We start from the raw sequence: 105859 nt of genomic DNA, 5'->3' as shown, positions 1-105859 counted from the left end.
TCGCGATGGAGTCCGGGGTGAGCGTGGATCGCCCCTTCCCCCCCCCCCCCCCCTCCGCCCCCCCCCCCCCCCCCCCCCCCCCCCCCCCCCCCCCCCCCGTCCGGTCGCACCATCGAAGTCATGCTGTGGTCTGACCCGGAGGACACCCCTCCCAAGGACATGCGGGACCTCCAGGCGAGGATGCGCCGCGCCGGACTGCTCCTCGCCCTCGCCATGGTGATCGCGATGTTCGTCCTCGGCATCCACTGAAACACCGCTTCCGCGGAGCCCCGCACTGGACGGGCGCCGCGCTCGCTACGCTGGCCGCATGAGTGATCAGCCCCGCCGTCTCGTCCTCGCCTCCCAGTCGCCCGCCCGGCTCGGCCTGCTCCGGCAGGCGGGCCTCGCCCCCGAGGTGATCGTCAGCGGCGTCGACGAGGACAAGGTGTCCGCGCCCACCCCCGCCGAACTCGCGCTCGCCCTGGCCGAGGCCAAGGCGTCCGTGGTCGCCGCGCGCCCCGACGCCAAGGGCGCGCTGGTCGTCGGCTGCGACTCGGTCCTCGAACTGGACGGCCGCGCGCTCGGCAAGCCCGCCGACGCCGAGGAGGCCACCGCCCGCTGGAAGGACATGCGCGGTCGCGCGGGCGTCCTGCAGACGGGCCACTGCGTCTACGACACCGTCTCCGGGCGGTACGTGTCCGCGACGGCGTCGACCGTGGTCCGCTTCGGCGAGCCCTCCGACGAGGAGATCGCCGCGTACGTCGCGAGCGGCGAACCGCTGCACGTGGCGGGCGCGTTCACGCTGGACGGCCGCTCGGCGCCGTTCGTCGAGGGCATCGAGGGCGACCACGGCAACGTCATCGGCCTCTCGCTGCCGCTGCTGCGCCGCCTCCTCGCCGAACTGGGCGTGGGCATCACGCAGTTGTGGCAGCGGCAGACCGAGAAGTAGAGCTGGCCCGAAGGAAACGGGCCTCAGGCGGGCTGCGGGGCGCCGTCCTCCGGCGCTCCGCCGCCCCCGGCGGCGCCCGCCCCCTCCAGCTGCGCCTTCTTCTCGTACGCCACGAGCGTGAGGACGAGCAGGCCGAGCACGACCATCATGAAGACGAAGGCGGCCCAGCCGACCAGGCCGACGGAGAAGGCGCCGAGGAGCGCGTGCACGACGGCGCAGCTGATCAGGAGCAGCCGCCCGAAGGTGCCGGGCGCGCGGTCGCGCACGGCGGCGCGGATCAGGACGACGGCGCAGAGCGCGAGGTAGCCGCCGAAGAGGATGCCGGCGATCCAGGTCGAGACGGTCATCGCGCGCGGGTCCAGGCCCGCGAGCGACATGTCCTGCTTGTCGACGACAAGGCCCAGGAACCAGTTGAGGAGTGCGATCCCGACCGCCTCCGCGAGAAGAACGATCGCGCCCACCCAGGCCACCGGTCTGCGCGCCACGGCGCCCCACCCTCTTCCGATTCCGCTGCTGTTACCCCTAGTACGTTCACGCCAGGCGAACGCTACTAACGGGTAAACCCAGGGACAAGAGCTGTACCGCAGGCAAAGAATCATTGGGCCATTCGTAGGGACTCCACAAAGAATGCCGCCCTGCCGCAGTACGGCCGCACAGAGACCTTGACCACACCGGCGGGCTACGCTGCGGTAGTGAGACCCTGCGTACCGCGGTACGACAAGGGATTTCGCGGACCTAGCCGGCCTCGAGTCACACTCCGTGTGGGCAAGCTCACCATTGGGGACGGGTCGTAAGCCCGTGTCGGCAGTCCCTAAACTCGGCTTGTTTCAAGGAGGGAGCCATCGTGCGCAAGGTGCTCATCGCCAACCGTGGCGAAATCGCTGTCCGCGTTGCCCGGGCATGCCGGGACGCAGGGATCGCGAGCGTAGCCGTCTACGCAGACCCGGACCGGGACGCTCTGCATGTACGGGCAGCCGATGAGGCGTTCGCGCTGGGCGGTGACACTCCGGCCACCAGCTACCTGGACATCTCCAAGGTGCTGGCCGCGGCCAAGGACGCGGGGGCGGACGCCATCCACCCCGGCTACGGCTTCCTTTCGGAGAACGCCGACTTCGCGCAGGCCGTCATCGACGCGGGCCTGAACTGGATCGGCCCGCCGCCGCAGGCCATCCGCGACCTGGGCGACAAGGTCGCGGCGCGGCACATCGCGCAGCGCGCCGGCGCCCCGCTGGTCGCCGGCACCCCCGACCCCGTGTCGGGCTCCGACGAGGTGGTGGCCTTCGCCGAGGAGCACGGCCTGCCGATCGCCATCAAGGCGGCGTTCGGCGGTGGCGGCCGCGGTCTGAAGGTGGCCCGCACCCTCGAAGAGGTCCCCGAGCTGTACGACTCCGCGGTGCGCGAGGCCGTGGCGGCCTTCGGCCGCGGCGAGTGCTTCGTCGAGCGCTACCTCGACAAGCCGCGGCACGTGGAGACCCAGTGCCTGGCGGACAAGCACGGCAACGTGGTCGTCGTCTCGACCCGTGACTGCTCGCTGCAGCGCCGCCACCAGAAGCTCGTCGAGGAGGCGCCCGCGCCGTTCCTGAGCGCCGAGCAGAACGCCGAGCTGTACGCCGCCTCCAAGGCGATCCTCAAGGAGGCCGGCTACGTCGGCGCGGGCACCGTCGAGTTCCTGGTCGGCGTGGACGGCACGATCTCCTTCCTGGAGGTCAACACCCGTCTGCAGGTGGAGCACCCGGTCACCGAAGAGGTCACCGGCATCGACCTGGTCCGCGAGATGTTCCGCATCGCCGACGGCGAGGAACTGGGCTACGACGACCCCGAGATGCGCGGTCATTCCTTCGAGTTCCGCATCAACGGCGAGGACCCGGGCCGCAACTTCCTGCCCGCGCCCGGCACCGTCACCACCTTCGCCCCGCCGTCCGGCCCCGGTGTCCGCCTGGACGCGGGCGTCGAGTCCGGCTCGGTCATCGGCCCGGCCTGGGACTCGCTCCTGGCCAAGCTGATCGTCACCGGTGCCACCCGCGAGCAGGCGCTGCAGCGCGCCGCCCGCGCCCTGGCGGAGTTCACCGTGGAGGGCATGGCCACCGCCATCCCCTTCCACCGTGCCGTCGTCGTGGACCCGGCGTTCGGGCCCGAACTGACCGGCTCCAGCGACCCGTTCACGATCCACACCCGCTGGATCGAGACCGAGTTCGTCAACGAGATCCCGCCGTTCGCGGCCGCCGCGGACACCGAGACGGACGAGGAGCCGGGCCGCGAGACGGTCGTCGTCGAGGTCGGCGGCAAGCGCCTCGAGGTCTCGCTGCCGTCCTCGCTGGGCATGACGATCGCGCGCACCGCCGCGGCGGGCGGCGCCCGTCCCAAGCGCCGCGCGGCCAAGAAGTCCGGCCCGGCCGCCTCCGGCGACACCCTCGCCTCGCCCATGCAGGGCACGATCGTCAAGATCGCGGTCGAGGAGGGCCAGGAGGTCAAGGAGGGCGACCTGGTCGTCGTCCTGGAGGCCATGAAGATGGAACAGCCCCTGAACGCGCACCGCTCGGGCACGGTCAAGGGCCTCACCGCGGAGGTCGGCGCGAGCCTCACCTCCGGTGCGGTGATCTGCGAGATCAAGGACTGACGGCGAGCCGCGCGGACCGGTGACCCACCGGTCCGCGGAGCTCGTACCCGAACGCCGGACCGGCCGATTCTCCTCGGCCGGTCCGGCGTTCGGCGTTCCTGCCGCAACCGGGCCGCCCCTCTCCCACGTCCCCCTCCCGAAGAGCTGATGCACCACGGGGGGACTTCAGTGACACGCACGGGGGATGTACTCGGCCTGCTCGCCGCGGCAGGCGCCATCACGGCAAGCGGCTGGCTCGCGGCGACCGCGGAGGCCGGACAGCGCTACGAGGCCGGGCTGGTGCTCGGCCTCTCCGCGGCGCTTTCCGTGGCGCTGCTCCGCCGCTTCACCCACCTGCCGCTGGGGCGGCGCCGCCCCTACACCTTCGCCCTGCCGCTGCCGGCGCCCGACTGGCGGGCGCCGGTGCCGGACCCGGGAGGCGATCCCGAGGCGCTGCGCCCGCACGCCGAGCGCTGCGCGGAGCTGCTCAGCGACGCCTCCGCCCTCGGCGACACCCTGCGCCACACCTGCTCGCTCGCGCCGGGACTGCGCACGGAGCTGGCCTCGTTCGCCGTCACGGCGTCGATCCAGGCCGGCAACTCGGTGATCCCACCCGTCTGCGATGGCCCGCAGAGCCCCGACCCGGCGTACGACGCCGCGCACGCCCTGGGCGAGCTGGTCGCGGCGGTCGAGTTCAGCCGCGTCGGGATGCGCGCGCTGGAGGCCCTGGTGACGGAACGGCCGCTGCGGCCCGACCCGCCCTGCTACTTCAACCCGCTGCACGAACGCGGGCACGCGCGTGTGGCGCCCCCGAACTCCCCGCACGGCGCCGAGGAGGTCGCCGCCTGCCACCGCTGCGCACGGGAGCCCTCGCCGCTCCTGGTGCCGTCGGCCGGCGGCCCGTTGCCGTACTACGACAGCGACGCCGTGGATGCCCGCTGGCGGCAGCTCGGTTACGGGGCGGTGCTCCCGGACAACGGCGCCAGGATGATCGCCGCGGCCCTCGACGGCTTCCGCCCCGGCCCGGGGAGCAGCACCAAGCAATCTCGTACGAAAGTGAGTTGATGATCATGAGCGACCTGGTCACCGGTCTGCTGAGCGGCCTGTTCCTCGGCACCTGCGTCACGTATCCGCTGGTCCTGTGGCTGAGCGGGAACCTGCGCGGCGGCGCCCTGCCGCCGCACCGGCGCGAGCGCAGGGCCAGAGCGGAGCTGGACGCCTTCTTCGCGCGCCGGACGTCCTGAGGGGGCGCCCACGGGCCTGCTCCCGCCCGCTCCCGCCCGACCTCGGCCGATCGCGCCGCACGGGCAGTGGCATCCTTGGAGGACGCGTACGTTCACGAAGGGTGCGGGGATGACGACCGGCACGGGCCAGCAGGCGAGAGCGCCGCAGCAGGCGGCACAGTCGGCGCGCACCATGCGGGCCGACGCCCGCCGCAACTACGACCGGCTGCTCGCCGAGGCGCGCTCCGCCTTCGCCGAGCACGGCACGGGCGCGTCCCTGGAGGACGTGGCACGCCGCGCGGGCGTCGGCATCGGCACGCTCTACCGGCACTTCCCCAACCGGCACGCGCTGATGAGCGCGGTCTGGGAGGACGCGGTGAGCGACCTGCTCGCGCGCTCGCGCGCCCTGCTCGACGACCCGCAGCCCTGTTCGGCCCTGGTGGCGTGGCTGCGTGCCATCGTCACTCATGCGGGTGAGTACCGCGGCCTGTCGAGCGCCCTCATGTCGGCGTCGCACGACGCCACTTCGGCGCTCGCGCGGTGCAGCATGCCCATGCGTGAGGCGGGCGCGGCCCTGCTCGCCCGTGCCCAGGAGGCGGGAGCCGTACGGCCCGACGTCTCCATCTCCGACCTGCTCCAGCTGACCAACGCGATCTCGCTGGCGGCCGAGGAGACCCCGGACGACCCGGAGTTGGCCGACCGCCTGCTCACGCTGACCCTGCGGGGACTCAAGGCCGACGGGCAGGCGCCCGCGTAGCACCCGCCCGGCACTCCCGCGGCCGGCCGGGGTTCAGCGGCGGCGCAGGTCCGCGACGCGCGCGGACCGCTCCCCGGGCGGCTGCTCCCCGAGGATCGCGCTGCGCAGTTGCTGGCCCGGACCCGCCCCGTGGTTGGTACGACGCTGGCCCGGCAGGGGCATGTCCCGGCGCGGCTGGCGCCCCGCCTGGACGGAATCGGCGCCGGACCCGGGGTTAGGGGCGGCGGAACCGCCCGCCACCGCGATCTGCACGCCCTGGTCGGCCAGGGCCTGCAGTTCCGTGGCCGCCCGGTCGTCGTGACCCGGTGGCTCGTCCGTGACCAGGCGGGTGATGACGTCCGTCGGCACCGTCTGGAACATCGTGTCGGTGCCGAGCTTGGTGTGGTCCGCGAGGACCACGACCTCGGCCGCCGCCTGGACCAGTGCGCGGTCCACGCTCGCGGAGAGCATGTTGGACGTGGAGAGGCCGCGCTCTGCGGTCAGCCCACTGCCCGACAGGAAGGCCCGCGACACCCGCAGCCCCTGGAGGGACTGCTCGGCGCCGCTGCCCACGAGCGCGTAGTTCGAGCCGCGCAGGGTGCCGCCGGTCATGACGACTTCCACCCTGTTGGCGTGGGCCAACGCCTGTGCCACCAGAAGGGAGTTGGTGACGACGGTCAGACCGGGTACCCGCGCGAGCCGTCGGGCCAGCTCCTGCGTGGTCGTACCCGCCCCGACGACGATGGCTTCGCCCTCTTCGACGAGACCCGCCGCGAGATCGGCGATGGCCGTCTTCTCGGCGGTCGCGAGATGTGATTTCTGCGGAAAGCCGGACTCCCGCGTGAATCCGCCCGGCAATACCGCACCGCCATGCCGGCGGTCGAGGAGTCCTTCTGCCTCCAGCGCGCGCACGTCCCGCCGTACGGTCACTTCGGAGGTCTGGACGACGCGGGCGAGCTCACGGAGCGATACTGCCCCGTTGGCCCGCACCATTTCGAGGATCAATTGGCGACGTTCTGCAGCGAACACGAAACTGACAGTAACCCCAACGACCGTCTGCTTTCAGCAGTTTGCGCCGAATTACAGAAGTTGTTCGCACAGCAGGGTGGGAAGTGGTATAGGTGCTTACTCTCCCCGCCTATGCCGCGCGAATGGGCGACAACAGTGCGTGACCTGCAAAGAGTTGAATCAGGCCGCCCGGTCGATCAGCCTTCGCCCGCCGTCTTGCGGGTGTGGAGCTGACGCGCCACCTCGGCGATCGACCCCGAAAGCGACGGGTACACGGTGAACGCATTCGCGATCTGCTCGACCGTCAGATTGTTGTCGACCGCGATCGAGATGGGATGGATCAGCTCCGAGGCGCGCGGTGCGACGACCACACCGCCGACCACGATGCCCGTGCCCGGACGGCAGAAGATCTTGACGAACCCGTCGCGGATGCCCTGCATCTTCGCGCGCGGATTGCGCAGCAGCGGCAGCTTGACGACGCGGGCGTCGATCCGGCCCGAGTCGACGTCGGCCTGGCTGTAGCCGACGGTCGCGATCTCCGGGTCGGTGAAGACGTTCGCGGAGACGGTCTTCAGGTTCAGCGGCGTCACGGCGTCGCCCAGGAAGTGGTACATCGCGATGCGCCCCTGCATGGCGGCGACGGAGGCGAGCGCGAAGACACCGGTGACGTCTCCGGCGGCGTACACGCCGGGGGCGGACGTCCGCGAGACCTTGTCGGTCCAGATGTGCCCGGAATCCTTCAGCCGGACCCCGGCCTCCTCCAGGCCCATGCCGCTGCTGTTCGGGATGGCGCCGACGGCCATCAGGCAGTGGGTGCCGGAGATGACGCGCCCGTCGTCGAGCGTGACCTCGACCCGGTCCCCGACCCGCTTGGCGGAGGCGGCGCGGGAGCGGGACATGACGTTCATGCCGCGGCGGCGGAAGACGTCCTCAAGGACGGCGGCGGCGTCCGGGTCCTCGCCGGGGAGCACCCGGTCACGGCTGGACACGAGCGTCACGTTCGAACCGAGCGCCTGGTAGGCACCGGCGAACTCGGCACCGGTCACACCCGAGCCGACCACGATGAGCTCCTCCGGGAGCTCGTCCAGGTCGTACACCTGCGTCCAGTTCAGGATCCGCTCGCCGTCGGGCTGCGCGTCGGGCACCTCGCGCGGGTGACCGCCGGTGGCGATCAGCACGGCGTCGGCGACGAGGGTCTCCTCGCTCCCGTCGGCGGCCCGCACCACGACCTTGCGCGAGCCGTCGGTGTCCTGCTGGCCCTCCAGACGACCCCGGCCGCGCAGCACGCGTGCGCCCGCACGCGTGACGGAGGCGGTGATGTCGTGGGACTGCGCGAGCGCGAGGCGCTTCACACGGCGGTTGACCTTGCCCAGGTCCACACCCACCACGCGCGCGGGGGTGTCGATGTGCGGGGTGTCGTCGGCGACGATGATCCCCAGCTCTTCGTACGACGAGTCGAAGGTGGTCATCACCTCGGCCGTCGCGATCAGGGTCTTGGACGGTACGCAGTCGGTGAGCACCGATGCCCCGCCCAGACCGTCGCAGTCGACGACGGTCACCTCCGCGCCGAGCTGGGCGGCCACAAGAGCCGCCTCGTATCCGCCGGGTCCGCCGCCAATGATCACGATCCGAGTCACGTACTCCATTGTCCCGCACGCTTCAAGGTGCTCACCCCCCGGGGGCCTCCGTCCGTGCGACGGCCCTCGTCCGGGCACTCCTCCCGCCGCAGGAGGGGCTCACTTGATTGCTGCCGTACCCTCGACCTCATGTCGCTCTACGCCGCGTACGCCGGCAATCTGGATCCGCGGCTCATGTCACGCCGCGCCCCGCACTCACCGCTGCGCGCGACCGGCTGGCTGAACGGCTGGCGGCTCACCTTCGGCGGTGAGCACATGGGATGGGAGGGCGCCCTCGCCACGATCGTCGAGGCGCCCCGCTCGCAGGTCTTCGTCACCCTCTACGACGTCGCCCCCATGGACGAGGACTCCATGGACCGCTGGGAAGGTGTCGGCCTCGACATCTACCGGCGCATGCGGGTCCGCGTGCACACCCTGGAGGGCGAGGAACCGGCCTGGGTGTACGTCCTCAACGGGTACGAGGGCGGCCTGCCCTCGGCGCGTTACCTGGGCGAACTGGCGGACGCGGCGGAGTCGGCCGGGGCACCCCACGACTACGTGATGGAGCTCCGCAAGCGCCCCTGTTAGCGCTTCGCACCACCGGGCGGCCCGCGTCGGCCGCCGCTCTCTCGTCGGAAACGACAAGACAACGATCGCAATCCCGTAAGCATCGTCATCTACGCGCGTAGGCCATGAGCGGCTACTCTCGTCCGCGTGAACGCTTCAGTTATTCCGGACGACATCCAGGGCGACCCCTACGCCGCCGCCGACGCCGCCGCCGCGCGCCTGCGCGAGCTCACGGGCGCCGAGACCCACGACGTCGCCCTCGTGATGGGCTCCGGCTGGGCGCCGGCCGTCGACGCGCTCGGCGACCCCGAGGCCGAGTTCCCCGTCACCGAGCTGCCCGGCTTCCCGCCGCCGGCCGTCCAGGGCCACGGCGGACGCATCCGCTCCTTCAAGGTCGGCGACAAGCGCGCGCTGGTCTTCCTGGGCCGCACCCACTACTACGAGGGCCGCGGAGTGGCCGCCGTCGCGCACGGCGTCCGCACGGCCGTCGCCGCGGGCTGCAAGACCATCGTGCTGACCAACGGCTGCGGCGGCCTGCGCGAGGGCATGCGTCCCGGCCAGCCGGTCCTGATCAGCGACCACCTGAACCTCACGGCGACCTCCCCGATCGTCGGCGCGAACTTCGTCGACCTGACGGACCTCTACTCCCCTCGCCTGCGGACCCTCTGCAAGGAGATCGACCCGACCCTCGAAGAGGGCGTCTACGCGCAGTTCCCCGGCCCGCACTACGAGACTCCCGCGGAGATCCGCATGGCCCGCACGATCGGTGCGGACCTGGTCGGCATGTCCACGGTCCTCGAGGCGATCGCCGCGCGCGAGGCCGGTGCGGAGGTCCTCGGCATCTCCCTGGTCACGAACCTCGCCGCGGGCATGACGGGCGAGCCCCTCAACCACGAAGAGGTCCTCCAGGCAGGCCGCGACAGCGCGACGCGCATGGGTGAGCTGCTCGGCCAGGTCCTGGGCCGCATCTGATCCCTCCGCAGGCAGAGGCTCCGCCGGCCTCTGCCTGCGACCCCGCCGTGACCGTCCGCCCGGCCCCTGGGCCTCGAACGGCTCTGGGTGGGTGGGTTTCCCCCTGCGGGTGCGCCGCGGCTGACGCGCAGTTCCCCGCGCCCCTAAAAGCAACAGCCACCGCGCCCCCCGAGGCTCCCCGGGAGGCACCACCCCTGCGGGGCCCGCCCGACAAACCCCCACCGGGCCGCAGCCGCACGCGCGCCGGAGGGGGCGCGGGGGTATGTGCGCACGGAGCACCGAGGAAACAATGGCGTCTTTGTTCGTGCAGCGCGGCGCAGGGATAGCGAGTACGTACATACCCCCGCGCCCCCGCCCCACAGCCGAACCCAAGGCGAGACCCCGGCCCACCACCCGGGTAAGCACTACCCGTACACAGCCATCCCCCACCCCCCTCCACCGCCCCCACCCCCGGACCAGCGAGAGGCTGAAGAAACCGTGCAGGACACCTCTGAACTCATCGCGCGGGCCCAGACCTGGCTTGCCGAGGACCCGGACCCCGAGACCCGCGAGGAGCTCGGCAAGCTCCTCGAAGGCCAGGACCTCGACGAGCTGACCGCACGCTTCGCCGGCACCCTCCAGTTCGGCACCGCCGGCCTGCGCGGCGAACTCGGCGCGGGCCCCATGCGCATGAACCGCACCGTGGTCATCCGCGCCGCCGCAGGCCTCGCCGCGTACCTCAAGTCCAAGGGACAGACCGGCGGCCTCGTCGTGATCGGCTACGACGCCCGCCACAAGTCCGAGGACTTCGCCCGCGACACCGCGGCCGTGATGACCGGCGCGGGCCTGCGCGCGGCCGTCCTCCCCCGCCCCCTCCCCACCCCCGTGCTCGCCTTCGCCATACGGCACCTCGGCGCCGTCGCGGGCGTGGAGGTCACGGCCAGCCACAACCCCCCGCGCGACAACGGCTACAAGGTCTACCTCGGCGACGGCTCCCAGATCGTCCCGCCCGCCGACGCGGAGATCGCCGCGGAGATCGACGCGATCGCGAGCCTGCACGACGTCCCGCGCCCGGACTCCGGCTGGGAGACGCTCACGGACGACGTCCTGGAGGCCTACCTGGCGCGTACGGACGCCGTCCTGGCCCCCGGCAGCCCCCGGACCGCGCGGGCCGTCTACACGGCCATGCACGGCGTCGGCAAGGACACCCTGCTCGCGGCGTTCGCCCGTGCCGGCTTCCCCGAGCCGGTCCTCGTGGCCGAGCAGGCCGAGCCGGACCCGGACTTCCCGACGGTCGCGTTCCCGAACCCGGAGGAGCCGGGCGCGATGGACCTGGCCTTCGCGACGGCGGCCCGCACCACCCCCGCCCCCGACCTGATCATCGCCAACGACCCGGACGCGGACCGCTGCGCCGCCGCGGTCAGGGACGGCGGGGCCGAGGAGGGCGCGAGCGCCGGTGCCGCGGACTGGCGGATGCTCCGGGGCGACGAGGTGGGCGCCCTGCTCGCCGCGCACCTCGTCCGCCGCGGCGCCCGCGGCACGTTCGCGGAGTCGATCGTCTCGTCCTCCCTGCTCGGCCGGATCGCCGAGAAGGCGGGCCTCCCGTACGAGGAGACCCTGACGGGCTTCAAGTGGATCGCCCGCGTCGAGGGCCTGCGCTACGGCTACGAGGAGGCGCTCGGCTACTGCGTCGACCCCGAGGGCGTACGCGACAAGGACGGCATCACGGCCGCGCTCCTGCTCACCGAGCTGGCGTCCGAGCTGAAGGAGGAGGGCCGCACCTTCCTCGACCTCCTCGACGACCTGGCGGTCGAGCACGGCCTGCACGCCACGGACCAGCTGTCGGTGCGCGTGGAGGACCTGTCGCTGATCGCGGACGCGATGCACCGCCTGCGCGAGCAGCCGCCCGCGGAGCTCGCGGGCCTGCCCGTGACGAAGGCGGAGGACCTGACCCGCGGCACGGACACGCTGCCGCCCACGGACGGCCTGCGCTACACGCTCGACGGCGCCCGGGTGATCGTGCGCCCGAGCGGCACCGAGCCGAAGCTCAAGTGCTACCTGGAGGTGGTGGTCGAGGTGGCGTCGAAGGACGAGCTGCCCGCGGCCCGCGCCAGGGCGACGCGGACACTCGCGACGATCAAGCGCGACCTGTCGGCGGCAGCGGGCATCTGAGAACGCCCCGCCCGCACCACACACCGCACCGCACCGCACACCGGAACCACAGAGCCCACCGGACGCACTGCCCCCCCGGCCCCACAAGGCCCACCACCCGTCCGAGTGGTTCCGCTAGAGCAGCTGCCGCAGAGATCCGCCGCGCTGCCGGTCGCCCCAGGAAGGGTCGACCGGTAGCGCACGATCACGTTCCGGGAGCTGCCGCAGTGCCGTACGGAATCTCCGAGCCCTCCACCGCCGCCCCGTCCCTGGTCCCCGCGTCCAGGAGCCCCGGCAGCGCCCCGCACCCTCCCCCCACCCGGGCCGGGCGCGCGGCCCGCGCCCTGCGCCATGCCTCCCCCGCCCTCCTCGCGTACGCGGCCGTCCGCACCCTGGGCCTGCTGGTGTTCGCCTCATGGGCGCACCGGGAGCACCGCGGGGTGCGGCACCTGTTGATGGCGTCGTGGGACTGCGACTGGTATCTGAGGATCGCCGAGCACGGGTACACGCACACGCTCGGCACCCGGATCGACGGCAACAACCTGGCGTTCTTCCCGCTGTACCCGACGCTGGTCAGGGCGGGCGACACGCTGCTCCCCTGGCTGCCGCGCGGCGCTGCGGGGCTGGGCATCGCGCTGACCTGCTCGTTCCTCGCGGCGTGGGGGATCTTCGCGGTCGGCGACCAGCTGTACGGCCGTCGCGCGGGCATCGTTCTCGCGGTCCTGTGGGGCAGCCTGCCGGTCGCACTGGTGCAGTGGATGGGCTACACGGAGTCGCTCTTCACGGCACTCACCGCGTGGTCCCTGTACGCGGTGCTCACCGGCCGCTGGCTGTGGGCGGGAAGCCTCGCCGCACTGGCGGGACTCACCCGTCCCACGGGCGTGGCCCTCGCCGCGGCGGTCTCCGTCACGGCCCTGCTGTCCCTCCGCGGGCACCTGCCCGCCCACCGCCTCCGCCACCACCTGCGCCTTGACCCGCGCCACGACCGCCACCGCCCGCCCGGCCCCGCCGCCGCTCCGCCCCGCCCGGTCCGTGTCCCGCGCCGCCCCCTCCTGGGCGCGCTGCTGGCGCCGCTCGGCTGGCTCGGGTACGTCGGGTGGGTGGGGGTGCGCCTGGGCCGCTGGGACGGCTACTTCGCCGTACAGAAGCTGTGGCGGAACACCTGGGACGGCGGCGTGGAGACGCTCCACCGCATGCACGCCCTGTTCCTGCTGGACCGGCCGCAGCTGTTCCTGGTGATGGTGACGGCGACGCTGCTGGGGGCGGTGGTCCTCTTCGCGCTCTCCGTGGGCGACCGCCAGCCCTTGCCGCTGCTGCTGTTCACGGGGCTGCTGCTGCTGATCGTCCTGGGGAGCAGCGGGGTCTACTTCCCGCGGGCCCGATTCCTGCTGCCCGGCTTCCCGCTGCTGCTGCCGCTCGCCGTGGCGCTCGCGCGCGCGAGGACGCGGGTGACGGTGACGCTCCTGACGGCTGCGGCACTCGGCTCCGCGGTGTTCGGCGGCCACATGCTCCTGGCGTGGACGGGCCCTCCGTAGAAGCCGCCCGCCCCGGGCCCACGAACCGACTGCGGCCGCGGCTGCGGCTGCGGCTGCGGCTGCGGCTGCGGCTGCGGCGAACCCCGAACCGCCCGTGGTCAGGTGACCGCGAGCAGCACCGCGAGAAGGACCACTCCCGCGACGCTCGGCGCGAGGATCTCGTACGCCCAGCGCACGACGGGCCCGCCCTGCGTGGACTCGGAGTCGTTCTGCTGCTCGGCCAGTTCGCGGAGCTCGTCCATGGACTGGTCGCCCGAGGAACGGGTGGACGGCGCGTGCGGGTCGAGGAAGGGGCGGCCGCCCGTCGTGGGGTCGCCGGACGCCGCGGCCTGCGCCTGCCTGCGCGCCGCCTTCTTGCGGCCGCGCAGCGAGACGGGGATCGCCCAGATCTGGAACTTGGCGCCTTCGTCGGTCAGGATCTCGTTCGAGTAGCCGGACCGGAGCGTGGCGACGCAGGCCCAGGGCAGCGTGACGGTCCTGAAGGGGTTGCGGATGCGGATCCGGTCGTTGTTGACGTACACGGCGGGCCGCACGGTGTACGCGACGACCAGCGGCACGGCGACAAGCAGCCCGGCCAGCGCGAGCCACGGCGTGCGGCCCTCGCCCCGGATGACGGCGTCGATGCCGAGCCAGGCGCCCAGGGCGAGCAGCAGGACGCCGCCGGCGATGCCGGCGGGGGACCGGAAGGTGCGGTCCTTGTACGCGGGCTCCGCCACGGGGTTCTGGGGGTCGCTCATACCCTGATTCTGCCTGAAGCCCGCGCGGGGGCCCCGCGCCGGTCCCCACCACCGCCTGCCGAGGGCCCCGCCGCCGCCTCCCGCCCCACCCCTGTACAGCAGCTACGCGCGTAGATATGCTCCCCTCGTGACCATGCCCACTGCATTCGCTGACGTGACCGCGTCCGAGAGCACGCTCCGCCGCTTCCTGCACGGACTGCCCGGCGTCGACGCGGTCGGCCTGGAGGCGCGTGCCGCCTCGCTCGGTACCCGTTCGATCAAGACCACGGCGAAGGCGTACGCCATCGACCTGGCCATTTCGATGATCGACCTGACGACGCTCGAGGGCGCCGACACCCCGGGCAAGGTCCGGGCGCTCGGCGCGAAGGCCGCCCATCCCGACCCGACCGACCGGACCACCCCGCGCACCGCGGCCGTCTGCGTCTATCCGGACATGGTGGCCACCGCCAAGGAGGCCGTCGCGGGCAGCGGCGTGCAGGTCGCGTCCGTCGCGACCGCCTTCCCCGCGGGCCGCGCCGCCATCGACGTGAAGCTCTGCGACGTGCGCGAGGCGGTCGCGGCGGGCGCCGACGAGATCGACATGGTCATCGACCGGGGCGCCTTCCTCTCCGGTGCCTACATGACGGTGTTCGAGCAGATCCGCGCCGTGAAGGAGGCCTGCGGAACGGCCCGCCTGAAGGTCATCTTCGAGACCGGTGAGCTCTCGACGTACGACAACATCAAGCGCGCCAGCTGGATCGGCATGATCGCGGGCGCCGACTTCATCAAGACCTCGACCGGCAAGGTCGGCGTCAACGCCACCCCGGCCAACACGCTCCTGATGCTGGAGGCCGTCCGCGACTTCCGCGCGCAGACCGGGGTGCAGATCGGGGTGAAGCCAGCGGGCGGCATCCGCTCCACCAAGGACGCGGTGAAGTTCCTCGTCCTGGTGAACGAGACGGCGGGCGCCGACTGGCTGGACAACCACTGGTTCCGCTTCGGCGCCTCGTCCCTCCTGAACGACCTGCTGATGCAGCGTCAGAAGCTGGCCACCGGACGCTACTCCGGCCCCGACTACGTGACGGTGGACTGAGACCTCATGGACATGAAGATGCCGCCCTCCCCCTTCGAGTACGCCCCGGCCCCCGAGTCCCGCTCGGTCGTGGACATCGCCCCCTCGTACGGCCTGTTCATCGACGGCGAGTTCACCGACGCGGCCGACGGCAAGGTCTTCAAGACGGTCTCCCCGTCGACCGAAGAGGTGCTCTCCGAAGTCGCGCGGGCCTCCTCCGAGGACGTCGACCGCGCCGTGAAGGCCGCCCGCAAGGCCTTCGACAAGTGGTCGGCGCTGCCGGGCGCCGAGCGCGCCAAGTATCTGTTCCGCATCGCCCGGATCATCCAGGAGCGCAGCCGCGAGCTGGCCGTCCTGGAGACCCTGGACAACGGCAAGCCCATCAAGGAGACCCGCGACGCGGACCTCCCCCTGGTCGCCGCGCACTTCTTCTACTACGCGGGCTGGGCCGACAAGCTCGACCACGCCGGGTTCGGCCCGAACCCGGCACCGCTGGGCGTCGCCGGCCAGGTCATCCCGTGGAACTTCCCGCTCCTGATGCTGGCCTGGAAGATCGCCCCGGCGCTCGCCACGGGCAACACGGTCGTCCTGAAGCCCGCCGAGACCACTCCCCTGAGCGCCCTGTTCTTCGCGGACATCTGCCGTCAGGCGGGGCTCCCCAAGGGCGTCGTCAACATCCTTCCCGGGTACGGCGACGCGGGCGCGGCGCTGACCGCCCACCCCGACGTGAACAAGGTCGCCTTCACCGGCTCGACCGCCGTCGGCAAGGCCATCGCCCGTCAGGTCGCGGGCACCGACAAGAAGGTCACGCTCGAACTGGGCGGCAAGGGCGCGAACATCGTCTTCGACGACGCTCCCCTCGAACAGGCCGTCGAGGGCATCGTCACGGGCATCTTCTTCAACCAGGGCCAGGTCTGCTGCGCCGGTTCACGCCTGCTCGTCCAGGAGTCGGTCCAGGAGGAGCTGCTCGACTCGCTCAAGCGCCGCCTGTCCACCCTGCGCCTGGGCGACCCGCTCGACAAGAACACCGACATCGGCGCCATCAACTCCGCCGAGCAGCTCGCCCGCATCACCGCGCTCGCCGAGACCGGCGAGGCGGAGGGCGCCGAGCGCTGGTCGGCCCCGTGCGAACTCCCCTCGTCCGGCTACTGGTTCGCGCCGACCCTGTTCACCAACGTCACGCAGGCGCACACCGTCGCGCGCGACGAGATCTTCGGCCCGGTGCTGTCGGTGCTGACCTTCCGTACGCCCGACGAGGCGGTCGCCAAGGCCAACAACACCCAGTACGGGCTCTCCGCCGGCATCTGGACGGAGAAGGGCTCGCGCATCCTCGCGGTCGCGAACAAGCTCCGGGCGGGCGTCGTCTGGGCCAACACTTTCAACAAGTTCGACCCGACCTCGCCGTTCGGCGGCTACAAGGAGTCGGGCCACGGCCGCGAGGGCGGCCGGCACGGGCTGGAGGCGTACCTCGATGTCTGACCGACTCACGGTTCTCAAGACCTACAAGCTGTACGTCGGGGGCAAGTTCCCCCGCTCCGAGAGCGGCCGGGTGTACGAGGTGAACGACTCCAAGGGCAGGTGGCTGGCGAACGCGCCGCTGGCGTCCCGCAAGGACGCGCGCGACGCCGTCGTGGCCGCCCGCAAGGCGCAGGGCGGCTGGGCCGGCGCGACCGCGTACAACCGCGGCCAGGTCCTCTACCGCATCGGCGAGATGCTGGAGGGCCGTCGCGACCAGTTCGTCCGTGAGGTCGCCGAGGCGGAGGGCATCTCCAAGTCCAAGGCCGCCGCGGTCGTGGACGCGGCGATCGACCGCTGGGTCTGGTACGCGGGCTGGACCGACAAGATCGCCCAGGTCGTGGGCGGGGCGAATCCGGTCGCGGGCCCGTTCTTCAACCTCTCGACGCCGGAGCCGACGGGCGTCGTCGCCGTCGTCGCGCCCCAGGACTCGTCGTTCCTCGGCCTGGTCTCGGTGATCGCCCCGGTGATCGCGACGGGCAACACGGCCGTGGTGATCGCCTCCGAGAAGTTCCCGCTGCCCGCGCTCTCGCTGGGCGAGGTCCTCGCGACGTCCGACGTGCCGGGCGGCGTGGTCAACATCCTCACCGGCAAGACCGCCGAGATCGCGGCGCCGCTCGCCGCACACCAGGACGTCAACGCGATCGACCTGACGGGCACGGACGCGGAGCTCGCGCGCGAGCTGGAGGTCGCCGCCGCCGACAACCTCAAGCGCGTACTGCGTCCACAGCCTGTGGACTGGTCCGCCGACCCCGGCACGCACCGCCTGACGGCCTTCCTGGAGACCAAGACGGTCTGGCACCCGACGGGTTCACTGGGCGCGTCCGGCTCGGCCTACTAGGACCTGCGCCGGGACGGTCACCAGCCACTCCCGCACACCGGAGCCCCGGCCTCCTCCGTCCAGGAGGCCGGGGCTCCGTCATGCCCGCCCCGGCGGTCAGAGACCGAACCGCGCGGCGATCCCGTCGAGGACGCATTCGAGGCCGGTCTCGAACTCCCAGGCGGGGTCGTCCTTGCGCGCCGCCTCGTGGATGTAGCGCCGGTAGGTCGGGTAACGGCCGGTCCCGATCAGGTATCTCATCTGCGGGGCGAGACCGATCCGCATCTCGGCCGGACTCTCCCAGTCCTGCTCCCGCAGGTATGCGCCGATCGCGACCTCCGCGCGGACCATGCCTCCCACGTACGCGGTGACGGTGCGGAAGACGGCCATCATCGTGTCGACGTCCAGGCCGTGCCCGTCGAGCGCGGCGAGCTGCCGCTCCGCGGTCGCGAACCGGTTCGGCGTCAACGCGTGCATCGGGGTGGGCAGTTCGGCCATCCACCGGTGCCTCAGCGTCATCGCGCGGGTCGCGCGCCCCGACTCCCGCAGCACGTCACGCCACCCCGTCACCCCGGCGGGCGTCTCCAGCTCGACGGAGACCAGGTCGACCATCAGCGCCAGCAGGTCCTCCTTGCCCGAGACGTGCCGGTAGGCGGCCATGGGGGCGACGCCGAGCTCGGTGGCCAGGCGGCGCATGGTGACGGCCGCGATGCCCTCCGCGTCGGCCACCCGGACCGCGACGGCGGCGATGCGCTGCGGCGTCAGCGCCGTGCGGGGCGCGGACGCGGGGCGCTCCAGGCGCTCCCAGAGCGAGACCTCGGGCTGCGCCTTCTTCTCGGCCTTCTCCTGCGCCTTCTTCTGCGTGGACATGCGTACAGCGTATCCCTTGTGGACGCCGTACACACTGCCGTGTACGTTGTACGCGGATCGATACGGCGTACACATCCGCGCATCGCCGCGCACACCCAGGGGGTCCCCATGAACAGCCAGCCCGAGCAGCTCCGCGTCGCGGTCGTCGTCGGCAGCACCCGCGAAGGCCGCTTCGCACCCGTCGTCACCGGGTGGCTCAAGGGCCACCTCGACCAGCGCGACGACATGAGCGTCGACGTCGTCGACCTGGCCGAGACCCCGCTGCCCACGGTCCTGCCGGCCTTCGGCCAGCCGCTCGCGCCCGACACGGAGGAGGCTCTCGCCCTGGTCACGCCGCGCCTCGCGGCCGCCGACGCCTTCGTCTTCATCACGCCGGAGTACAACCACAGCTACCCGGCGTCCCTGAAGAACGCGATCGACTGGCACAACGAGCAGTGGCACGCCAAGCCGATCGGCTTCGTCTCCTACGGCGCCATCTCCGGGGGCCTGCGCGCGGTCGAGCATCTGCGGGTCGTGATGGCCGAGTTGAACGCGACGACCATCCGCAACACGGTCAGCCTGCACCAGGTCTGGGGCCTGTTCGACGACGAGCAGCAGATGACGGAGCCCGCGAGCGACGCCGCCGTCAAGACCATGCTCGACCAGCTCGCCTGGTGGGCGCTGGCGCTGCGCGACGCCAAGGCGGTCCGCCCGTACGCCGCCTGAGCGGCCCGCGCCCGCCGCCCGCCGCCACGTCACGTCACCCACCCACGGGGGAGCCATGAACCGGCCCACGAGAGAAGCCGCGCCTGAAGCGGCCACACCCGCGATCACGGAACCGACCGTGGAGAAGGACCCGCAGGAGAACGCGCAGGAGGACGCACCACCCTCGCGCCTGGTCATCCTCGGGCTGCTGCTCGGCATCATCCTGGCGACGCTCGACGGCACCATCGTCGGCACCGCACTGCCCACGATCGTCGGCGACCTCGGCGGACTCGGCCACTTCTCCTGGGTGGTGACGGCCTATCTGCTGACGGCCGCCGTCTCCACGCCGCTCTGGGGCAAGCTGGGCGACCTGTACGGCCGCAAGGGCGGCTACCTGACCTCGATCACGGTCTTCCTCACCGGCTCCGTGCTCTGCGGACTCGCCCAGAACATGGCGCAGTTGATCGCGTTCCGCGCCCTGCAAGGGCTCGGCGCGGGCGGTCTCTTCGTGGGCGCGATGGCTCTCCTGGGAACGCTGCTGCCACCCGCGCAGGCGGGGCGCTCGCAGTCGATGATCGGCGTGATGCTGCCCGTCGCGATGATCGGCGGACCGCTGCTCGGCGGCTTCCTCACCGACCAGTTGGACTGGCGCTGGGTCTTCTACGTCAACGTGCCCGTCGGCGCCGCCGCGCTGCTGATCGTCGGCCTGCTCGTCCGGCTGCGCGGCGAGCGGAGCACGGCCCGCATCGACTGGGCGGGCGCCGCCCTCCTCACGGCGGGCATCCTGGCGCTCACGCTGCTCGGCACCTGGGGCGGCACGACGTACGACTGGATCTCCCCGCAGACCACCGGCCTGGCCCTGGTCGCGGCCGGTGCGCTCGCCGCCTTCGTGCGCGTGGAGCGGCGCGCCCCCGAACCGGTCATCCCGCCCCGGCTGTTCCGCGACCGCAACTTCACGCTCGCCCAGGCACTGACGTTCCTCGCCGGCGCGGCGATGCTGGGGGCGGCCAGCTACCTGCCGCAGTACATGCAGTTCGTCCGCGGCATGTCCTCGACGCAGAGCGGGCTGCTGCTGCTCCCGTTGATGCTGGGGATGATGGGCGCACAGCTGTACATCGGCCGGGCGGTCGGCAACGGCGGTGCGTACCGCGCGTATCCGCCCGTGGGCGGAGCCGTCGCCACGGCGGGCGCGCTGGCCCTCCTGACGGTCGGCGTGGACACCGCGACCGCCGTGGCCTCCGCGCTGACGTTCGTGTTCGGCGCGGGACTCGGCTGCCTGATGCAGCCGTCGCTGCTGATCACCATGAACAGCGCGGAGCTCCGCGACATGGGCGCCGCGAGCGGCACCAACGCGCTCCTGCGCACCATCGGCGGTTCGCTCGGTGTCGCGGTGCTCGGCTCCGTCCACACCGGCCGCATGACGGACGCCCTCGCGGACCGGCTCGGCCCGGACGGCGAACGCCTCGCGGGCGGCCACGAGCTGACCCCCGCACTCCTGCGCGGCCTGCCCGAGCCGTCCAGGGACGCCTTTCGCGCGGGGGTCACCGGCGGGCTGCACGGCGTCATGATCGGCGCGGCGGCCCTGTGCGCGCTCGCCTGCGCGCTCGCCTGGCTGGTCCGCGAGGTGCCGCTGCGCTCGAACCGGGACGCGGCGGCGGACCCGGGCCCCGAGTCCTAACCCGGCAGCAGCCCCGTGGCCTGTCCCACCAGCGGTACGTCGGACAGGGAGCCGCCCTGCGCGAGCGGGCCGGTGGCGACCGCCGTGGTGACGGGCTTGAAGTCGGCGACCTGGGTGCCGACCGCGTTGTCGAGCGGGTCGACGCTGGTGTTGGCCAGCGGGTCCAGCTGGAGGTTCTTGGCCGGGGCGAGCCCGCCGGCCGTCGAGTGCTTCACCGCCTCCGTGAGCGCGCCGACCGGCGTCGCCGCGTCGACCTCGCCGAGCGGCGTCGCCACGGGGGGCAGCCCCGCCGCGGGGCCCGGCTCCACCGCACCGGCGGGCGCGCCCGCGATGCCGAGGGCGGCCCCCGCGGCGGTGACGGTGAGCCCCGCGCGCAGCAGCGCGCGGGCGCCCGGCCGGGAGGACTTCGTTGCTGTCTGTCGTGCCATGGGTACCGCCCATATCCGTGCGTGGTGGGTAATCGAGCGAGCACGTAGCGTAGTTGAGGGGTGGCGCGGTCGCCAAAGGGCGACTCGCGGGGGTCGCCGCCCCCGATCCGGCGGGCCGAGTCGGCGCAGCGGGCTGGGCGCCCTCGGCCGGGGGGTTGATAATGGCTCCCGACCACGCTGAAGCGCCGTGTCGGGAGATGCGGTCCACCCTGGTGAAGAGGTTCACAGAATTGGGTTCCCATCCCCCGATACCGACCCGTGTCGTGCTGCTCACGGGCCCTTCCGGCTCGGGCAAGTCGTCCTTCGCCACCCGTTCCGGGCTGCCCGTGCTCTGCCTGGACGACTTCTACAAGGAGGCCGGCGACCCCACGCTGCCGCAGGTCCCCGGCAGCGCGGACATCGACTGGGACTCCCCCGACTCCTGGGACGCGGACGTGGCGGTCGCCGCCATCGAGGAGCTCTGCCGCACGGGGCGCACGAAGGTGCCGGTCTACGACATCTCGATCAGCGCGCGCGTCGGCCAGGAGTCCCTGGACATCGAGCGCACACCGCTGTTCATCGCGGAGGGCATCTTCGCGGCGGACATCGTGCGGCGGTGCCGCGAGCTCGGGGTGCTCGCCGACGCGATCTGTCTGCGCGGCCGGCCCTCCACCACCTTCCGGCGGCGGCTGCTGCGGGATCTGCGGGAGGGCCGCAAGTCCGTGCCGTTCCTGCTGCGGCGGGGCTGGCGGCTGATGCGGGCCGAGCGGGCCATCGTGGCGCGGCAGTCCGCGCTCGGCGCGCACCCCTGCGGCAAGGACGAGGCCCTGGGCCGGGTCGCGGCCGCCGCGGCCGGCCGGTGCGCGAAGGCGCGGGCCGAGGCCTCGTGACGTAACGCGGACGGGACGGGATGCGCGGGAGGGCAGGCAGGCGAGAAGGCGGGCGGGAAAAGCAGAAGGACCGGAAAGACCCCCCGGCCTTCCGGTCCCGCTACTTGTTTCCCCCGTGCTTTCCCCCATGCTCCCGCCGCATCCCCCCGGAGCGGCGGCCCCCGTACCCCCATGGGCCCTCTCGCGGCTGACGCCGCGGGCCCCGATCCCTCAGGCGACCAACTCGCCGAAGGATTCCTCCTGGTCACGGCCGAAGCTGAGGACCTCGTCCTCACGCAGCCGGCGGAGCGACCGCCAGATGCTGGACTTCACCGTGCCCACGCTGATGTCGAGGATGTCCGCGATCTCCGGGTCGGTGCGGCCCTCGTAGTAACGGAGGACCAGCATCGTGCGCTGGAGTTCGGGCAGCCGGGCAAGGGCCTGCCACAGCACGGCGCGCAGCTCGGTGCCGCGCATCGCGTCCGTGTCGCCCACCGTCTCCGGCAGTTCCTCGGTCGGGTACTCGTTCAGCTTGCGGCGGCGCCACGCGCTGATGTGCAGATTGGTCATGGTGCGGCGGAGGTAGCCCCCGACCGCGGCCTTGTCGCTGATCCTGTCCCAGGCGCGGTACGTCGAGAAGAGGGCGCTCTGCAGCAGGTCCTCGGCCTCGAAGCGGTCACCGGTCAGGTGGTAGGCGGTCGCGTACAGGGAGGCGCGGCGCTCCTGGACGTAGGCGGTGAACTCCGCCTCCGACAGGGACTTGCGCTCCCCCGAGTCCTCCCCGTACGCGGCGCCCCTCTGAGCGCCCCCGTCCGTTCCCCCGTGAGCCGCGTTTCCCCCGTGGCTCCCCTGGAACGTGTCAACCACCGTCATGAACCCGGTGTGCTGACGCCCGGTGCCGCGAGCGCACCCCCGCCCGCTCACGGCACCGGACTTCTCAGATCCCCGCCCGATGTCGTGAAGTCGCGTGACAACTGCGCTTGAGCTGGTGCTGTGCAGCGTATTCATCTCGCGCCCCCCGTCGGTGGAGTCCGGCTTTCTTCGTGTGACCAGAACTCTGCCCGAGTGACTTCATGACGGTGTCCGCCGACTGTCACAGGCCTGTCACAGGGGTCGGGGAGGTCTTCCACCTGTGAAGGTCACGTGTGGGTGCGGGCATCTACCTGCTCATTACGAGCCCGGACAGGGGCCAGCAGTCGAACTGGGGCCGTGGCATGGGACAGAATGACGTCCGTGCCTTCCCTGTTGCTGATCGAGGACGACGACGCCATCCGGACGGCCCTGGAGCTTTCGCTCACGCGCCAGGGGCACCGGGTGGCCACTGCTGCCACCGGCGAGGACGGCCTGAAGCTGCTCGGTGAGCAGCGGCCGGACCTGATCGTGCTGGATGTGATGCTGCCGGGCATCGACGGCTTCGAGGTGTGCCGCCGCATCCGGCGCACCGACCAGTTGCCGATCATCCTGCTGACCGCGCGCAACGACGACATCGACGTGGTCGTGGGCCTCGAGTCCGGCGCCGACGACTACGTGGTCAAACCCGTGCAGGGGCGGGTCCTGGACGCCCGGATCCGCGCGGTGCTTCGGCGCGGCGAGCGCGAGGCCAATGACGCGGCCACGTTCGGTTCGCTCGTCATCGACCGGGCGGCGATGACCGTGACGAAGAACGGCGAGGACCTGCAGCTGACGCCGACCGAACTGCGGCTGCTCCTGGAACTGAGCCGCAGGCCCGGCCAGGCCCTGTCGCGGCAGCAGTTGCTGCGTCTGGTGTGGGAGCACGACTACCTCGGTGACTCCCGGCTCGTCGACGCGTGCGTGCAGCGGCTGCGCGCCAAGGTCGAGGACGTGCCGTCGTCACCGACCCTCATCCGTACGGTGCGTGGCGTCGGCTACCGGCTGGACACCCCTCAGTGAGCAAACCGCACGACAAGCTCCGCGGCTGGGCCGCGGCGCGCAAGGCCATACTGGCGGGGCTGCGCTTCACCAGCCTGCGGCTCCGTCTCGTGGTGGTGTTCGGCCTGGTGGCGCTCACCGCGGCCGTCTCCGCTTCCGGCATCGCGTACTGGCTCAACCGCGAGGCGGTGCTGACACGCGCGCAGGACGCGGCGCTCAAGGACTTCCGCCAGCAGATGCAGACCCGCGCGGGCGCGCTGCCCGCCGACCCCTCCCAGGAGGAACTGCAGTCGGCGGCCGAGCAGATGGCCAACAGCAGCCAGCGCTACAGCGTGCTCCTGGTCGCCGAGAAGAAGGGCGGCGGCCAGATCGTCGGCTACAGCGACCTGGACTCCTTCACGCTCGCCAAGGTGCCCGGTCCGCTGCAGAAGGCGGTCAACGAGAAGCAGACGCTGACCTCCGGCAACAAGAGCCCGTACCACCTGTACTGGCAGCGGACCGTCGACGACAGCACTCCCTATCTGGTGGGCGGCGCCACGGTGATCGGCGGCGGCCCGACCGGCTACATGCTCAAGTCCCTGGAGCCGGAGGCGAAGGACCTCAGCTCGCTCGGCTGGTCCCTGGCCATCGCCACCGGGCTCGCGCTGATCGGCTCGGCCCTGCTCGCGCAGGCCGCGGCGACGACCGTGCTCAAACCCGTGCACCGGCTGGGAGTCGCGGCGCGGCGGCTCGGCGAGGGCAAGCTGGACACCCGCCTCAGGGAGTCCGGCACCGATGAACTCGCCGATCTCTCCCGTACGTTCAACAGGACCGCGGAGAACCTGGAGAAGAAGGTCGCCGACATGAGCGCCCGCGACGAGGCGTCCCGGCGCTTCGTCGCCGACATGTCGCACGAGCTGCGCACCCCGCTGACCGCGATCACCGCCGTGACGGAGGTCCTGGAGGAGGAGCTCGACGCGGAGACCGGTTCCGTGGACCCGATGATCGAGCCCGCGGTACGGCTCGTGGTGAGCGAGACCCGCCGCCTGAACGACCTCGTGGAGAACCTCATGGAGGTCACCCGCTTCGACGCGGGCACCGCGCGCCTGGTCCTTGACGACGTCGACATCGCCGACCAGATCACCGCGTGCATCGACGCGCGGGCCTGGCTGGACGCGGTGGAGCTGAACGCCGAGCGCGGCATCATGGTCCGCCTCGACCCGCGCCGGCTCGACGTGATCCTGGCGAACCTCATCGGCAACGCCCTCAAGCACGGCGGCTCCCCGGTGGCGGTCTCGGTCCGCCTGGAGGACGACCGGCTCGTCATCGCCGTACGCGATCACGGCCCCGGCATCCCGGAGGACGTCCTGCCGCACGTCTTCGACCGCTTCTACAAGGCGAGCGCCTCCCGGCCGCGCTCCGAGGGCAGCGGCCTCGGCCTCTCCATCGCCCTGGAGAACGCGCACATCCACGGCGGCGAGATCACCGCCGCCAACTCCGCACAGGGCGGCGCGGTCTTCACGCTGTGGCTGCCGCGGGACGGCGAGTGCGGCGACGAACCCGATGAAGAGGGCGCCGAGCGTGCCGAGGGCGCCGAAGGGGACGAGGCATGAACAGGCGACGGATCCGTGCCGCGGCCGCCGCCGCGGCGCTCACCGCCGTGCTCGCCGGGTGCGGGATCAGGTCGACGGAGGTGCCGACCGACTACGGCGCGGCGCCCTCGCGGGTGCCGTGCGTGCTGTCGGGCTCCAGCATCGCCTCGCACGCGGGCAGCGGTGTGCCGGTGGAGGTCTTCCTGGTCTGCGCGGCCCAGCTGGTGAACGTCGAGCGGGACGTGCGGATCCGTACCGACAAGGCGAGCACCGACCGGGTGCGCATCGCCCAGGCGCTCCTGGACGAGCTGGCGAGGCAGCCGGCGGAGCCCGAGAAGCAGGCGGGCTTCGCCACGGACGTGCGCGCCGGCACCACCGTCTCCGGGCCGCGCGGGGACGACCCCGAGGACGCGCTGCGGCTGAGCACCCGGCCGGAGGAGCTGTCCGCGTTCGCGCTCGCGCAGATCGTGTGCACGCTGGCCGACAACAACGCGGCCGAGGACGACCGCGAGGTGGTCATGGGCGGCCCGTCCGGCAGCCCCCTGCGGCGGTACGAGTGCACTCCGGAGGTCCGTTCCCGGCCCGGGACCGTGGCGCCTCCCGCGCATACGGTCGAGTAGCCGGCAGCAGCCGTCACGGAGTACGCGGAACCGATCCTGCCGCCTGTGTCGTCTTGGGGGACGTGCGTCAAGGCTCGGGCGGCCACGGTTCCGCCATTCGCTTCCGTGCGACGGGGGGACTCCTCCTCGTCGCACATCTTCTGCTCGTCGGGTGGATCACACTGCGTCCGCTGGACGTCCCCTGGGTGAGCGCCGCGAATCTGCAGCCGCTCGCCGGGATCAAGGCGGATCTGGCGATGGGCGGCCTCCAGGCGGCCCGCCGGATCGGCGAGAGCGTGCTGCTGCTCGCCCCGCTCGGTGTGCTGCTGCCGCTGGCCGGCGGCCGGACCGAGGTCTCGCCGTGGGGTTCGCTGGTCCGCACGGTCGCCGCCGGAGCACTGCTCTCGCTCGGCATCGAGCTGCTGCAGACCGGGGTCCCCGGGCAGGTCGTCGACATCGACTCGCTGCTCCTGAACACCCTCGGGGTGGCCGTCGCGCATCTCGCCGTCGTCCCCGCGGCCAGGGCCCGTCTCCGCCGTGACAAGGACGGCACGCGCCGTGCGCCCCTCCCCCGGGAGGACACGTCTCAGGGGTCGACCCCGACGATTCCCAGGGTCGGCATCGCACCGTAGAGCGATGCTTCGACCCGTTTCGTGCACGTACCGTCGAGGTATCGAGGCACACAGAGAGGCCTCGCACCCACGGTTCGCGAAGGAGCCCCACATGACCGCCCTTGCCCGCCCCACCCACGGCCGGATGCTCGGCGGAGTGTGCGCAGCCCTGGCCCGGCGCTTCGGCACCTCCACCACGACCATGCGCGTGATCTTCGTGGTGTCGTGCCTGCTGCCCGGCCCGCAGTTCCTGCTCTACATCGCGCTGTGGCTCCTGCTGCCCTCGGAGGGCAAGGCCCGCCAGGCCTGGTGACCCCGGGCAGGACAGAGCGACGGGACACAGCGATGGGGCGCCCCTTTGTGGAGGGGCGCCCCATCGGCGTTCGCGCGTCGGGTCAGCCGAGCGGCAGACCGTTGACGCCGGTGCCGCCGACGGGCAGGCCGCCGAGCAGGCCCGCGGCGGGGCCCTTCGCGCCACCCAGGCCGCCACCGAGGGCACCCTCACCGGCGGTGAGGGACTCGTTGGCGCCGGTGGGCAGCGACTTCACTGCGTCGCCGACAGGCAGCAGCGAGGAGACCGGGCCCAGGGCGGCGGAGGGGTCGGGGACGGCGGGGGCGGCGTTCGCGGCACCGGCACCGGCGGCGGCGAAGGCGGCGCCGAGAGCGGCGACACCGAGGGTCTTGGCGGCAGACTGCTTCATCTTCAATGCGTCCTTGCGTCTTTAGCGACTGTGCTTACGGAAGGGGGTTTGAACAGTCCAACGACCGAAAGCGGCCCCGATCACGGTCCGGAGGCGAACGAAAGCAGCCGGGGAGGAAAAACCCGGCCGCGTACGCGTCGCGCAAAGGCGCGGGAAATTCCGTCAGCCGGCGACAGAACCGCTGGTCGAGACGGTCTGACGGAACAGCCATTCGGACTTCAGCTCGGCATATCCGGGCTTCACCACGTCATTGATCATGGCGAGGCGCTCATCGAAAGGAATGAATGCTGATTTCATCGCATTGACCGTGAACCACTGCATGTCGTCGAGCGTGTAGCCGAACGTGCCGACCAGGTGCTCGAATTCGCGGCTCATGCTGGTGCCCGACATCAGGCGGTTGTCGGTGTTCACCGTCGCGCGAAAGTGCAGCTTGCGCAGCAGGCCGATGGGGTGCTCGGCGTAGGAAGTGGCGGCGCCCGTCTGCAGGTTGGAGGTCGGGCAGAGCTCCAGCGGGATCCGCTTGTCGCGCACGTACGACGCGAGGCGGCCGAGCTGCACGGTGCCGTCCTCGGCGACCTGGATGTCGTCGATGATCCGCACGCCGTGGCCCAGGCGGTCGGCGCCGCACCACTGCAGGGCCTGCCAGATCGACGGCAGGCCGAAGGCCTCGCCCGCGTGGATCGTGAAGTGGTTGTTCTCGCGCTTGAGGAACTCGAAGGCGTCGAGGTGGCGGGTGGGAGGGAAGCCGGCCTCCGCGCCCGCGATGTCGAACCCGACGACTCCCAGATCGCGGTAGCGGTTGGCGAGTTCGGCGATCTCCAGGGCGCGGGCCGCGTGCCGCATGGCGGTGAGGAGCGCGCCCACGCGGATGCGGTGGCCGTTCTCCTTCGCGCGGCGCTCGCCCTCGCGGAAGCCCTCGTTGACGGCCTCGACGACCTCTTCGAGGGTCAGGCCGCTCTCCAGGTGCTGCTCGGGGGCGTAGCGGATCTCGGCGTAGACGACGCCGTCCTCGGCGAGGTCCTCGGCGCACTCGGCGGCGACGCGCCGGAGGGCACCCTTCGTCTGCAGCACCGCGCAGGTGTGGGCGAAGGTCTCCAGGTAGCGCTCCAGGGAGCCGGAGTCGGCGGCCTCGCGGAACCAGATCCCGAGCTTGTCGGGGTCGGTCTCGGGCAGTCCCTCGTACCCGTTCTCACGGGCGAGGTCGACGATCGTGCCGGGGCGCAGGCCGCCGTCCAGGTGGTCGTGCAGGAGCACCTTCGGGGCGCGGCGGATCTGTTCGGCGCTGGGCTTCTCACGGTCCGTGTGACCGGTCGTGTGTGTCTGGCTCGTCATTTCGGCACTCTAGCGCCTACGCGCGTAGAACTCACTGGTCGATACGTAACAGTGACCCTGCGGACGGGTGGCGTACACGATGGCTTCTGACACTGTTCTGTCATGGCACAGCAAGGGACCGCGGGGCCGGCGGGCGCGGCCAGGCTCGGGCGGGTGATCGGGACGGCGCCGTCGGCGGTGAGCGGCGTGGTGCTCCTGCTGCCCGCGGGCACCGAGACCTCCAGCCGAAAACCCTCTCCACTGGCGGGGGTCGGCGTGCGGGCGCTCGGCCGCAGACTGGCCCACGACGGCCGCGGGGCGGGCCTCGCCACGCACGTCGTGCACTACCGGTGCCGGGGCTGGAACGGGGCGCAGGCGCAGCTCGCCCGCGACACGACGTGGGCGGCCGACGAAATCGTACGCATCTACGGCGACGTCCCCGTGTGCCTGGCCGGAGTGGACATGGGCGGCCGGGCCGCGCTTCGCGCGGGCGGGCACGCGGCGGTCAACTCCGTCCTCGCGATGGCCCCTTGGCTGCCCGAGGACGACGTGGCCGCGCCGGCCGAACCGGTGAAGCAGCTCGCGGGGCGCCAAGTGCTGATCGTGCACGGCACCAACGACGAACGGACCGATCCCGAGCTGTCGTTCCGGCTGGCGGAGCGGGCGAAGAAGGCGAACCGCGACGTGTGCCGGTTCGAGGTGCACTCCGACGGGCACCGGCTGCACCAGCACCAGTCCGAAGTCCTCTCGCTGGCCTCGGACTTCGTGATGGGCACGTTGTTCGGGGCGGACTTCGCCCGGCCCCTGGAGGACGCGTTGGCGGCTCCGCCGCCGCTGGGGTTGCGGATGCCTCTTGCCTCCGGCTTCGGGCAGTCTCTGCGGAAGTGACCCGGCGACGGCGCTCGGCCATCACCGGTTTCGCCGTACTCGCCGTACTCGCCGGGGTCGCCGGGGTCGCCGGGGTCGCCGGGGTCGCCGTACTCGCCGGGGTCGCCGGGGTCGCCGGGGTCGCCGGGGTCGCCCTCAGTCGCCGGACGGGCTCATGTCCACCGGCCCCGCTCCCATCTGCGGGAGCAGTTTTCCCTTTCTGCTCAGCAGGAACGCCTTGAACGCCGCCACCGGTGGCGTGTCCGGGTGGCCGCCCAGCCAGGCCACGCCGATCTCGCGGACCGCGCGCTGGCCCGTCACCGTCAGCTCCACGACCCCCGGACGCGGCACGGCGGGCGGCGGCAGCAGGGCGACGCCGAGGCCCGCCGCGACCAGGCCGCGCAGCGTCTCCGCCTCCTCCCCCTCGAAGGCGATGCGGGGCCTGAAGCCCGCGTCGCGGCAGAGGTCGTCCGTGATGCGGCGCAGGCCGTACCCGGGCTCCAGGGTCACGAAGGCCTCGTCGGCGGCCTCGGTGAGGCGGACCCGCTTGCGGGACGCGAGGCGGTGGTCGTCGGGCACCACCAGACGCAGCCGCTGCTCGTCGAGGCGGCGGGCGACCAGGTCGGGGGCGTCGGGCACGGGCGAGGTGAGGCAGAGGTCGAGCTCGCCCGCGCGCAGCCGCTCGATCATCGCCTCGCCGTAGTTCTGGACGAGGCTGAACCGCACGCGCGGGTGGTCGGCGCGGAAGGCGCGGATCAGGCCGGGTACCGTCTCCGATCCCATGGTGTGCAGGAAGCCGAAGGCGACCTTGCCGGACTCCGGGTCGGCGTCCGCCCGCACCGACTCGGCGGCGCGCTCCACCTCGCCGAGCGCCCGCTCGACCGAGGTGAGGAAGGTGCGGCCCGCCGGGGTCAGCGAGACGGTGCGGCCGCGGCGTGCGAACAGGTCGGCGCCGAGGTCCCGTTCGAGCCGGACGAGCGCGCGGGAGAGCGTCGACTGGGGGATCTGCATCTGCTGCGCGGCGCGCGTGACGTGCTCGGTGCGGGCGACGCCCGCGAAGTACGCGAGGCGGGGCGCGAGCAGCGTCACGATGTCCTCCGGGTCACTGTTGCGTGACACGCGCGGCTGTGACCTCTGCTGATGCTGCATGGGATCGATTATGGCGTTTCCATGCATTGGACGCATCAAAAGGACGGCCGTACGTTCTTGGCATGCCTGCTGCCAGTAGCGGGGCGTCCGCCACCCATGCGGTCGCCCCGGCCCCGTCGTCCCCCGCCTCCGCCACCTCTTCGGCCCCCGACTCGCGGATGACCCCCGGCGGTCCCGGCTACCGCCGGATGAGCTTCGCGCTCTTCCTCGCGGGCGTCGCCACCTTCGCCCTCCTCTACTCCACGCAGGCCCTCCTGCCGCTGGTCTCCGCCGACTTCGGCGTGAGCGCGAGCACGGCCAGCTGGACGGTGTCGGGCGCCACGGGCGCACTGGCTCTCTTCGTCCTGCCGCTCAGCGCGCTCAGCGAGCGCTTCGGGCGGCGCGCGGTGATGACGGCGTCCCTGACCGTCGCCGTCGCCGTGGGGCTCCTCGTTCCCTTCGTCCCCTCCGTGGAGGTGCTGATCGCGCTGCGTGCCGTGCAGGGCGCGGCCCTGGCGGGGCTCCCCGCGTCCGCGATGGCGTTCCTCGCCGAGGAGGTGCGGCCCAAGGCGCTGGTCGCCGCGATCGGCATGTTCGTGGCGGGCAACTCCATCGGCGGGATGAGCGGGCGCATCGTCACCGGCTGGGTCGCGCAGGCCTGGGGCTGGCGTGCGGCGGTCGGCGTGGTCGGCGTCGTCGCGGTGCTGTGCGCGGTCGCCTTCCGCGTGCTGCTGCCCGCGCCGCGCCACTTCACACCGGGGCCGCTCAGCCCCAAGTCGCTGGCGCGCACGGTGCGTACGCACCTCTCCGATCCGCTCCTGTGCAGGCTGTACGCGATCGGTGCGCTGTTCATGACCGTCTTCGGCGCGGTCTACACGGTGATCGGCTACCGCCTCACCGAGGCGCCGTTCTCGCTCCCGCAGGGCGTCATCGGCTCGATCTTCCTGGTCTACCTCGTCGGCACGGTCTCCTCGGCCGGCGCGGGCAAGCTGGTGGCCCGGCTCGGGCGGCGCGGTGCGCTGTACCTGGCGGTGAGCACGACGGCCGGCGGACTGCTGCTCTCCCTCTCCCCCTCGCTGGTCCTGGTCCTGCTGGGGCTCGTGCTGATCACCGCGGGCTTCTTCGCGGGGCACGCGGTCGCCTCCTCCTCGGTGAGCCGCACGGCGACGACCGGGCGGGCGCAGGCGTCCGCGCTCTACCAGTCCGCGTACTACCTGGGCTCCAGCGCGGGCGGCACGCTCGGCGCGGTCGCCTTCCACGCGGGCGGCTGGGCCGGGACGGTGGGGCTCGGCATCCTCGCGGTGCTCGGCGTCGTGTCGGTCACGGTGTGGGGCTCGCACGCGGCCCGGACGCAGGAGCGGCGCCGGCTGGTCGCGGCCACCCGCTGAGCCGCCGACCCCACCCCTTTTCACCTGTGGATTTTCCCACTCCGGGGGCCGTTGTCAGTGGCCTGCGGTAGCTTCCGATGTGTTGGGCCTCACAGCGGGCCTTTCCCGGAAGCCAGGGGTGGGTAGGGATGAGCGACATCGCAGGGACGACGACCGAGCCGGACGTCACGCTGGAGAAGTACCGGGTCGAGCTGACCGGGTACTGCTACCGGATGCTGGGCTCCGCCTTCGAGGCCGAGGACGCCGTGCAGGACACGATGGTCCGGGCCTGGCGCAGCTTCGAGAAGTTCGAGGGCCGCTCCAGCGTCCGCTCCTGGCTGTACCGCATCGCGACGAACGTCTGCCTGGACATGTTGAACGCGGGCAACCGCCGCGCCCGCCCCATGGACCTGACCGCCGCGGCCCCGCTCGCGCAGGCCGCGCTCAACCCCCGCCCGGACAACACCTGGCTGGAGCCGGTGCCCGACGCCCGCGTCCTGCCGACGCCCAGCGACCCGGCGGAGGCCGCGGTCGCCAAGGAGTCGGTGCGCCTGGCCTTCGTCGCCGCCCTGCAGAGCCTGCCGCCCAAGCAGCGTGCGGTGCTGATCCTGCGCGAGGTCCTCGCCTGGAAGGCCAGCGAGGTCGCCGAGCTGATCGACACCTCCGTCGCCTCGGTGAACAGCGCGCTGCAGCGGGCCCGCGCCACCCTCGCCGAGCGGCCGGAGGACGACACGGCCGTCTCCAACCCGCTGGACGAGGAGCAGCAGAAGCTCCTGGACCGCTATGTCGCCGCCTTCGAGGGGTACGACATGACGGCGCTGACGGCGCTGCTCGCCGAGGACGCCGTCATGACGATGCCGCCGTTCGACCTGTGGCTGCGCGGCACCGCGGACATCACGGGCTTCATGACCACGGTGGGCGCGTCGTGCGCCAACAGCCGTCTCATCCCGGTGAACGTGAACGGCACCCCGGGCTTCGCGCACTACAAGCCCGACCCCGACAACGGCGGCTTCTCGCCCTGGGCGATCCAGGTCATCGAGATCTCAGAGGGCCGTATCACCGGCTTCCACTGCTTCCTGGACACGCCGCGGTGGTTCCCGCTGTTCGGCATGCCCCTCCATCTCGACGACTAGACCGAGGAGTTCGACCAGGCCGACGAGACCGAGCAGCGCCAGCAGGGCGGGGGCGGGGTTCCTGAGCCGGATCCGGCCCCCGGCCCTGCGGGCGGCGAGCTGCAGCCGCGCGATGGCGTCGACGGTGGTGAGGTCGGCGGTGGTGACGTCACCGACGTCGCAGATGACGTCGGCGCCGTCGGGCCCGTGGCGCGCGGCGGCGACCCGCTCGCACAGGTGCGGGACGTCACCCTCGCGCAGCGGCCCCTCTATACGGATGAGGTTCTCTGCACGGATGGGGTTCTCTTCGGAATCAGCCATGCAGGGTTGACCGGCCCGGTGGACGGAACTCATCGGTACGGGCGTCCGCGGGTGCGCTCCGGCCGGTCCGCCGCGCCCGTCAGGACGCCGTTTCCCGCTGCGGCGGCCGCTTGCGGACCCGCAGGGTGAGGGGGTTCACGAAGTCGCCTCGGCCGTTGTCGTACTGCTGCTCGTGGAAGCTCTGGCCGGCCCCCGACCCGTACATGCGGAAGAACCACTTGCTGTTCCACTCGGCCTTGGCCTCCGAGAGCCGCTTGAACTCCTCCCCGGCCTTCTGGGCGCTGCCGGAGAGTTCCCGCAGCAGCTTGTTCAGCTGGTCCATCGCGAAGGCGGAGGTGGGCGGGGTCTTGCCGCCCGGCCTGAGCAGCGGGATGGCGGTCTTCTTCTTGAACTCCTCGACGAGTTTGGGGAGCAGCTCGTTCAGCGCGTCGCCGGAGTTCGCGGTCCTGGTGTAGTTCTCCAGGGTGACGCGGTCCTGGCCGTCGGCGCTCATCGCCGCCACCCCCGCGAAGTGGAAGCCCCAGATGTCCTGGGGCCGCTCGGTGGGGGTCGCGGAGTCGGCGTAGTCGAGTTTGTCGCTCTGTCCCAGCGAGACCGTCGTGTATCCCTCGCCGACCTCGGGGGCCGCGGCCTGGTTCACGCCGAGGCGGCCGGCCGCGCCGTCCATCTCCTCGGGGTGTTCGCGCAGGGCGCCGCCGTACCGCTTCGGGGTGGCGCCCCCGGGCGCGTCCACGCCGTCGGCGAGCTCGTTCGCGACGGAGTCGACCGTGCTGTCCTGCCAGGGCATGCTGTCGCGGTCCGCGAGGACGACGTCGGTGTCCTTCCCGCCGCCCATCAGCTCCCTGGCCACGTCGATGCACTCGGACTTCATCAGGTTCGCGAACCCCGACTCGGCGTTCTGCGGAGCCTCCGCCTTGACCGGCTGGACCCGTACGAGGCGAAGGGAGCCGCCGTCCGGGTTCGCCGGGTTCTGCACGGTGATCTTCGAGCCGCGCGACTCCAGCCGGTAGGAGCTCTTGACGCCGTCGAGGGCGGTGTTGCTCGCGGCGAGGACGTCCTGGGTCGCGTAGAACTCCTTCGGCTCCCGCTCGGTGTCGTGCACCGCGAGGGTGCCGTCGCCCGCCACTCTGACCGGCAGCCCGAGGGGCGGGTCGAGCTGTACGCCCTCCTCCTCGGACACGTCCTGCCGGAACGGGTCGTGGGTGCGGGACCCGACGTGGTCCACGGAGTGCTTGGAGAGCCGCTCCGGGTCCTGGACGAGGACGCCCTGCGGCGACTGCGATTCGAAGAACGGCCGGTCGTCCTGCTCACTGGCCAGGCTCTTGACGGTGCCGGACGCGTAGCGCTGGATGCCGGTGCCGGGGGCCGGGGACGTGTCGTGCGCGGCCTCGGCCGCCGCCTCGGCCCGGGGCGCGGGGTCCCGCGCCAGGACGCGGTGGGCGTTGGCCTCCGCCTCGCGCTCGAACCGGTCGGAGGGGTCGGAGACCTTGAGGCCCGTGCCGTTGTCGGTGCCCGCGACCGGGCCCTGCCGCTGCTGGATGACGTGCGTCAACTCGTGGGCCAGCGTGTGCCGGTCGGCGCCGCCGTCGCCGATCACCACGTGGCTGCCCGAGGTGTAGGCGCGGGCGCCCACCTCCGCCGCCGAGGCCTTCGCGGCCGCGTCGTCGTGCACGCGTACGTCGGAGAAGTCGGCGCCGAGCCTGCTCTCCATGTCGCCGCGGGTCGCCGCGTCCAGGGGACTGCCCGCCGAGCGCAGGACGTCGTGCACGGCCGAGCGCTGCACCTGCGGGTGCGTGTCCGGCGTCCACGGGTGGCCGCTCCGCCTCAGCATCTGGACGACGGCCGCGTTGCCCGCGCCGCGCTGCAGGGCGTGCAGCCCGGCGGGCGCGGCCGAGTCCCGGTGCGGGGTCCGCCGGTCCGGGGTCCTGGCGGGTCCGGCTCCGGCGGCTCCGGTCTGATCGTGCTCGTGCAAGGCGGCCCTCCCGCGCGGAATCCGAACCCTTCCTGCATACGCTGCGCGGGGCGGCGGGGTCCAGGTACGCGAGGGCACGGATGCCGGCTGAACGGGCACGGCTGCCGCGTCCGACGTGCGGCGCCGCCCCGGACCCCGCTCCGCCAAGGCCGGAGGAGCTGCATGTGCCGGACTCCGCCGGCTCTTGAGGGGCGCGGGGAACTGCGCGAGCAGTCACGACGCACTCGCAGCCGACCGTCGTGCCACCCCGCGGGGCGCCGCCCCGCACCCGTCCTTGAACGCCGGAGGGGCTGACATCCCGTGCGCTCAGCCGATCCGGCCCCGCACGATCGGCGTCGGCGTGAAGTCCGTGCCCGCCGGGGCGATGTCGTACGAGCCCTCCACGGACTGGAGCGCGTAAGCGAAGCGGTCCGGGGTGTCCGTGTGGAGGGTCAGCAGGGGCGCGCCCGCCTCGACGGAGTCGCCCGGCTTGGCGTGGAGTTCGACGCCCGCGCCCGCCTGCACCACGTCCTCCTTGCGTGCCCGCCCCGCACCGAGGCGCCACGCCGCGACGCCGATGTCGTACGCGTCGAGGCGGGTCAGGACGCCGGACGAGGGGGCCGTGACCACGTGGGTCTCGCGGGCCACCGGCAGCGCCGCGTCCGGGTCGCCGCCCTGGGCCGCGATCATCCGGCGCCAGACGTCCATCGCGGAGCCGTCCGCGAGTGCCTTCGCCGGGTCGGCGTCCTTCAGGCCCGCCGCGTCGAGCATCTCGCGCGCGAGGGCGAGGGTGAGTTCGACGACGTCGGCCGGGCCGCCGCCCGCCAGGACCTCGACCGACTCGCGGACTTCGAGCGCGTTGCCCGCCGTCAGGCCGAGCGGGGTCGACATGTCCGTGAGGAGGGCGACCGTGCGGACGCCGCTGTCCGTGCCCAGCTCGACCATGGTGGACGCCAGTTCGCGGGCGTCGTCGAGGTTCTTCATGAAGGCGCCGGTGCCGACCTTCACGTCGAGGACGAGGGATCCCGTGCCCTCGGCGATCTTCTTGGACATGATGGAGGAGGCGATCAGGGGGATGGCCTCGACCGTTCCCGTCACGTCGCGCAGGGCGTAGAGCTTCTTGTCGGCCGGGGCCAGGCCGTCGCCCGCCGCGCAGATGACGGAGCCGACGCCGTCGAGGACGTTCAGCATCTCCTCGTTGGAGAGCAGCGCGCGCCAGCCGGGGATGGCCTCCAGCTTGTCGAGGGTGCCGCCGGTGTGGCCGAGGCCGCGGCCGGAGAGCTGCGGGACGGCCGCACCGCACGCGGCGACCAGCGGGGCGAGCGGCAGCGTGATCTTGTCGCCGACGCCGCCCGTGGAGTGCTTGTCGGCGGTGGGGCGGGAGAGGGAGGAGAAGTCCATGCGCTCGCCGGACGCGATCATCGCGGCGGTCCAGCGGGCGATCTCCTTGCGGTTCATGCCGTTGAGCAGGATGGCCATCGCGAGGGACGACATCTGCTCGTCGGCGACCGCGCCGCGCGTGTACGCGTCGATGACCCAGTCGATCTGCTCGTCACTGAGCTCGCCCCGGTCGCGCTTGGTGCGGATGACGGAGATGACGTCCATGGCATGTCCTTCCGGCGGTACGGCGGCGTACGTACACAGGTACTGACGCACAGGTATCGAAGCGACTCTACGCGCATAGAGCAGGGAGCTGAAGGCGGCCCCGCACCCAAGATCCCCAAGGGTGCGGGGCCTGCGGTCAGTTGAGGCGGCCGGGCCCCTCGTCCAGGTGCTGCGGCCCGAACGCGTCGGGCAGCATGTCGCCCAGCGTCCGCACGCCCGACGACGTCTCCAGGAGGAGTCCGGCGCCGCCGAACTCGTACAGGAGCTGGCGGCAGCGGCCGCACGGCATCAGGATCTCGCCCTTGCCGTCCACGCACGTGAAGTGCGTGAGCCGGCCGCCGCCGGTCAGCTGGAGCTGCGAGACGAGGCCGCACTCGGCGCACAGGCCGAGGCCGTACGAGGCGTTCTCGACGTTGCAGCCGGAGACCGTGCGGCCGTCGTCGACCAGGGCCGCCGCGCCGACCGGGAAGCCCGAGTAGGGGGCGTACGCGCGGGACATGGCCTCGCGCGCGGCCTCCCGCAGGGCGTCCCAGTCGGCGTCGACAGCGGTGGTCGTCACTTGCCTTGTCCCCTTCGGTAGGGCATTCCGTCCGCCTTCGGCATCCGGAGCCGCTGCGCGGAGAGCGAGAGGACCAGCAGGGTCACCACGTACGGAGTCGCGGTGACGACCTGGTTGGGCACCTCGTCGGTCAAGCCGTACCACAGGAACATCAGCGCGGAGATGGCCGCGGTGATCACCGCGGGCACGTACCGCTTGCGCCAGGCGAGGTAGACCGCGCCGATGACCAGCAGGATCGCGATGAGCAGGAGCAGCGCGTGGACGTTCGTGCCGCCACCCCGGAGCTTCAGGCTGTCGGTGTAACCGAACAGGCCCGCGCCGAGCGCGAGTCCGCCGGGCATCCAGTTGCCGAAGATCATCGCGGCGAGGCCGATGTAGCCTCGGCCGCCGGTCTGGCCCTCCAGGTAGATGTTGGAGGCGACCAGCGAGAGGAACGCGCCGCCGAGGCCCGCGAGGCCGCCGGAGATGACCACGGCCAGGTACTTGTACTTGTAGACGTTGACGCCGAGGGACTCGGCGGCGATCGGGTTCTCGCCGCAGGAGCGCAGCCGCAGGCCGAACGAGGTGCGCCACAGCACCCACCAGCTCAGCGGCACCATCGCGACGGCGACGACGGTCAGCGGCGACAGGTTGGTGAACAGGCCGCCGAGCAGGCCCGCGAGGTCGGAGACCAGGAACCAGTGTTTGCCGTTGAGATCCATGAGCCAGTCGGACAGGCCCGGCACCGAGAAGTCCCCGAGCGAGTCGACGGGCGGCGACTGCTTCGACGTACCGCCCTCCTCGCCCTCGAAGGCGAAGGTCGCGAGGTAGCGCGTGACGCCCAGGGCGAGGATGTTCAGGGCCACGCCGGAGACGATGTGGTTGACGTTGAAGGTGACCGTCACGATGGCGTGCAGCAGGCCGCCGAGCGCGCCGCCGATGATGCCGAAGAGGACACCCGCCCACGGGCCCCACTGGAAGCCCGCCCAGGCACCGAACCAGGTGCCGAGGATGAGCATGCCCTCAAGGCCGATGTTGACGACGCCCGCGCGCTCGGCCCACAGGCCGCCGAGGCCCGCGAGGCCGATCGGCACGGCGAGCTTGAGGGCCGTCGACATCTGTCCGGTGGACGTGATGCCGTCGGCGCCGGTGATGATGCGGACCACCGAGGTCAGCACCAGGACGCCCGCGATGACCAGCAGGAGGACGGGGAGCGAGATGCGGCGGCGGTCCGGCGCGGGCTGCTTGGCCGGGGGCTTGGCCACGGATGCCGTACTCATCGGGCAGCCACCTCCTTCACGGAGTCGTTGTTGCCGTTGTGGCCGTTGTGGCCGTTCGCCCGTGCGGCGGCGGCCAGTTCCTCGCCGACGCGGCGCTGCTGGCGGCGCAGGCCCCAGCGGCGCACGGACTCGGAGGAGACGACGACCGCGATCACGATGAGGCCCTGCATGATCACCGCGATCTCCTTGTCGTACGCGACCGGAGTGGCGTAGTCCAGGGCGGGCGATGCCTTGTCGAGGAACGCCCAGAGCAGCGCGGCAAGGGCGATGCCGACCGGGTTGTTGCGGCCCAGCAGCGCGATGCCGATGGCGGTGAAGCCGAGGCCCGCGGGGAAGCTGAGGCTGTAGGTGTGGGTGTCGCCGAGCAGGATCGGCAGGCCCGCGAGGCCCGCCATCGCGCCGGAGATCAGCATGGCGGTGAGGACCATGCGCTTGGCGTTGACGCCGGAGGCGGCGGCGGCCGACTCGGAGGCGCCGGTGGCGCGCAGGTCGAAGCCGAACCGGGTGCGGTTGAGCACCAGCCAGTACAGGACGCCCGCGGCGACGGCGACGAACACGAAGCCGTAGACCTCGCCGCCCGCCAGCTTGATGCCGGGGAACCAGCCGGACTTCTCCATCACGCCGGTGGTCTGGTTGTTGCCGACCGGGACACCGAAGTTCTCGGTGAGGGTGAGGTAGCCGATCACGCTCGTCGCGATGGAGTTGAGCATGATCGTGGCGACCACCTCGCTGACTCCGCGGGTGGTCTTCAACAGGCCCGCGATGCCGGCCCAGAAGGCGCCGGTGAGCATGGCGACGACCATGAGCAGCGGGATCTGCAGCGCGGCGGGGAGCGCGACGTGCGCGCCGACGACCGCGGTCATCATCGCGGCGAGGCGGTACTGGCCGTCCACGCCGATGTTGAACAGGTTCATGCGGAAGCCGATGGCCACCGCGAGCGCCGCCAGGTAGTACATCCCGGCCTGGTTGATCGTCAGGACCTGGACGTCGGAGTAGGAGATCTGCTCCAGCATCAGGGTGTACGGCTCGATCGGGTTCTTGCCCGAGGCGAGCAGCACGACCGAGGTCAGTGCCACGGCCACGATCAGCGCGATGACCGGTCCGGCCACCGCCAGGAGCACGCGCTCCTTGTCGAACTTCTTCATCGGGTCCCGTCCTCCTCGGAGCCGTCACCGGACTCGGCGTGTTCCAGGTGACCGGATGCGGCACCCGTCATGGCCGACCCCAGCTCCTCCGGCGTGATGGTCGACGGGTCGGCGTCCGCGACGAGCCGTCCGCGGTAGATGACACGGAGGGTGTCGGAGAGACCGATCAGCTCGTCCAGGTCCGCGGAGATCAGCAGCACGGCGAGGCCCTCACGGCGGGCCTCGCGGATCTGGTCCCAGATCTGCGCCTGCGCGCCGACGTCCACACCCCGGGTGGGGTGGGCGGCGATCAGGAAGCGCGGCTTGTGGCTCATCTCGCGGCCGACGATCAGCTTCTGCTGGTTGCCGCCGGAGAGCGAGGCGGCCGTCACGTCGATGCCGGGCGTACGGACGTCGTACTCCTCGACGATGCGCCGCGTGTCGGCCTGGGCACCCCTGGGGTCGAGCCAGAACTTCAGCCTGCCGCGGGTGTTGGGCCGCTCGGTGACGTGGCCGAGGATGCGGTTCTCCCACAGCGGGGACTCCAGGAGGAGTCCGTGGCGGTGGCGGTCCTCGGGGATGTACCCGATGCCGTCCTCGCGGCGCTTGCGGGTGGGGACGGCGGTGATGTCCTCGCCGGCCATCCGGATCACACCGGAGTCCGCGTGCTTGAGGCCGATCAGCGCGTCGATCAGCTCGGTCTGGCCGTTGCCCTCGACTCCCGCGATGCCGAGGACCTCGCCCTCGTGGATCGTGAACGAGATGTCGTCGAGCACCGCGCGGCCCGACTCGCCCTCGGCGAGCAGCTTGAGGCCCTCGACCTGGATCATCGAGCGGTCGGTGACCGTCGACTCCGCCGTCTCGGGGGTGGGCAGCTCGCTGCCCACCATCAGCTCGGCGAGCTGGCGCGGCGTCGTCTCGGACGGGATCGCCGTGCCCACCGTCGTACCGCGCCGGATGACGGTGATGTCGTCGGCGACGGAGAGGACCTCGCCCAGCTTGTGCGAGATGAAGATGACGGACAGGCCCTCGGACTTGAGCTCGCGCAGGTTGTCGAAGAGCGCGTCGACCTCCTGCGGCACGAGCACGGCCGTGGGCTCGTCGAGGATCAGCGTGGTGGCGCCGCGGTAGAGGACCTTGAGGATCTCCACGCGCTGCCGGTCGGCGACGCCGAGGTCCTCCACGTACGCGTCGGGGCGCACCCCGAGGCCGTACCGCTCGGAGATCTCGGCGATCGCGCGGCGGGCCGCGGCGCCGATGCCGTGCAGCTTCTCGCTGCCGAGGACGATGTTCTCCAGGACGGTCAGCTGGTCGGCGAGCATGAAGTGCTGGTGCACCATGCCGATGCCGCGCGCGATGGCGTCGGCGGGACTGGCGAAGGCGACCTGCTCGCCGTCGACGGTGATGGTGCCCTCGTCCGGCTTCTGCATGCCGTAGAGGATCTTCATCAGGGTCGACTTGCCCGCGCCGTTCTCGCCGACGAGGGCGTGCACGGTGCCTTTGCGGACGGTGAGGTGGATGTCGTGGTTGGCCACGACGCCCGGGAAGCGCTTGGTGATGCCGCTGAGCTCAACGGCGGTGCCACCGGCGGCGGCTGGCGCCTTGTCGGTGGGCGGAGGGCTGGTGGACGCGTCGATGGCGCACTCTCCTCGGGGGCCGGAAGGCCTGAAGGGCCTGAGGGAAAGGGGCCGCCTACGCGCGCAGTGCCCCTGCTCGTGGGGAAGTCCCCTGGTCTGGAGTTCCCCGGTGTTCAACTTCCGCGGTGCCGCGGGAGTTTGATGATCGGTCCGCGCGAACGGGGCGCGGGTGAACCATCGTCCCCCACACCCCGTTGCACGAGAATCACGCTGCTGTTACGGCAGTCGGATCGGTCGCCGGTCGGCCGGCGTCACCGTTACGGCGTGGTCTTGACCTTGATCTTGCCGCCCTTGATGCCCTCTTCGGCCTTCTTCAGCGCGGCCTGGACGTCCTTCATCTTCTGGAACTCGGGGTTCGAGCCGGCCAGCGCGACACCGCCGGAGGCGAGGTCGGCGCGGACGACGCCGCCCTTCGCGCTGCCGTCCTCGACGGCCTTCGCGAGGTTGTAGACCGAGCCGGCGACGTCCTTGGTCGCCGAGGTCAGGATGTACTTCTTGTACTTGGCGAGCGCGTCCTGCTGGTACTGGTCGGAGTCGACGCCGATCGCCCAGACCTTCTTGGCGGCCGCGGCCTCGATGACGCCCTGACCGGAGAGGCCGGCGGCGTGGTAGACCACGTCGGCGCCCTTCTCGATCTGGCCCTGGGCGGCGGTCTTGCCCTTGTCGGGGCTGGAGAACCCGCCGTCCTCGGCCTTCTCGGTCAGGTACTGCTTGACGACCTTGACCTTGGGGTCGGTGTCCTTGACGCCCTGCGCGAAGCCCGCCTCGAACTTGTGGATCAGCGGGACGTCCACGCCGCCGACGAAGCCGACGGTCTTGGACTTGGAGGACTTGGCGGCCACGACGCCCGCGAGGTAGGACGCCTCCTGCTCGCTGAAGACCAGGTCGGAGACGTTCTTCGCCTTGACCGTCTCGTCGTCGACGATGCCGAAGGTGGTCTTCGGGAACTTCGCCGCGACCTCCTTGATGGCGGGCGCGTACGCGTAGCCGACACCGATGACCGGGTTGTAGCCCTGCTTGGCGAGCTGCGTCAGGCGCTGCGTCTTGTCGGCGTCGGACTCGCCGTCGACCGGCTCGACGGCCTTCTCGCCCGTCTTGAACTCCTTGGCCGCCTTCTTCATGCCCACGGTCGCGGCGTCGTTGAAGGACTGGTCGCCGGCGCCGCCGACGTCGTAGGCGATGGCGACGCCCTTGTTCTTGTCGTCCTTGCTCGCGGCGGCGTCGCTGGACGTGCCACCACAGGCGGAGACGGTTACGGCAAGAGCGGCGGTCGCGGCGCCCGCGACAGCTATTCGAGACACCCGGCGCATAGAGACGAACTCCTTGAGTCAAGCAAGCACAAGCACGTACGAGCGCCTCACCCGGCGCTGATTTCGCCGCAGCGTAACGCGCGTAGACCTGACATAAGAACCCTTCTGTCCGGTCCGTTATCGACCTGTGGCCACCGGGTGTCGGGCGCCCGAACGGCGGGTGGGCGCCCCTTCGCGGGGGGCGCCCAGTCGCCGCAGGAGGTACTACGTAAAACGTCCGTGGACCGCGCACTACGGCACGGTCTTCACCTTGACCTTCCCGCTGATGATGTCCTTCTTGGCCTGGTCGACCGCCGCGACGACGTCCTTCATCGCCGTGTACTTCGGGTTCGAGTCGGAGAAGCCGACGCGCCCCGACGTGAGGTCGTAGCGCTGTTCGCCCTTGAGCGGCTTGCCGTCGACGACCGACTTCGTGAGGTCGTACACGGCGCCGCCGACGTCCTTGAAGGCCGAGCCGAGGATGTACTGCTTGTACTTGGCGAGCGCCTTCTGCTTGTACTGGTCGGAGTCGACGCCGATCGCCCACTTCTTCTGCGAGCCGACTTCCTGGATGACGCCCTGTCCCGAGAGTCCGGCGGCGTGGTAGATCACGTCCGCGCCGGCCTCGATCTGTCCGGATGCGGCGTTCTGCCCTCGGTCCGGGCTGGAGAATCCGCCCTCCTCGGGCTTTTCGGTCAGATACCGCTTCTCGATTTCGATCTTCGGGTCGACGGACTTCACGCCCTGCACGAATCCGGCCTCGAATTTGTGGATCAGCGGAATGTCCACGCCGCCCACGAATCCGACGTGTTTGGCCTTGCTCGCCCTGGCCGCGGCGACACCCGCCAGATAGGAGCCCTGTTCCTCGTGGAAGACCAGGTCGGCGACGTTGTCCGCCTTCACGGTGTTGTCGTCGATGATCCCGAAGGTGGTCTTGGGGAACTTCTTGGCGGCCGCCTGCACCGCGGGCGCGTAGACGAATCCGACGCCGACGACCGGGTCGTAGCCCTGCCGGGCGAGCTGTTCGAGGCGCTGGACCTTGTCGGCGCTGGACTCGCCGTCGCCCGGCTCCATGTCCACCCCGCCGATCTTGAATTCCTCGCGGGCCTTCGTGTAGCCCGCGAAGGCGGCGTCGTTGAAGGACTGGTCGCCCTGCCCGCCGATGTCGTACGCGAGTCCGATGCCCTTGCCCTTGTACGACGAACCCGAGGAGCCCTTGTCCTTTCCGTCGTCGTCCTGCGAGGCCTCGCTGCTTGTCTTGCCGCATCCCGCCGCGGCGAGGACGAGCACGGCGAGTGTCGCGGTGATGTGAGTGGCGCGAGATTTCCGGGAAGAGAGACGACGCACAGGAAGCACCCCTTGATCGTCAACGCGCCGCGTACGACGCTGATTTCGGCGCACATTAACGCGCGTAGAAAGGGAGGGGAACGGGTTTTCGCGGTGCCGTTACCTCTTCGTGCTTTTCGCGCCGAGGGCCGGTTACGTCCGCGTGAACGCGGGGTACGCAACCGGCCCTTTCGTCCGTCGGGACACAGCCCGCTCTAGCGCATCGCGTCCAACAGCGCGGCGGCGGTGAAGAGTTCGACGCCCGCGGTGATCGCCGCCTCGTCCACGTCGAAGTCGCCCTGGTGGAGGTCGCGGACGGTGCGCTCGCCCGGCTTGCGCACGCCGAGACGGGCCATGGAGCCGGGCACCCGCTCCAGGTACCAGGAGAAGTCCTCGCCGCCCAGGCTCTGTTCGGTGTCCTCGACGGAGTGCGGGCCGCGGCGCTCGGTCATGGCGTCGCGCAGCAGGTCGGTGACCGTCGGGTCGTTCACCACGGGCGGCACGCCGCGGATGTAGTTGATCTCGGACTTGGCGCGGTAGAGGTCGGCGACCTCCTGGACGGCGCCGTGCACGAGGTCGGGCGCCTCCCGCCAGGCCCTGAGGTCGAGGCAGCGCACGGTCCCGGAGAGCTCGGCGTGCTGCGGGATGACGTTGCACGCGTGACCGGACTCGATGCGGCCCCACGTCACCGAGAGGCCCGAGCGGGCGTCGGCGCGGCGGGAGACCAGGGCGGGGACCTCGGTGGCGACCTTGGCGGCCGCGGTGACGAGGTCGGTGGTCAGGTGCGGGCGCGCGGTGTGCCCGCCGGGTCCGTCGAGGGCGACCTCCAGGCGGTCGCAGGCGGAGGTGATCGGCCCGTGCCGCAGCCCGATGGTGCCGGCGTCGACCCGCGGGTCGCAGTGCACCCCGATGATCTTGCCGACGCCTTCGAGGGCGCCGGACTCGATGGCGTCGGTCGCGCCGCCGGGCAGCACCTCCTCGGCGGGCTGGAAGATCAACCGGACCGGAAAGGGCAGTTGGCCCTTCTTCGCCAGCTCGGCGAGGACGAGCCCGGCACCCAGGACGACGGTCGTGTGCACGTCGTGCCCGCAGGCGTGGGCGCGGTCGGGCACGGTGGAGCGGTAGGGCACGCCGAGCTTGGTGTCCGGGATGGGCAGCGCGTCGATGTCGGCGCGCAGGGCGAGCATGGGCCGTACGGCGCGCTCGCGTCGCACGGTGCCGTCCTCGGCCGCGTCGGGAGCCTCGTCCGGGTGTGCGCCGATGTCACAGATGAGCCCCGTGCCGATGGCGAGCACACGGGGCGTGAGGCCCGCCTCCTCCAGCCGGGCCTTGAGGGCCGCGGTGGTACGGAACTCCTGGTTGCCGAGCTCGGGGTGCATGTGCAAGTCGCGGCGGAAGGCGATCAGTTCGGCACGCAGCGCTTCGGGCAGCGTGCCGGGCAGCGCTTCCGCGGGAGCGGCCTCCGCTCCCGGCTCGGCTTCGGACTCACGGGACATCAATTGGTTCACCCTGTGAAGGGTAGGCCGACACAGGGGTCAACTGACCCACGATCAACAAAAGTTCAGCCCGATAGGGGAAGAATTCGTGGCCGCGTGGCGCATGACCGTCGGTCGGGATGGGTAGGATTTTAGGCCGTCACGAAGGATGCGGAGCCCGTCCGGCGCCTGTAATAGGCCAGGGCGACGGCCACCGGAAGGGGCGGCCGGGCGAGCGGCGGCGCACAGCACCCGGCCAGGACGGCGGTCTGTGCGGCGGAATCGGCGACGCCGCCGTCGCCCAGGCCGGCGAACTGCGCGGGGAACGCCCGCCCCATGATGCCGAACAGCGCGGCGGCGCCGAGCAGGGCGGGCACGGCGGCGGCGAACGGCCGTACGGGGCGCCCCCGATGACGGGCATCCGTCCGGGCACGGCCTCGCCCCGTCCGCGCACGCGTCCGAGGGTCATGAGTGCGAGTCCCTCGGAGACGGCGCCGAGCAGCAGGACGTACACGGCCTCGCCGAGCCCCCGCTGCGGCTCGGCGGCCACGGGGACTCCGGCGACCAGGGCCACCCGCCGCAGCCCCGAGGGCAGCGTGGCGGGCGGCACGGCGTGCGCGGCGACGGCGGCCCAGCGGGGCACGTCGGGCAGCGCGTCGGTCTTCAGGCCGGCGCGCGGTGGGAACATGCGTTCAGGCTCGCGCGGCGGGGGTGTCCCGCACGTCACCGCGCGGGAGGGACCGGCTCCGCCGTACGGCGGAGGACGCGCCCTGCGTGGGGGCGACCCCTGCGCGGGGGCGACCTCTACGTGAGGGCGATCAGGCCCGCCGGGGTGCTCCGGAAGCCGCAGGCGTCGAAGTAGAAGCCGCGCAGTTCGTCGTCGAAGTCGACGTGCAGCCACTCGCACCGCTGTTCGCGCGCCCCTTCGACGGCACGGGCCACGAGCCCCGCGCCGATGCCCTGCCCCCGGTGCGTCCCGGTCACGACGGTGTCCAGGACGAAGGCGTGCACACCGCCGTCCCAGGCGACGTTGACGAAGCCGACCAGCTCGCCGGGGCCGCCTCCACCCCCGCCCCCGTTCCGCGCGCAGACCCAGCCGAGGCTATGCCGCAGCAGTTGCTCCCGCCATCCGATGTCCAGCACGCGATGACCGAATCCCTCGGCGTGCAGGGCGTTGACCTCGGGGTCCTCGAAGTCGCCCCGCCATGTGTAAGTGATCGCCACGCGACGAGGGTAGTCCCGGGGACCCGGTCGGGGCGGGCGTCGCACGGGTCGGGCCTCCGTCGCCGCCGTCACCTCCCGTACCGTCCGGTCCAACGCCGTCACCGCACCCGTGGCGTGGCCCCGGCGCCGGACCAGGCCGTAGCCCGTCGGCTCCGCGTCGGCGAGGGGGACATGGCGATGGCGGGGCGGGCAGCACGGCGGCGAGGGGAGGGCTGACGGCGCCCACGCGGAACTCGTCCGACGACCGATGACGCGCCCCTGCCCGGCACCCGGGAGCGAGTGTCCGGCGGCGGATCTCGCGAGGACATCCCCGCGGCCGTGACGACGTTCCACAATGGGTCGCTCACGTCCCTCATGACCAAGGAGCGCCGGACTGCCATGACCGAGGACCACAGCGCGACGCCGGCGACCTGGCAGGCCGGGGACGCCGGAGTTCTACGGCTGCCCTCCGGGCGGCTGGTGCGGGGACGGGGGCTTCGGCGACCGTTGCCACAGGGGGCCACGCCCGACTTCGGCGTGTACCTCCTCGGCAAGCAGCCGCCCGGCGTCCCGTGGGAGTCGCGGTGGCTGCGCTGGCCGGACTTCCGTACGCCCGCCGACCGGGAGCAGGCGCGGGGGCTGCTGCACGAGGTCTGGACGCGCGCCGCCGACGAGCGCGTCGAGGTCGCCTGTGCGGGCGGGCGCGGCCGCACCGGGACCGCGCTGGCCTGCGTCGCCGTGCTCGACGGTGTGCCCGCGCAGGAGGCGGTCGGCTATGTGCGCGAACACTACGACCGGCACGCGGTGGAGACCCCGTGGCAGCGACGGTACGTGGAGCGCTTCGCCGGCCGCTAGGGCACGGGAGCTCAGCCCGGAGCCGGGGTTCCCAGCGTGCGCGGGGACGCCGCCGTCGCCTGGCTCGGGATGACCGAGCTCAGGCGGTGCACGTCCCGTGCCGTTCCCGTCACTCCGGACAGGAAGCCCTGGGCGCGCGGCGACGCCGTCTCCGTGAGCCAGGCCGGGTCGATGTCGCAGACCGCCACCTTCACCTCCGTGCCCACCAGGGCGAGCGGCAGGGTGTGGACGACGGTGGAGGGGAAGCTGAGGATCGTGCGGCCGATGGGGCCGCGGCGGGCGATGAGTTCGAGGGGGAGGTCCGGGCGTACCACCTGCAGGCCCGTCTCGACGGCGAGCCGGTGGAGCTTGTCGGAGCTCTCGCGGCGGTGGGCGAAGTAGCGGGTGGCGCCGTGCGTGCGGGCGAGCGCACGGACCGCCTCGACGTAGCGGTCCGGGTCGACGACGCCCGTCTCGACCAGCGACGTGCCGACCAGGTCGGAGCCCTTGGTGATGCGGGGCGGCCCGAACCGTTCCCGGGTCCAGGCGAAGGTGTTGGCCGAGATCCGCACGCCGTCCGGCGCGCTGTCGATCGGCATGGAGGAGAAGACCTCCACGGTGCGCGTGCCGCCGGGCGTGAGACGGCGCCTCGCCGAGGCCGAGACGGGCGCGAAGACCAGGTCGCGGGGGCCGGGCCGGCCACCCTTGCGGTGCCAGCGCTGGAGGCGTTCGCCGCGGGCCAGCTGGGAGATGAACTCCATGGTGGCCGTGCCGTCGTCGACCACCACGAGGGAGCGGGCCCGGGTGATGGTCAGCAGCAGCTGTACGTAGCGGGAGAACGGGTCGCCGATGACGATCCGGTCCGCCCTGCGCAGGACGCCCGCGAGGCCGCCGATGGTGTGGAAGGGTGCCGACGCGCCGCCGCGCGCCTCCTCCCAGCGGACCTCGACGCCCTCGTCGCGGGCGAGTTGCGCCATGCGGCGCAGCTGACCCCGGGTCATGGGGTCGTTCGGGGAGAGGACGACGACGGTGAGGCCCCCGGCCGGACCGGTCGCGGACGCGGCGTGCGCCCACTCCAGGACGTTCAGCAGCTGAACAGGGCTCTCCACGAAGGCGAGCGTGGAGGGCGCGGTGGCGCCGGTGACGTCGGCGGCGCGGCCGACTCGGGGGCTCATCGTCGTGTGTCCGTCTCCCGTTGGTCCGTCTCCCGTTAAAGCGGGTCGCGCGCTCAGACCGCGACCGGCTCGGCGTCCGCGCCGGACTCGGCGACGACGCCCGCGACCCGGCGCAGCTTCTTCATCGGGCCGAGCTCCGACTCGTAGACCTTCTTGACGCCGTCACCGAGGGAGGCCTCGATGGTGCGGATGTCGCGGACCAGGCGGGTCAGGCCCTGCGGCTCGACGGAGGCGGCCTGGTCGGAGCCCCACATGGCGCGGTCGAGGGTGATGTGGCGCTCGACGAAGGTGGCGCCGAGGGCGACCGCGGCGAGGGTGGTCTGCAGGCCGGTCTCGTGGCCGGAGTAGCCGATCGGGACGTTGGGGTACTCGGCCTGCAGGGTGTTGATGACGCGGAGGTTGAGCTCCTCGGCCTGCGCCGGGTACGTCGACGTGGCGTGGCACATCAGGATGTTGTCGCTGCCGAGGACCTCGACCGCGTGGCGGATCTGCTTCGGCGTCGACATGCCCGTGGAGAGGATGACCGTGCGGCCGGTGGCGCGCAGGGCGCGGAGCAGCTCGTCGTCGGTGAGCGAGGCGGAGGCGACCTTGTGGGCGGGCAGGTCGAACTTCTCCAGGAAGGCGACGGCCTCGGTGTCCCACGGGGAGGCGAACCAGTCGATGCCGCGCTTGGCGCAGTGCTCGCTGATGGCCTGGTACTCGGACTCGCCGAACTCGACGCGGTGGCGGTAGTCGATGTACGTCATGCGGCCCCAGGGGGTGTCGCGCTCGATGTCCCACTGGTCGCGCGGGGTGCAGATCTCCGGGGTGCGCTTCTGGAACTTGACCGCGTCGCAGCCGGCGTCGGCCGCCACGTCGATGAGCGCGAACGCGTTCTCCAGGTCGCCGTTGTGGTTGATGCCGATCTCGCCGGTGATGTACACGGGCCGGCCGGGACCGGCCGTCTTCGAACCGAACTGACGGAGGCGGGAGGTGGCGCCGATGGGGGTGATGGTGCTCATGGCAGGAACTGTCCTTAACTGTGGAGGGAGTCGAGAGAGGGGCCGAGGATCCAGGTGGCGATCTCCCGGATCGCGCCCTCACCACCGGGGACGGTGGTGATCGCGCGTGCGGCGCCGCGTACGGCGTCGTGGGCGCTCGCGACCGCCACGGGCCAGCCCACGAGGGCGAAGCACGGGAGGTCGTTGACGTCGTTGCCGACGTAGAGCACGCGCTCGGGCGCGATGCCCTGCTCCTCGCACCACTGCTTGAGTGCGAGGTCCTTGCGGTCGATGCCGTGCAGGACGGGAAGCTTGAGCTTCCTGGCGCGCGCGGCGACGACCGGGTTCTGTTCCGTGGACAGGATCAGCAGGTCCAGGCCGCTCCTGCGGAGGGCCGCGATGCCGAGTCCGTCCCCGCGGTGCACGGAGACGAACTCCCGTCCCTCGGAGTCGATCAGCACCCTGTCGTCGGTCTGGGTGCCGTCGAAGTCGAGGACGACCGCGTCGATGTCGGCGGCGGTCGGGAGGGCGCTGGCGCGCTCCGCGTCGAAGAGCGGGGCGAGCGCGCGGGCCCGGGCGAGGTCGTGCGGGTCGTCGACCTCCAGGACGCGGGCGGGGTCGGTGCGCACGGGCTCGGTGCGGCCGAAGAAGCGGTGCTTCTCGGTGCGGAAGCCCGCCGCGTCCATCGCGTAGGCGGCGCCGGTCTCCAGGAGGTCCTGGGGGCGGTCCTGGCGGCGCGGGCGGAACGACTTGTCGTGGTTGACGCCGTAACCGCCGCCGCTGCGGGTCGCGTTGGCGAGCGTCGTGGTGCCCGTGGTGGCGCCCACCGCGTCGGTGCGGTGCGCCCCGACGGTGCCTGAGCCGTCCGCGCCCTCGGCGTCGTCGGCCGCGTCGCGCCAGATGAAGCCGTGGAAGGGCGCGACCGTGACGGCCGTGTCCGCGCCGTGCTCGGCGACCGCCGATGCCACCCCGTCGACGTCCTCGCAGGTGAGGAAGGGGCTGGTGCACTGGACGAGCAGGACGACGTCGACGGACGCGCCGTGCAGCGCCTCGTGGGCCTCCATCGCGTGCAGGACGGCGGCCTCGCTGGTCGCGGTGTCGCCGGCGATCGCGGCGGGGCGCAGCACCACTTCGGCGCCCGCTGCGCGGGCTGCCTCGGCGATCACGTGGTCGTCCGTGGAGACGACGACGTCGGTGACGAGGCGGGCGCCCAGGCACTCGCGGACGGCACGGACCACCAGGGGCACGCCGCCGACGGGGGCGAGGTTCTTGGCGGGCACGCCCTTGGAGCCGCCTCGGGCGGGGATGACGGCGAGCACGCGGCGGGCCGGTGCGCCCGTCGGGTCGGGGTGGGGCATGGGGGCTCCTTGGAAGGGGTGGGGGCTCACAGCTCGCCCATCCGCCGGATGACGGGTGCCACGCGCTGCACTCCGTGGCGGTAGGCCCCGCGGGCCGCGCGGCGCACGATCTGCCGTACGGGTCCCGGGTCCCTGTCGGCGGCGGGCGCGCCCGGCAGCGGGGCGCCGTCGGGGCCGAGGTGGTGGCGGGCGAGGATGCCGGGCAGATAGCCGCGGGCGGTGGTGAGGCTGTAGTACGGGTCCAGGGGTGCGAGGCCGCCCGCGGCGGCGTCGGCGAGCAGGTCCGTGACGCGGTCCCTTGCCCGGTCGAAGGCCTTCTCGTACGTCCCGTCGGCGGCGACGCCCTGCCGCGCGAGCCACGCCTCGTCGGGTGCGGGCAGGTGTCCCGCGTCCAGCTGGTCCCAGGAGGCGAGGCAGCCGGAGCCGGTGAAGTGGTGGTTGCCGAGCGCCTCGCGCACCCCGAGGTCGGTGAGGACGGCGGTGGGGATGCGGCGGTGCAGGGACTCCAGCGCGGCCGTGGAGCTGACGGTGACCAGGAGGTCGGTACGGTCGAGGACCTCGCCCATGTGCCCGTAGACGAGGCGGCAGTTGGCGGGCAGGCCGCCCTCGATGCGCTGCGCCAGCTTCTGGTAGGGCAGCTCCTCGATGTGCGTGGTGTGCTCGCCGGGCCGGCTGCGCAGCTTGAGCAGGACCTCGCGGTCGGGGTGCAGGCGGGCGTGCTCGGCGAGGCGGCGCAGCAGGTAGGTGCGGTGCGCGGCGGTCTCCGGGACGGAGGGCTGGGCGGCGAAGACGACGGTGTAGGGGTCGTGCTTCTCGTACGGGGCTCCGCCGAGGAAGGGCAGCGCGGCCTCCGTGACCGCCGAGGCGTCGGCGCCCACTCCCTCGTACACCGCGCGGAAGCGTTCGGCGTCCTGGCGCGAGTTGGCGAGGACGACGTCCGCGCCGTGCCGCAGGAGGAGGCCGTCGGCGAGCTTCTCGTAGACGACGCCGACGTAGCCGGTGACGACGACGGGGCGGCGCGCCGGGCCGCCGGTGAGGCGGGCGTCCTGGGTGACGCGGGCGAGGCCGTGCAGCACCGCCTGGACCGCCCCGCCCACCAGGGCGAGCACGATCACGTCGGGTGCGTCCCGCTCCGTCTCGCGCAGGAACTCCACGGCGGTGACCTCGCGCAGGGAGTCCGCGCGCACGCCCACCTCGTCGAGCTGGCGGGGCGTGGGGGTGGCCCGGCCGCGGAGCAGGTACCCGCTGAGCCGGTGACCGTCGGACCGACTGCCCGATACGATGCGGTTCGCGGTGAGAGCGCCCCATTTCCATCGCGTATCGGAGTCGGCGAGTACGGCGACCCGCAGCGGGTTCTGGTTGCTTGCTGGCACGTCCCAGACGCTAGGAAGGCATTCCGATTCGCGGCCCAACTCAGGTGCAACAAACGGTTAACAGCATGCCGACGAATGGCGAATCAGCTCGGGAAAGGGCTTCTCGGGCGCTCGGTTAACCATTCCGCCACACGTCGTTCACCTGCCATCCCACTGCGGGTCGACACGAATCACGGGCCGACACCTAACGTCACCCACGTGGTTAAGCTCTCGGTCATCGTGCCGTTCTACAACGTGCAGCAATACGCGCCCGACACCTTGCGGAGTCTGCGCGCCAACGCACGTGACGACTTCGAATTCATTCTCGTCGACGACTGCTCGCGCGACGAGACTCCGGACATCCTCGAGCGTGCGGCGCGCGAGCTTCCCGGCGCCGTCCTCCTGCGCCACGAGACGAACGGAGGCCTCGCGACCGCCCGTAACACGGGCCTCGACGCGGCACGCGGCGAGTACCTCACCTTCCTGGACGGTGACGACTGGCTCGCGCCCGGATATTTCGACCGACTCGTCGGTTCCATCGAGGAGTTGGGGTGCGACTTCGTGCGCACCGACCATGTGCAGTGCACCGCGCGGGCCCGCACCGTGCACCGCGTGCCGCACGGCAGGCGGGGCGTCGTGATGAGCCCGCGCGAGGTGATCCTGCCCGCCGACCGCTCGACGTCCGTCGACTACGCGTACGCCTGGGCGGGCATCTACCACCGCCGGCTCGCCGACGCGGGGCTGCTGCACTTCACCGACGGCCTGCGCACCGCCGAGGACCGGCCCTGGATCTGGCGCCTGCACCGCGAGGCGGAATCGTTCGCCGCGGTGAGTCTTCTCGGGGTGTTCTACCGGCGCGGTGTCGCCTCGTCACTGACGCAGATCGGCGACGTACGCCAGCTCGATTTCATCAAGGCATTCGACCAGGTGGTGCGGGAAACGGCGGCCGACAGGGACGCGGAGAAACTCCTGCCGAAGGCCGTCCGCACTTACTGCGCGATCATCTCCCACCATTTGGGATCCATCGAAAGGTTCGAGCCATCCGTGGCGCGGAAATTGAAGTCAATGAGTGCGGCCGCGCTGAAGCGGATGCCGCAGGGCGTGCTGGACGACGCGCTCGACTCCATGGACGTCCAGCGGGCGACCAGGCTGCGCCGGCTGCGTCGGCGTCCGGTGCCCGCGGAGGTGGCGGCGTAATGGCGCGTATGACGCAGATCTTCATGGCGTCCACGCTGTACGGCACAGCGACCCTGGCCGCCGCCCTGGACGCCGGCCGGTTCGGCCCCGCCGACCGGCGCATCCTCCTGGTCAGCAACAACGCGGCGACGCCCGAGACGACCACGCCCCTGGACGGGACACCGGGCTTCGAACGGCTGCGCGGCCGCTTCGACGAGGTGCGGTCCTGGAACGAGACCATCTCCCCGTTCCACCCGGGCGGTTGGGCCCCGCGTGGCGACGACGTCGTGCTGTGGGAGCGCTACGTCCGGATGCTGTGGGACCTCGGTGACGACGACGTCGAACTGGCCGTCGAGTCCATCCAGGTCAACCCCGCGCTGGCCCTCGCGCAGATCTTCACCGGCGTCCCCGTGGACGTCTACGCCGACGGCCTGATGAGCTACGGCCCCACCCGCAACAAGATCGACCCGCTGGTCGGCACCCGGGTGCGGCGCCTGCTGCACCTGGACCTGGTGCCGGGCCTCACCCCGCTGCTCCTGACCGAGTTCGGCGTGCGCCCCGAGGTCGTGCCGACCGACGCGTTCGTGCGCGTACTCGCCGAACTCGCCGAACCGGGCGAGGACACACAGGACGCACAGGACACACAGGACGCTTTGGGCACCGCGCAGCCGACGCCCGCGCTGCCCGGCCTCGAAGGGGCCGCGCTCGTCCTCGGCCAGTACCTCTCCGCGCTCTCCATCCTCACCCCGGAGGAAGAGGAGGAGCTGCACATCCGCATGGTGCGCGGGGCCGCCCGGCTCGGCCACACGCAGGTGGTGTTCAAGCCGCACCCCACCGCGCCGGCACGCTGGTCGCGCGCCCTGGAGAAGGAGGCGCGGGCGATCGGCGTCGAGCTGACCGTGCTCGAGAGCCCCGTGCTCGCCGAGGTCCTCTACCAGCGGATGCGCCCCGCGCTCGTCATCGGCTGCTTCTCCACGGCGCTGCTCACGGCGTCCGCGCTCTACGGCCTGCCCGCCGCCCGCACCGGCACGGACCTGCTCCTCGAACGCCTCGCGCCCTACCAGAACAGCAACCGCGTCCCCGTCACCATCGTCGACGCGCTGCTGCCCGAGCTCACCGACAAGGCGGCGGTCCGCGCCCAGGAAGCGAGTCTCGGCACCGGCGAACTGACGAACCTCCTCAAGGCCGTCGGCTTCGCGATGCAGCCGCAGATCTACCCCGGGCTGCGCCCCGACGCCGAGCGCTACCTCGCCCGCAGCCTCTCCGCCGCCACCTGGCGCTACTTCAAGCGGCGCCGCCTGACCGCGCTCGCGCTGCCGGGCGCCGTCCCCTCGCAGCTCGCCTTCATCCCGCGCAACGCGGCCGTCCGCCGTGTCGCCCGCCGAGCCCGCTCCGTGCAGCGCTCCCTCAAGCGGACCGCGCTCGGATGACCTCTCCCGCACCCGCGCCCCCGCAGCTCTCACCGGGGCCGGAACCCACCTCGCCCGCGGTCCCGCAGGCCCGGACCGCCCGCGCGAAGCCCCGGCTGCGGGCCCTGGACGGGCTGCGCCTGGTCGCCGCGCTCATGGTCGCCGCCTACCACTACGGCGGCCGGGACGGCGAGATCGCCGAGGCCTGGGGCAGTTCGCCCAGGGTGCAGTTCCCGACGGCGAGCGAGTGGTTCGCGTACGGCTGCCTCGGCGTGCAGATCTTCTTCGTGATCAGCGGATTCGTGATCTCCATGAGCGGCTGGGGCAGGCCCCTGCGCTCGTTCTTCGCCTCCCGCGCCGCCCGGCTGCTGCCCTCCTACTGGGCGGCGATCGTCCTGGTCACGGCGGTCTTCGCGCTGCCCGTCGTCGCGTACAAGGCGGTCTCGCCGAGCGACGCGCTGGTCAACCTCACGATGCTGCAGCAACCCCTGGGCGTGGACCGGGTCCTCGGTGTCTGCTGGACGCTCTGGGCCGAGCTGCGCTTCTACGCGCTGTTCGCGCTGTGCGTGGTCATGCCGGGCGCGACCCGCGCGCGGGTGGTGCTGTTCTGCGCGGTGTGGACGCTGTCGGCGGCCGTCGCGGAGGCGGCCGACGAACCGCTGCTCGACCTGGTCCTGATGCCGGAGTACGCCCCGTTCTTCATCGGCGGCATCGGCATCTACCTGATCCACCGCGACCGCCGCGACCTCACGGCGTGGGGCATCACCGGGGTGAGCTGGCTGATCGGCCAGCACTACGCGGTCGACCAGCTGTGGCACGCGCCGAACCCGGACTTCTTCTCGTACCGGTCGTCGGCCGGGATCATGGTGGTCGTGACGGCCGGATTCGCGGCGGTGCTCCTGATCGCGCTCGGCCGCCTCGACCGGCTGAACTGGCGCTGGCTGACCGTGGCAGGGGCGCTGACGTACCCCTTCTACCTGGTGCACGAGCACCTGGGCTGGGTGAGTGTCGAGGTGCTGCACCGACACCTGGGCGTGCCGTCGTACGCGACGTTCGGCCTGACGGTCCTCGCGATGCTGACGCTGGCGTGGCTCCTGAACAAGTGCGTCGAGGAACGGCTGACCCCCCTCATCCGCACGGGACTCGGCCGGGGCCTCACTCCCCGGAAGTGAGCTCCGCGGAAGTCACCTCTACGGCAGCGGGCCCTCCGGAGGAGGACGCAGACGGGGCGAACGTCGCCCCGATCCCCGCCACGACCGCGGCGAGCCCCGTCTCGAAGCCGCGGTCGTGCGCGCGGAACAGCTCCTCGCCCGCCGCCGCGGCCAGCGGGTACGCGGCCAGGCGCTCGGCGCGCGCCGCCAGGTCGTAGGCCTCCGCGCCGCCACCGGGGCCCGTGGCCTGCTCCTCGATGACGTAGCCGATGGTGTAGCTGTACACGGTGAACCAGGCGCGGGCCGCGGGGCCCGGCGCGAAGCCCGCCCCGGTCAGCGTCCGCAGCATGGCCTCCATGGGCGCCGCGTACGACAGGTCCGTGTAGTGCGTGCCGCTGAACACCTTGGCGCCGTCGCGGTAGCGCAGCAGGTGACCGCGCAGGCCCCGCATCGCGGTCGTGAGGGCCACCTGCCAGTCGGGGTCGGGCGGGGCCGGGGACTCCGCGCCCATCCGCCGCATCATCTCGGTCGCCATCTCGTCGAGCAGCGCCTGCTTGTCCTTGAAGTGCCAGTACAGGGCGGGTGCCTTCACGTCGAGGCGCTGCGCGATGGCGCGCAGGGTCAGCCCTTCGAGACCGGTCTCGTTCAGCAGGTCGAGCGCGGTGCGCGCCACGCGGGTGCGGTCCAGTTTCGTCGTAGCCACCTTGACAATTTAACACCGTTAAGCGCAGGCTCGGGACATGGCACTTAACAACGTTAAGGAAACCGGCGTCCTCGTCGTGGGCGCGGGACCGACCGGCCTCACCCTCGCCTGCGACCTGGCCAGGCGCGGCGTGCCCGCCCTCGTCGTCGAGCGGGACACCGGCCTCTTCACCGGCTCGCGCGGCAAGGGCCTGCAGCCCCGCACCCTGGAGGTCTTCGACGACCTGGGCGTGGTCGGCGCGGTCCTCGCGGCGGGCGGCCCGATCCCGGTCGGCATGGTGTGGCGGAACGGCGTGCGGCAGGGCGAGCACCGGATGTTCGACGACCCCGAGCCGACGCAGACCGCGCCCCACGAGGCGGCACGCATGCTCCCCCAGTGGCGCACCCAGGAGATCCTCCTCGCGCGACTGCGGGAGCTCGGCGGCGACGTCGCGTTCGGCACCGCGGTGACGGAACTGACCCAGGACGCGGACGGCGTCACCGCCCGGCTCTCCACGGGCGCGGCGGTGCGCGCGGCGTACGCGGTGGCGGCGGACGGCGGCCGCTCCACCGTGCGCCGGGCGCTGGGCATCGCCATGGCGGGCGAGGACGTCGACCCGAACCCGGTCCTGGTCGCGGACGTCCGCGTCCCCGCGCTGGACCGCGACCACTGGCACATGTTCCCGCCCGCCGAAGACGGCGGCCCGTTCCTGGCGATCTGCCCGTTGCCCGGCATCGAGGACTTCCAGCTGACCGCCCAGTTCCCGGCCGGGACGACCCCCGACCTCTCGCTGCGGGGCGTACGGGAGGTCCTGGCCACCCGCACCCACCTGAGCGCCGACGACGTGACCGAGGTCCGCTGGTCCTCGGACTTCCGGCCGCGCGCCGCCCTGGCGGAGCGCTTCCGCGAGGGACGCGTCCTGCTCGCCGGGGACGCGGCGCACGTCCACTCCCCCGCCGGCGGCCAAGGCCTGAACACCAGCGTTCAGGACGCCTACAACCTGGGCTGGAAGCTGGGCGCGGTGCTGCGGCACGGCGCGCCCGACGCGCTCATCGACACCTACGAGGAGGAACGGCTGCCCAACGCCGCGCGGATGCTGGGCCTTTCCACCCGCATCCACCGCGGCGAGGCCCGGCGCGGGGCGGCCACCCGGCAGCTCGGCATCGGCTACCGGGGGGCGTCACTGGCGGTGGAGACCCGCGAGGGCCTGCCGGCCCAGGCGCTGCGGGCGGGCGACCGGGCGCCGGACGGGCCGTGCGGCACCGCCACCCTGTTCGACGCGTTCCGGGGCCCGCACTTCACGCTGCTCGCGGTGGGTACGGACGCGGAACTGCCACCCCTGAACGGCGCCACGGTCCACGTCCACCACGTACCCGCGTACGAGCCGTACGGGAAGGGCCTCTTCCTGGTCCGCCCCGACGGATACGTGGGATGGGCCGGCGAGGACGCGCGGGACGGGCTGACCGGGTATCTGGCGCGGTGCGGGGCGGACCGCGGCGGGCTGGGCTCGTGAAAGGGGTCGACGCACGAAGGGCTTGACGTGAACCTTGCTTGAGGTTCTACGTTCCAGCACATGACCACTTTCACGTACTCGCACAGCGACGCGGAGCTCGTCGGCCAGCCGGTCGGCTACTGGAGTTCGGCCGCGGGCGCCGCCGTCGTCCACCACATCCGCACCACCCTCGCCGAGCACGGCCTCACCCAGCCCCAGTGGTGGGTCCTCAACCAGCTCGTGGAGGCGCCGCTGGGCCGTCCCCGCGAGGAGGTCGTGACCGTCCTGAAGGGCTACCTGGAAGTCGGCGCCGGCGCGCTGCACCACGACATCGGGGCCCTGCGCGACCGCGGGCTGATCACCGAGGACGCCACGGGCCGCATCGCCCTGACCGACGAGGGCGGCGCACTCCGCTCCCGCGTGGCCGAGCGCCAGAAGCGACTGCGCGCGGAGATACACGAGGGCATCACGGACGAGGACTACGTCCGCACGCTGAAGGTCCTCCAGCGGATGATCCACAACGTGGGCGGCTCGGCCTGGCACCACTGAGCACCGCGGAGCGCCGGATGCCCCCGCCCGGCCGTCCCGAACGCTCAGACGCTGCTGAGCGAGAGCTTCACCGCGAACCCGAGGAACAGCGCGCCCGCCGCCGAGGAAGCGCCCGCCGAGAGGCGCTTGCGGCGGCGGAAGGCGGCCGCGAGGCGGGTGCCGCCGAAGATCAGGGCCGTGAGGTAGAGGACGCTCGCGATCTGCGCGAAGGCGCCGAGGACGACGAAGGAGAGCGCCGGGTACGCGTATCCGGGGTCGACGAACTGCACGAAGAAGGCGATGAAGAACAGGATCGCCTTCGGGTTGAGCAGGCTGATCACCAGGGCCCTGCGGAACGGCCGCTCGGCGGGGTTCACGCCCGCCCCGCCCTCGCCCGCCGCGTCCGCCGCCTTCTCGCGCCGCGAGCGCCACATCGCGACGGCGCCCCGCAGCATGCCGACCGCGAGCCAGGCCAGGTATCCGGCGCCCGCGTACTTCACGATCCCGAAGAGCACCGCGTTGGCCTGCAGCAGCGAGGCCACACCGGCCGCGGACAGCGTCATCAGGACGGTGTCCCCGCACCACACGCCGGCGGCCGCGGTGTAGCCGGTGCGTATGCCGCGGCGGGCGGCGACGGAGAGCACGTACAGCGAGTTCGGCCCCGGCAGCAGAATGATCAGGGCGAGGCCCGCGAGATAGGTCGGAAGATCGGTGACACCCAGCATGGGCGGAGTCTCGCACGGGTGTACGGCATCAGGACATCCGTGTCCGGTTGCCGGACAACGAGCTCGCCGCCCGGCCCGTCCGGGCCTCGGAATCCGGTTCTCAGAACGCGTCCGTCGGCACGTACGCCCCCCACACCTCCCGCAGCGCGTCGCACACCTCGCCCACCGTGGCCCGCGCCCGCAGCGCCTCCTTCATCGGGTACAGGACGTTGGCCCGGCCCTTCGCCGCCTCCTGGAGCGCGGCGAGTGCCGCGTCCACCACCGCCCCGTCCCGTTCCGCGCGCAGCCGGGCCAGGCGCTCGGCCTGCTGGGCCTCGATGGCCGGGTCGACGCGCAGCGGCTCGTACGGCTCCTCCTCGTCGAGCCGGAAACGGTTGACGCCGACCACGACGCGCTCGCCGCTGTCCGTCTCCTGCGCGATCCGGTAGGCGTTGCGCTCGATCTCGCCCTTCTGGAAGCCCTGCTCGATGGCGTGCACCGCGCCGCCCAGGTCCTCGACCCGCCGCATCAGGCCGAGGGCCGCGCTCTCCACGTCGTCCGTCATGCGCTCCACGACGTACGACCCGGCGAAGGGGTCGACCGTCGCCGTCACGTCCGTCTCGTACGCCAGGACCTGCTGGGTGCGCAGGGCGAGGCGGGCGGACTTGTCGGTGGGGAGCGCGATGGCCTCGTCGAAGGAGTTGGTGTGCAGCGACTGGGTGCCGCCGAGGACCGCGCCGAGGCCCTGGACGGCGACCCGGACGAGGTTCACCTCGGGCTGCTGGGCGGTGAGCTGGACGCCCGCCGTCTGGGTGTGGAAGCGCAGCATCAGCGACTTGGGATCGCGGGCGCCGAACTCCTCCCTCATCACGCGCGCCCAGATGCGCCGGGCCGCACGGAACTTGGCGACCTCTTCGAGGATCGTCGTGCGCGCCACGAAGAAGAAGGACAGCCGCGGCGCGAAGTCGTCCACGTCCATGCCCGCCGCGACGGCCGTACGGACGTACTCGATGCCGTCGGCCAGCGTGAAGGCGATCTCCTGCGCGGGCGAGGCCCCCGCCTCCGCCATGTGGTACCCGGAGATGGAGATGGTGTTCCACTTGGGGATCTCGGCGCGGCAGTACTGGAAGGTGTCCGCGACGAGCCGCAGCGACGGCTGGGGCGGGAAGATGTACGTGCCGCGCGCGATGTACTCCTTGAGCACGTCGTTCTGGATGGTGCCGGTCAGCTCGCCGGCCGCGACGCCCTGCTCCTCGGCGACGAGTTGGTAGAGGAGGAGCAGCAGGGCCGCGGGGGCGTTGATCGTCATCGACGTGGAGACCCGGTCCAGCGGGATTCCGCCGAACAGGACGCGCATGTCCTCGACCGAGTCGACCGCGACGCCCACCTTGCCCACCTCGCCGCTCGCGAGGGCGGCGTCGGAGTCGTGGCCCATCTGGGTCGGCAGGTCGAAGGCGACGGACAGTCCGGTGGTGCCGTGCTCGATCAGCCGCCGGTAGCGGGCGTTGGACTCGGCGGCGGTGCCGAACCCCGCGTACTGGCGCATCGTCCAGGGGCGGCCCGTGTACATCGTCGGGTAGACGCCGCGGGTGAAGGGGTACGCGCCGGGGGCGCCGAGCTTCTCCGCCGGGTCCCAGCCCGCAAGGGCCTCGGGGCCGTACACGGGTTCGATGGGCAGTCCGGACTCCGACTCGTGTGTCATGCGTCCAGCTTGCGCCCGCGGGCGGGACGCGTCACTCGCGGCAAACCGGGAAACACTTCCAGAAGCGTTGTCAGTGCTGTCAGAGTCGAAGGTGTCCTCCAGGGGACACCGACTACGAACACGGGGGCGTGATGGGCAAGGGCGCGATATCGGCGGGGGCCGTGGCGGTGCTGGTCCTGACGGCGGGGTGCAAGGCGGTCGCGGTGGACGCGGACGGGACGCCGAGCGGCAAGGACGACAGGCCGGGGGCGTCGAGGACCGCGGAGGCATCGAGTACGCCGGGGACGTCGGGGAAGCGCTCGCCGACGCGGCGTTCCCCTTCGCACACGCCCGAGGCCCCTGCTCCGGCCGCCACGCCCACCCCCGCTCCCCCGCCCGCGAAAACGCTCATGGAGGCGGGCGACCGGGACGGGCGGGTGCGGGAGCTGCAGGCCAGGCTGCGGCAGATCGCCTGGTTCTCCGAGAACCCCACGGGTACGTACGGCGCCGTCACCACCGCGGCGGTCAAGGGCTTCCAGGCCAAGCGCGGCCTGCCCCGCACCGGCCGCACGGACACCGTGACCTGGCAGAAGCTGCTCGGCATGACGCGCGAGCCGACCCGGCCCGAGCTGTACGCGGGCGGCGGGATGCCGCCCGCCAAGCCCGACAAGCGCTGCCTGACCGGCCGGGTCCTGTGCATCGCCAAGAGCAGCCGCACGCTGACGTGGATGATCGACGGCAAGGCCGTGTCGACGATGGACGTGCGGTTCGGCTCGCAGTACACGCCGACCCGCGAGGGCACGTTCAGCGTCTACTGGAAGTCGCGGCACCACGTCTCGACGCTCTACGACACCCCGATGCCGTACGCGATGTTCTTCAGCGGCGGCCAGGCCGTCCACTTCTCGTCGGACTTCGCGGCCAGGGGCTACACCGGTGCGTCGCACGGCTGTGTGAACGTCAGGGACGAGAAGAAGATCGCGAGCCTGTTCGCGCAGGTGCGCGACGGCGACCGGGTGGTCATCTACAAGTGACGCCTCCCCGCGTGAGACACGCGGGGAGAACCAGTGGAGAGAACGGACGGAGAGAACGAACGGAGAAAAGCGGCGTGGGCGGGATCGGGGGAACGTATCCCGCCCACGCCGAGGGCACAGAGCCGAAGGTACGGGGGGAACCCCCGGCTCGTGCACGGGCCGATGACCAGTCGGCTCACTTATTACTGCGCCGCGGCCCCGAAAAACGTCACAGCCGGCCGAAAACGGCAGAGAAAAGGGCGGGCCGGGGGCTACGGGAGCCGGGGCAGCGCACTGTAGGAAGCGGTGGGGGCCGAAGAAGGACGACCGCCCCCGGGAGGCACGGGTGCGCCGCCCGTATCGCCACCCGATCCGCCGTCCCCCTCACCACCCGACCCGTTCCCGTCGCCGCCGTCGTCACCGTCACCGTCGTGGCCGCCGCCACCGTCGTGGCCGCCATCACCCTGGCCGCCGCCCTGCTGGCCACCGCCCTGCTGGCCGCCGCCCGAGCCGCCGCCGAGGACCCGGCCGCAGAACGCCTCCACGCGGGCAGGCCCCTTGGCGGCCTCCTCCAGGCGCCTGCGCTTCTCGCCCTGGAGCTCGCCGCTGCGGTAGGCGCGGCAGGCGATCACGACCTTGCGGTACCACGTGGCGGCCTCGTCGCCCCGGGGCGGCCGGTCGCCGCCGCTCGGCTGCCGCGTGGGGCCGGTGCCGTGGTCGCCGCCGTCGTCCTCGGTGGCCGGCGGCGGGCCGGACGCGGGCTCGCGGGTCGGCTCCTCGTCGGGAGCCGTGCTCTCGTCGGGCACGACGTCCTCGGACGGCTCGCTCGTGTCGTCGGACGGCGAGGCGGCGAGCGACTCCTCCGGCGTGGCGACCGGGGACGCGGAGGCCGCGGGGCCCGGGTCGCCGTGCGCGCCGAACGGTGAGGGCAGCACGCCCGTCCCCGCGGCCACGGCGACACCGCCGATCATGCAGGCAGCGAGGGCCGCGGCGACGCCGAAGCGGACCGGGCGTCCCCAACGGCTCGGGCGCGGACGGTCCTCGACCCGTGACAAACGCACGGTCTCGGACGCGGCGGCCTCGTGGGCGGCCGTGGCGTAGGGGGCGGTGCGTGCGGTGTGCGCCTGCGGGCCCGCCGCGCGGGCGGCCCGGAAGGCGGCCAACGCGGCGGCCTCGCCCGGGAGTTCACCGGCGGCGGGGGCGGCGTCACGGGCGGAACCGGCGACCTGCCCGGCGGCGGTGTCCGCCGTGCGTCCGGGTTCGGCGGCCCGGTCCTGCCCGGCCAGTGCGGCGAGCGCCCCGGCGAGCCGGTCGGCCTGCTCGCGCACCTGGGGGTCGATGCCGTCGAGGGGCTCTCCGCGCAGCAAACGCTCCGCCGCGTCGCGGTCCAGCCACTTGTGCTGCTCGTCGGCCATCACATGTCCTTCTGCGTCCGCGTACGCGATTGCGTCACACCGGCGGACGTCACCGCACACCCCCGCGCCTCCCGCTGAGGCGGTACGGCGCCGAGCGCGTCCTTGGGGTCCGCCCCCTGGGAGCCGAGCAGTTCGGCGAGGCGTTTCAAGCCGCGGTGCGCGGCCGTGCGGACGGCTCCGGGGCGCTTCCCGAGGGTCTGCGCGGCACTCTTCGCGTCGAGTCCGACGACGACGCGGAGCACGACGGCCTCCGCCTGGTCCTGCGGGAGCTGGGCTATCAGGGCGAGGGCGTCGCCGGTGGCGAGGGACTCCATCGCCTCGCCCGCGGTGTCCGCGTCGCCGGGCTTCCCGGTCAGCTCCGACTCGTCGCCGCCGACCGCGGGGCGGCGCCCCCGCATGCGTATGTGATCGAGGGCGCGGTTGCGCGCGATGCGTGCCGCCCAGCCCCGGAACCGGTCCGCGTCGCCGCTGAACCGGTCGAGGTCGCGCGCTATCTGCAGCCAGGCCTCGGAGGCGACGTCCTCGGCCTCCGGGTCGCCGACCAGCGTGCGTACGTATCCCAGCAGCCGTGGGTGCACGGCGCGGTACACAGTCCGGAACGCGGTCTCGTCCCCGTCCTGCGCCGCAAGCACCGCGGCGGTCAGCTCCGCGTCGTCCCCCAGCACTCTCTCAATCCTGCCACTCGGAGATCTGCGCCCGGCCCCGGCGCGAAGCAGCACGCTACGGGCTCGGACAGGGCTACGTCCATGTTTGTACAACGCGCAACTAACGGGTGACAGAGCGCGGTGTGACAGAAAACGCACCCGCGGCGCTGAAGGGAGTACGGACCGCACGCGGTTCGTGCCGTGTGCCGGCCGGGGCCTCTCCTGTGGGGGGTGGCGGCCCCGGCCGTCTCCGGCACGGCTGACTCCGTTCCGGGCTGATACGGCCTCGCCTGCCACCGCGGCCGGGCATCTTCCGGGGCACCCTGCGGCGCCCGGTGCCCTTCTCGGGATCGGGCCCGGCCTCGACAAGCTCACGCCTCCCCGGAGCAGTTGACCGCAGCAGCGACCTGAGCGGGCGACCGGAACAGCCGACCAGAGCAGCCGATCAGAGCAGCCGAAAAGGCGGTGCCGCGTCAGTGCGTGCGCGGGCGCCAGTCGTCGGTGCGGCGGGGATGGGCGTGGTGCGCTCCCGCGTCGCGGGCCGCGCGGAACGCGGCGACCGCCCTGCGCTGTGCCGCCCGCTCCGAACCGCCGCGGCGCGCACCCGCCGTGGCGCGCAGCGCCGTGGCCAGCAGCCCGTCGAGGACCGCGAGCGCGTCCGGCACGGCGGCGGGCGGGGCGTCCTCGGCCCTCCCGGAGTTTGTCGGCTTCCGCGAAGTCATCCCGCCTCCCCCGACGCGCCGCGGCCGTCGTCCGGCACGCCGTCGAGCCCCTCTTGTCCCTCGTGTCCCTTGCGTCCCTCGTGTCCCTCGTGCCCGTCGAGCCCCATCCGCTCGGCCAGCCTGCGCAGACCGCGGTACGCGGCCGTCCGCACCGCCCCCGGCCGCTTGCCGAGGACGCGTGCGGCGCCCGGCCCGTCCAGACCGACCACCACCCTCAGCAGCACCGCCTCCGCCTGGTCGCGCGGCAGCGTCGCGATGAAGGCGAGCGCCCGCTCGGTCGAGATCGCCTCCAGCGCGGCGGCCGACGTGCTGTGCGGTCCCGGCAGTTCGAGGACGTCCTGCTCCAGGGCGGCGTGGCGCGGCCGTGCCTTCTGCCGGCGCAGATGGTCCAGGCCCCGGTGCCGGGCGATCGTGGCGGTCCAGCCGCGGAAGCCCGCCCCGTCCCCGCGGAACCGCCCGAGGTCCCTGGCGATCTCCAGCCACGCCTCCGCGGCGACGTCCTCGGCCGCCTCGCCCTCCGTGCCGACAAGGCCGCGCAGATAGCCGACGAGCCCCGGCTGGACCAGGCGGTACGCGACCGCGAAGGCGGCCTCGTCCCCCTCCTGGGCCGCCGCGACGGCCCTGCCCAACTCCTCGTCGTACGACTGCGCGCGACGGGGTTCCGCACCCTGGCCCAACCCGCTCCCATCCGGCCGACACCGCACAGGTCACCGCGCCTGTGCCTTCACGGTCCACAGCGTCGGCGGGCGCGGAAGTGTCACAGGGGGCGGGGCGCGGTGCGGGGGCGGGCCGGCGCCGGGCCGGCCGGGCACTCACACCTCGAAGAGCGATCCCCCGCCCGAATCCCCGGGGCCGATCTCGGAGATGTCGACCGTCTCCGCCGCCGCGGGGGCCACCGCGGCGACCGGCTCGTCGTACGCGGACATCCGCATCGTCATCGTCCCGTCGCCGTCGTCCCCCACCCGGACCCCGAGGACGTACGGTTTGCCGTCCGAGGCGACGTACAGCGTCGTCTCCCGTTCCTCGTCGCTCTCGACGACCGGGACGACGCCGGTGCCGTAACGCCGGGTCTCCGGCAGTGCCTTGAAGCTCTCGTCCGCATCCGGGACGCCGGGCATCGCCTCGGTGAAGTTGTCGAGGTCGCAGCTGCTCAGCGGCATCGAAGGGCCCTTCGTGGCGGAGCCCGCCGGGATCTTCAGGTACTTGCCGCGCGCGAGCGCCGTCCGCTCCCGGACCCGCGCTGCCACCGCCGGTCCGCGCTGCGCCCCCAGCGCCCGCATCTCGTCGAGCGCCCGGTCGCTGAACCGTACGTAGGTGGCCCCGCCGGAGAGCGTGATGAGGTCGCCGCGCTGCGCCGGGCCGGAGTCGAAGGTGCCGGTGCAGTTGCTGTCGCGGTCCATGTGCAGCGTGACCTTCTGATGCCCCTTCCCGGAGGTCATCTCGACACCGATCCGCACGGAGTCCGCGTCCTTGAGCAGCCGCATGCCCTCGACGGCCAGCTCCTTGCCGCGCCGCTCGTCGGCCGGCGCGATCTCTTCGAGGGTGCCGCCGGAGTACGACACCCGCCGGTCCGTGCCGCAGGACGCGAGGGCGCCCACCGCGAGACAGAGCGCGGCGGCCCGTATCCACCCTCGGTGCTTCCGCATGCGATTCCCCACCCGTAGCCCCAGCCCCACCCGTTGCACCACCGCACCACTCTCACATGGCCCAGCGCCCCGCCCCGCCCGCGCGTCACACCTGCGCGGTGCGGGATACATCACGTGCCGGACCGCCTTCGGGCCTACAACCCTTCCGACGTACCGTCAGTCGCAGAAGAAGGCCCACGACTGCCCTGTGCACAGGGTGCACGGAGCGCGCCGGGCCGGTGAAACATGGCTGAAGGGGTGGGGGAATTGAACCTGCGCACCACGCGCAGCAGCAGCGACCAGCGCACTGTCCACACGGCACTGGCAGAGCCGCAGACGCAGAGGCACCCGCGCGGAGCGCACGCCTACCGGCCGCTCACGCTCGGGCGCCGGGCCCTGCTGACGGTGGGAGCCGTCGTGCTGGGCATCCCGGGAGCGGCGGCCCACGCGGTGGCGGACTCCGGGACGCCGGTCCTGGCGGCGTCGGCCGCGGACGACGCGGTTACCGGCTCGGCCGCCGCGGACGGGGACTTCAACGGCGACGGTGTCACGGACCTGATAGCCGCCACCCCGAAGGCCTCGTCGAGCCGCGGCCGGGTGACGGTCCTGCCCGGCGGGCCCGGCGGCCCGGTCGGCGACGCGAAGATGTCCCTGACCCAGACGAGCCCGGGCGTCCCCGGCAACTCGGAGGCCGGCGACAACTGGGGCGCGGCCACGGCGTGGGGCGACCTGAACGCCGACGGGTACGCGGACCTCGTCATCGGCGCCCCCGGCGAGGACGACACGTCGGGCCACGCCGACCGCGGCGCGGTCACCATGCTGTACGGCCCGACGTTCACGTCCGGCACCGACATGCAGCTGTCGGACGACTTCCACTACCCCGGCGCCAGGTTCGGCTCCGCGGTCGCCTCCGGCGACTTCAACAACGACGGCAAGGCGGACGTCTTCGCGGCCGCGACGGGCACGGGCGGCTCCTGGGCCGCGCGCCTGGACCCGGACCACGAGTCGGGCGGCAGCCTCACCTCGGGCGACACGGCCATCGCGTACGCCGACGCCGCGTCCGGCGACTTCAACCGCGACGGCTACGCGGACGTGGCGCTCACCTACCGCGACCAGGCGGGCAAGGGGAAGATCGCCTGGTTCCGCGGTGGCCGCTCGGGCCTGAGCCGGGTCGGCGTCCTGTCCGTGCCGGGCGGCCGCTCGGTCGCCGTGGGCGACGTCAACGGCAACGGCTACGACGACCTGGTCATCGGCCAGCCGTACACCGCCGAGTCCGGCGCCCACGCGGGCGGCCAGGTCACGGTGGTCCCCGGCACGTCGACGGGCCTCTCGACGACGAGCAGGAAGACGGTCCACCAGGCGACGTCCGGCGTCCCCGGCGCCGCCGAGGCCGGCGACGCCATGGGCTGGTCGGTCACGGCCGGCGACTACAACCACGACGGCTACGCGGACGTCCTGACCGGCGCCCCGGACGAGGACATCACCCGCTCGGGAACCAGCCGCAAGGACGCGGGTACCTCGCTGCTCCTGAAGGGGACGTCCGCCGGCCTCACCGGCACGGGCGCGAAGGCGTTCTCGCAGGACGAGCCCGACGTCCCGGGCTCCACCGAGTCGGGTGACCGCCTCGGTTCCTCGGTGACGCTGGCCAACCTGTCCGGATCAGGCCGCGCGGACCTGGCCATCGGCGCCGAGGGCGAGGACGCGGGCGACGGCACGATCCTCCAACTGGACAGCGCCGGTTCGACTGTCCCCGGCGCCAGCGGCGTTTACTACGGACGCGCGCTCCTCGGCACCCCGGCGGGCGCCCACCTGGGCCAGGCACTGACACCGTAGCCACGCCCGCGCCGCTCCCTCCTCGACCGGGGAGCGGCACGGGCCGGTACGCGAGGTGCGGCGCGGCCCACCCCGTCCGCCTCACCGGCGACCTCACTCATCTGCTCCTGCCTCAGGGGCAGCTCGCTCACGGCACCGGACCGACCGGGTCCGGACGCTCCCGGTGCACGGCCGGGACGAGTCGCGCGACGCTCGTCCGCCGGGCCCTCACGAAGAGCGCGGGACGGACTCCCCGCACCCTCCGGGACAGCGCCGGGCGAGGCGGCCCGTCACCCCCGCCCCCGCGCCCGCCGCGACACCACCGCCCGCAGCACCCTGCGGCCCTCCGTCGACACGTCCAAGGCCTGGCGCAGGCCGCCCGTCGGGCCCGCGCCCTTGTCGGCCAGGAGTTCCAGGATCCTTACCTGGCGGCGGAGTTCGGCCGCGACCAGCGGGGACATGCCGTCCGTGCGGCCCTCGCGGCGCGCCGCCACCGTGCGGGTGCCGCCGGCGGGTGCGGTGTCCAGGATGCGGTGCACCTGGAGGGCGGCGACGGAGCAGCCGTCGGCCCACTCCCTGACCTCGGCGCCCGCGTGCGCCGCCGGGACCGCGTCGAGCATGCGCCGGGTGAGCGCGGCCGCCTCGGAGGGCGCACCGTGCCGTCCGGAGACCCGGCGGGCCTGCCGCTCCCCGGCGCCGAGCGCCGAGCGGGCCGCGGCCAGCGGGCCGTCCCAGTCGGTGCCGTCCGCGAGCTTCGCCCACAGCGGGCGCAGCAGGTCGTCGTCGGCGCCGAGCACCGGCACGCAGCGGTCGAGGCAGGCGAGCCCGCTCGCCGCGAGGCCTCTCTCGTCGGCCTGCGCGATCAGCTCCACCAGGCTCATGCTGTACGTCTCCCCCGTCATGGACCCTGCACTGACCCTTACTGCGTGCCGAGCCCCGGGAACGTCACTGCGGAACGACGCCGAGCCGGTCGAGGAGACGGAAGAAGAGCTCTTCGGCCGAGGGTTCGGCGTCCGCGTTCAGCACGTCGAGCAGCGGCCCCGCGGGTACTTTCCTGCCCGACTCCGCGGCCCAGGCCACCGCGCGGTCCGCGGCGTCGCGCGGCTCCAGGAAGTAGTCCTCGACGGTCAGTTCGGTGTCCCCGAGGTAGCCGGCCATGGCGCCGCGCGCGAGGCACGTCGTCCACGCGCCGCTCTCGGGCGCCGCCGCCTCGACGACCACGCAGTCGCTGTCCATCACGTATCCGAAGAGGGCGGGCGCGCCCGTCTCCAGGGCCAGCGTGTTCATGTTCCCGACGTCCCGCGTGCCGTCGCCGCCCGGCACCTCCCACACCTGCCAGCCGTCGGGGCGCCGGTCGAGCAGGCTCAGCTCGTCCCGTACGCCCGCCACCGCCGAGAGCTCGGCGAGCGGCCGCTCGCTCCTGCCGACGACGTAATACCCCCAGTACCCCATGCCGCGCCCCCGCCCTGCTCGTACCGCGTGCGTGCTCGCACCACGTGCCCGAACCACGTGCCCGAACTGCGTTCCGTGGCGAATACACCACAGAGGTCGGTGATTCCGCCACCAAAAAGCCGAAATGCCGATGTCACTGCGTGACGAAGGGCCCTGGCCCTGGCCCTGGCCCTGGCTGGGGGCGCGGCGGGCCCGAGCGGGCCTTGAGGTCCTGCAGGCGGGTGAGCCGGTGCACGAAGAGCGCGGCGAGGACGGCGGAGGCGATGTCGAGCACGTCCGAGAACATCAGGTTCTCGACGGCCGCCTTGATCTCCTCGGGCTCCTCGGCGCGCCAGTACGCCTGGGTGGCCCACCGCGCGGCGAGGAGGTTCGCCACCCACAGCGTCCACCAGGTGTTGAGGAGCCGGTGCGAGGCACCCCGCACGGTCGTGGCCTGCGTCATCGTGCCGTCCAGGAGCACTTGTCCGGAGCCGCTCGCGTCCCAGACGTCGAGGGCGATCCGGCGCGGGAACCAGAGGTTCACGATCGGCACGAACCAGCCCCAGACCGCCCAGCCGCGCGCCTTGCGGTGGATGTCGGGCTGGAACACCTCGGCGTTCACCCGTACCCGGTGGAACCACACGACGAAGACGACGCAGGTCGCGATCAGCGCTCCGGTCTGCAGGTATCCGGAGGCGGCGTACAGCGAGTCGGCGCGTTCGGCGTCCCGCTCCACGCCCGCCCCGAAGTCCCCGGCGAGCAGGTCCTTCATCACGTCCCGCATGACGGTGCCCGCCCACAGCGAGTACAGGTCGGCGGCGATGACGACGCCGAGCAGCGCGATGATCGCCCGGCTCGGCCCGACCGGCGAGCGCAGCCAGGCGGGGCGCCCGGCCGGGGCGTACCGGGGCGGCGGACGTTCCTGGGACAGCATGGTCGAGCGACCCCCCACGGGTGTTGCACGGGTGTTCGGAGCCACCCGCGTCCCTCCCCAGGGCGCCGACGGCGGCTACCGGACCGTATCAGCGAGTTTCACGAAGTCGTTCCAGGCCATCGCCGGTTTCCTGGGGTCCCAGAGCTTCTGGACGGTGGCCCGCAGCGGCATCCGGATGCCCTGGGCCACCTGCTCCTGGCTCTGCGCGCCCGCGAGGTCGCACCAGACCGCGAAGGTGCCGCCGAGGATCTGGTCGTCGTACTTCTCGCTCACCGGCGCGGTGCCCCGGACGACCAGCGGGGTCCAGCTCTCGTAGATCCGCTGGCCGGTGGGGTAGCGGAAGTCGTTGGGCTGGCCGAGGACGTAGTAGAGGTACTCGTCGTTGTAGTTGGTGAGCTTGCGGCCCGCCTTCAGGTACTCGGCAGGATCGCGCGCGCCGATCTCCTTGCCCGTCCAGTAGGCGACCTCGAGGTCGTCGGCGGCCTCGGTGGTGCCGCCGGGGAAGAACCCGTCGTTCCAGGCCTTCAGCTTCTTCTCGTGCGGGCGCACGGTGTCGGCCCGGTCGTTGAGCCAGCCCGTGGTCAGGTCCTGCACGCGGCCGTCGGGGCCGTAGCGCTCGCGGGCGGCGGCGGCCAGCTGCGGGTAGGAGGCCTCGGGGTCCTTGACCGTCAGGGCGCGGTACTCGTCGGCGCCGAGGTGCCAGTAGGCGCCGGGGAACAGCTCGGCGTACTCGTCGAGCAGGTCGTCGACGATCTCCGCCGCTCCCGGCTCGGAGATGTCGACGGCGCCGCGCTGGGCGATGCCCCGGGCGTCGCGGAGCTGGAGCGAGGGGTGCTGGCGGATGACCGCGCCGAGGTGTCCCGGCGAGTCGATCTCGGGCACGACGGTGATGTGGCGGCTCGCGGCCAGCTTCAGGATGCCGCGGACCTGGTCCTTGGTGAGGTGGTCGGAGGAGACGATCTCGGGGTGCGACGACGACTCGATGCGGAACGCCTGGTCGTCGGAGAAGTGCAGGCCCAGCTGGTTGTACTTGAGGTCGCCGAGCTCGCGGACGCGGTCCTCGATCCACTTCACGTCGAAGTGCTTGCGGGCGATGTCGAGCATGAAACCGCGCTGCGGCTTGGCCGGACGGTCCTTCACGACGCCCTCGGGAGCGGTCCTGCCGCCGCTGACCTCCTGCTTGAGGGTGCGCGTCCCGTAGAAGACGCCGGCCTGGGCGGGCGCGGCGATCCGGACCTGCTCCCCCTTCACGGTCAGGGTGTACGACTCGTCGCCGCCGCCACCCTCGCCACTGTCGCCTCCGTCGCCGCCCTCGTCGTCCGAGAGGACCAGCTCGACGTCGCCCTTGCGGGGGCTCTCCTGCCCCCCGTACCGCAGCTTCAGCTCGCCGGCGAGCAGGCGCGCCTCGTCGGCCAGGTCCTTGTCGCCGACGACCACGCGGCCCTTGTTCTCGGCGGGGCGCCAGCCGGGGCCGCGGGCCGCCTCGTGCTCGCGCACGGCGGGGATGGTCTGCGGGGCCTTGGAGAGGGCGTAGCTCCTGCTGGGGGTGGGAGCGGAGGACACGGCGGACTTCCCGTCCGAGGGCGGGTCCGAGGGGCCGTCGCCTCCGCCGCCGGGCCAGACCGTCACGGCCAGCACGACCGCGCCCGCGGCCACGGCACCGCCCGCCGCCACCGCGGGCCCGCGCCTCACCGGGCACCTCGCGCGGTGCGGCCCGCCTCGGCCGCTCGGGACAGCCCCCAGGACACCGCACCACTAGTCAGAGCCATGGCCCCACGCTACGACGAGCCTCCTCAGGTGGCCCGTCCACACCGCGAAGCGAAACTCTCCCGTTCGGGTGAAATTCGCTCATCCATCGGACTCCTCCCCACACGTCTCGATAGCGTTACGACACCCCCACACCCCGCATGGCCCTGCCCTTGCCGCCCCCTGCCCAGGAGCGCCCGCTGTCCCCGCACCGTTCCCCTCGCCCGGCCGGCCTCGCCGACCACCCCGGCCGGGTCCCCCCGGCCACCCCGCCGAACCGGCCGGACCCACTGGACCGGCCGGACCGGCAGAACTGGCTGAACTGGCTGAACTGGCTGAACGCAGCCACGCCGGGCGAGGCCGAAGACGTCCTCCTGGCCTGCTGCGGCAGCCGGCGCTGGTCCCGCCGCGTCGCCGCCCACCGCCCCTACCCCGACCTGGACGCCTTGCTCGCCGCGTCCGACGAGGCGGCGTACGACCTCGCGCCCGCCGACCTCGCCGAGGCCCTGGCCTGCGAACCTCTCGATCCGGTGGTCCCCCACCAGGCCGCGTCGCACGCCACTCACGTCGCCGCCCGCACCGCCCTCGCCGCCGCCCACGCCGCGTACGAGAGCCGCTTCGGGCACACCTTCGTGATCTGCCTCGACGGAGTGCCCCAGGACGAGGCCCTCGACCAGTTGCTCGCCGGCATCCGGTCACGCCTCGGCAACGATCCGGAGGACGAGCTCGCCCTCACCTCCGAGGAGCTGCGCCGGCTCGCCCGGGGCCGGCTGACCAGGCTCACCCTTCTCGCGCCCGGCGGACACGCCGTGCGGGAGAGCCGGCCGCAGACCCGTCCCGATAGCCCGTACGTGCCTGTTTGATTGCCTGTTTGATCACACCTGTGGACCCGGGGCAGGGCTACCGACAACTCGTCGATACGATGACGAGCGGCCGGTGGACCGTACCCGGCCGGGCTCGTCCGACAGAGAAGCCGGCCGGCCCCAATCCCCGCTCCCGGAGGGTTCTTCCGTGCCGGCTGGAACGCTGTACCGCGGCCGGGAAGGAATGTGGTCATGGGTGGCTCATCGAGTCACCGGCGTCCTCATCTTCTTCTTCCTGTTCGTGCATGTGCTCGACACCGCTCTCGTCCGCGTCTCCCCCGAGGCGTACGACGATGTCGTCAGCACTTACAAGACGCCCCTCGTCGCACTCCTTGAGTACGGCCTGGTCGCCGCCATCCTCTTCCACGCACTCAACGGCCTGCGCGTCATCGCCGTCGACTTCTGGTCGAAGGGTCCCCGCTACCAGAAGCAGATGCTCTGGACCGTCGTCGGCATCTGGGTCGTCCTGATGGTCGGGGCGCTCTACCCCGTCCTCGGCCACGCCGTCCGTGAAGTCTTCGGGAGCTGACGCCAGACATGTCTGCTGACACCACGCTCGACAAGTCCGCGACGACCGGAGTGGGCCCCGTCGAGGGCGCCTCGCTCTACGACGTGGACAATCCGGCCCCGGTCATCGAGGCCCCCCGCAAGCGCACCTCCAAGACCCCGCGCTCGACCCGCGGCAACTTCGAGATGGCCGCATGGCTCTTCATGCGTCTGTCCGGCGTCGTCCTGGTCGTTCTCGTCCTCGGCCACCTGCTGATCCAGCTGGTGCTCGACGGCGGTGTCTCCAAGATCGGCTTCGCGTTCGTCGCCGGCCGCTGGGCCTCGCCGTTCTGGCAGGTCTGGGACCTGCTGATGCTGTGGCTCGCGATGCTGCACGGCGCCAACGGCCTGCGCACGGTCATCAACGACTACGCGGAGCGCCCGAACACGCGTCTGTGGCTCAAGGGCCTGCTGTACACCGCCACGGTGTTCACCATCCTTCTGGGCACGCTGGTGATCTTCACCTTCGACCCGAACATCCGCTAAAGCCGAGGCGACTTCCGTGAAGATTCACAAGTACGACACCGTCATCGTCGGAGCGGGCGGCGCCGGCATGCGCGCCGCCATCGAGTCGACGAAGCGCAGCCGCACCGCCGTGCTCACCAAGCTCTACCCCACGCGTTCCCACACGGGCGCGGCGCAGGGCGGCATGGCCGCCGCGCTCGCCAACGTGGAGGAGGACAACTGGGAGTGGCACACCTTCGACACGATCAAGGGCGGCGACTACCTGGTCGACCAGGACGCCGCCGAGATCCTCGCGAAGGAGGCCATCGACGCGGTCCTCGACCTGGAGAAGATGGGCCTGCCGTTCAACCGCACCCCGGACGGCACCATCGACCAGCGCCGCTTCGGCGGCCACACCCGTAACCACGGCGAGGCCGCCGTGCGCCGGTCCTGCTACGCGGCCGACCGCACCGGCCACATGATCCTCCAGACCCTCTACCAGAACTGCGTCAAGGAGGGTGTGGAGTTCTTCAACGAGTTCTACGTCCTCGACCAGATCATCGTCGAGGTGGACGGGGTCAAGAAGAGCGCGGGCGTCGTCGCCTACGAGCTGGCGACCGGCGAGATCCACGTCTTCCAGGCGAAGTCCGTGATCTACGCGTCCGGCGGCACCGGCAAGTTCTTCAAGGTGACCTCGAACGCGCACACGCTCACCGGTGACGGCCAGGCGGCCTGCTACCGGCGCGGGCTGCCGCTGGAGGACATGGAGTTCTTCCAGTTCCACCCGACCGGCATCTGGCGCATGGGCATCCTTCTCACGGAGGGCGCCCGCGGTGAGGGCGGCATCCTCCGCAACAAGGACGGCGAGCGCTTCATGGAGAAGTACGCGCCGGTCATGAAGGACCTCGCGTCCCGTGACGTCGTCTCCCGCTCCATCTACACGGAGATCCGTGAGGGCCGCGGCTGCGGTCCCGAGGGCGACCACGTCTACCTCGACCTCACGCACCTCCCGCCGGAGCAGCTGGACGCCAAGCTCCCGGACATCACCGAGTTCGCGCGCACGTACCTCGGCATCGAGCCCTACACGGACCCGATCCCGATCCAGCCGACCGCGCACTACGCCATGGGCGGCATCCCGACGAACGTCGAGGGCGAGGTCCTCGCGGACAACTCGACCGTCGTCCCCGGCCTGTACGCGGCGGGCGAGGTGGCCTGTGTGTCCGTGCACGGCGCCAACCGCCTCGGCACCAACTCGCTCCTGGACATCAACGTCTTCGGCCGCCGCGCGGGCATCGCCGCCGCCGAGTACTCCGCCAAGAACGACTTCGTCGAGCTGCCGGAGAGCCCGGAGGAGCTGGTCGTCTCCCTCGTCGAGCAGCTGCGCGACGCCCAGGGCAACGAGCGGGTCGCCGTGCTCCGCAACGAGCTGCAGGAGACCATGGACGCCAACGTCATGGTGTTCCGCACGGAGCAGACGATCAAGACCGCGGTCGAGAAGATCGCCGAGCTCCGCGCCCGCTACAAGAACGTGTCCATCCAGGACAAGGGCAAGCGGTTCAACACCGACCTCCTGGAGGCCATCGAGCTGGGCAACCTGCTCGACCTGGCCGAGGTCATGGCGCAGTCCGCGCTCGCCCGCAAGGAATCCCGCGGCGGTCACTACCGCGAGGACTTCCCGACCCGCGACGACGTCAACTTCATGCGCCACACCATGGCGTACCGCGAGGTCGGCGACGACGGCACGGAGACGATCCGTCTCGACTACAAGCCGGTCGTCCAGACCCGCTACCAGCCGATGGAGCGTAAGTACTGATGGCTACCCCGACCCTCGACAAGGAAGACGCCAAGCCCGAGGCGGGCTTCGCCGACTCCCCGTACATCACGATCACCCTGCGGGTCCGCCGCTTCAACCCGGAGGTCTCGGCGGACGCCACGTGGGAAGACTTCCAGCTGGAGATCGACCCCAAGGAGCGTGTCCTCGACGCACTCCACAAGGTCAAGTGGGAGCTCGACGGCACGCTCACGTTCCGCCGCTCCTGCGCGCACGGCATCTGCGGCTCGGACGCCATGCGGATCAACGGCAAGAACCGTCTCGCCTGCAAGACCCTGATCAAGGACATCAACCCGTCCAAGCCGATCTCGGTCGAGCCCATCAAGGGTCTGACGGTCCTGAAGGACCTGGTCGTCGACATGGACCCGTTCTTCCAGGCGTACCGCGACGTCATGCCGTTCCTGGTCACCTCCGGCAACGAGCCGACGCGCGAGCGTCTGCAGAGCGCCGAGGACCGCGAGCGCTTCGACGACACGACGAAGTGCATCCTCTGTGCGGCCTGCACGTCCTCGTGCCCGGTCTTCTGGAACGACGGCCAGTACTTCGGCCCCGCGGCGATCGTCAACGCGCACCGCTTCATCTTCGACTCGCGTGACGAGGCGGGCGAGCAGCGCCTGGAGATCCTGAACGACAAGGACGGCGTGTGGCGTTGCCGCACGACGTTCAACTGCACGGACGCGTGCCCGCGTGGCATTGAGGTCACGAAGGCGATCCAGGAGGTCAAGCGAGCGCTGATCACGCGCCGCTTCTGACCCCACACGGTCCCGCCGCCTCCGGCGCCCGTACGTCACCCGGGCCCCGCTCCCTTCCGGAGCGGGGCCCGGGTGCGTCCGGGGCCCGTCCGTGCCGGGGTACGCCCAGGGCACCCGGTACCCGACACCGGTCCCGACCCGATGCCGTCGATCACGTCGCCCCGCGGCGGCTGAGTCCAAGCACCGCCCCGGTCTCTCCATGTACGCGGCAACGCCCCTCCGCCACACTCCGGTGCACGCCCCTCCCTGCCGAGGGACGCGCACCGGAAGCCCGCCGTCCCGGAGGACCGACCATGCCCCGTCGCAGATTCCGTTCCCTGACCCTCCGGGCGGCCCTCGCCGTCGCCCTGCTCGGCGGCGCGCAGGCCGTGCCGTCCGGCGCGCGGGCCGCCACCGCCGAGAACCCCGCGCCGGTCACCGTCCCCGCCCTGCGCCACTGGCAGGGCGACAGCGGGACCTGGCAGCTGACCCGTGCCACGCGGATCGTCGTGCCGGCCGGCAGCGCCGCGCGGCTGCGGCCCACCGCGGCGCTCCTCGCCGGTGAACTCGCCGATCAGGAGGGCATCCGGCCCGACGTGGTGGGCGGCGGCCCGCGACCGCACGACATCGTGCTGGCGCTGGGCGGCGGCAGCGGCGTCCCCCCGTCGGCCGAGGGGTACGCGCTGCGCGTGGGCACCGGCCTCCGCATCACCGCGCGCGAACGCCAGGGCGTCCTCCACGGCACGCGCACCCTGCTCCAGGCGCTGCGCACCGCCCCGGCCGCCCGCACCGTGGCCCGCGGCACCGCGACCGACTGGCCGACGCAGGCCTCCCGGGGACAGATGCTCGACGTGGGCCGCAAGCACTTCCCCGTCGCCTATCTGAAGCAGCAGATCCGCCAGACCGCCTGGTACCAGCTGAACACCTTCCACCTGCACCTCTCCGACTGGAACGGCTACCGGATCGAGAGCCCGGCCCACCCGGAGATCGTCGCCGAACAGCACTACACCCGTCGGGAGTTGCGGGACTTGGAGGAGTACGCCGCGCGGTACGGCGTCACGGTCGTCCCGGAGATCGACCTGCCCGGGCACGCCGTCGCGATCGGCGACGTCCGCCCCGACCTGGCGTTCACGTGCGCGCCCATGTCCCGCCCCGACACCAGCTGGGAGGGTTCGGACCGCGGCCACTGGACGCTCGACTACACCAAGCCCGAGACCCGCGCCTTCGCGAAGGACCTGATCGCCGAGGTCGCCGAGACCTTCCCGCGCAGCCCCTACGTCCACATCGGCACGGACGAGCTGCCGCAGACGGCGGCGCAGAACGCCTGCCCGGAGCTGGTCGCGTACCAGAAGCGGCAGGGCTATCCGCACCCCGGTGACGTACTCGTCGAGTTCATCGACGAGCTCGACGCGGCCGTACGCACGCACGGCAAGACCACGCAGATCTGGCAGTGGTGGGACTTCGGCCAGGAGACGAGCATCGACCCGGACCGCCGGATCGTCGTCAACGAATGGCTGTCGGGCCCCGAGGACCGCGCGCGGCAGGGCTATCAGGTGATCGGCTCGCAGGACGGCCCTCTGTACGTCTCCCCCGGCTTCGGCGCCAAGCCCGGAAGCTACGGCTTCTTCGACATCCGCACCACCTACCGCGACTACCCCTTCACGGCGGGCCCCGGCATCCAGGGCTACCGCGTCTCCCGCTGGTCCGACCGCACCCAGACCTTCGCCGTCGGCTGGGTCGACCACTTCGCGCGGCGGCCGCTGGCGGTGGTGGCGGACCGCACCTGGGCCACGCCGGCCGGTTCGGACGTACGTCCGTTCCTGGACCGGTACGACCAGGTGGGCGACGCCGTGCCGGTACGGACGCCTGATCCCGGTGACCTGGAGTCGCAGCCCGGGTCGAGCGCCGGGATGCTGCCGGGCACCGGATTCACCGCGACGGCCACGAGCGAGGAGAGCGCGGACGAGCCGGGCCCGGCATCGCGTGCCGTGGACAACGACCCGTACACGCACTGGCACTCCGCCTACGGCGCCGCCCTGCCCCAGCAGTTGACCGTCGGCCTCGGCGCCGAGCGGCGGATCGCGGGCCTGCGCTACATGCCGCGCCAGGACGGCGGGGTGAACGGCATGGTCAAGAAGTACGAGGTGCTCGTGTCCGGCGAGGCATCCGGTGGTACGGCCGGCGATACGGCCGGTGACGGCTGGCGGACGGTGGCCCGCGGCAGCTTCCCCGCCGACCGCACGGAGTTCACCGTGCCGTTCGCGCCGATCGACGCCCGCCGCGTGGCACTGCGCGTGCTGAGCGAACACGGGGGCGAGGGGCGGTACGCGTCGGTGGCGGAGCTCGACGTGGTGCGGGGGCGGTAGCCCGGGCGGGGCGGCTACGGCGCGGAGGTCCTGAGCGGGGTCCGGGGGGCTCCGCCCGCTCCTTCGCGGGGAGCACGCCGAGGAGGCGCTCCTTCTCGCGGCCCAGGACGGCCGTCGCGCCCCGCCGGCCTCGGGGCCCTTCGGGCGGCCTTCGGGCGGTCTTCGGTGCGTGCTTCGGAGGGCCGTACGGTCGAAGAATCGCACCCCGCCCGTACGGCTCATGCGCGCCTGCGGACGCACGGCGGGCGTCGACCTACCCTGACGGAATGTCAGACAACCAGTCGGTCGGCCTGTCCGCTGACCAGTCCACCGCACTGCTCGACAGCCCCTCCGACGACCTTCTCGGCTTCGACAACGTCCTGTTCCCCATCGGGGACCTCGGCGAAGCCGTCGCCTTCTACGAGCGCGCCGGTTTCCCGGTCGCCTTCCGGATCGACGAGCTCGGCCTCGCCATCCTGAAGGTGGGCGCCGAGACTCCGGGCATCCTGCTGCGGGTGGAGGACGGCATCGTCCCGCGCGGGCCGGTGTGGCCCTCGCCCCGTCTCTGGCTGGAGGTCCGCGACGCCCGCGCGAAGGGCCGGGCCCTGGCGGCTGCGGGGGTCCCCCTGCTGGCCGACCCGTTCTCCGTGGCCACCGGGTGGACCGTGGAGATCGCCGACGCGTGGGGGAACGTCGTCGGCTTCACGGACTACCTCAAGCGGCCGGAGCTGGCGCGGAGTACCTGAACCGGCGCGGAGTACCTGAGCGGGCGCGGAGTACCTGAGCGGGCGCGCGCGGCCCGGCCTACGGGAGCCACCCGTACGGACGGGGCGCGGCTCATCCGCGTACCAGCGCCCATACCGTCTTGCCGTACCTGCCGCGCCGCCACACGCCCCACGCCTCCGCGACCGTGTCGAGGAGCCGCAGGCCGCGGCCGCTCTCGTCGTCCCAGGAGGCGGCCGCCCGCATCTCCGGCTCCGCGGGGCTCTCGTCGGACACCTCGATGAAGCACGAGCCGTCGGCGAGCACCGTCACCGCGACCTCGAACTCCCGTTCAACGACGAGTCCGTGGAGGATCGCGTTGGTCGCCAGCTCCGACACGAGCAGGACGGTGTCGTCGAGCGCCCCGTGATCCGCCGTGTGCCCCCAGGCCGAGAGATGGTCGTGCACCCGCGTCCGGGCGAGCGGCACGGACGCGGGGTGCGGCGGCAGCCTGAAGGCGTCACGTCTCAACAAGTCCGCTCCCTCCGACGCCTCACGCGTGGCACATCAAGAACCGCACAGATATCCGACGATGCATGCTGCGCAGGGAAATCGCACGGTGTCACTGCGACATCCCAGGGCCCCGCACATCTGGCCGGATCCCGTAGGGCTCAGGCCTGCCGGGAGGCCAGTTCCACGACCGTGATGTCCGACGGCGCCCCGACCCGTACCGGCGGCCCCCACGCGCCCGCGCCGCGCGTCACGTAGAGCTGGGTGTCGCCGTACCGTTCCAGGCCCGCGAGGGTCGGATTGGCCAGGTCCGCGACGAGGTTGCCCGGCCACAGCTGGCCGCCGTGCGTGTGACCGGAGAGTTGAAGGTCCACGCCGTGTTCGACGGCGTCGTGGATGACGACGGGCTGGTGCGCGAGGAGCACGGAGGCCCGCGAACGGTCCCGGTCGCCGAGCGCCTTGGCGAAGTCGGGGCCCTTGCCCTCGCTCTCGCCCGCCACGTCGTCGACGCCCGCGAGGTCGAAGGCGGGCAACTCCGTGCGGGCGTTCTGCAGCGGCCGCAGACCGAGTTCGCGCACGTGCTCGACCCACTGGTCGGCCCCGGAGAAGTACTCGTGGTTGCCCGTCACGAAGTACGCCCCGTGCCGCGCCCGCAGCCCGGCGAGCGGCGCCGCGGCCGGGCCCAGGTGTTCGACGCTGCCGTCCACCAGGTCGCCCACCACGGCGATCAGGTCGGGCTGCGTGGAGTTGACGGTGTCGACCACGCGCTGCGTGAAGCCGCGGCCGAGGATCGGGCCGAGGTGGATGTCGCTGACCACGGCGATCCGGAACCCGTGTGCCGCGCGCGGCAGTTTCGCCAGCGGCACGGTGACGCGCTTGATCTTGGGGCCGCGCAGCACGCCGTACGTCCCGTAGCCGACGGTTCCGACGGCTACGGCCGCGGCGGTCCCGCCGACGACACGGGAGACGAAGAGGCGGCGGGAGGGGGCTGTGGGGGTGGGGGTGGGGGTGAGGGCTGCAGGGGTGACTGTCTCGGAGGGGCCTTCTTCGGAGAGGGCCGCTTCAGAGGGGGCCGCTTCAGAAGGGGCCGCTTCAGAAGGGGCCGCTTCAGAGGCAGTCGCTCCTGAGGGGGCCGCTCCAGAGGAGGGCTTTTCTGAGGCGTCCTCTCCGGAGGGTGCCGTTTGTGCCCGGGAGTCCCCGCGCCGGACCCACCTCAGCGCCAAGGGCCGCACCAGCTCCCCCGCGAGCACCGCCAGGAGCAGATAGAGCGCGAGCGCCATCCACAGGAAGCCGGGCCAGGCGAGGATCCGCTGCAGCAGGAAGGGCGCGCCGGTCCGCTCGGCCACCAGGGCCGCGAACATCAGCAGCGGCCCCGCGACGAAGACCACCGTGCCCGCGCGCCGGGCGAGCCCCGGCCCGGCCGTGGTGTCGCGCACCAGACGGCGCCACACGTACCAGTGGAGGCCCGCGAAGGCCGCGAGAACGGCGAGGCCCACCAGGACCACGAGGACGATCACGGCTAGGACGTTCTGCGCAGAGCGCGGACACCACGGAACCCGATGGTGCCTACCACCGTCCCCAAGACAAAGGAGACAACGGCAAGCGTCAGGTGCACCCAGAAGTACCCGGTCGGGTTGTCCGCGTCGTCGAAGGCCAGCCCACTGCCGTCCTTCCACAGGTTCTTGACGAAAGTGATCCAGATGAACCAGCTCCACACCCCGAAGGCGAGCAGGAACCAGGAGACAGGGCGGCTGAGCTTCATACGTTCAGTATCGCCAGCTCCTCAGCCGCACCGCCGCCGGGGTGGGGACGACGGGACACAGCGCACCTCGGGAGCGACTTACACAGCCCGGCCCTGTACGTTCTCGTCCGTGCCTGCCGTAAAAAAGACCGCCATGTTGGTCGCTTCCGCCGCATTGCTGACCATGTCGACCGCAGCGCCCGCGCTCGCGGACGGGAAGCCGGGAGACGACAAGGACCAACCGAAGCCACCCGCCAAGATGTCCACCGTCGGCGGTGCCCGGCTCGGTGAGTCCGGCACCCAGGTGAAGCTCAAGTCCGGCGCCCCGGTGCTGCCCAAGGAGCTGACGGGGCGCTCCTGGATCGTGTCGGACGCCGAGACCGGCGAGGTCATGGCCTCGCACAACGCCCACTGGCGGCTGCCTCCGGCGAGCACCCTGAAGATGCTCTTCGCCGACACGGTCCTGCCGAAGTTCCCCAAGTCGCAGAAGCACAAGGTCCTGCTCTCCGACCTGGCGGGCATCGGCGCGGGCAGCAGCATGGTCGGCATCAAGGAGAACGAGACGTACAGCGTCCACGACCTGTGGCTCGGCGTCTTCCTGCGGTCGGGCAACGACGCGGTGCACGTCCTGTCCGCGATGAACGACGGCGTCCCGCAGACCGTCAAGGACATGCAGAAGCACGCCGAGGAGTTGCAGGCCCTCGACACGCACGTGGTCTCCCCCGACGGCTACGACGAGAAGGGGCAGGTCTCCTCGGCGTACGACCTGACGCTGTTCGCCCGCTCCGGGCTGCAGAAGAAGGACTTCCGCGAGTACTGCGCGACGGCCACCGCCGAGTTCCCCGGCGAGACCAAGAAGGTCACCAAGGGCAAGGACAAGGGCAAGAAGAAGCGCGAGTCCTTCGCGATCCAGAACACCAACCGGCTGCTCACCGGTGACGTCGGCATCAGCCCTTACAAGGGCATCGCGGGCGTCAAGAACGGCAGCACCACGAATGCGGGAAACACCTTCACCGGTGTTGCCGAGCGCAACGGCAAGGTTCTCCTCGTCACCGTCATGAACCCCTCCTCCGGAGAGCCGCACGCGGTCTACAAGGAGACCGCGCGCCTCTTCGACTGGGGCTTCAAGGCCGCGGGGAAGGTCGACCCGGTGGGTGAGCTCGTCGCTCCGAAGGGCGCCTCCACGGGCGGCGCGGGCAAGGGTGCGCCGGGCAGCGGCGGCGGGGGCACGAACGCCACCGAGAACGCGGCCCACGCCTCCGACAGCGGGTCGAACGGCATGGGCATCGCGCTCGGGATCACGGGCGGCGTGCTCGCGGCGCTCGCCGCGGGCGTCTTCCTGATCCGGCGCCGGATGCCGCTGCCGGGCCAGGCGGGACGACGGGGCCGTCAGGACTGACGTCGCGCTTCGCCGGAGTTCCCCGTGCCCTCTCGGAAGAGGTCTTCTCTTGTGGCCCCTTCGGAGACGGCCTCTTCAGGGGCGCGCCCGGCGGAAGTGCCCTCTACGGAGGAAGTGGTGCGGGAGGCGGTCTCTTCGGAGGCTGCCTCTTCGCCTGCCCCGTCCCCCGCGCCTTCGTCCGCCGGCCCTTCGCCCGTACGTGAGGCCTTCCGCGTCGCCGTCCAGGCCGCGCAGAACAGCAGCAGCTTCGCCGTGAAGTTGATCCACAGGAGGAGCGCGACGGGCACTCCGAAGGCGCCGTACATGCTCTTCGCGGCGACCCCCTTCATGTAGCCGCCGAGCAGCAGCTTGAGCAGCTCGAACCCGGCCGCGCCGATCAGCCCCGCGGTGATGAGCGAGCGCCGGGGCGGCTGGACGCCGGGCAGCAGCGTCAGCACGTAGAGCAGCATCAGGAAGTCCGCGAGGACGGCGATGGCGAAGGCGATGACCTGGAGCAGCACCGCGCCCCAGCCCTGCTCGTCGACGCCCAGGAGGTCGGCGGTCCAGCCGACGGCCGTGGAGGCGAGCGCGGACGCGGCGAACGACGCGAGTCCCACGCCGCCGAGCCCGATGAGCACCCCGGCGTCCTTGGCCTTGCGCAGGACGGGGTTCTCCTCCTCGTCCGCCAGCTCCCAGACGGCCCGCAGGCACTCCCTTATCGAGCCGACCCAGCCGATGCCGGTGAAGAGCAGCAGGGCGCCCGCGACGAGGCCGACGGTGCCCGCGTTGGCGACCAGCGCGTCCAGGTCGAGCTGGTCGGAGATGCCGGGGACCTGCTCGGAGATCTTGCCCTCAAGGGTGTGCTGCTGCTTCTTTGAGAGGGTCGCGGCGGCGATCGCGGCGGCGACGGTGAGCAGCGGGAAGAGCGCGAGGAAACTGATGAACGTCATGGCGGCCGCGAGGCGCGCCCAGTGGACGGTGTCGAGCCGTTCGTAGGCCTGCCACGCGTGCGTGCGCATGCCCTTCTCGACGAGTGGCCCGATGCCGGGCAGTTTCTTCAGCCAGTCCATGACGCCTCCGTGCCTGCGGTCCTGCCTGTTGTCCTGCCCGATGTGCGGAAAACCAAGGTCCGGGTACCCCAGAACCGCAGAACAGTGGCGAGTGCCATACCGATGCCGGCGCCCGAGACGGTGTCCGCGCGCTGTGAGGTGAGGCCGAGACCGTAGTGGGACACGGCGATGCACAGCAGTTGGACGAGGGCGCCCGCGATGTTGACGGCGAAGAACACCGCGTACTGGCGCAGCCGCGAGACCTCCGCGGCCTTGTTCCGGTAGGTGCCGAGCGCGTTGCCCGCGTACGCCACCGAACAGCCCGCCACGAAGGAGAGCGATTTCGCGGTCAGCGGGTCCATGCCCACGGGGCCGCGCAGCCAGATGAAGAGACCGAGGTCGGCGGCGTACGCGCAGATCCCGGCCGCGGCGAAGCCGAGCAGTTCGGGGCCGAGCGCGCGCAGTCGTCCGCGCGGGGAAGGGGATTTCACCGGCGGCCGCCCTTGTAGGAGTCCTGTCCTCGTTCGCAAGGCGGGCTCACCAGTCCGTTACCGCGAGCCCGTACATCGCGAGCCACACCAGTCCGATCACGGCGAGCGCCCTGTCCCGCAGCACGACGTCCTCGGGCTCGCCCGCGGTGCCCCGGTCGGCGAAGACGGCGTAGCGCAGGATCGCGAGGATGAAGGCGGCCATGGACAGCTGGCGCCAGGGCAGGAGGCCGTTGGCGGTCCCGCCCTCCTCCATGGCCCACAGGCAGTACGCGAGGACGGCGACCCCGGCGGCAAGCTGCCACACGAAGCGCAGGTAGCCGGTGGTGTATTCGGTGAGCAACGCGCGCGTGGCGCCCAGCTCCTCCGAGCTGTCGGCCATCTGGACGGCCTCGGAGTAGCGCTTGGCGGAGACCATGAAGAGCGCGCCGAAGCCCGTGGTGATCAGGAACCAGCGCGAGAGCGGGATGTCGAGGGCGAGGCCGCCGATCATGGCGCGCATCAGGAAGCCGGTCGTGACGATGGTGAGGTCGACGACCAGGACGTGCTTGAGGCTGATGCAGTAGGCGAGTTGCATGCCCACGTACGCGGCCAGGAGCACCGCGGTCAGCGGGGTGCACAGGACGGCGGCGGCCGCGGGCGCGAGGACGGCGAGGAGTCCGCCGACGGCGTAGGCGACGGGCACCGGCACCTGTCCCGCGGCGACCGGCCTGCGGCACTTGGTGGGGTGGGCGCGGTCGGCGTCCGCGTCGCGCGCGTCGTTGATCAGGTAGACGGCGGACGCGGCGGCCGTGAACAGCACGAAGACGATCGCGACTTGGACGAGGGCGTGCCGCGAGAAGAGCTCGCCGGCGGCCGCGGGGGCGGCGACCACGAGGACGTTCTTCACCCACTGGCGGGGGCGCGCGGTCTTCAGGAGGCCGAGCGGCAGGGCGACGGCCCCCTCACGCGGCTGCTGGGGCGGGCGGGGCCGCTCCAGGACGGTGGCGATACGTTCCGGCATCAGCTGCGGCCTCCGTTCATCCAGGCGGCCCCCACGCGCGCGGTGAGGGCGCCGAGCGCCGCGCCCGCGACCACGTCCGAGGGGTAGTGGACGCCGACGACCATCCGGGAGACACACATGGCGGCGGCCAGCGGCGGGACGAGGTGGGCGCCGACAGGGCGCAGCGCGCCGTAGGCGACGGTGGCGGCGGCCGCGGACGTGGCGTGCGAGCTGGGGAAGGAGTGCCGTCCCGCGGTGCGTACGAGAGGCTGGATGGAGCCGAGGGCGCCGGGGCGCGGGCGGCGGACGATCCGCTTGACGCCCATGCTGGCGAGGTGTGCGGCGGCGGTGAGCGCCGTGCCGCGCAGCCAGGCTCCGCGGCGCTCGCGGTCGACGGCGGCGCCCACCAGGCCCGCGGCGATCCAGAGCGCGCCGTGCTCACCGGTCCGGGACAGGGTGCGCGCGGCGGCCGCCACGCGCGGGTTGGTGCCGCAGTCGTGCAGGGCCGACAGCAACCGGTGGTCCATGTCGTGCATGTGGCCTCTATTTCGAAGACATTCGAGAGCTGGGCATCTCGACTCTTCTAGGCAACCTCCTGATAATTTCGGCAATGTTGGGTGACACTCCCTCAATCACCCATTTCGGTGAGAGAAGTGACTGTTTACGGCAGAGTGCACCGGTATGGGCGATACGGTCGCTTTCATGCCTGCCGACTCCCCCGCCGATTCCCTCGCCGCCGCCCCGCTCCCGCCGTCGTCCGCCGTCTCCGTATCCGGCTGGGGCCGCACCGCACCGACCACCGCCCGGCTGGTGAGACCCCGTACGCACGAGGAGGCGGCGGCCGCGGTGCGCGACTGCGGGGAGCGCGGCGGCATCGCCCGGGGCCTGGGCCGGGCCTACGGGGACGCCGCGCAGAACGCGGGCGGCGCCGTCTTCGACATGACGGGCCTGGACCGGGTGCGCCTCATCGACACCACGCGGACGACGGCCGACGGCACACCCGCGGCCACGGTCGTCTGCGACGCGGGCGTCTCGCTGCACCACCTGATGGAAGTCCTGCTGCCCCTCGGCTGGTTCGTGCCGGTGACGCCCGGAACCCGCTACGTGACGGTCGGCGGGGCGATCGGCGCCGACATCCACGGCAAGAACCACCACGTCTCGGGCTCCTTCTCCCGGCACGTCCTGTCCATGGACCTGCTGACCGCCGACGGCACGGTCCACACGGTCGGGCCGGGCAGCGCCTTGTTCGACGCGACGGCCGGCGGCATGGGCCTGACCGGCCTGATCCTCTCGGCGACCATCCAACTGCTGCCGGTCGAGACGTCCTTGATGAGGGTCGACACGGAACGCGCGACGGATCTCGACGACTTGATGGCCCGCCTCGCCGCGACCGACCACCGCTACCGCTACTCGGTCGCCTGGATCGACCTCCTCGCACGCGGCGCCGCCATGGGCCGCTCGGTCCTGACGCGCGGCGACCACGCCCCGCTGGACGCCCTTCCGGAGCGGGCACGCGCGCGTAGAGCACCTCTCGCGTTCCGTCCGGGGCAGCTGCCCGCCGCCCCCTCCTTCGTCCCCGAGGGGCTGCTCGGCAAGGCCTCGGTGGGCCTCTTCAACGAGCTCTGGTACCGCAGGGCGCCCCGCTTCCGCACCGGCGAACTGCAGAAGCTGTCCACCTTCTTCCACCCCTTGGACGGCGTCCCGCACTGGAACCGCATCTACGGACGCAGCGGTTTCGTGCAGTACCAATTCGTCGTCGGATACGGCAAGGAGGAGGCCCTGCGCCGCATCGTGCAGCGCATCTCGGACCGCGGCTGCCCGTCCTTCCTCGCCGTCCTGAAGCGCTTCGGAGAGGGCGATCCGGGCTGGCTGTCCTTCCCGATGCCCGGCTGGACCCTCGCCCTCGACATCCCGGCGAACCTGCCCGGACTCGGCGCCTTCCTCGACGCCCTCGACGAGGAGGTGGCCGCCGCCGAAGGCCGCGTCTACCTGGCCAAGGACTCCCGCCTGCGGCCCGAGATGCTCGCCGCCATGTACCCGCGCCTCGACGACTTCCGTGCCCTGCGGGCCGAGCTCGACCCGCGCGGCGTGTTCCGCTCGGACCTCTCCCGCCGCCTCGCTCTCTAGTACGCCGCCTCGCCCTCTAGTAGGAGACCGGTACTCATGAAAGACGCCTTCGGCACCCCTCAGTCCCTGCTCGTTCTCGGCGGCACCTCCGAGATCGGCCTCGCCACCGCGCGGCGCCTCGTCGCCCGCCGCACCCGCACGGTCTGGCTGGCCGGGCGCCCTTCGCCGGACCTGGAGAAGGCCGCTGCCGGCCTGCGCGACATGGGCGCGGAGGTGCACACCGTCGCCTTCGACGCGCTCGACCCCGAGGCCCACGAAGAGTCACTCGGCAAGATCTTCACCGAGGGCGACATCGACATGGTGCTGCTCGCCTTCGGCATCCTCGGCGACCAGGCGCGCGACGAGGACGAGCCGCTCGCGGCCGTGCGCGTCGCCCAGACCAACTACACGGGCGCGGTCTCGGCGGGCCTGGTCTGCGCGCGGGCGCTGCAGTCCCAGGGGCACGGCTCCCTGGTGGTGCTCTCCTCGGTGGCGGGCGAGCGGGCGCGCCGCTCGAACTTCATCTACGGCTCCAGCAAGGCCGGCCTCGACGCGTTCGCCCAGGGCCTCGGCGACGCGCTGCACGGCACCGGGGTGCACGTGATGGTCGTCCGCCCCGGCTTCGTCCGCTCGAAGATGACGGCGGGCCTGGAGGAGGCCCCCATGGCGACCACTCCGGATGCGGTCGCGGAGGCCATCGAGACGGGCCTGCGGCGCCGTTCGGAGACGGTGTGGGTGCCCGGGGCGCTGCGGGCCGTGATGTCGGCTCTGCGGCACGTCCCGAGGCCGCTGTTCCGACGGCTGCCACTCTAGGCTCCCGCCGGGGCTTCTTACCGGGGCTCGAACGTGGCGGTGGCGGGCAGGGGCAGCGGGTTGCCGCTCTGCATCACGTAGGCCTTGCCCGCGCCGACGAACTTCTTGGTGCCCGGCACCGGCACGATCGGTTCGAGCCAGAGCTGCTGCTTGCCCCCGGCGGTGACCTCGCCCTTCGCCGGCAGGCGCGGCCAGGTCGGCTTGGTGCAGCGGCCTTCCGGCGTGCGGTAACGGCCCACTCCGAAGAGGAGGCCTCCGTCCTCCCCGTGCGTGACGACGTTCCTGGAGAGGCACGGATCCTGCTCGGCGTCCTTCTGCTCGTGCCAGCGGGAGCCGTCCCGGCGCAGCAGGATGTGCTCGCTGGAGGGCTCGTTCTCGACCTCTCCGTGGTTGAAGGTGTGCGAGCCGTACGCCCACACTTCCTTGGGAGAGACCGCCTCCACGCCGTCGAGGGAGGCTCCCGGCTCGGGCGGAACGGGCTCGGGGAAGCGGTACTCGGGCGTCGGCGTCATCGTCCGGGACCTGCTGTCCCAGTGCATCGCGGCGGGCTGGTCGAGCTCACCGCCGTCGCCCGTTCCGGGGCCGCTGGTGCGGAAGCCGACCGCCCACAGGTCGTCGCCCGCCGTGCCGTCGAGCGCGTCGGCCGCGGCGGGCAGCGCGTGGGTGGTCCAGCGGCTGCCGTCCCAGTGCTGCGCCTGCCGCTCGCCGAGCAGCACCCACACGTCGTCGGGTGCGAACACCTTCGTCTGGGTGACGGTCCCCGAACCCGGCGGCCGGGGCACCCGCTGCCAGCGCCTGCCGTCCCAACGGGCCACTCCTGTCGCGGATTCGGCGCCGGAACCGAAGATCCGCACACTGTCGGGCCCCGACGAGTCGAGCCTGGGGTGGAAGACGTTCCCTTCGAGTTCCGCGGGCGGCTTCCGGCGCTCCCATGCGCTGCCTTCGTAGTGCAGCAGGTACTGGCCCTCGGGATCACCCATATCGCCGTTGCCCGACTCCCGGCCCGCGGCCCAGATGTCGTCCTCGGACGTGGCGGTGACGGCGGTCAGTTCGCCCCTGACCGCCTTGCCGACGTGCTCCAGCTTCCAGGAGCCGCCCTGGGCGGGGACACCGGCCGTGGAACTGCCGGTGTCGGTCGGCGGGCCGGGCTTGCCGTCGTCGCTGCCGCAGCCGGCCGCGACGAGGGCCGGCAGGGCGACGGCGGCGGCTGCCTTGCGCATGGTGTCCCCAGGACGATCGGCAGGGGGGGCGCCGCCCCGGTCAGCGAGCGGGCAGCGTACCCCGGGCCGCGGGGGCCGGGGCCTGAGGGGGCACCACGGAGCCGCCGAAGGCGAAGTCGCGCAGCTTGCGCCAGACGCCGTCGGCACCCTGCTCGTAGAGGGCGAAGCCGGTGCAGGGCCACTCGGCCTCGTACTCCGAAAGCTCCTCGTACGCGCGGTCCATGGCCTCTTCGGAGATGCCGTGCGCCACCGTGACGTGCGGGTGGTACGGGAACTGCAGTTCGCGCGCCATCGGCCCGGACGCGTCCCGCACCCGCTCCTGCAGCCAGGAGCAGGCCGAGGCGCCGGAGACCACCTGGACGAAGACGACGGGCGACAGCGGGCGGAAGGTGCCCGTCCCGGAGAGGCGCATCGGGAAGGGGCGCCCGGCCGCCGCGACCGAGAGCAGGTGCGCCTCGACCGCGGGCAGCGCCGACGCGTCCACCTCGGTGGGCGGCAGGAGGGTGACGTGTGTGGGGATGCCGTGCGCCGCGGGGTCCCCGAAGCCCGCGCGCCGCTCCTGGAGCAGCCTGCCGTGGGGCTCCGGGACCGCGATCGAGACGCCGATCGTTACGGTCCCCACGTCGTACTCCTGTCGTCGTGTCGATGGGCAGGGCGCCGCCCGGTGGGCGGCGCCGTTCAGCTGTCGTCCTGTGCGGTGGCTCAGTGCTTGGCGGGCAGGAAGCCCACCTTGTCGTACGCCTGCGCGAGGGTCTCGGCGGCGACGGCCCGCGCCTTCTCCGCGCCCTTGGCCAGGATCGAGTCGAGCGTCTCCGGGTCGTCCAGGTACTGCTGAGTGCGGTCCCGGAAGGGGGTCACGAACTCGACCATGACGTCGGCGAGGTCGGTCTTCAGCGCACCGTAGCCCTTGCCGGCGTACTTCTGCTCCAGTTCGGCGATACCCGTACCGGTGAGCGTGGAGTAGATGCTGAGCAGGTTGCTGACGCCGGGCTTCTCCGCCACGTCGTAGCGGATCTCGGTGCCGGTGTCGGTGACGGCGCTCTTGACCTTCTTGGCCGTGGCCTTGGGCTCGTCGAGGAGGTTGATGAGGCCCTTCGGCGTGGACGCCGACTTGCTCATCTTGATCGACGGGTCCTGAAGGTCGTAGATCTTCGCCGTCTCCTTGAGGATGTACGCCGACGGCACGGTGAACGTCTCGCCGAAGCGGCCGTTGAAGCGCTCGGCGAGGTCACGGGTGAGCTCGATGTGCTGGCGCTGGTCCTCGCCGACCGGCACCTCGTGCGCCTGGTACAGCAGGATGTCGGCGACCTGCAGGACCGGGTACGTGAAGAGGCCGACGGAGGCGCGGTCGGCGCCCTGCTTGGCGGACTTGTCCTTGAACTGCGTCATGCGCGAGGCCTCGCCGAAGCCGGTGAGGCAGTTCATCACCCAGGCGAGCTGGGCGTGCTCGGGCACATGGCTCTGGACGAAGAGCGTGCAGCGCTCCGGGTCGAGACCCGCGGCGAGCAGCTGGGCGGCGGCGAGCCGGGTGTTGGCGCGCAGCTCGGCGGGGTCCTGCGGGACCGTGATCGCGTGCAGGTCCACCACCATGTAGAAGGCGTCGTGGGACTCCTGCAGCGCCACCCACTGGCGGACCGCGCCGAGGTAATTGCCGAGGTGGAACGAGCCGGCGGTGGGCTGGATCCCGGAGAGCACACGAGGTCGTTCAGAGGCCATGGTGCCCATTCTCTCAGGTGACTCTCATAGGTCGGAAACAGGTGTGTGACGGGTGGGAACCGATCCGCCACGGCCGGTGTATCAAAGGTGTGAGGGCACAGGGGGAGGTCCTGGAGGGGGGCCGCGTCGTCGACGAGGGTGCGGTGATCGCCCGCGTGCGCGCCGGAGAAGCGGAGGCGTACGCGGAATTGGTGCGGGCGTTCACCGGCATCGCGCTCAGGGCGGCCGTGGCACTCGGCGCGGGATCGGACGCGGAAGACGTGGTGCAGCAGGCCTTTTTCAAGGCCTACTGCTCACTCGGGCGGTTCAGGGACGGCTCGGCGTTCAAGCCGTGGCTGCTCGCGATCGTGGCCAATGAGACGAGGAACACAGTGCGTTCGGCGGTGCGGCAGCGATCGGTCGTCGGCCGGGAGGCGGCGCTCGCCGAAGCGGAGCCGCTGATACCGGAATCGGCGGACCCGGCGGTGGCGGCGCTGGCGGACGAGCGCAGGGCGGCACTGCTCACCGCCCTCGACCAGCTCAGCGACGACCACCGGCTGGTCGTCACCTACCGCTATCTCCTGGAGATGGACGAGGCGGAGACCGCGCAGGCGCTCGGCTGGCCGCGCGGCACGGTGAAGTCCCGGCTGAACCGCGCGCTGCGCAAGCTGGGGCGGCTGCTTCCCGGGGAGGGAGGTGAGGGGCATGAGTGAGCCGGGCCACGAGGGCGAGTCGGCGCGGGAGGCGGCGCGGCTCCGCGAGGATCTGCGGGCGCTCGGCCGGTCGATGGACGCCGGGGGCGTGGGCGGGGAGTCGATGGCCGAGCGTGTCATCGCGCAGATACTCGCGGAGCGGACTCCGGTCCCGGTGGCCGAGCCGGCCGGGCCGGCCGAGCGGCTGCGGCGCTGGACGCGGATGCGGTGGCGCAGGGTGACGGCCGCGCTCTGCGGGGTGCTCACGGTCCTCGCGCTCACGCCTCCGGTGCGGGCGGCGGTCTTCGAGTGGTTCGACTTCGGCGGGGTCGAGGTGCGGTACGACCCGTCGGCGACGCCCTCGGCGGGCGCGGGCACGGCCGACCCGGGCACGACCGGCTGCGGTACTCCTGTGACGACGGCCCAGGCCCGGCGTCTGGCCGGGTTCTCCCCCGTGGTGCCGGCATCGCTCGGCGCCCCGGACGTGGTGTCCGTGACGCGGGAGCCGGGTGCCGGTGTGCTGGTCAGCCTCTGCTGGCGGCAGGACGGCCGGACGATACGCCTCGACGAGTACCCGGCCCGCCTCGACCCCGGCTTCGCCAAGACGGTGCCGGTGCCGCCCGACTGGGTCGATGTCGACCGCGAGACGGGTCTCTGGTTCGCCCGGCCGCACCGGCTCACGTTCTGGCTGGTGGAGGGCGACGGCGATCGCCGGCGCCGCTCCGAGCGGACGGCGGGTCCCACGCTGCTGTGGACGCGCGGGCAGGAGCTGACGCTGCGGCTGGAAGGCGTGCCGTCCAAGGAGCGGGCGCTGCGGATCGCGGAGTCGATCCCCTGATCAGTACGCCTGAGAAATCAGCCTGCGACATCAGCCGAGGACCGGTTCGGGCGGATCGGGAACCTGAACGGCTCGGGCGGTGTACCAGAAGTGAATCGGCGCGGAGGGGCCGCGCCGACGGGCAGCTGGGGGGATCGGACATGCGGACGACGAAGGGACTGTGCGGCGCGGCGGCGGGGCTGGGGCTCGCGACGGCGCTGGTGGTGCTCGGCGCGCCCCGGGCGGCGGCCGGTGGGCCGACGAGCGTGCTGCTGGTGTCACCGGAGAGCACGGAGAGCGCGTCGCTGTACTACAGCGACGCGGAGTACGACGAGCTGGAGCGCTGGCTCGAGCCCGCGGGATCCGCCGAGAAGCCGGGCGGGGAGGATCCGCCGGGCCTCGGCATCGGTGAGGACAGCCGCCAGATCAACGTCACGTGGATGGTCCACGACGTGCAGGCGTGGCGGGTGGACCGGGTCTATCCGCCGCAGCCCGGCGAGAAGACGGCGGACGTCTGGGTGCACAGGTCGACAGACCTCGATTCGCTGAACGGCGACTGGTACCGGGCCAAGGAGCCCAAGCGCCTGACGTCCCTGTTCAAGGAGCTCGGCCTCATGGGCAAGGCATCCGGCCGGGGCACCTCGGGAATCGCGCCGCGCACGGAGGAGACTCCGGCACCGACAGGCCCCGAAACAGCTCAAGGCAAAGAGAACAAAGACCACAAAGAGGATGAACGCCTGATCGCTGTCGAGGGCGGGCCCGGTAGCAGTACCGGCACGGACTGGTGGTGGGCGATACCGGGCGCCGGGGCCGGCGCGGTCGCCGCCCTGCTGCTGCGGAGGCCGGTGACCGCTCGCTGGGCGACAGCGTCGACGTGGCGCCGGCGCCCCCATGAGCCGGGGCCCCGGCAGGAGCTCCGGGACCTGTGACCCGACGGCCGGCCGCTCCCGCTGCCGGGAAGGCGACGGGAGCGGCGACCGGACGGCGGTGAGGTCAGGCGGTCGGCAGGCCGGGAGCCGGGTGGGCGGCCATCAGGTCGGCGACCTCCGCCCTGATCTTCGTCAGGGTGCCCTCGTCCCCGGTGCGCGCGGCGGCGACACCGCGGTCGATCCAGTCGGCGACCGTCACCATGTCCTGCGTGCCGAGTCCACGGGAGGTGAGGGAAGGGGTACCGATGCGGATGCCCGAGGGGTCGAACGGCTTCCTCGGGTCGAAGGGGACGGTGTTGTAGTTGACGACGATCCCGGCCCGGTCGAGGGCCTTCGCGGCGATCTTGCCCGGGACGTCCTTCGGGGTGAGGTCCATCAGGATCAGGTGGTTGTCGGTACCGCCGGAGACCAGGTCGAAGCCGCGGGCGAGCAGGGCGTCGGCGAGGGCCTTGGCGTTGTCGACGACCGCGTGGGCGTAGTCCCGGAAGGAGGGCCGGGACGCCTCGTGGAGGGCGACCGCGATGGCCGCGGTGGTCTGGTTGTGCGGGCCGCCCTGCAGGCCGGGGAAGACCGCCTTGTCGATCGCCTTGGCGTGCTCCTCGCGGCACATGAGCATCGCGCCGCGCGGGCCTCGCAGGGTCTTGTGGGTGGTCGTGGAGATCACGTCGGCGTGCGGCGCCGGCGAGGGGTGGGCGCCGCCCGCGATCAGCCCGGCGATGTGCGCGACGTCGGCCACCAGGACGGCGCCGGCCTCACGGGCGATCTCGGCGAAGGCCGCGAAGTCGATGGTGCGAGGGAGGGCGGTGCCACCGCAGAAGATCAGCTTGGGGCGTTCCTTGAGGGCGAGGTCGCGGACCTCGTCGAGGTCGATGCGGCCGTTCGTCTCCGGGTCCGTGGTGCGGCGCACGCCGTACTGCACGCCACGGAACCACTTGCCGGTGGCGGAGACGCCCCAGCCGTGGGTGAGGTGGCCGCCCATCGGCAGGGCCATGCCCATCACGGTGTCGCCGGGCTCGGCGAAGGCGAGGTAGACGGCGAGGTTGGCCGGAGAGCCGGAGTAGGGCTGGACATTGGCGTGCTCGACGCCGAAGACGGCCTTGGCGCGGTCGATGGCCAGGCGCTCGACGAGGTCGATGTTCTGCTGGCCCTCGTAGTAGCGGCGGCCGGCGTAGCCCTCGCTGTACTTGTTCTGCAGGACCGTGCCCGATGCCTCGAGGACCGCGGTGGAGACGTAGTTCTCGCTGGGGATCAGGCGCAGGGTGTCGGCCTGGAGCTGCTCCTCGGCGCCGATCAGGGCAGCGAGTTCGGGGTCCTCGGCGGCCAGGGCGGGATGGTGCTGAGCAGAAGGGGAAGGGAGAGTCATGGCGTCCTCCGGGGCGAGCGGTGAGTATCCGGTCGTGGTCCCGGGGTGCCCAGGCGGGCGGCACCTCGAAGGTTCTGCCTCGCACGGCTTCCTCGGGGTCGGTTCCCCGTGCGCCAGTCACCGTGCTGTCAGGGCCAGCCTAGCTGGCACGCCGATACGGCAGGTTTCTTCGTCCGCGATGCGAGCGACGATAGAACTTGGGCGCCACACCCGCCCCCCGCCGCAGGACGAACGGAGACCCCGTGTCGAGTACGCCATCTCCCCTTACGTCATCCTCGCCGTCATCCGCGTCGCCGTCGGCGTCCACCGGATCCGGCACCGGCTCGGCCGGCGCGCGGCTCATCGCCGAGGCCGAGGCGCACAGTGCGCACAACTACCATCCGCTGCCCGTCGTCGTCGCCTCCGCCGAGGGCGCGTGGATGACCGATGTCGAGGGACGCCGCTACCTCGACATGCTCGCCGGGTACTCGGCGCTCAACTTCGGACACGGCAACCGCCGCCTCATCGACGCCGCGAAGGCGCAGCTGGAGCGGGTGACGCTGACCTCGCGGGCCTTCCACCACGACCGTTTCGCCGAGTTCTGTACGCGCCTTGCCGAACTCTGCGGCAAGGAGATGGTGCTGCCCATGAACACCGGTGCGGAGGCCGTCGAGACGGCCGTGAAGACCGCACGGAAGTGGGGGTACCGGGTCAAGGGAGTGCCGGACGGGCGGGCGAGGATCGTCGTCGCGGCGGACAACTTCCACGGCCGGACCACGACCATCATCAGCTTCTCCACGGACGAGGAGGCGCGGGCGGACTTCGGGCCCTACACACCGGGCTTCGACATCGTGCCGTACGGCGATCTGGAGGCGCTGCGGGCCGCGGTCACCGAGGACACCGTGGCCGTGCTGATCGAACCGGTCCAGGGCGAGGCGGGGGTCCTGGTGCCGCCGGCCGGATATCTGCCGGGGGTCAGGGAGCTGACCCGGGAACGCGGCGTGCTCTTCATCGCGGACGAGATCCAGTCGGGGCTCGGCCGGACGGGACGCACGTTCGCGTGCGAGCACGAGGGCGTGGTGCCCGACATGTACGTGCTGGGCAAGGCGCTCGGCGGCGGTGTCGTACCGGTCTCCGCGGTGGTCGCCGATGCCGAGGTGCTCGGGGTGTTCAAGCCGGGCGAGCACGGGTCGACGTTCGGCGGCAATCCCCTGGCGTGCGCGGTGGGCCTGGAGGTGGTCGACATGCTGTCGACGGGCGAGTTCCAGGAGCGGGCCACGGAGCTGGGTGATCACCTGCACGCCGAGCTGGGGCTGTTGACCGGTACGGGCAAGGTCACGGAGGTACGGGGACGTGGGCTGTGGGCGGGCGTCGACATCGCCCCGTCGTACGGCACGGGACGGGAGATCTCCGAGAAGTTGATGGACAGGGGGGTGCTGGTCAAGGACACGCACGGGTCGACGATCCGCATCGCTCCTCCACTGGTGATCAGCAAGGAGGACCTGGACTGGGGGCTCGATCAGCTACGGGCCGTGCTGAGCTAGCCGCGGAGTCGGCCCAGGGCGGCGGGGCCCGGCGCCCGGGTGCGGGCCGACGCCCCGGGGCAACCGCACCGTGGCAAGCGCTCCTGGCGGCGGTCAGGAGCGGGTCTCCTTGGCGTAGGCCGCGGTGAAGGCGGTGTCGTCGAGGGCCTGCCGGATGCGGTGTGCGGCGCGGGTGACGTCCGTGCGTTCCGCGGGAGGCAGGGGCGCGCCCTCCGCCTCGCGGATCCGGGTGGCGGTGCCGAGGAGGCCGGCGGCGTGGGCATGGTCGCCGGCCAGGGAGCGGGCTCCCGCGAGGCCTTCCAGGGCCAGGGCCACGGCCCGTTCGTCACCCGTCGTGCGGGCCACGGCCAGGCCCTCGCGGTGGAGCTCCTCCGCGCGCGCCGCGTCGCCGCGCTGCTCGGCGACGTAACCGAGCTGGGCCAGGATCAGGGCGGTGCCGGAGTCGACGCCGAAGCGGCGGTTGAAGTCCAGCCAGGGCAGGAGGAGTTCCTCGGCGGTCTCCAGGTCGCCGCGGTGGCGGGCGCCCAGGGCGAGCCCCGTCTCGGCGAACTGCTGGGCGGGGCGGTGGGACTGCTGGGCGGCGAGGTGGGCGGCGCGTTCGTGGAAGGCGGTGGCGGCGGGGTCGTCGCCGGTCAGGAGGGCGAGCCGGCCGAGGCGGGAGAGGCGGAAGGAGAGGTCGGTCCAGAGTTCGAGTTCCTCGGCGCCGCGCATGCCGTCGCGCTGGAGCCGGGACGCCTCGTCGTAGTCGGCGGCGATCTCGGCGAGCACACCGAGCTGCTCGGATGACTGCAACTGGCCCCAGCGGTCGCCGAGTTCGGTGAAGAGTGCGGCGCTGCGCGTGGCGTCGCGGCGCAGGTCCTGGAGGTCGCCCCGGTAGAGGGCGCGGGTGGCGCGGGTGGAGAGCGTGGCGGCCTCGCCCCAGCGGTCCCCGGCGGCCCGGAACTCCGCGAGCAGCGCATCGACCCGGGCGCCCTCACGCGGCGAGTGGTCGAACCCGCACCGCGCGAAGGCCAGCAGCCAGCGGGAGCGCGCGTCGGCCGGGGTGGTGACCTCGCGCTCGCACGTGTTGCCGTGCGCGCAGCTGGCCTCACCGGTGAGCAGGGCGAAGGCGGCGTGGGCGGAGGCGGCGGCGGTGCGGGCGGAGGCCGTCGCGGTGGCCGTGGGGACCTCTTCGCCGGGGCGAGTTGTCGGGGACGTCTCGGCGGGTGCTGTCGGGGCAAGGCTCAGGGCCTGGTCCAAGGAGCGCATGGCTTCGCGGAGGCGGCCGCGGAGGAACCAGTACCAGGACAGGGCGTTGACGAGGCGCAGGGCCGTGGGGGCGTCGGAATGCGTGGTCGCCCAGTTCAGGGCGGCACGGAGGTTCACCGTCTCGTGGTCGAGGCGGCGCAGCCAGGCGCGTTGGTCGGGACCGCGCAGGGCGGCGCCCGCTCGTTCGGCGAAGGCGGCGAAGTGGAGGGCGTGGCGGCGGCGGATCTCGGCGGTCTCGGCGGCGGCGTCGAGGCGTTCGAGACTGTAGGCGGTGACGGATTCGAGCATGCGGTAGCGCAGCTCGGGGGCGCCGGTCGCGGTCGGGGCGAGGAGGGAGCGGTCCACGAGGCGGGTGACCAGGTCGAGCACGTCGTCCGCACCCTCAGGTGCCGATCCCGGGTCCGACCCCGACCCCGACCCTGGTCCTGGTCCTGATCCCGACCCTGGTCCTGGTCCCGACCCCAAGAGGACGGCCTCCGCGCTGTCCAAGGTGAAGCCGCCGCCGAACACGGCGAGTCGGCGCAGTGCGCGTCGCTCCGGGGCGGTGAGGAGTTCCCAACTCCAGTCGATCATCGCGCGCAGGGTGCGTTGGCGGGCCGGGGCGTCGCGGCGCACCTGGTTCAGGAGGCGGAAGCGGTCGTGCAGCCGGTCGGCGAGGGCGTGCACGCCGAGGGCGCGTACGCGGGTGGCGGCGAGTTCGACGGCGAGCGGGATGCCGTCCAGGCGCCGGCAGATGAGGGCGGCGGCCGCGCGGTTCCCGTCGTCCAGGGCGAAGCCGGGCGCTGCGGCTTCGGCGCGGGCCGCGAAGAGCCGCAGCGCGTTCTCCTCGTCGAGTGGGACGACGGCTTCCAGGGTCTCGCCGGTCAGGGCAAGGGGCTCCTGGCTGGTGGCGAGGATGTGCAGGCGCGGTGCGTGGCGCAGGAGTTGGGCGGTGAGGTCGGCGACGGGAGCGAGGACGTGCTCACAGTTGTCGAGAACGAGGAGAAGGCGACGACCGGCCAAGGCACGGCCCAGCCGCTCGGCAGCGGTGGGGTCGGCCGCCTCCGACCGTGCCGCCTCCGACCGTGCCCCCTCCGGCCGTGCCGCCTCCGACCGTGCCCTCTCCGAGCCGTACTGCTCCGCCAGATCGCCATCGCCCGGCCCCGCCAGGCCACCGAGCTCCACCCGGTCGTCCAGCCCCACCAGGCCACCTGGTCCCGCCAGGTCGTCCAGCCCCACCAGGTCACCCGGCCCCACCAGGCCACCCGGCCCCGCCGGATCCCCCGGCGCGTCGTCGCGGATGCCCAGTGCCGTAGCCACCGTGGCCGCCACCTCGGCGCGTGTTCCGGCGAGTTCGGCCAGCCAGATGCCGTCGGGGAAGTGCTCGGTCAGGCCCGCCGCCGACTCCAGGGCGAGGCGCGTCTTGCCCACACCGCCGGGGCCCGTGAGGGTGACCAGGCGTCCGGCGCCTACGAGGTCCCGTATGCGCGCGACTGACTGTTCGCGGCCGATGAGGTCCGTGATCTGCGCGGGCAGGTTGGTGAGCGGGCGCGGTGCGGTCGACGCCGTGTCCGCCGCATCACCGGCCCCGGCGCCCGCCCCACCACCAGCAGCAGCACTCGGCCCACCACCGGCACCAGCCCTAGCACTGTCACCGCCACTGCCACCGCCACCGCCACCGCCACCGCCACCAGCACCAGCACCAGCACCAGCACCAGCACCAGCACCAGGGGCGGCCATCCCACCGGCCCTCGCCCCCGAACCCACTCCGACCCCCAATCCGACCCCCAGCCCGACGCCCCCTCCCCCACCCAACCCCACGTCCTGCCGCAACATCGCCTCGTGCAGCGACGTCAGTTCGGGGCTCGGGTCGATGCCGAGTTCGTCGGCCAAGTGCAGTCGCAGGTCGCGGTAGGACTCCAGGGCCTCGGCGACGCGGCCGGCGCCGTACAGGGCGCGGAGGTGAAGGGCCCGCAGGCGTTCACGGAGGGGCTCGCCTGCGACCATAGATGCCAACTCGTCGGCCAGGAAAGCGTGTTCGCCGCGTTCCAGACGCAGCTCGGCCAGCGTTTCCTGGGCGGTGAGGCGCTGTTCCGCCAGGCGGGACGCGGCCGCACGGGTGTACTCCGCGTCGCGGAAGTCGGCGTACGCGGGTCCGCGCCACAGCGCCAGTGCCTCGGTGAGGAGCGCCGCCTTCGCACCCGGATCCGCCACCTCCCCCACCTCCCCCCGGTCCCCGCTGTCCCCCTGGCCCCCGCTGCCCCCTCTGTCCCTGCTGTCCGTCGCGTACGCGCGCGAGGTCAGCGTCTCGAACCGGGCGGCGTCCACGTGGTCGGACGGGACGCGCAGCTCGTACCCGGCGGGCCCGTACACGACCAGGCCGCGGCCGCCCGGCTCCGCCGCCTCCAGGGCGCGGCGGAGCTGGGAGACCTTCGTCTGGAGGGAGTTGGCCGGTGAGGACGGCGGGCGGTCGCCCCACAGGTCGTCGACCAACGTGTCCACCGCGACAGGGGCACCCGCCCGCACGAGGAGCGCGGCGAGCAGTGCGCGCACCTTCGGCTCCGGGGCCGGCGCGGCCGTCCCACCCTCCGTGCGCACCGTCAGCGGGCCCAGTACCTCGAATCGCATACGGCCACGGTAAACGGCCACGTCAAGCGCATATCGCCGAGATCGACGCGGGCCCGCACGCGACAGAGGCCGCCACTGACGGTCCACGCACGGCCCGGCGTTGCGGTCCGTGCGTGGGCCGTCAGCGTTCCGTGCGCGCCCCCGTGCACTGTGGTCACAAGAACAGCGCAGGCCGAACACCGAACACCCGAACATCGACCAGTGACCACTGGCCACCGACCACCGGCCACCGAGATCGCCCAGGCGGTCACCAGCCTCAGGAGTCATCATGAACGCCCTCCCGACCGTCGCCCGCGAAATCCGTCTCGCCGCCCGCCCCGTCGGCGAACCCGCCGCCGAGAACTTCGAGTTGGTCACCGTCGAGGTCCCCGAGCGGCTCGGCGAGGGGCAGATACTCGTCCGCAACACCTGGATGTCGGTCGACCCGTACATGCGGGGCCGCATGGACGACGCGCCCTCCTACATCGCGCCGTTCCCGCTGGGCGCCCCGCTCGACGGCAGCGCGGTCGGCGAGGTCGTCGCGTCGAACGCCCCCGAGGTCCCCGTCGGCGCCACCGTCACGCACTTCCTGGGCTGGCGGGAGTACTCCGTGGTCGACGCGGCGGCCGCGACCGTCGTCGACACCACGCTCGCCCCGGCCGACGCCTACCTCGGCCCGCTCGGGGCGACCGGCCTCACGGCGTACGCCGCGCTGACCCGCACCGCCCCGGTGCGCGAGGGCGACGTGGTCTTCGTGTCCGCCGCGGCCGGGGCGGTCGGCAGCATCGCGGGGCAGATCGCCCGTGAGCTCGGCGCCTCCCGGGTGATCGGCTCCGCGGGCGGCCCGGCGAAGACGAAGAAGCTGCTCGACACGTTCGGCTACGACGCGGCCATCGACTACCGCGAGGGTGGGCTGCCCGAACAGCTCGCCGAGGCCGCACCCGACGGCGTCGACGTCTACCTCGACTCGGTCGGCGGCGACCACCTGGAGGCTGCGATCGGCGCGATCCGTCCCGGCGGCCGTATCGCGCTGGTCGGCGCCATCAGCACGTACAACGCCACCACGCCGGCCCCGGGCCCGAACAACCTCTTCCAGGCCGCCAAGCAGGAGGCGACACTGCGCGGCGTGCTCGTCACCAGTCACCTCGACCTGTTCCCGGAGTGGATCGGCCGGGCGGCGCCCCTGCTCGCGGACGGCACCCTGCGCACGGAGCAGACCGTCGTCGACGGCATCGAGCGGGCGCCCGAGGCGTTCCTCGGGATGCTGCGCGGCGCGAACACCGGCAAGATGCTGGTCCGGCTCGGCGCGGGCTCCTGAACGGCACGACGGGGCGGGTGCCAGGACCCCGGCTCACCCTCCCGCCAGGCTCCCGCGCGGCAAACGCGGGAGCCGGGCGGGCCGTCAGCACGTCGGCGGGCCGCCAGCACGTCGCGCCCTCACAGGTCCAGGCCCGTCCCCACAGGGGCACTGGCACCCTTGCGGGATCAAGGGCACTGGCACCCTCGCGGGATCAGGGGCGCCCCCGCAGGATCACGCGCGTCCTCACAGGATCACGTGCGGAAGGAACCGCGCGTACTCGTCCGTGATGAGTCCCGACGACTCCCTGATCCCGAGTCCCGCCGCCTCGTCCTCCACGACCCACGCGCCGAGCACCACCCGGTTGCCGTCGAAGTCGGGCAGGGGCGCCAACTCCTGGTAGCAGCAGGGCTCTTGGCGTACGACGTCGGACCCGGGGAGGTGGCCCGGGCCTGCGGCGCCCACGGAGCCCACCGAGCCCACCGAGCCCACGGAACGCACCGGCTCGTGCACCGTCACCCCGGCGCCCTCGCGTCCGAGCAGCGGCTTGGCGACGTAGCCGCGTTCCGTGGCGAGCTCACGGGGGCCGTCCAGGTAGGCGGGGAGGAGGTTCGGGTGGCCCGGGTAGAGCTCCCACAACACCGCGAGCAGCGCCTTGTTGGAGAGCAGCATCTTCCAGGCGGGCTCGATCCACAGCGTCGAACCGGTACCACCGCCGTTGTCGAGGGTTTCCAGGACGTGCGGCGCGAAGCGGTCCGTGGTGAGCCACTCCCACGGGTAGAGCTTGAAGCAACTACGCATGAAACGAAGGCGCTTGTCGACGAAGCGGCGCGAGAGCCGGTCCCAGCCGACGTCCTCCATGGAGATGGCTTCCGTGGCGAGACCGGCCTGGTCGGCCGTCTCGCGCAAGTAGGCCACGGTCATCAGGTCCTCGCCGAGCTCGTCGGCCGCCGAGTGCGCGAAGTACAGGGGGCCGCCGGGCGGCAGCAGCGGGGCCTGCTTCTTCCAGGCGTCGACGAGCCGTTCGTGGAGGGAGTTCCACTGGTCGGCGCCGGGGAAGCGCTCCTCCATCCAGAACCACTGCGGGCTCGCGGCCTCCACCAGGGAGGTGGGGGTGTCGGCGTTGTACTCCAGCATCTTCGCCGGGCCCGTACCGTCGTAGCGCAGGTCGAAACGGCCGTACAGGGACGGGAGTTCGGCCTTGCGCCGCCACGCCTCGGTGACGGCGTCGGCCACCCGCGGGTCGGTGATGCCGAGGTCGGCGAGGCGGTCGTGGTCGACGATGTGCGCGGCGGCGGCCAGGCACATCGCGTGCAGCTCCTCGACGACCTCCTCCAGCGCCTCGACCTCGGGGAGCGAGAAGACGTAGTACGCGCTCTCGTCCCAGTAGGGGCGCAGGCTGTCGTCGGGGTAGCGGGTCAGGGGGTAGATGAGGCCCTGGTCCTCGACGGTCTGCTGCCAGCCGGGGCGGGGTTCGATGGTGCGGCGTTCCATGGCGTACGTGTCCGGTCCTGTCCCGTCCTGTGCCTGTTCCCGTCTGGTGCCTGTTCCCGTATCGTGCCCGCCGCTCAGCCGCCGCCACTGCCGCCCGAGCAGCCGAAGCCGTCCCGGTCGACGGCCTCGCTGCGGCTGAACGTGCCGAAGTCGGCGTAGCGCCCGTCGACGTCGGCGTCGTAGTACCAGGCGGGGTCGGAGCGGCCCGACGTCTTGCCGGTGCCGTACGAACCGGAGCCCGCCGTGCGGCCCTTGCCCGTCGAGGAGCCGGCCGAACCCGATGAGGAAGAGGCCCCGGCCTTGCAGTTCTTGTCGCCGACGATCTTGTAGCCCAGCATGCTGTCGTAGCTGTCCCGGTCCACGCAGCGCCGGTCCGGGTCCGAGCCGCAGGAGGTCAGGGCCGCCGCGAGGACGCCCATCCCGCCGAGTACGACCGTGCTGGAGCGCAGCCGTCGAGTCTGCTTCTGTGCCATGTGTTCCGAATCCCCCGTCGTACCGCGTCATCTCGCGTCGCCCCGCCTCGTTCCGCGGGCGCGTCCGCGTTCCGGGTCCCGTACGCGGCCTGCGTCGCGCCGCGCTGCGTAGGCGCCCGCGGCTCTTGGTACGTGACCGGTCGTACGTGACCGGCGATCAGCGTAGGTAAGTCCTGCCGGACCGTGCCAGTCCCCTCCCCCGGATGTCCCTTGAGTCTCCTTTGGGTCTCCTCCCCACACCGTCCTCTACAGTCACTTCGTGTCTCTTGGGATGATTTGCGCTCTCGGCTCAGCGGTCTGCTTCGGCACGGCCTCCGTTCTCCAGGCGGTCGCCGCGCGCGCCACCGCGCCCGGCACCGGCTCCGGCGTCGACCCGGCGCTGCTGCTGCGCGCGCTGCGCCAGTGGCGTTACGTGGCCGGACTCGCCCTGGACGGACTCGGCTTCCTGCTGCAGATCGTGGCGCTGCGTTCCGTCCCGATCTACGCCGTGGGCGCGGCGCTCGCCGCGAGCCTCGCCGTCACCGCGGTCGTCGCCTCCCGGCTCCTGCACGTACGGCTCAGCGGCGTCGAATGGGGTGCGGTGGGCGTCGTCTGCGCGGGGCTCGCGATGCTGGGCCTCGCGTCCGGCGACGAGGGCGACGGCACGGGATCGACGACCCTGCGGTACGTGATGCTCGGCATCGCCCTCGCCGTCCTGCTGGTCGGCGCGGTCGCCGGGCGGCTCCCCGGGCGGGGGCGCGCGCTGGCGCTCGGCCTGGGGGCGGGCTGCGGCTTCGGGGTGGTCGAGGTGACCGTACGCCTCATCGACGACGTGTCGCCGGGGGCGCTCCTGGCCAACCCGGCGGCGTACGCGCTGCTGGTGGGCGGCGGCGCGGCCTTCCTGCTGCTCACCTCCGCGCTGCAGCGCGGCTCGGTGACGACGGCCACGGCGGGGATGGTGATCGGCGAGACGATCGGTCCCGCCCTGGTGGGCGTGGTCTGGCTCGGCGACCGCACCCGCGAGGGGCTGGGCTGGCTCGCGGTCCTCGGGTTCGCGGTGGCGGTGGCGGGGGCGTTGGCGTTGGCGCGGTTCGGCGAGGCGCCGGAGGACGGTGCGGGAGGCGTGGCTCAGTGATCCGTTCCGGTCTGCCACTACTCCGGTGAACGCCTCGGGTCCGGCCTGCCACTACTCCGGTGAACGCCTCAGGCCCGGCCTGCCACTACTCCGGTGAACGCCTCAGGCCCGGCCTGCCACTACTCCGGTGAACGCCTCAGGCCCGGCCTGCCACTACTCCGGTGAACGCA

Annotated in this window: 100 protein-coding genes and 1 riboswitch; of the genes, 48 read left to right on the top strand and 52 right to left on the bottom strand. The window is 72.2% G+C overall.

Going from position 1 to position 105859, the window contains the following annotated elements:
* Positions 1-120 precede the first annotated feature (120 nt).
* Complete coding sequence (gene mmpB, locus ACZ592_RS06635) at positions 121-249, top strand: morphogenic membrane protein MmpB (protein ID WP_471580387.1); 129 nt, start codon at positions 121-123, stop codon at positions 247-249.
* A 58-nt stretch (positions 250-307) separates the two neighbouring features.
* Entirely contained in the window at positions 308-928 is a 621-nt protein-coding gene (locus tag ACZ592_RS06630) for a nucleoside triphosphate pyrophosphatase (RefSeq protein ID WP_471580386.1), read from the top strand.
* 23 nt (positions 929-951) lie between these two features.
* Here ACZ592_RS06630 and ACZ592_RS06625 read toward each other — a convergent pair whose 3' ends face one another.
* Positions 952-1413, bottom strand: a complete 462-nt coding sequence (locus ACZ592_RS06625; RefSeq protein WP_471580385.1) for a hypothetical protein — start codon at positions 1411-1413, stop codon at positions 952-954.
* A gap of 359 nt (positions 1414-1772) precedes the next feature.
* Between ACZ592_RS06625 and ACZ592_RS06620 the strand changes: the two genes are divergently transcribed.
* The 4 genes from ACZ592_RS06620 to ACZ592_RS06605 all read left to right on the top strand — a co-directional run bounded on the left by ACZ592_RS06620 (position 1773) and on the right by ACZ592_RS06605 (position 5504).
* Entirely contained in the window at positions 1773-3545 is a 1773-nt protein-coding gene (locus tag ACZ592_RS06620; protein WP_471580384.1) for an acetyl/propionyl/methylcrotonyl-CoA carboxylase subunit alpha, read from the top strand.
* 168 nt (positions 3546-3713) lie between these two features.
* Positions 3714-4589, top strand: coding sequence for a hypothetical protein (locus ACZ592_RS06615; RefSeq protein ID WP_471580383.1), 876 nt, complete (start codon positions 3714-3716; stop codon positions 4587-4589).
* 5 nt (positions 4590-4594) lie between these two features.
* The gene (locus tag ACZ592_RS06610) at positions 4595-4768 is read left to right on the top strand and encodes a hypothetical protein (protein ID WP_471580382.1); all 174 of its coding nucleotides are present in this window, start codon (positions 4595-4597) and stop codon (positions 4766-4768) included.
* Between the two features lie 109 nt (positions 4769-4877).
* Positions 4878-5504 (top strand): TetR/AcrR family transcriptional regulator, encoded by a 627-nt coding sequence (locus ACZ592_RS06605; RefSeq protein WP_471580381.1) that lies wholly within the window; start codon positions 4878-4880, stop codon positions 5502-5504.
* A gap of 33 nt (positions 5505-5537) precedes the next feature.
* On the opposite strand, the gene ACZ592_RS06600 is transcribed toward ACZ592_RS06605, so the two are convergent.
* Together ACZ592_RS06600 and ACZ592_RS06595 are read right to left on the bottom strand one after the other, a co-directional pair.
* Entirely contained in the window at positions 5538-6512 is a 975-nt protein-coding gene (locus ACZ592_RS06600) for a DeoR/GlpR family DNA-binding transcription regulator (protein WP_471580380.1), read from the bottom strand.
* A 176-nt stretch (positions 6513-6688) separates the two neighbouring features.
* A complete protein-coding gene (locus ACZ592_RS06595; protein WP_471580379.1) occupies positions 6689-8137 on the bottom strand; it encodes an NAD(P)H-quinone dehydrogenase in 1449 nt (482 codons plus the stop codon).
* Positions 8138-8257: 120 nt separating this feature from the next.
* Here ACZ592_RS06595 and ACZ592_RS06590 point away from each other — a divergent pair, with 120 nt between their 5' ends.
* From ACZ592_RS06590 to ACZ592_RS06575, 4 genes are all read left to right on the top strand, one after another.
* Positions 8258-8695 carry a gamma-glutamylcyclotransferase family protein gene (locus ACZ592_RS06590; RefSeq protein ID WP_471580378.1) on the top strand — a complete coding sequence of 146 codons (438 nt, stop codon included), beginning with the start codon at positions 8258-8260 and terminating at the stop codon, positions 8693-8695.
* 126 nt (positions 8696-8821) lie between these two features.
* Positions 8822-9646 (top strand): purine-nucleoside phosphorylase, encoded by an 825-nt coding sequence (locus ACZ592_RS06585; RefSeq protein ID WP_471580377.1) that lies wholly within the window; start codon positions 8822-8824, stop codon positions 9644-9646.
* Positions 9647-10123: 477 nt separating this feature from the next.
* A complete protein-coding gene (locus ACZ592_RS06580) occupies positions 10124-11797 on the top strand; it encodes a phospho-sugar mutase (RefSeq protein WP_471580376.1) in 1674 nt (557 codons plus the stop codon).
* 206 nt (positions 11798-12003) lie between these two features.
* On the top strand, positions 12004-13311 hold the full coding sequence (locus ACZ592_RS06575) for a hypothetical protein (protein ID WP_471580375.1): 1308 nt from the start codon (positions 12004-12006) through the stop codon (positions 13309-13311).
* 98 nt (positions 13312-13409) lie between these two features.
* Here ACZ592_RS06575 and ACZ592_RS06570 read toward each other — a convergent pair whose 3' ends face one another.
* A complete protein-coding gene (locus ACZ592_RS06570) occupies positions 13410-14048 on the bottom strand; it encodes a PH domain-containing protein (protein WP_471580374.1) in 639 nt (212 codons plus the stop codon).
* A gap of 133 nt (positions 14049-14181) precedes the next feature.
* Here ACZ592_RS06570 and deoC point away from each other — a divergent pair, with 133 nt between their 5' ends.
* Genes deoC through ACZ592_RS06555 form a run of 3 tightly spaced genes read left to right on the top strand, consistent with a single transcriptional unit; the run spans position 14182 to position 17455 of the window.
* Positions 14182-15120, top strand: coding sequence for a deoxyribose-phosphate aldolase (gene deoC, locus ACZ592_RS06565; RefSeq protein ID WP_471580373.1), 939 nt, complete (start codon positions 14182-14184; stop codon positions 15118-15120).
* 12 nt (positions 15121-15132) lie between these two features.
* On the top strand, positions 15133-16578 hold the full coding sequence (locus ACZ592_RS06560) for an aldehyde dehydrogenase family protein (protein WP_471580729.1): 1446 nt from the start codon (positions 15133-15135) through the stop codon (positions 16576-16578).
* Entirely contained in the window at positions 16571-17455 is an 885-nt protein-coding gene (locus tag ACZ592_RS06555; RefSeq protein WP_471580372.1) for an aldehyde dehydrogenase family protein, read from the top strand. Before ACZ592_RS06560 ends, ACZ592_RS06555 begins: the two co-directional genes overlap by 8 nt.
* A gap of 96 nt (positions 17456-17551) precedes the next feature.
* Here ACZ592_RS06555 and ACZ592_RS06550 read toward each other — a convergent pair whose 3' ends face one another.
* A complete protein-coding gene (locus tag ACZ592_RS06550) occupies positions 17552-18304 on the bottom strand; it encodes a TetR/AcrR family transcriptional regulator (protein WP_471580371.1) in 753 nt (250 codons plus the stop codon).
* A 108-nt stretch (positions 18305-18412) separates the two neighbouring features.
* Here ACZ592_RS06550 and ACZ592_RS06545 point away from each other — a divergent pair, with 108 nt between their 5' ends.
* Positions 18413-19009: an NADPH-dependent FMN reductase gene (locus ACZ592_RS06545; RefSeq protein WP_471580370.1), complete on the top strand. Its 597-nt coding sequence runs from the start codon at positions 18413-18415 to the stop codon at positions 19007-19009.
* Positions 19010-19127: 118 nt separating this feature from the next.
* Positions 19128-20666: an MDR family MFS transporter gene (locus ACZ592_RS06540; protein WP_471580369.1), complete on the top strand. Its 1539-nt coding sequence runs from the start codon at positions 19128-19130 to the stop codon at positions 20664-20666.
* Here ACZ592_RS06540 and ACZ592_RS06535 read toward each other — a convergent pair.
* Positions 20663-21094 (bottom strand): hypothetical protein, encoded by a 432-nt coding sequence (locus tag ACZ592_RS06535; RefSeq protein ID WP_471580368.1) that lies wholly within the window; start codon positions 21092-21094, stop codon positions 20663-20665. The genes ACZ592_RS06540 and ACZ592_RS06535 overlap by 4 nt on opposite strands.
* Positions 21095-21291: 197 nt before the next feature.
* Between ACZ592_RS06535 and ACZ592_RS06530 the strand changes: the two genes are divergently transcribed.
* Entirely contained in the window at positions 21292-21963 is a 672-nt protein-coding gene (locus tag ACZ592_RS06530) for a uridine kinase family protein (RefSeq protein ID WP_471580367.1), read from the top strand.
* Positions 21964-22173: 210 nt separating this feature from the next.
* Here ACZ592_RS06530 and ACZ592_RS06525 read toward each other — a convergent pair whose 3' ends face one another.
* A complete protein-coding gene (locus ACZ592_RS06525; protein ID WP_471580366.1) occupies positions 22174-22950 on the bottom strand; it encodes a SigE family RNA polymerase sigma factor in 777 nt (258 codons plus the stop codon).
* Between the two features lie 225 nt (positions 22951-23175).
* On the opposite strand from ACZ592_RS06525, the gene afsQ1 reads away from it, so the two are divergent.
* The 5 genes from afsQ1 to ACZ592_RS06500 all read left to right on the top strand — a co-directional run bounded on the left by afsQ1 (position 23176) and on the right by ACZ592_RS06500 (position 26926).
* Positions 23176-23853, top strand: coding sequence for a two-component system response regulator AfsQ1 (gene afsQ1 / locus ACZ592_RS06520; protein WP_033264947.1), 678 nt, complete (start codon positions 23176-23178; stop codon positions 23851-23853).
* Complete coding sequence (locus ACZ592_RS06515; RefSeq protein WP_471580365.1) at positions 23850-25424, top strand: ATP-binding protein; 1575 nt, start codon at positions 23850-23852, stop codon at positions 25422-25424. Before afsQ1 ends, ACZ592_RS06515 begins: the two co-directional genes overlap by 4 nt.
* Positions 25421-26023, top strand: coding sequence for a hypothetical protein (locus ACZ592_RS06510; RefSeq protein WP_471580364.1), 603 nt, complete (start codon positions 25421-25423; stop codon positions 26021-26023). The genes ACZ592_RS06515 and ACZ592_RS06510 overlap by 4 nt, the downstream gene beginning before the upstream one ends.
* 53 nt (positions 26024-26076) lie before the next feature.
* Positions 26077-26634, top strand: coding sequence for a VanZ family protein (locus ACZ592_RS06505; protein ID WP_471580363.1), 558 nt, complete (start codon positions 26077-26079; stop codon positions 26632-26634).
* 91 nt (positions 26635-26725) lie between these two features.
* On the top strand, positions 26726-26926 hold the full coding sequence (locus ACZ592_RS06500) for a PspC domain-containing protein (RefSeq protein WP_471580362.1): 201 nt from the start codon (positions 26726-26728) through the stop codon (positions 26924-26926).
* Positions 26927-27008: 82 nt separating this feature from the next.
* Here the strand turns inward: ACZ592_RS06500 and ACZ592_RS06495 are convergent, their stop codons facing one another.
* Both ACZ592_RS06495 and ACZ592_RS06490 read right to left on the bottom strand, forming a co-directional pair.
* A complete protein-coding gene (locus ACZ592_RS06495; protein WP_471580361.1) occupies positions 27009-27314 on the bottom strand; it encodes an ATP-binding protein in 306 nt (101 codons plus the stop codon).
* A gap of 162 nt (positions 27315-27476) precedes the next feature.
* Complete coding sequence (locus ACZ592_RS06490; protein WP_471580360.1) at positions 27477-28646, bottom strand: adenosine deaminase; 1170 nt, start codon at positions 28644-28646, stop codon at positions 27477-27479.
* Between the two features lie 102 nt (positions 28647-28748).
* On the opposite strand from ACZ592_RS06490, the gene ACZ592_RS06485 reads away from it, so the two are divergent.
* Complete coding sequence (locus ACZ592_RS06485; protein ID WP_471580359.1) at positions 28749-29513, top strand: alpha/beta hydrolase; 765 nt, start codon at positions 28749-28751, stop codon at positions 29511-29513.
* 135 nt (positions 29514-29648) lie between these two features.
* On the opposite strand, the gene ACZ592_RS06480 is transcribed toward ACZ592_RS06485, so the two are convergent.
* On the bottom strand, positions 29649-30641 hold the full coding sequence (locus tag ACZ592_RS06480; protein ID WP_471580358.1) for a LysR family transcriptional regulator: 993 nt from the start codon (positions 30639-30641) through the stop codon (positions 29649-29651).
* Positions 30642-30703: 62 nt separating this feature from the next.
* On the opposite strand from ACZ592_RS06480, the gene ACZ592_RS06475 reads away from it, so the two are divergent.
* Together ACZ592_RS06475 and ACZ592_RS06470 are read left to right on the top strand one after the other, a co-directional pair.
* A complete protein-coding gene (locus ACZ592_RS06475; RefSeq protein ID WP_471580357.1) occupies positions 30704-32008 on the top strand; it encodes an MFS transporter in 1305 nt (434 codons plus the stop codon).
* Positions 32009-32136: 128 nt separating this feature from the next.
* A complete protein-coding gene (locus tag ACZ592_RS06470) occupies positions 32137-33120 on the top strand; it encodes a sigma-70 family RNA polymerase sigma factor (RefSeq protein WP_471580356.1) in 984 nt (327 codons plus the stop codon).
* On the opposite strand, the gene ACZ592_RS06465 is transcribed toward ACZ592_RS06470, so the two are convergent.
* From ACZ592_RS06465 to ACZ592_RS06410, 12 genes are all read right to left on the bottom strand, one after another.
* The gene (locus ACZ592_RS06465) at positions 33031-33420 is read right to left on the bottom strand and encodes an STAS domain-containing protein (RefSeq protein ID WP_471580355.1); all 390 of its coding nucleotides are present in this window, start codon (positions 33418-33420) and stop codon (positions 33031-33033) included. The genes ACZ592_RS06470 and ACZ592_RS06465 overlap by 90 nt on opposite strands.
* A 79-nt stretch (positions 33421-33499) precedes the next feature.
* Positions 33500-35392: an eCIS core domain-containing protein gene (locus ACZ592_RS06460; RefSeq protein ID WP_471580354.1), complete on the bottom strand. Its 1893-nt coding sequence runs from the start codon at positions 35390-35392 to the stop codon at positions 33500-33502.
* 306 nt (positions 35393-35698) lie between these two features.
* Positions 35699-36976 (bottom strand): thymidine phosphorylase, encoded by a 1278-nt coding sequence (locus ACZ592_RS06455; RefSeq protein WP_471580353.1) that lies wholly within the window; start codon positions 36974-36976, stop codon positions 35699-35701.
* 136 nt (positions 36977-37112) lie between these two features.
* Positions 37113-37535, bottom strand: coding sequence for a cytidine deaminase (locus ACZ592_RS06450; RefSeq protein WP_471580352.1), 423 nt, complete (start codon positions 37533-37535; stop codon positions 37113-37115).
* A complete protein-coding gene (locus ACZ592_RS06445; protein WP_471580351.1) occupies positions 37532-38794 on the bottom strand; it encodes an ABC transporter permease in 1263 nt (420 codons plus the stop codon). The genes ACZ592_RS06450 and ACZ592_RS06445 overlap by 4 nt, the downstream gene beginning before the upstream one ends.
* Positions 38791-39939, bottom strand: a complete 1149-nt coding sequence (locus ACZ592_RS06440) for an ABC transporter permease (protein WP_471580350.1) — start codon at positions 39937-39939, stop codon at positions 38791-38793. Before ACZ592_RS06440 ends, ACZ592_RS06445 begins: the two co-directional genes overlap by 4 nt.
* The gene (locus ACZ592_RS06435) at positions 39936-41555 is read right to left on the bottom strand and encodes an ABC transporter ATP-binding protein (protein ID WP_471580728.1); all 1620 of its coding nucleotides are present in this window, start codon (positions 41553-41555) and stop codon (positions 39936-39938) included. The genes ACZ592_RS06440 and ACZ592_RS06435 overlap by 4 nt, the downstream gene beginning before the upstream one ends.
* Before the next feature lie 257 nt (positions 41556-41812).
* Complete coding sequence (locus ACZ592_RS06430) at positions 41813-42865, bottom strand: BMP family lipoprotein (protein WP_471580349.1); 1053 nt, start codon at positions 42863-42865, stop codon at positions 41813-41815.
* 231 nt (positions 42866-43096) lie between these two features.
* Positions 43097-44191 carry a BMP family lipoprotein gene (locus ACZ592_RS06425; RefSeq protein ID WP_471580348.1) on the bottom strand — a complete coding sequence of 365 codons (1095 nt, stop codon included), beginning with the start codon at positions 44189-44191 and terminating at the stop codon, positions 43097-43099.
* Between the two features lie 194 nt (positions 44192-44385).
* Entirely contained in the window at positions 44386-45666 is a 1281-nt protein-coding gene (locus ACZ592_RS06420; RefSeq protein WP_471580347.1) for an amidohydrolase, read from the bottom strand.
* 131 nt (positions 45667-45797) lie between these two features.
* Positions 45798-46022 (bottom strand): hypothetical protein, encoded by a 225-nt coding sequence (locus ACZ592_RS06415; protein ID WP_471580346.1) that lies wholly within the window; start codon positions 46020-46022, stop codon positions 45798-45800.
* Positions 46023-46449: 427 nt separating this feature from the next.
* Positions 46450-46869 carry a GNAT family N-acetyltransferase gene (locus tag ACZ592_RS06410; protein ID WP_471580345.1) on the bottom strand — a complete coding sequence of 140 codons (420 nt, stop codon included), beginning with the start codon at positions 46867-46869 and terminating at the stop codon, positions 46450-46452.
* A gap of 378 nt (positions 46870-47247) precedes the next feature.
* On the opposite strand from ACZ592_RS06410, the gene ACZ592_RS06405 reads away from it, so the two are divergent.
* Positions 47248-47703 carry a protein-tyrosine phosphatase family protein gene (locus tag ACZ592_RS06405; RefSeq protein ID WP_471580344.1) on the top strand — a complete coding sequence of 152 codons (456 nt, stop codon included), beginning with the start codon at positions 47248-47250 and terminating at the stop codon, positions 47701-47703.
* Between the two features lie 11 nt (positions 47704-47714).
* Here ACZ592_RS06405 and ACZ592_RS06400 read toward each other — a convergent pair whose 3' ends face one another.
* From ACZ592_RS06400 to ACZ592_RS06385, 4 genes are read right to left on the bottom strand one after another with little or no spacing between them, the layout of a single operon-like run.
* Entirely contained in the window at positions 47715-48857 is a 1143-nt protein-coding gene (locus ACZ592_RS06400) for a hypothetical protein (RefSeq protein ID WP_471580343.1), read from the bottom strand.
* A gap of 53 nt (positions 48858-48910) precedes the next feature.
* Positions 48911-49858, bottom strand: coding sequence for an N-acetylneuraminate synthase family protein (locus tag ACZ592_RS06395; RefSeq protein WP_471580342.1), 948 nt, complete (start codon positions 49856-49858; stop codon positions 48911-48913).
* A gap of 14 nt (positions 49859-49872) precedes the next feature.
* Entirely contained in the window at positions 49873-51195 is a 1323-nt protein-coding gene (locus ACZ592_RS06390; RefSeq protein WP_471580341.1) for a cytidylyltransferase domain-containing protein, read from the bottom strand.
* 26 nt (positions 51196-51221) lie between these two features.
* Positions 51222-52568: a DUF6716 putative glycosyltransferase gene (locus tag ACZ592_RS06385; RefSeq protein ID WP_471580340.1), complete on the bottom strand. Its 1347-nt coding sequence runs from the start codon at positions 52566-52568 to the stop codon at positions 51222-51224.
* Between the two features lie 198 nt (positions 52569-52766).
* Here ACZ592_RS06385 and ACZ592_RS06380 point away from each other — a divergent pair, with 198 nt between their 5' ends.
* The 3 genes from ACZ592_RS06380 to ACZ592_RS06370 are packed head-to-tail and all read left to right on the top strand — an operon-like array spanning position 52767 to position 56304.
* On the top strand, positions 52767-53744 hold the full coding sequence (locus ACZ592_RS06380) for a glycosyltransferase family 2 protein (RefSeq protein ID WP_471580339.1): 978 nt from the start codon (positions 52767-52769) through the stop codon (positions 53742-53744).
* On the top strand, positions 53744-55153 hold the full coding sequence (locus ACZ592_RS06375; protein ID WP_471580338.1) for a polysialyltransferase family glycosyltransferase: 1410 nt from the start codon (positions 53744-53746) through the stop codon (positions 55151-55153). The genes ACZ592_RS06380 and ACZ592_RS06375 overlap by 1 nt, the downstream gene beginning before the upstream one ends.
* Positions 55150-56304, top strand: coding sequence for an acyltransferase family protein (locus ACZ592_RS06370; protein WP_471580337.1), 1155 nt, complete (start codon positions 55150-55152; stop codon positions 56302-56304). The genes ACZ592_RS06375 and ACZ592_RS06370 overlap by 4 nt, the downstream gene beginning before the upstream one ends.
* Here ACZ592_RS06370 and ACZ592_RS06365 read toward each other — a convergent pair.
* Positions 56288-56995 (bottom strand): TetR/AcrR family transcriptional regulator C-terminal domain-containing protein, encoded by a 708-nt coding sequence (locus ACZ592_RS06365; protein WP_471580727.1) that lies wholly within the window; start codon positions 56993-56995, stop codon positions 56288-56290. The genes ACZ592_RS06370 and ACZ592_RS06365 overlap by 17 nt on opposite strands.
* 28 nt (positions 56996-57023) lie before the next feature.
* Here ACZ592_RS06365 and ACZ592_RS06360 point away from each other — a divergent pair, with 28 nt between their 5' ends.
* Positions 57024-58478 carry an FAD-dependent monooxygenase gene (locus ACZ592_RS06360; RefSeq protein ID WP_471580336.1) on the top strand — a complete coding sequence of 485 codons (1455 nt, stop codon included), beginning with the start codon at positions 57024-57026 and terminating at the stop codon, positions 58476-58478.
* Positions 58479-58538: 60 nt separating this feature from the next.
* A complete protein-coding gene (locus ACZ592_RS06355; RefSeq protein WP_471580335.1) occupies positions 58539-59006 on the top strand; it encodes a MarR family winged helix-turn-helix transcriptional regulator in 468 nt (155 codons plus the stop codon).
* Positions 59007-59050: 44 nt separating this feature from the next.
* Here ACZ592_RS06355 and leuE read toward each other — a convergent pair whose 3' ends face one another.
* Positions 59051-59710, bottom strand: a complete 660-nt coding sequence (gene leuE / locus ACZ592_RS06350) for a leucine efflux protein LeuE (protein ID WP_471580334.1) — start codon at positions 59708-59710, stop codon at positions 59051-59053.
* A 100-nt stretch (positions 59711-59810) separates the two neighbouring features.
* Positions 59811-61391 carry an acyl-CoA mutase large subunit family protein gene (locus tag ACZ592_RS06345; RefSeq protein ID WP_471580333.1) on the bottom strand — a complete coding sequence of 527 codons (1581 nt, stop codon included), beginning with the start codon at positions 61389-61391 and terminating at the stop codon, positions 59811-59813.
* A gap of 131 nt (positions 61392-61522) precedes the next feature.
* Here ACZ592_RS06345 and ACZ592_RS06340 point away from each other — a divergent pair, with 131 nt between their 5' ends.
* Complete coding sequence (locus ACZ592_RS06340) at positions 61523-62401, top strand: L,D-transpeptidase family protein (RefSeq protein WP_471580332.1); 879 nt, start codon at positions 61523-61525, stop codon at positions 62399-62401.
* Between the two features lie 251 nt (positions 62402-62652).
* On the opposite strand, the gene ACZ592_RS06335 is transcribed toward ACZ592_RS06340, so the two are convergent.
* The 5 genes from ACZ592_RS06335 to ACZ592_RS06315 form a co-directional block, all read right to left on the bottom strand.
* Positions 62653-63795, bottom strand: a complete 1143-nt coding sequence (locus tag ACZ592_RS06335; RefSeq protein ID WP_471580331.1) for a hypothetical protein — start codon at positions 63793-63795, stop codon at positions 62653-62655.
* Entirely contained in the window at positions 63795-64460 is a 666-nt protein-coding gene (locus ACZ592_RS06330) for an RNA polymerase sigma factor (RefSeq protein WP_471580330.1), read from the bottom strand. The genes ACZ592_RS06335 and ACZ592_RS06330 overlap by 1 nt, the downstream gene beginning before the upstream one ends.
* Positions 64461-64912: 452 nt before the next feature.
* A complete protein-coding gene (locus ACZ592_RS06325) occupies positions 64913-65161 on the bottom strand; it encodes a hypothetical protein (protein WP_471580329.1) in 249 nt (82 codons plus the stop codon).
* Positions 65158-65838 carry an RNA polymerase sigma factor gene (locus tag ACZ592_RS06320; RefSeq protein WP_471580328.1) on the bottom strand — a complete coding sequence of 227 codons (681 nt, stop codon included), beginning with the start codon at positions 65836-65838 and terminating at the stop codon, positions 65158-65160. The genes ACZ592_RS06325 and ACZ592_RS06320 overlap by 4 nt, the downstream gene beginning before the upstream one ends.
* Before the next feature lie 135 nt (positions 65839-65973).
* The gene (locus ACZ592_RS06315) at positions 65974-66807 is read right to left on the bottom strand and encodes a hypothetical protein (protein WP_471580327.1); all 834 of its coding nucleotides are present in this window, start codon (positions 66805-66807) and stop codon (positions 65974-65976) included.
* Positions 66808-67053: 246 nt separating this feature from the next.
* Here ACZ592_RS06315 and ACZ592_RS06310 point away from each other — a divergent pair, with 246 nt between their 5' ends.
* Positions 67054-68619, top strand: coding sequence for an FG-GAP-like repeat-containing protein (locus ACZ592_RS06310; protein ID WP_471580326.1), 1566 nt, complete (start codon positions 67054-67056; stop codon positions 68617-68619).
* A gap of 269 nt (positions 68620-68888) precedes the next feature.
* Here ACZ592_RS06310 and ACZ592_RS06305 read toward each other — a convergent pair whose 3' ends face one another.
* The 4 genes from ACZ592_RS06305 to ACZ592_RS06290 all read right to left on the bottom strand — a co-directional run bounded on the left by ACZ592_RS06305 (position 68889) and on the right by ACZ592_RS06290 (position 72655).
* The gene (locus ACZ592_RS06305; protein ID WP_471580325.1) at positions 68889-69479 is read right to left on the bottom strand and encodes a hypothetical protein; all 591 of its coding nucleotides are present in this window, start codon (positions 69477-69479) and stop codon (positions 68889-68891) included.
* Positions 69480-69543: 64 nt separating this feature from the next.
* Positions 69544-70050, bottom strand: coding sequence for a hypothetical protein (locus ACZ592_RS06300; protein WP_471580324.1), 507 nt, complete (start codon positions 70048-70050; stop codon positions 69544-69546).
* A gap of 133 nt (positions 70051-70183) precedes the next feature.
* The gene (locus tag ACZ592_RS06295) at positions 70184-70963 is read right to left on the bottom strand and encodes a DUF4328 domain-containing protein (RefSeq protein WP_471580323.1); all 780 of its coding nucleotides are present in this window, start codon (positions 70961-70963) and stop codon (positions 70184-70186) included.
* A gap of 75 nt (positions 70964-71038) precedes the next feature.
* Positions 71039-72655, bottom strand: coding sequence for a beta-N-acetylhexosaminidase (locus ACZ592_RS06290; protein WP_471580322.1), 1617 nt, complete (start codon positions 72653-72655; stop codon positions 71039-71041).
* Between the two features lie 215 nt (positions 72656-72870).
* On the opposite strand from ACZ592_RS06290, the gene ACZ592_RS06285 reads away from it, so the two are divergent.
* From ACZ592_RS06285 to ACZ592_RS06255, 7 genes are all read left to right on the top strand, one after another.
* Entirely contained in the window at positions 72871-73572 is a 702-nt protein-coding gene (locus ACZ592_RS06285; protein WP_471580321.1) for a 2-oxo-4-hydroxy-4-carboxy-5-ureidoimidazoline decarboxylase, read from the top strand.
* Between the two features lie 148 nt (positions 73573-73720).
* Positions 73721-74101, top strand: a complete 381-nt coding sequence (sdhC, locus tag ACZ592_RS06280) for a succinate dehydrogenase, cytochrome b556 subunit (protein ID WP_076684883.1) — start codon at positions 73721-73723, stop codon at positions 74099-74101.
* Between the two features lie 8 nt (positions 74102-74109).
* The gene (locus ACZ592_RS06275) at positions 74110-74604 is read left to right on the top strand and encodes a succinate dehydrogenase hydrophobic membrane anchor subunit (protein ID WP_471580320.1); all 495 of its coding nucleotides are present in this window, start codon (positions 74110-74112) and stop codon (positions 74602-74604) included.
* 16 nt (positions 74605-74620) lie between these two features.
* Positions 74621-76375 (top strand): succinate dehydrogenase flavoprotein subunit, encoded by a 1755-nt coding sequence (gene sdhA / locus ACZ592_RS06270; protein WP_471580319.1) that lies wholly within the window; start codon positions 74621-74623, stop codon positions 76373-76375.
* The gene (locus tag ACZ592_RS06265) at positions 76375-77145 is read left to right on the top strand and encodes a succinate dehydrogenase iron-sulfur subunit (protein WP_471580318.1); all 771 of its coding nucleotides are present in this window, start codon (positions 76375-76377) and stop codon (positions 77143-77145) included. Before sdhA ends, ACZ592_RS06265 begins: the two co-directional genes overlap by 1 nt.
* Positions 77146-77438: 293 nt before the next feature.
* On the top strand, positions 77439-79490 hold the full coding sequence (locus ACZ592_RS06260) for a family 20 glycosylhydrolase (RefSeq protein WP_471580317.1): 2052 nt from the start codon (positions 77439-77441) through the stop codon (positions 79488-79490).
* Between the two features lie 266 nt (positions 79491-79756).
* Positions 79757-80215 (top strand): VOC family protein, encoded by a 459-nt coding sequence (locus tag ACZ592_RS06255; RefSeq protein WP_471580316.1) that lies wholly within the window; start codon positions 79757-79759, stop codon positions 80213-80215.
* A gap of 91 nt (positions 80216-80306) precedes the next feature.
* On the opposite strand, the gene ACZ592_RS06250 is transcribed toward ACZ592_RS06255, so the two are convergent.
* The 3 genes from ACZ592_RS06250 to ACZ592_RS06240 all read right to left on the bottom strand — a co-directional run bounded on the left by ACZ592_RS06250 (position 80307) and on the right by ACZ592_RS06240 (position 82443).
* Positions 80307-80705, bottom strand: coding sequence for an ATP-binding protein (locus ACZ592_RS06250; RefSeq protein ID WP_471580315.1), 399 nt, complete (start codon positions 80703-80705; stop codon positions 80307-80309).
* A gap of 137 nt (positions 80706-80842) precedes the next feature.
* Complete coding sequence (locus ACZ592_RS06245) at positions 80843-82198, bottom strand: metallophosphoesterase (RefSeq protein ID WP_471580314.1); 1356 nt, start codon at positions 82196-82198, stop codon at positions 80843-80845.
* A 2-nt stretch (positions 82199-82200) separates the two neighbouring features.
* Entirely contained in the window at positions 82201-82443 is a 243-nt protein-coding gene (locus tag ACZ592_RS06240; RefSeq protein ID WP_055566125.1) for an SCO4848 family membrane protein, read from the bottom strand.
* A 133-nt stretch (positions 82444-82576) separates the two neighbouring features.
* On the opposite strand from ACZ592_RS06240, the gene ACZ592_RS06235 reads away from it, so the two are divergent.
* A complete protein-coding gene (locus ACZ592_RS06235; RefSeq protein ID WP_471580313.1) occupies positions 82577-83821 on the top strand; it encodes a D-alanyl-D-alanine carboxypeptidase family protein in 1245 nt (414 codons plus the stop codon).
* On the opposite strand, the gene ACZ592_RS06230 is transcribed toward ACZ592_RS06235, so the two are convergent.
* Genes ACZ592_RS06230 through ACZ592_RS06215 form a run of 4 tightly spaced genes read right to left on the bottom strand, consistent with a single transcriptional unit; the run spans position 83812 to position 86855 of the window.
* On the bottom strand, positions 83812-84870 hold the full coding sequence (locus ACZ592_RS06230) for a YihY/virulence factor BrkB family protein (protein WP_471580312.1): 1059 nt from the start codon (positions 84868-84870) through the stop codon (positions 83812-83814). The genes ACZ592_RS06235 and ACZ592_RS06230 overlap by 10 nt on opposite strands.
* A complete protein-coding gene (locus ACZ592_RS06225) occupies positions 84858-85340 on the bottom strand; it encodes a GtrA family protein (RefSeq protein WP_471580311.1) in 483 nt (160 codons plus the stop codon). Before ACZ592_RS06225 ends, ACZ592_RS06230 begins: the two co-directional genes overlap by 13 nt.
* Positions 85341-85386: 46 nt before the next feature.
* Positions 85387-86340 carry a decaprenyl-phosphate phosphoribosyltransferase gene (locus ACZ592_RS06220; protein ID WP_471580310.1) on the bottom strand — a complete coding sequence of 318 codons (954 nt, stop codon included), beginning with the start codon at positions 86338-86340 and terminating at the stop codon, positions 85387-85389.
* Positions 86340-86855 carry a phosphatase PAP2 family protein gene (locus ACZ592_RS06215; RefSeq protein ID WP_471580309.1) on the bottom strand — a complete coding sequence of 172 codons (516 nt, stop codon included), beginning with the start codon at positions 86853-86855 and terminating at the stop codon, positions 86340-86342. The genes ACZ592_RS06220 and ACZ592_RS06215 overlap by 1 nt, the downstream gene beginning before the upstream one ends.
* Positions 86856-87021: 166 nt before the next feature.
* Between ACZ592_RS06215 and ACZ592_RS06210 the strand changes: the two genes are divergently transcribed.
* Both ACZ592_RS06210 and ACZ592_RS06205 read left to right on the top strand, forming a co-directional pair.
* Complete coding sequence (locus ACZ592_RS06210) at positions 87022-88446, top strand: FAD-binding protein (RefSeq protein WP_471580308.1); 1425 nt, start codon at positions 87022-87024, stop codon at positions 88444-88446.
* Between the two features lie 36 nt (positions 88447-88482).
* Positions 88483-89238, top strand: a complete 756-nt coding sequence (locus ACZ592_RS06205; RefSeq protein ID WP_471580307.1) for a decaprenylphospho-beta-D-erythro-pentofuranosid-2-ulose 2-reductase — start codon at positions 88483-88485, stop codon at positions 89236-89238.
* 17 nt (positions 89239-89255) lie between these two features.
* On the opposite strand, the gene ACZ592_RS06200 is transcribed toward ACZ592_RS06205, so the two are convergent.
* The 3 genes from ACZ592_RS06200 to trpS all read right to left on the bottom strand — a co-directional run bounded on the left by ACZ592_RS06200 (position 89256) and on the right by trpS (position 92174).
* Positions 89256-90458: a hypothetical protein gene (locus ACZ592_RS06200; protein WP_471580306.1), complete on the bottom strand. Its 1203-nt coding sequence runs from the start codon at positions 90456-90458 to the stop codon at positions 89256-89258.
* 40 nt (positions 90459-90498) lie between these two features.
* Complete coding sequence (locus tag ACZ592_RS06195) at positions 90499-91080, bottom strand: 2'-5' RNA ligase family protein (RefSeq protein ID WP_471580305.1); 582 nt, start codon at positions 91078-91080, stop codon at positions 90499-90501.
* Positions 91081-91160: 80 nt separating this feature from the next.
* Positions 91161-92174: a tryptophan--tRNA ligase gene (trpS, locus tag ACZ592_RS06190; RefSeq protein ID WP_471580304.1), complete on the bottom strand. Its 1014-nt coding sequence runs from the start codon at positions 92172-92174 to the stop codon at positions 91161-91163.
* Between the two features lie 143 nt (positions 92175-92317).
* Between trpS and ACZ592_RS06185 the strand changes: the two genes are divergently transcribed.
* From ACZ592_RS06185 to ACZ592_RS06175, 3 genes are all read left to right on the top strand, one after another.
* Positions 92318-92866, top strand: coding sequence for an RNA polymerase sigma factor (locus ACZ592_RS06185; protein ID WP_471580726.1), 549 nt, complete (start codon positions 92318-92320; stop codon positions 92864-92866).
* Entirely contained in the window at positions 92859-93683 is an 825-nt protein-coding gene (locus ACZ592_RS06180; protein ID WP_471580303.1) for a hypothetical protein, read from the top strand. Before ACZ592_RS06185 ends, ACZ592_RS06180 begins: the two co-directional genes overlap by 8 nt.
* A gap of 140 nt (positions 93684-93823) precedes the next feature.
* Positions 93824-94591 carry a hypothetical protein gene (locus tag ACZ592_RS06175; protein WP_471580302.1) on the top strand — a complete coding sequence of 256 codons (768 nt, stop codon included), beginning with the start codon at positions 93824-93826 and terminating at the stop codon, positions 94589-94591.
* Between the two features lie 64 nt (positions 94592-94655).
* On the opposite strand, the gene ACZ592_RS06170 is transcribed toward ACZ592_RS06175, so the two are convergent.
* Complete coding sequence (locus ACZ592_RS06170; RefSeq protein WP_471580301.1) at positions 94656-95954, bottom strand: serine hydroxymethyltransferase; 1299 nt, start codon at positions 95952-95954, stop codon at positions 94656-94658.
* A 40-nt stretch (positions 95955-95994) separates the two neighbouring features.
* Positions 95995-96085: riboswitch (ZMP/ZTP riboswitch) on the bottom strand.
* A 210-nt stretch (positions 96086-96295) separates the two neighbouring features.
* Between ACZ592_RS06170 and rocD the strand changes: the two genes are divergently transcribed.
* Positions 96296-97477, top strand: a complete 1182-nt coding sequence (gene rocD / locus ACZ592_RS06165) for an ornithine--oxo-acid transaminase (protein ID WP_471580725.1) — start codon at positions 96296-96298, stop codon at positions 97475-97477.
* Between the two features lie 93 nt (positions 97478-97570).
* On the opposite strand, the gene ACZ592_RS06160 is transcribed toward rocD, so the two are convergent.
* Positions 97571-101332, bottom strand: a complete 3762-nt coding sequence (locus ACZ592_RS06160; RefSeq protein WP_471580300.1) for an AfsR/SARP family transcriptional regulator — start codon at positions 101330-101332, stop codon at positions 97571-97573.
* 268 nt (positions 101333-101600) lie between these two features.
* Here ACZ592_RS06160 and ACZ592_RS06155 point away from each other — a divergent pair, with 268 nt between their 5' ends.
* A complete protein-coding gene (locus ACZ592_RS06155) occupies positions 101601-102629 on the top strand; it encodes an NADP-dependent oxidoreductase (protein WP_471580299.1) in 1029 nt (342 codons plus the stop codon).
* Between the two features lie 225 nt (positions 102630-102854).
* Here ACZ592_RS06155 and ACZ592_RS06150 read toward each other — a convergent pair whose 3' ends face one another.
* Together ACZ592_RS06150 and ACZ592_RS06145 are read right to left on the bottom strand one after the other, a co-directional pair.
* Complete coding sequence (locus ACZ592_RS06150; RefSeq protein WP_471580298.1) at positions 102855-104102, bottom strand: glutathionylspermidine synthase family protein; 1248 nt, start codon at positions 104100-104102, stop codon at positions 102855-102857.
* Between the two features lie 74 nt (positions 104103-104176).
* On the bottom strand, positions 104177-104575 hold the full coding sequence (locus tag ACZ592_RS06145) for a hypothetical protein (protein ID WP_471580297.1): 399 nt from the start codon (positions 104573-104575) through the stop codon (positions 104177-104179).
* A 271-nt stretch (positions 104576-104846) separates the two neighbouring features.
* Here ACZ592_RS06145 and ACZ592_RS06140 point away from each other — a divergent pair, with 271 nt between their 5' ends.
* Positions 104847-105689 carry a DMT family protein gene (locus tag ACZ592_RS06140; protein ID WP_471580724.1) on the top strand — a complete coding sequence of 281 codons (843 nt, stop codon included), beginning with the start codon at positions 104847-104849 and terminating at the stop codon, positions 105687-105689.
* Positions 105690-105859: the final 170 nt, after the last annotated feature.

The sequence above is a fragment of the Streptomyces sp. NPDC040622 genome (genome assembly GCF_055593965.1).
Note: the sequence above shows the minus strand (reverse complement) of the source record. Positions and strands in the feature narration are given on the sequence as shown.

Coding starts and splice junctions, on each gene's coding strand:
- ACZ592_RS06230 (WP_471580312.1), bottom strand. CDS start 84,870: ATGGACTGGCTGAAGAAACTGCCCGGCATCGGGCCACTCGTCGAGAAG.
- ACZ592_RS06555 (WP_471580372.1), top strand. CDS start 16,571: ATGTCTGACCGACTCACGGTTCTCAAGACCTACAAGCTGTACGTCGGG.
- ACZ592_RS06530 (WP_471580367.1), top strand. CDS start 21,292: ATGCGGTCCACCCTGGTGAAGAGGTTCACAGAATTGGGTTCCCATCCC.
- ACZ592_RS06545 (WP_471580370.1), top strand. CDS start 18,413: ATGAACAGCCAGCCCGAGCAGCTCCGCGTCGCGGTCGTCGTCGGCAGC.
- ACZ592_RS06375 (WP_471580338.1), top strand. CDS start 53,744: ATGGCGCGTATGACGCAGATCTTCATGGCGTCCACGCTGTACGGCACA.
- ACZ592_RS06430 (WP_471580349.1), bottom strand. CDS start 42,865: ATGCGCCGGGTGTCTCGAATAGCTGTCGCGGGCGCCGCGACCGCCGCT.
- ACZ592_RS06315 (WP_471580327.1), bottom strand. CDS start 66,807: ATGCGGAAGCACCGAGGGTGGATACGGGCCGCCGCGCTCTGTCTCGCG.
- ACZ592_RS06535 (WP_471580368.1), bottom strand. CDS start 21,094: ATGGCACGACAGACAGCAACGAAGTCCTCCCGGCCGGGCGCCCGCGCG.
- ACZ592_RS06220 (WP_471580310.1), bottom strand. CDS start 86,340: ATGCCGGAACGTATCGCCACCGTCCTGGAGCGGCCCCGCCCGCCCCAG.
- ACZ592_RS06370 (WP_471580337.1), top strand. CDS start 55,150: ATGACCTCTCCCGCACCCGCGCCCCCGCAGCTCTCACCGGGGCCGGAA.
- ACZ592_RS06525 (WP_471580366.1), bottom strand. CDS start 22,950: ATGAATACGCTGCACAGCACCAGCTCAAGCGCAGTTGTCACGCGACTT.
- ACZ592_RS06295 (WP_471580323.1), bottom strand. CDS start 70,963: ATGCTGTCCCAGGAACGTCCGCCGCCCCGGTACGCCCCGGCCGGGCGC.
- ACZ592_RS06265 (WP_471580318.1), top strand. CDS start 76,375: ATGGCTACCCCGACCCTCGACAAGGAAGACGCCAAGCCCGAGGCGGGC.
- ACZ592_RS06215 (WP_471580309.1), bottom strand. CDS start 86,855: ATGCACGACATGGACCACCGGTTGCTGTCGGCCCTGCACGACTGCGGC.
- ACZ592_RS06485 (WP_471580359.1), top strand. CDS start 28,749: ATGGCACAGCAAGGGACCGCGGGGCCGGCGGGCGCGGCCAGGCTCGGG.
- ACZ592_RS06570 (WP_471580374.1), bottom strand. CDS start 14,048: ATGAGCGACCCCCAGAACCCCGTGGCGGAGCCCGCGTACAAGGACCGC.
- ACZ592_RS06275 (WP_471580320.1), top strand. CDS start 74,110: ATGTCTGCTGACACCACGCTCGACAAGTCCGCGACGACCGGAGTGGGC.
- ACZ592_RS06470 (WP_471580356.1), top strand. CDS start 32,137: ATGAGCGACATCGCAGGGACGACGACCGAGCCGGACGTCACGCTGGAG.
- ACZ592_RS06325 (WP_471580329.1), bottom strand. CDS start 65,161: ATGACTTCGCGGAAGCCGACAAACTCCGGGAGGGCCGAGGACGCCCCG.
- ACZ592_RS06630 (WP_471580386.1), top strand. CDS start 308: ATGAGTGATCAGCCCCGCCGTCTCGTCCTCGCCTCCCAGTCGCCCGCC.
- ACZ592_RS06155 (WP_471580299.1), top strand. CDS start 101,601: ATGAACGCCCTCCCGACCGTCGCCCGCGAAATCCGTCTCGCCGCCCGC.
- ACZ592_RS06300 (WP_471580324.1), bottom strand. CDS start 70,050: ATGGGGTACTGGGGGTATTACGTCGTCGGCAGGAGCGAGCGGCCGCTC.
- ACZ592_RS06145 (WP_471580297.1), bottom strand. CDS start 104,575: ATGGCACAGAAGCAGACTCGACGGCTGCGCTCCAGCACGGTCGTACTC.
- trpS (WP_471580304.1), bottom strand. CDS start 92,174: ATGGCCTCTGAACGACCTCGTGTGCTCTCCGGGATCCAGCCCACCGCC.
- ACZ592_RS06235 (WP_471580313.1), top strand. CDS start 82,577: ATGTTGGTCGCTTCCGCCGCATTGCTGACCATGTCGACCGCAGCGCCC.
- ACZ592_RS06240 (WP_055566125.1), bottom strand. CDS start 82,443: ATGAAGCTCAGCCGCCCTGTCTCCTGGTTCCTGCTCGCCTTCGGGGTG.
- ACZ592_RS06440 (WP_471580350.1), bottom strand. CDS start 39,939: ATGAAGAAGTTCGACAAGGAGCGCGTGCTCCTGGCGGTGGCCGGACCG.
- ACZ592_RS06205 (WP_471580307.1), top strand. CDS start 88,483: ATGAAAGACGCCTTCGGCACCCCTCAGTCCCTGCTCGTTCTCGGCGGC.
- ACZ592_RS06150 (WP_471580298.1), bottom strand. CDS start 104,102: ATGGAACGCCGCACCATCGAACCCCGCCCCGGCTGGCAGCAGACCGTC.
- ACZ592_RS06550 (WP_471580371.1), bottom strand. CDS start 18,304: ATGTCCACGCAGAAGAAGGCGCAGGAGAAGGCCGAGAAGAAGGCGCAG.
- ACZ592_RS06390 (WP_471580341.1), bottom strand. CDS start 51,195: ATGCCCCACCCCGACCCGACGGGCGCACCGGCCCGCCGCGTGCTCGCC.
- ACZ592_RS06180 (WP_471580303.1), top strand. CDS start 92,859: ATGAGTGAGCCGGGCCACGAGGGCGAGTCGGCGCGGGAGGCGGCGCGG.
- ACZ592_RS06175 (WP_471580302.1), top strand. CDS start 93,824: ATGCGGACGACGAAGGGACTGTGCGGCGCGGCGGCGGGGCTGGGGCTC.
- mmpB (WP_471580387.1), top strand. CDS start 121: ATGCTGTGGTCTGACCCGGAGGACACCCCTCCCAAGGACATGCGGGAC.
- ACZ592_RS06595 (WP_471580379.1), bottom strand. CDS start 8,137: ATGGAGTACGTGACTCGGATCGTGATCATTGGCGGCGGACCCGGCGGA.
- ACZ592_RS06465 (WP_471580355.1), bottom strand. CDS start 33,420: ATGGCTGATTCCGAAGAGAACCCCATCCGTGCAGAGAACCTCATCCGT.
- leuE (WP_471580334.1), bottom strand. CDS start 59,710: ATGCTGGGTGTCACCGATCTTCCGACCTATCTCGCGGGCCTCGCCCTG.
- ACZ592_RS06345 (WP_471580333.1), bottom strand. CDS start 61,391: ATGACACACGAGTCGGAGTCCGGACTGCCCATCGAACCCGTGTACGGC.
- ACZ592_RS06455 (WP_471580353.1), bottom strand. CDS start 36,976: ATGGACGTCATCTCCGTCATCCGCACCAAGCGCGACCGGGGCGAGCTC.
- ACZ592_RS06475 (WP_471580357.1), top strand. CDS start 30,704: ATGCCTGCTGCCAGTAGCGGGGCGTCCGCCACCCATGCGGTCGCCCCG.
- ACZ592_RS06170 (WP_471580301.1), bottom strand. CDS start 95,954: ATGACTCTCCCTTCCCCTTCTGCTCAGCACCATCCCGCCCTGGCCGCC.
- ACZ592_RS06420 (WP_471580347.1), bottom strand. CDS start 45,666: ATGTCCCGTGAGTCCGAAGCCGAGCCGGGAGCGGAGGCCGCTCCCGCG.
- ACZ592_RS06200 (WP_471580306.1), bottom strand. CDS start 90,458: ATGCGCAAGGCAGCCGCCGCCGTCGCCCTGCCGGCCCTCGTCGCGGCC.
- ACZ592_RS06140 (WP_471580724.1), top strand. CDS start 104,847: ATGATTTGCGCTCTCGGCTCAGCGGTCTGCTTCGGCACGGCCTCCGTT.
- ACZ592_RS06305 (WP_471580325.1), bottom strand. CDS start 69,479: ATGAGCCTGGTGGAGCTGATCGCGCAGGCCGACGAGAGAGGCCTCGCG.
- ACZ592_RS06560 (WP_471580729.1), top strand. CDS start 15,133: ATGAAGATGCCGCCCTCCCCCTTCGAGTACGCCCCGGCCCCCGAGTCC.
- ACZ592_RS06405 (WP_471580344.1), top strand. CDS start 47,248: ATGACCGAGGACCACAGCGCGACGCCGGCGACCTGGCAGGCCGGGGAC.
- ACZ592_RS06360 (WP_471580336.1), top strand. CDS start 57,024: ATGGCACTTAACAACGTTAAGGAAACCGGCGTCCTCGTCGTGGGCGCG.
- ACZ592_RS06255 (WP_471580316.1), top strand. CDS start 79,757: ATGTCAGACAACCAGTCGGTCGGCCTGTCCGCTGACCAGTCCACCGCA.
- ACZ592_RS06445 (WP_471580351.1), bottom strand. CDS start 38,794: ATGAGTACGGCATCCGTGGCCAAGCCCCCGGCCAAGCAGCCCGCGCCG.
- ACZ592_RS06490 (WP_471580360.1), bottom strand. CDS start 28,646: ATGACGAGCCAGACACACACGACCGGTCACACGGACCGTGAGAAGCCC.
- ACZ592_RS06260 (WP_471580317.1), top strand. CDS start 77,439: ATGCCCCGTCGCAGATTCCGTTCCCTGACCCTCCGGGCGGCCCTCGCC.
- ACZ592_RS06500 (WP_471580362.1), top strand. CDS start 26,726: ATGACCGCCCTTGCCCGCCCCACCCACGGCCGGATGCTCGGCGGAGTG.
- ACZ592_RS06610 (WP_471580382.1), top strand. CDS start 4,595: ATGAGCGACCTGGTCACCGGTCTGCTGAGCGGCCTGTTCCTCGGCACC.
- ACZ592_RS06510 (WP_471580364.1), top strand. CDS start 25,421: ATGAACAGGCGACGGATCCGTGCCGCGGCCGCCGCCGCGGCGCTCACC.
- ACZ592_RS06590 (WP_471580378.1), top strand. CDS start 8,258: ATGTCGCTCTACGCCGCGTACGCCGGCAATCTGGATCCGCGGCTCATG.
- ACZ592_RS06480 (WP_471580358.1), bottom strand. CDS start 30,641: ATGCAGCATCAGCAGAGGTCACAGCCGCGCGTGTCACGCAACAGTGAC.
- ACZ592_RS06160 (WP_471580300.1), bottom strand. CDS start 101,332: ATGCGATTCGAGGTACTGGGCCCGCTGACGGTGCGCACGGAGGGTGGG.
- deoC (WP_471580373.1), top strand. CDS start 14,182: ATGCCCACTGCATTCGCTGACGTGACCGCGTCCGAGAGCACGCTCCGC.
- ACZ592_RS06395 (WP_471580342.1), bottom strand. CDS start 49,858: ATGAGCACCATCACCCCCATCGGCGCCACCTCCCGCCTCCGTCAGTTC.
- ACZ592_RS06495 (WP_471580361.1), bottom strand. CDS start 27,314: ATGAAGCAGTCTGCCGCCAAGACCCTCGGTGTCGCCGCTCTCGGCGCC.
- ACZ592_RS06340 (WP_471580332.1), top strand. CDS start 61,523: ATGGGCAAGGGCGCGATATCGGCGGGGGCCGTGGCGGTGCTGGTCCTG.
- ACZ592_RS06605 (WP_471580381.1), top strand. CDS start 4,878: ATGACGACCGGCACGGGCCAGCAGGCGAGAGCGCCGCAGCAGGCGGCA.
- ACZ592_RS06285 (WP_471580321.1), top strand. CDS start 72,871: ATGGCCCTGCCCTTGCCGCCCCCTGCCCAGGAGCGCCCGCTGTCCCCG.
- ACZ592_RS06400 (WP_471580343.1), bottom strand. CDS start 48,857: ATGAGCCCCCGAGTCGGCCGCGCCGCCGACGTCACCGGCGCCACCGCG.
- ACZ592_RS06335 (WP_471580331.1), bottom strand. CDS start 63,795: ATGGCCGACGAGCAGCACAAGTGGCTGGACCGCGACGCGGCGGAGCGT.
- ACZ592_RS06355 (WP_471580335.1), top strand. CDS start 58,539: ATGACCACTTTCACGTACTCGCACAGCGACGCGGAGCTCGTCGGCCAG.
- ACZ592_RS06210 (WP_471580308.1), top strand. CDS start 87,022: ATGCCTGCCGACTCCCCCGCCGATTCCCTCGCCGCCGCCCCGCTCCCG.